This window comes from Pseudomonas sp. IT-196MI5 (genome assembly GCF_949767415.1).
Lineage (GTDB): Bacteria > Pseudomonadota > Gammaproteobacteria > Pseudomonadales > Pseudomonadaceae > Aquipseudomonas.
Window position 1 is genome coordinate 1 of sequence record NZ_CATKPZ010000004.1, and the last position, 115343, is coordinate 115343.

The 115343-nt window shown below is 59.8% G+C and carries 84 protein-coding genes and 1 pseudogene (1 of these 85 running past the window's edge); 37 read left to right on the forward strand and 48 right to left on the reverse strand.

What is annotated here, in order from left to right; translation table 11 throughout:
• Positions 1-13: 13 nt before the first annotated feature.
• The 4 genes from ACM6IK_RS02580 to ACM6IK_RS02595 form a co-directional block, all read right to left on the reverse strand.
• Entirely contained in the window at positions 14-1324 is a 1311-nt protein-coding gene (locus tag ACM6IK_RS02580; RefSeq protein WP_414873014.1) for an ABC transporter substrate-binding protein, read from the reverse strand.
• 346 nt (positions 1325-1670) lie between these two features.
• Positions 1671-2576 carry an AraC family transcriptional regulator gene (locus ACM6IK_RS02585; protein ID WP_414873015.1) on the reverse strand — a complete coding sequence of 302 codons (906 nt, stop codon included), beginning with the start codon at positions 2574-2576 and terminating at the stop codon, positions 1671-1673.
• A gap of 94 nt (positions 2577-2670) precedes the next feature.
• Positions 2671-3969, reverse strand: a complete 1299-nt coding sequence (locus ACM6IK_RS02590) for a glycosyltransferase (protein WP_414873016.1) — start codon at positions 3967-3969, stop codon at positions 2671-2673.
• Positions 3970-4021: 52 nt separating this feature from the next.
• Complete coding sequence (locus ACM6IK_RS02595) at positions 4022-4408, reverse strand: response regulator (RefSeq protein WP_414873017.1); 387 nt, start codon at positions 4406-4408, stop codon at positions 4022-4024.
• Positions 4409-4665: 257 nt separating this feature from the next.
• Here ACM6IK_RS02595 and ACM6IK_RS02600 point away from each other — a divergent pair, with 257 nt between their 5' ends.
• From ACM6IK_RS02600 to ACM6IK_RS02615, 4 genes are all read left to right on the forward strand, one after another.
• Complete coding sequence (locus tag ACM6IK_RS02600; RefSeq protein ID WP_414873018.1) at positions 4666-8157, forward strand: response regulator; 3492 nt, start codon at positions 4666-4668, stop codon at positions 8155-8157.
• Positions 8157-8990 carry a CheR family methyltransferase gene (locus ACM6IK_RS02605; RefSeq protein WP_414873019.1) on the forward strand — a complete coding sequence of 278 codons (834 nt, stop codon included), beginning with the start codon at positions 8157-8159 and terminating at the stop codon, positions 8988-8990. The genes ACM6IK_RS02600 and ACM6IK_RS02605 overlap by 1 nt, the downstream gene beginning before the upstream one ends.
• A 94-nt stretch (positions 8991-9084) precedes the next feature.
• Entirely contained in the window at positions 9085-10326 is a 1242-nt protein-coding gene (locus ACM6IK_RS02610; RefSeq protein WP_414873020.1) for an ATP-binding protein, read from the forward strand.
• Positions 10327-10343: 17 nt separating this feature from the next.
• On the forward strand, positions 10344-10721 hold the full coding sequence (locus tag ACM6IK_RS02615; RefSeq protein ID WP_223458099.1) for a response regulator: 378 nt from the start codon (positions 10344-10346) through the stop codon (positions 10719-10721).
• A gap of 4 nt (positions 10722-10725) precedes the next feature.
• Here ACM6IK_RS02615 and ACM6IK_RS02620 read toward each other — a convergent pair whose 3' ends face one another.
• Together ACM6IK_RS02620 and ACM6IK_RS02625 are read right to left on the reverse strand one after the other, a co-directional pair.
• Complete coding sequence (locus ACM6IK_RS02620; RefSeq protein ID WP_414873144.1) at positions 10726-10848, reverse strand: hypothetical protein; 123 nt, start codon at positions 10846-10848, stop codon at positions 10726-10728.
• A 45-nt stretch (positions 10849-10893) separates the two neighbouring features.
• Positions 10894-11949: a tetratricopeptide repeat protein gene (locus ACM6IK_RS02625; RefSeq protein ID WP_414873021.1), complete on the reverse strand. Its 1056-nt coding sequence runs from the start codon at positions 11947-11949 to the stop codon at positions 10894-10896.
• A gap of 185 nt (positions 11950-12134) precedes the next feature.
• On the opposite strand from ACM6IK_RS02625, the gene ACM6IK_RS02630 reads away from it, so the two are divergent.
• The 3 genes from ACM6IK_RS02630 to ACM6IK_RS02640 are packed head-to-tail and all read left to right on the forward strand — an operon-like array spanning position 12135 to position 15430.
• A complete protein-coding gene (locus tag ACM6IK_RS02630) occupies positions 12135-14270 on the forward strand; it encodes an FUSC family protein (RefSeq protein WP_414873022.1) in 2136 nt (711 codons plus the stop codon).
• Positions 14260-14460, forward strand: a complete 201-nt coding sequence (locus tag ACM6IK_RS02635) for a DUF1656 domain-containing protein (RefSeq protein ID WP_414873023.1) — start codon at positions 14260-14262, stop codon at positions 14458-14460. Before ACM6IK_RS02630 ends, ACM6IK_RS02635 begins: the two co-directional genes overlap by 11 nt.
• A 4-nt stretch (positions 14461-14464) precedes the next feature.
• Entirely contained in the window at positions 14465-15430 is a 966-nt protein-coding gene (locus tag ACM6IK_RS02640) for an HlyD family secretion protein (RefSeq protein ID WP_414873024.1), read from the forward strand.
• Between the two features lie 204 nt (positions 15431-15634).
• Here the strand turns inward: ACM6IK_RS02640 and ACM6IK_RS02645 are convergent, their stop codons facing one another.
• Genes ACM6IK_RS02645 through mexE form a run of 3 tightly spaced genes read right to left on the reverse strand, consistent with a single transcriptional unit; the run spans position 15635 to position 21501 of the window.
• Positions 15635-17056 carry an efflux transporter outer membrane subunit gene (locus tag ACM6IK_RS02645; protein WP_414873025.1) on the reverse strand — a complete coding sequence of 474 codons (1422 nt, stop codon included), beginning with the start codon at positions 17054-17056 and terminating at the stop codon, positions 15635-15637.
• Positions 17056-20235: an efflux RND transporter permease subunit gene (locus tag ACM6IK_RS02650; protein WP_414873026.1), complete on the reverse strand. Its 3180-nt coding sequence runs from the start codon at positions 20233-20235 to the stop codon at positions 17056-17058. The genes ACM6IK_RS02645 and ACM6IK_RS02650 overlap by 1 nt, the downstream gene beginning before the upstream one ends.
• Before the next feature lie 12 nt (positions 20236-20247).
• Positions 20248-21501: a multidrug efflux RND transporter periplasmic adaptor subunit MexE gene (gene mexE / locus ACM6IK_RS02655; RefSeq protein WP_414873027.1), complete on the reverse strand. Its 1254-nt coding sequence runs from the start codon at positions 21499-21501 to the stop codon at positions 20248-20250.
• 375 nt (positions 21502-21876) lie between these two features.
• Here mexE and ACM6IK_RS02660 point away from each other — a divergent pair, with 375 nt between their 5' ends.
• Positions 21877-22884, forward strand: coding sequence for an Ldh family oxidoreductase (locus ACM6IK_RS02660; protein ID WP_414873028.1), 1008 nt, complete (start codon positions 21877-21879; stop codon positions 22882-22884).
• Positions 22885-23009: 125 nt separating this feature from the next.
• On the opposite strand, the gene ACM6IK_RS02665 is transcribed toward ACM6IK_RS02660, so the two are convergent.
• The 28 genes from ACM6IK_RS02665 to ACM6IK_RS02800 form a co-directional block, all read right to left on the reverse strand.
• Complete coding sequence (locus ACM6IK_RS02665) at positions 23010-24590, reverse strand: aldehyde dehydrogenase (NADP(+)) (protein WP_414873029.1); 1581 nt, start codon at positions 24588-24590, stop codon at positions 23010-23012.
• Positions 24591-24757: 167 nt separating this feature from the next.
• On the reverse strand, positions 24758-26152 hold the full coding sequence (abaF, locus tag ACM6IK_RS02670) for a fosfomycin efflux MFS transporter AbaF (protein WP_414873030.1): 1395 nt from the start codon (positions 26150-26152) through the stop codon (positions 24758-24760).
• Positions 26153-26225: 73 nt separating this feature from the next.
• Complete coding sequence (locus ACM6IK_RS02675; protein WP_414873031.1) at positions 26226-27143, reverse strand: dihydrodipicolinate synthase family protein; 918 nt, start codon at positions 27141-27143, stop codon at positions 26226-26228.
• A 126-nt stretch (positions 27144-27269) separates the two neighbouring features.
• A complete protein-coding gene (locus tag ACM6IK_RS02680; protein WP_008018645.1) occupies positions 27270-28298 on the reverse strand; it encodes a trans-3-hydroxy-L-proline dehydratase in 1029 nt (342 codons plus the stop codon).
• A 133-nt stretch (positions 28299-28431) separates the two neighbouring features.
• The gene (locus ACM6IK_RS02685) at positions 28432-29154 is read right to left on the reverse strand and encodes an amino acid ABC transporter ATP-binding protein (protein WP_007997728.1); all 723 of its coding nucleotides are present in this window, start codon (positions 29152-29154) and stop codon (positions 28432-28434) included.
• The gene (locus ACM6IK_RS02690; RefSeq protein ID WP_414873032.1) at positions 29147-29797 is read right to left on the reverse strand and encodes an amino acid ABC transporter permease; all 651 of its coding nucleotides are present in this window, start codon (positions 29795-29797) and stop codon (positions 29147-29149) included. Before ACM6IK_RS02690 ends, ACM6IK_RS02685 begins: the two co-directional genes overlap by 8 nt.
• A gap of 10 nt (positions 29798-29807) precedes the next feature.
• The gene (locus ACM6IK_RS02695) at positions 29808-30473 is read right to left on the reverse strand and encodes an amino acid ABC transporter permease (RefSeq protein ID WP_414873033.1); all 666 of its coding nucleotides are present in this window, start codon (positions 30471-30473) and stop codon (positions 29808-29810) included.
• The gene (locus tag ACM6IK_RS02700; RefSeq protein WP_414873034.1) at positions 30466-32244 is read right to left on the reverse strand and encodes an aconitase X; all 1779 of its coding nucleotides are present in this window, start codon (positions 32242-32244) and stop codon (positions 30466-30468) included. The genes ACM6IK_RS02695 and ACM6IK_RS02700 overlap by 8 nt, the downstream gene beginning before the upstream one ends.
• Before the next feature lie 10 nt (positions 32245-32254).
• Complete coding sequence (locus ACM6IK_RS02705) at positions 32255-33073, reverse strand: transporter substrate-binding domain-containing protein (RefSeq protein WP_414873035.1); 819 nt, start codon at positions 33071-33073, stop codon at positions 32255-32257.
• A gap of 423 nt (positions 33074-33496) precedes the next feature.
• Positions 33497-34246, reverse strand: a complete 750-nt coding sequence (locus ACM6IK_RS02710) for a helix-turn-helix domain-containing protein (protein WP_414873036.1) — start codon at positions 34244-34246, stop codon at positions 33497-33499.
• A 74-nt stretch (positions 34247-34320) separates the two neighbouring features.
• Complete coding sequence (locus ACM6IK_RS02715) at positions 34321-35577, reverse strand: FAD-dependent oxidoreductase (RefSeq protein WP_414873037.1); 1257 nt, start codon at positions 35575-35577, stop codon at positions 34321-34323.
• Complete coding sequence (locus tag ACM6IK_RS02720; RefSeq protein ID WP_007994312.1) at positions 35574-35810, reverse strand: 2Fe-2S iron-sulfur cluster-binding protein; 237 nt, start codon at positions 35808-35810, stop codon at positions 35574-35576. The genes ACM6IK_RS02715 and ACM6IK_RS02720 overlap by 4 nt, the downstream gene beginning before the upstream one ends.
• Positions 35803-36918, reverse strand: coding sequence for an NAD(P)/FAD-dependent oxidoreductase (locus ACM6IK_RS02725; protein WP_414873038.1), 1116 nt, complete (start codon positions 36916-36918; stop codon positions 35803-35805). The genes ACM6IK_RS02720 and ACM6IK_RS02725 overlap by 8 nt, the downstream gene beginning before the upstream one ends.
• Positions 36915-37847, reverse strand: a complete 933-nt coding sequence (locus tag ACM6IK_RS02730) for a 4-hydroxyproline epimerase (RefSeq protein ID WP_414873039.1) — start codon at positions 37845-37847, stop codon at positions 36915-36917. The genes ACM6IK_RS02725 and ACM6IK_RS02730 overlap by 4 nt, the downstream gene beginning before the upstream one ends.
• Positions 37848-37961: 114 nt before the next feature.
• The gene (locus tag ACM6IK_RS02735; RefSeq protein ID WP_414873040.1) at positions 37962-38633 is read right to left on the reverse strand and encodes a GntR family transcriptional regulator; all 672 of its coding nucleotides are present in this window, start codon (positions 38631-38633) and stop codon (positions 37962-37964) included.
• Between the two features lie 170 nt (positions 38634-38803).
• Positions 38804-39559, reverse strand: a complete 756-nt coding sequence (locus ACM6IK_RS02740) for an ABC transporter ATP-binding protein (protein ID WP_414873041.1) — start codon at positions 39557-39559, stop codon at positions 38804-38806.
• Positions 39553-40614, reverse strand: coding sequence for a FecCD family ABC transporter permease (locus ACM6IK_RS02745; RefSeq protein WP_414873042.1), 1062 nt, complete (start codon positions 40612-40614; stop codon positions 39553-39555). The genes ACM6IK_RS02740 and ACM6IK_RS02745 overlap by 7 nt, the downstream gene beginning before the upstream one ends.
• Positions 40611-41810, reverse strand: coding sequence for an ABC transporter substrate-binding protein (locus tag ACM6IK_RS02750; RefSeq protein WP_414873043.1), 1200 nt, complete (start codon positions 41808-41810; stop codon positions 40611-40613). Before ACM6IK_RS02750 ends, ACM6IK_RS02745 begins: the two co-directional genes overlap by 4 nt.
• 63 nt (positions 41811-41873) lie before the next feature.
• A complete protein-coding gene (locus ACM6IK_RS02755; protein WP_414873044.1) occupies positions 41874-44288 on the reverse strand; it encodes a TonB-dependent siderophore receptor in 2415 nt (804 codons plus the stop codon).
• Positions 44289-44385: 97 nt separating this feature from the next.
• Entirely contained in the window at positions 44386-45363 is a 978-nt protein-coding gene (locus tag ACM6IK_RS02760) for a FecR domain-containing protein (protein ID WP_414873045.1), read from the reverse strand.
• Positions 45364-45879, reverse strand: coding sequence for a sigma-70 family RNA polymerase sigma factor (locus ACM6IK_RS02765; RefSeq protein WP_414873046.1), 516 nt, complete (start codon positions 45877-45879; stop codon positions 45364-45366).
• Between the two features lie 85 nt (positions 45880-45964).
• A complete protein-coding gene (locus ACM6IK_RS02770; protein WP_414873047.1) occupies positions 45965-47149 on the reverse strand; it encodes an aminotransferase class V-fold PLP-dependent enzyme in 1185 nt (394 codons plus the stop codon).
• A gap of 15 nt (positions 47150-47164) precedes the next feature.
• Positions 47165-48409: an MFS transporter gene (locus ACM6IK_RS02775; protein ID WP_414873048.1), complete on the reverse strand. Its 1245-nt coding sequence runs from the start codon at positions 48407-48409 to the stop codon at positions 47165-47167.
• Between the two features lie 13 nt (positions 48410-48422).
• A complete protein-coding gene (locus ACM6IK_RS02780) occupies positions 48423-50273 on the reverse strand; it encodes an IucA/IucC family protein (RefSeq protein WP_414873049.1) in 1851 nt (616 codons plus the stop codon).
• A 36-nt stretch (positions 50274-50309) separates the two neighbouring features.
• Positions 50310-51470 carry an NAD/NADP octopine/nopaline dehydrogenase family protein gene (locus tag ACM6IK_RS02785; RefSeq protein ID WP_414873050.1) on the reverse strand — a complete coding sequence of 387 codons (1161 nt, stop codon included), beginning with the start codon at positions 51468-51470 and terminating at the stop codon, positions 50310-50312.
• Between the two features lie 28 nt (positions 51471-51498).
• Positions 51499-52542, reverse strand: coding sequence for a PLP-dependent cysteine synthase family protein (locus ACM6IK_RS02790; protein ID WP_414873051.1), 1044 nt, complete (start codon positions 52540-52542; stop codon positions 51499-51501).
• A gap of 14 nt (positions 52543-52556) precedes the next feature.
• Complete coding sequence (locus ACM6IK_RS02795; RefSeq protein ID WP_414873052.1) at positions 52557-53951, reverse strand: Y4yA family PLP-dependent enzyme; 1395 nt, start codon at positions 53949-53951, stop codon at positions 52557-52559.
• Between the two features lie 271 nt (positions 53952-54222).
• Complete coding sequence (locus ACM6IK_RS02800; protein ID WP_414873053.1) at positions 54223-54534, reverse strand: hypothetical protein; 312 nt, start codon at positions 54532-54534, stop codon at positions 54223-54225.
• Positions 54535-54561: 27 nt separating this feature from the next.
• Here ACM6IK_RS02800 and ACM6IK_RS02805 point away from each other — a divergent pair, with 27 nt between their 5' ends.
• From ACM6IK_RS02805 to ACM6IK_RS02835, 7 genes are all read left to right on the forward strand, one after another.
• A complete protein-coding gene (locus ACM6IK_RS02805; RefSeq protein ID WP_414873054.1) occupies positions 54562-55452 on the forward strand; it encodes an HpcH/HpaI aldolase/citrate lyase family protein in 891 nt (296 codons plus the stop codon).
• Positions 55453-55478: 26 nt separating this feature from the next.
• On the forward strand, positions 55479-55880 hold the full coding sequence (locus ACM6IK_RS02810; protein ID WP_414873055.1) for a ParB N-terminal domain-containing protein: 402 nt from the start codon (positions 55479-55481) through the stop codon (positions 55878-55880).
• Positions 55881-55990: 110 nt separating this feature from the next.
• Complete coding sequence (locus ACM6IK_RS02815; protein ID WP_414873056.1) at positions 55991-58231, forward strand: TonB-dependent receptor; 2241 nt, start codon at positions 55991-55993, stop codon at positions 58229-58231.
• A gap of 70 nt (positions 58232-58301) precedes the next feature.
• Positions 58302-58679: a fe2+ zn2+ uptake regulation protein gene (locus ACM6IK_RS02820; protein WP_414873057.1), complete on the forward strand. Its 378-nt coding sequence runs from the start codon at positions 58302-58304 to the stop codon at positions 58677-58679.
• A 344-nt stretch (positions 58680-59023) separates the two neighbouring features.
• The gene (locus ACM6IK_RS02825; protein WP_046043284.1) at positions 59024-59341 is read left to right on the forward strand and encodes a helix-turn-helix domain-containing protein; all 318 of its coding nucleotides are present in this window, start codon (positions 59024-59026) and stop codon (positions 59339-59341) included.
• Positions 59334-60620: a type II toxin-antitoxin system HipA family toxin gene (locus ACM6IK_RS02830; protein WP_414873058.1), complete on the forward strand. Its 1287-nt coding sequence runs from the start codon at positions 59334-59336 to the stop codon at positions 60618-60620. Before ACM6IK_RS02825 ends, ACM6IK_RS02830 begins: the two co-directional genes overlap by 8 nt.
• Positions 60621-60890: 270 nt before the next feature.
• Positions 60891-61208: a hypothetical protein gene (locus ACM6IK_RS02835; protein WP_414873059.1), complete on the forward strand. Its 318-nt coding sequence runs from the start codon at positions 60891-60893 to the stop codon at positions 61206-61208.
• A gap of 841 nt (positions 61209-62049) precedes the next feature.
• Here ACM6IK_RS02835 and ACM6IK_RS02840 read toward each other — a convergent pair.
• From ACM6IK_RS02840 to ACM6IK_RS02855, 4 genes are read right to left on the reverse strand one after another with little or no spacing between them, the layout of a single operon-like run.
• Entirely contained in the window at positions 62050-63408 is a 1359-nt protein-coding gene (locus ACM6IK_RS02840) for a hypothetical protein (protein WP_414873060.1), read from the reverse strand.
• Positions 63405-69713, reverse strand: coding sequence for an AAA domain-containing protein (locus ACM6IK_RS02845; RefSeq protein ID WP_414873061.1), 6309 nt, complete (start codon positions 69711-69713; stop codon positions 63405-63407). The genes ACM6IK_RS02840 and ACM6IK_RS02845 overlap by 4 nt, the downstream gene beginning before the upstream one ends.
• A gap of 14 nt (positions 69714-69727) precedes the next feature.
• Positions 69728-70372, reverse strand: a complete 645-nt coding sequence (locus tag ACM6IK_RS02850; protein ID WP_161548980.1) for a 4Fe-4S single cluster domain-containing protein — start codon at positions 70370-70372, stop codon at positions 69728-69730.
• A 2-nt stretch (positions 70373-70374) separates the two neighbouring features.
• Entirely contained in the window at positions 70375-72207 is a 1833-nt protein-coding gene (locus tag ACM6IK_RS02855; RefSeq protein ID WP_414873062.1) for an AAA family ATPase, read from the reverse strand.
• A gap of 350 nt (positions 72208-72557) precedes the next feature.
• On the opposite strand from ACM6IK_RS02855, the gene ACM6IK_RS02860 reads away from it, so the two are divergent.
• The 3 genes from ACM6IK_RS02860 to ACM6IK_RS02870 all read left to right on the forward strand — a co-directional run bounded on the left by ACM6IK_RS02860 (position 72558) and on the right by ACM6IK_RS02870 (position 74504).
• Positions 72558-73229 carry a hypothetical protein gene (locus ACM6IK_RS02860; protein WP_414873063.1) on the forward strand — a complete coding sequence of 224 codons (672 nt, stop codon included), beginning with the start codon at positions 72558-72560 and terminating at the stop codon, positions 73227-73229.
• Positions 73222-73929: an RES family NAD+ phosphorylase gene (locus tag ACM6IK_RS02865; RefSeq protein WP_414873064.1), complete on the forward strand. Its 708-nt coding sequence runs from the start codon at positions 73222-73224 to the stop codon at positions 73927-73929. The genes ACM6IK_RS02860 and ACM6IK_RS02865 overlap by 8 nt, the downstream gene beginning before the upstream one ends.
• Positions 73930-74003: 74 nt before the next feature.
• Complete coding sequence (locus ACM6IK_RS02870) at positions 74004-74504, forward strand: hypothetical protein (protein WP_414873065.1); 501 nt, start codon at positions 74004-74006, stop codon at positions 74502-74504.
• A gap of 100 nt (positions 74505-74604) precedes the next feature.
• Here ACM6IK_RS02870 and ACM6IK_RS02875 read toward each other — a convergent pair.
• A pseudogene (locus ACM6IK_RS02875) lies at positions 74605-74842 on the reverse strand (DUF892 family protein); the annotation flags it as partial.
• Positions 74843-74949: 107 nt separating this feature from the next.
• Here ACM6IK_RS02875 and ACM6IK_RS02880 point away from each other — a divergent pair.
• The 7 genes from ACM6IK_RS02880 (at position 74950) to ACM6IK_RS02910 (ending at position 89359) form a co-directional block, all read left to right on the forward strand.
• Positions 74950-75954 (forward strand): DUF2971 domain-containing protein, encoded by a 1005-nt coding sequence (locus ACM6IK_RS02880; RefSeq protein WP_414873066.1) that lies wholly within the window; start codon positions 74950-74952, stop codon positions 75952-75954.
• A 1253-nt stretch (positions 75955-77207) separates the two neighbouring features.
• Positions 77208-78584 (forward strand): hypothetical protein, encoded by a 1377-nt coding sequence (locus ACM6IK_RS02885; RefSeq protein WP_414873067.1) that lies wholly within the window; start codon positions 77208-77210, stop codon positions 78582-78584.
• Between the two features lie 122 nt (positions 78585-78706).
• On the forward strand, positions 78707-80482 hold the full coding sequence (locus tag ACM6IK_RS02890) for a hypothetical protein (RefSeq protein WP_414873068.1): 1776 nt from the start codon (positions 78707-78709) through the stop codon (positions 80480-80482).
• On the forward strand, positions 80475-83201 hold the full coding sequence (locus tag ACM6IK_RS02895) for a DEAD/DEAH box helicase (protein WP_414873069.1): 2727 nt from the start codon (positions 80475-80477) through the stop codon (positions 83199-83201). The genes ACM6IK_RS02890 and ACM6IK_RS02895 overlap by 8 nt, the downstream gene beginning before the upstream one ends.
• Before the next feature lie 450 nt (positions 83202-83651).
• Positions 83652-84734, forward strand: coding sequence for a helix-turn-helix transcriptional regulator (locus tag ACM6IK_RS02900; protein ID WP_414873070.1), 1083 nt, complete (start codon positions 83652-83654; stop codon positions 84732-84734).
• Positions 84727-86142 (forward strand): hypothetical protein, encoded by a 1416-nt coding sequence (locus ACM6IK_RS02905; protein ID WP_414873071.1) that lies wholly within the window; start codon positions 84727-84729, stop codon positions 86140-86142. The genes ACM6IK_RS02900 and ACM6IK_RS02905 overlap by 8 nt, the downstream gene beginning before the upstream one ends.
• A gap of 10 nt (positions 86143-86152) precedes the next feature.
• A complete protein-coding gene (locus tag ACM6IK_RS02910) occupies positions 86153-89359 on the forward strand; it encodes a hypothetical protein (protein WP_414873072.1) in 3207 nt (1068 codons plus the stop codon).
• 524 nt (positions 89360-89883) lie between these two features.
• Here ACM6IK_RS02910 and ACM6IK_RS02915 read toward each other — a convergent pair.
• Positions 89884-90798 (reverse strand): LysR family transcriptional regulator, encoded by a 915-nt coding sequence (locus ACM6IK_RS02915; protein WP_115948013.1) that lies wholly within the window; start codon positions 90796-90798, stop codon positions 89884-89886.
• A gap of 269 nt (positions 90799-91067) precedes the next feature.
• Between ACM6IK_RS02915 and ACM6IK_RS02920 the strand changes: the two genes are divergently transcribed.
• From ACM6IK_RS02920 to pgm, 4 genes are all read left to right on the forward strand, one after another.
• Positions 91068-92090 (forward strand): zinc-dependent alcohol dehydrogenase family protein, encoded by a 1023-nt coding sequence (locus ACM6IK_RS02920; RefSeq protein WP_414873073.1) that lies wholly within the window; start codon positions 91068-91070, stop codon positions 92088-92090.
• Between the two features lie 1150 nt (positions 92091-93240).
• On the forward strand, positions 93241-94731 hold the full coding sequence (locus ACM6IK_RS02925; RefSeq protein ID WP_414873074.1) for a hypothetical protein: 1491 nt from the start codon (positions 93241-93243) through the stop codon (positions 94729-94731).
• A gap of 40 nt (positions 94732-94771) precedes the next feature.
• Positions 94772-96172: a PLP-dependent aminotransferase family protein gene (locus ACM6IK_RS02930; RefSeq protein ID WP_414873075.1), complete on the forward strand. Its 1401-nt coding sequence runs from the start codon at positions 94772-94774 to the stop codon at positions 96170-96172.
• 116 nt (positions 96173-96288) lie between these two features.
• Entirely contained in the window at positions 96289-97932 is a 1644-nt protein-coding gene (pgm, locus tag ACM6IK_RS02935; protein ID WP_414873076.1) for a phosphoglucomutase (alpha-D-glucose-1,6-bisphosphate-dependent), read from the forward strand.
• A 211-nt stretch (positions 97933-98143) separates the two neighbouring features.
• Here pgm and ACM6IK_RS02940 read toward each other — a convergent pair whose 3' ends face one another.
• Positions 98144-98839, reverse strand: a complete 696-nt coding sequence (locus ACM6IK_RS02940) for a pirin family protein (RefSeq protein WP_414873077.1) — start codon at positions 98837-98839, stop codon at positions 98144-98146.
• A gap of 279 nt (positions 98840-99118) precedes the next feature.
• On the opposite strand from ACM6IK_RS02940, the gene ACM6IK_RS02945 reads away from it, so the two are divergent.
• Positions 99119-101593 (forward strand): UvrD-helicase domain-containing protein, encoded by a 2475-nt coding sequence (locus tag ACM6IK_RS02945; protein ID WP_414873078.1) that lies wholly within the window; start codon positions 99119-99121, stop codon positions 101591-101593.
• A 138-nt stretch (positions 101594-101731) separates the two neighbouring features.
• Here ACM6IK_RS02945 and ACM6IK_RS02950 read toward each other — a convergent pair whose 3' ends face one another.
• Positions 101732-102004 carry a DUF1652 domain-containing protein gene (locus tag ACM6IK_RS02950; protein ID WP_414873079.1) on the reverse strand — a complete coding sequence of 91 codons (273 nt, stop codon included), beginning with the start codon at positions 102002-102004 and terminating at the stop codon, positions 101732-101734.
• A gap of 263 nt (positions 102005-102267) precedes the next feature.
• Here ACM6IK_RS02950 and ACM6IK_RS02955 point away from each other — a divergent pair, with 263 nt between their 5' ends.
• The 4 genes from ACM6IK_RS02955 to ACM6IK_RS02970 all read left to right on the forward strand — a co-directional run bounded on the left by ACM6IK_RS02955 (position 102268) and on the right by ACM6IK_RS02970 (position 106085).
• On the forward strand, positions 102268-103083 hold the full coding sequence (locus ACM6IK_RS02955; protein ID WP_414873080.1) for a helix-turn-helix domain-containing protein: 816 nt from the start codon (positions 102268-102270) through the stop codon (positions 103081-103083).
• Positions 103084-103133: 50 nt separating this feature from the next.
• Complete coding sequence (locus ACM6IK_RS02960; RefSeq protein WP_414873081.1) at positions 103134-104540, forward strand: NAD(P)/FAD-dependent oxidoreductase; 1407 nt, start codon at positions 103134-103136, stop codon at positions 104538-104540.
• Between the two features lie 46 nt (positions 104541-104586).
• Positions 104587-104928 carry a cupin domain-containing protein gene (locus ACM6IK_RS02965; RefSeq protein WP_007983773.1) on the forward strand — a complete coding sequence of 114 codons (342 nt, stop codon included), beginning with the start codon at positions 104587-104589 and terminating at the stop codon, positions 104926-104928.
• 71 nt (positions 104929-104999) lie between these two features.
• Positions 105000-106085: a polyamine ABC transporter substrate-binding protein gene (locus ACM6IK_RS02970; RefSeq protein WP_414873082.1), complete on the forward strand. Its 1086-nt coding sequence runs from the start codon at positions 105000-105002 to the stop codon at positions 106083-106085.
• 45 nt (positions 106086-106130) lie between these two features.
• On the opposite strand, the gene ACM6IK_RS02975 is transcribed toward ACM6IK_RS02970, so the two are convergent.
• Positions 106131-106808 carry an MliC family protein gene (locus ACM6IK_RS02975; RefSeq protein ID WP_414873083.1) on the reverse strand — a complete coding sequence of 226 codons (678 nt, stop codon included), beginning with the start codon at positions 106806-106808 and terminating at the stop codon, positions 106131-106133.
• Positions 106809-106945: 137 nt separating this feature from the next.
• The gene (locus tag ACM6IK_RS02980; protein ID WP_414873084.1) at positions 106946-107173 is read right to left on the reverse strand and encodes a YgdI/YgdR family lipoprotein; all 228 of its coding nucleotides are present in this window, start codon (positions 107171-107173) and stop codon (positions 106946-106948) included.
• Positions 107174-107366: 193 nt separating this feature from the next.
• Here ACM6IK_RS02980 and ACM6IK_RS02985 point away from each other — a divergent pair, with 193 nt between their 5' ends.
• Together ACM6IK_RS02985 and ACM6IK_RS02990 are read left to right on the forward strand one after the other, a co-directional pair.
• The gene (locus ACM6IK_RS02985) at positions 107367-109034 is read left to right on the forward strand and encodes a VRR-NUC domain-containing protein (protein WP_414873085.1); all 1668 of its coding nucleotides are present in this window, start codon (positions 107367-107369) and stop codon (positions 109032-109034) included.
• Positions 109031-111379 carry an ATP-dependent DNA helicase gene (locus tag ACM6IK_RS02990; protein ID WP_414873086.1) on the forward strand — a complete coding sequence of 783 codons (2349 nt, stop codon included), beginning with the start codon at positions 109031-109033 and terminating at the stop codon, positions 111377-111379. The genes ACM6IK_RS02985 and ACM6IK_RS02990 overlap by 4 nt, the downstream gene beginning before the upstream one ends.
• A gap of 60 nt (positions 111380-111439) precedes the next feature.
• Here ACM6IK_RS02990 and ACM6IK_RS02995 read toward each other — a convergent pair whose 3' ends face one another.
• On the reverse strand, positions 111440-112594 hold the full coding sequence (locus ACM6IK_RS02995) for a MalY/PatB family protein (RefSeq protein ID WP_414873087.1): 1155 nt from the start codon (positions 112592-112594) through the stop codon (positions 111440-111442).
• A gap of 298 nt (positions 112595-112892) precedes the next feature.
• Between ACM6IK_RS02995 and fdnG the strand changes: the two genes are divergently transcribed.
• Positions 112893-115343: the 5' portion of a formate dehydrogenase-N subunit alpha gene (fdnG, locus tag ACM6IK_RS03000; RefSeq protein WP_414873088.1), read on the forward strand. 615 nt of this gene lie beyond the right edge of the window; the window shows 2451 of its 3066 coding nt (coding positions 1-2451); it begins with the start codon at positions 112893-112895; its stop codon lies off the right edge, out of view.

Below are 115343 nucleotides of genomic sequence, written 5' to 3' on the forward strand. Positions count from 1 at the left end.
TTGGATAGGGGGGTTACTTGGGATAACCCGCGCGCTTCATTTCGCGTTCAGTGGTTTGCTGGGCCGCCGCCAGGGCCTGGTCGACCGTGGTCTGGCCGATCAACGCCGCAGAGAAGGACTTGCCGACCTGGGTACCAATGCCCTGGAACTCGGGAATGGTCACCAACTGGATGCCGATGTACGGCACAGGTCTGGCGCCCGGCTTGCTCGGGTCCGCGGCCTTGAGTGAGTCCAGCGTGACCTTGGCGAACGGCGCCGCGTTCATGTACGCCTCGCTGTAGGTCGAGTCCCGGGTGCCCGGCGGCACGTTGGCGATGCCGTCTTTTTCCGCGACCAGTGCGCTGTATTCCCTGGAGGTGGCCCAGGCGCTGAAGGTTTTCGCCGCGTCCTTGGCCTTGGAACTGGTGGGAATGGCCAATGCCCAGGAGTACAGCCAGGCCGAGCCCTTGTCAGTGACCTGATTCGGCGCATAGGTGAAACCGACGTGATCGGTGACCTTGCTCTGGGCCTTGTCGGTGACGAACGAGCCGGCGACGCTGGCATCGACCCAGATTGCGCATTTGCCGCTGTTGAACAACGCCAGGTTTTCATTGAAACCATTGCTCGAGGCGCCCGGCGGACCGGATTTCTTCATGGTGTCGACGTAGAAGTTCAGCGCGTTTTTCCACTCGGGGCCGTTGAATTCCGGCTGCCACTGTTCATCGAACCAGCGAGCGCCGTAGGCGTTGGCGACGGTACTGATCAGCGCCATGTTCTCGCCCCAGCCGGCCTTGCCGCGCAGGCAGATGCCGTATTGTTCCTGCTCGGGTTTGTTCAGTTTGGCGGCGAACTCACCGATCTGCTCCCAGGTCGGGTGCTCGGGCATGCTCAGGCCGGCGTCCTTGAACAGGTCGGTGCGGTAGTAGGTGATCGAGCTTTCGGCGTAGAACGGCAGCGCATACAGCGAGCCCTTGACGGACAGGCCTTCGCGCACCGACGGGAACACATCGTCGAGGGCGTAGCTGGCCGGCAAATCCTTCATCGGCTCCAGCCAGCCCTTGGCGCCCCAGAGTGCGGCTTCGTACATGCCGATGGTCAGCACGTCGAACTGCCCGCCCTGGGTGGCGATGTCAGTGGTCAGGCGCTGGCGCAGGACGTTTTCTTCGAGCACCACCCAATTGAGCTTGATGTCCGGATGCTCGGCCTCGAAGGTTTTCGAAAGCTTTTGCATGCGGATCATGTCGCTGTTGTTGACGGTGGCGATGGTCAGGGTCTGGGCGCCGAGACTGACACCACTGAGGGTCATACAGGTGAGGGCAAGCAGAGCTTTTACAGAAGGTTGCATCGTGCACTCCTTTTCTGCACCCAATGGGTTACAGAAGGACAGTTATTGTTTTTGTGTCTTCCTGCGCAGGGAAGAATGTGCGCTGATTACAACCTTCAATGGAGGGCGAGACAAATCATCCATCGCACTTTGATCGATACTTTTTTGCACTGAAGTTTATGGCGGTAGACGCAAGGAAGGGCTTTTCAGCGAAGGAGGGGTATTGAAACCGTACAGGTTTCAGGGGGTAACGCTGTACCTGTGGGAGCGAGCCTGCTCGCGAATGCGTCGTGTCAGACGACATTTTGCAAACTGACACACCGCCATCGCGAGCAGGCTCGCTCCCACAGGGATTGGAGGTGTGTCTTCAGCCCAGGTTTTGCTCGGTCAACCGCTGCACCACCAACCGCCGATAATGCGACGGCGTCATGCCCTTGAGTTGCTGGAAGCGCCGGTTGAAGTTGGAAATATTGTTGAAGCCCGACTCGAAGCACACGTCGGTGACCGGTTTGTCGCCATCGGCCAGCAACTCGCAAGACTTGCTGATGCGCAGGCGATTGACGAATTCGATGAAATTGCGTCCCGTGGCCTGCTTGAATACGCGGCTGAAATAAGTCGGTTTCATGCCCAGATGATCGGCGACTTCTTCCAGCGTCAAGTCCCGGGCATAGTGGGCAAAAATGTAATCCACCGCCCGGTTGGTGCGGTCGATGTTGTGCTCGTCGGCCAGTTGTGGCGTCGTGGCGCCAGAGAGCAATTGGTAATCGTCGGTGGCGGCGAGCAACTCCAGCAAAATGAAAAAGTGCCCGAGCCGGGTAATGCCGCCGGTATCGGCGATGCGCTGCATCAAGTCCATGGCCTGGGCGATGGTGTGCTTGCAGCGAAACTCGATGCCGTATTGCGCGCGCTCCAGCAGCGGCGCCAGGGTCTTGAGTTCGGCAAACACCTGATAGCCGCTGTCGAACAACTCGTCGGTGAAGTTGACCAGCATGTCGCGCTTGAGCACCACTTCGTCCTCGGCCACCTGGCTGATCCAGTTGTGGGGCAGGTTGGGGCCGGTGAGGAACAGGGTTTGCGGATAGAAGTTGCCGATGTAATCGCCAATGAACACCTTGCCGGAACTGGCGACGATCAGGTGCAACTCGTATTCCTTGTGGAAATGCCAGCGCACCAGCGGGCAGGGAAAGCCATGCTGGCGGTAGATGATGGACAACCCGTTGTGGTCGTCCATCAATTCATAGGAGGGATCGGTGACTCTGGCGGTGCGGGTCATGTCAGGGCGCTTGTGTTGTTATCCCGCCCGGATCATGCCTCCAGCCGGATGGATAATGCTACTACCGCCTGAGCGCCTGCTCCTGCAAGGCGCGCTATTGCTGATTAAGCCGATTCTTCACCTCGATCCATTGCGCCATGTATTGAGTGCTCTTGTGCTGGTGATGACGCAGCATGCTGCCGGTAAAATTATCGCGTCTGATGTTTGCCAGATTCCGTTGGCAATCGACCAGCCGCTGGATCAAGGCCGGGCCATGAACGGATGTCTGGTAGCGGCTCGCCAGCAGGGTTTGCCCGTGCGCCTGGGCGAGCAGCCAGCGCGGCTTGTCGTTGTGCAGTTGCACGGCATGATCGGCGAACTCGCGTGCCGAACGGGTCACTGCACCGGGCCAAGTCTCTTCGCCATGCATGGCCTCGGCACCGATAGGCGTCGTCACGTTGGGCGTGCCACAGAGCATCGCATCGATAATCTTGCCCTTGATTCCCGCGCCAAAACGCAGAGGCGCCATACAGACCCGCGCCGCCGACATGACTTGCAAGGCGTCCTCGGCCCAGTTCATTACATGAAAACCCTGGGCCGGATTATGCAGGGCCGTCGCCTTGGGTGGCGTGTAGGCACCATAGATATGCAATTGAGCGCCGGGCAATTGCTCGCGAATCAGCGGCCAGATCGCGGTTTTCAACCAGAGCACTGCATCCCAGTTGGGGGCATGGCGAAAGTTGCCGATATGCAAAAAGTGCGCCCGGTCTTCGAACGCAACCGGCGCATTGGCCGCAAGTTCGACCATCAATGGGCACCAATGCAACAAGTTGCGGGGAATCCTGAACTGCTCGACCAGCAATTGGATTTCCACTTCGGAAACCATCAGCGTCAAATCACAACGATAAAATGAGGCGATCTCGCGCTTTGCCAGATCGGTGTTGGCCATGTGTTCAAATTCTTCACGCGAGGCCTGGGCGAACAGGCCGCTGAAGTCATTGTTGTCATCACTGGTTTTCAAGCGCTCCTTGAGGCGTTGATGCCGGCCATGCCTGAGGCTTTGCAGGTCGCAACTTTCGAGCACGCGCAGGGCATCGGGACAATGCTTCTCGACCCGCCAGCCGAACTGTTCCTCCATCATGAATTGATCGAACAACACGATGTCCGGCGCCAGTTCGCTGATGAACTCATCGAAACTGCTGTTGTTCAGCTCGATCGGCACTTCGCGAATGCCCAACGCCGTCAGGTCTGCGCGTTGTTCGCCGAAGCCCGCCGGGCTGCTGAACGTGATGTCCCAGCCTTGTTGCAGGAAAACCTCGAGGATTTGCATGACATGCCCGCTGGCCGCGGAAGAGCGGGGCTCGGGCCAGACGTAACCAATGACCAGGACTTTGGTTGCGCGGGGCTGAATCATTGGCGGGAATTCCTTGAAGCGGATGCAGGGCAGGGATGAAAAACGCGGCGCATTAAACCACAGCAGGACGCGGGGTCAGGCCGAGAATGCTGTTAACTTTGTCGCGCAACTGATCGATGGAGAACGGTTTGCCGATCACGTGCATGTCTTGAGGCACTTCGATGGTTTCGGCATAACCGCTGGCAAACAGGATCGGCAAGGCTGGACGTAAAACACGTGCTTCATTGGCCAGTTCGCGTCCATCCATCTCTGGCAGGCCCACGTCGGTCATCATCAGTTCAATCTGTTGGGTCGAGTCCTTGAGTGTCTCCAGCGCCTGTCCGCTGCCGTCGGCTTCCAGCACGTTGAATTCCAGTTCTATCAGTACATCGACGATCAGCATGCGCACGATGGCGTCGTCTTCGACGACGAGGATGGTAGGGCCGTTGGCAGATGACATAGTGAGATTCCCGATAAAATTGGCGTTGCCGGTCGCTGGAAATCACTGGCCTCTTACATGAGTGAGTGGCGGATCCCGACAAGTTCCCAACGCGATGCAAAAAAGAACCGGGCGCAGGTCACGCAAGGATAACCCGCCACTTTGCGTGGGCGCAGAGGAATGTAGGACCTTGTGCGAAAACATGTCAGAAAATTGGATCAAGGTGCCAGTTCTGGGGCAAACTCCTTGCACTCTGACAGTTCGACAAGGCTTGCCCCATGCCCTCCGCGTCCACGGTTGATGAGCAACGATTTCGTAAACTCCTGAGCCGCAACATCGGCCTGCCGTTGGGTCTGGGCCTCATCAGTGCGGTGTTCTTCGTTTCGCTGATCAGCTATTTACTGTCGACGATCCAGTGGGTGCAACACACCGACCGGGTGATCAATAACGCCAATGAAGCGCTCAAGCTGACCGTGGACCTGGAAACCGGGATGCGCGGTTTCCTGCTCAGTGGCGACGAACATTTCCTCGATCCCTACGAAACCGCCAAACCGCAAATTGCCGTGGCCCTCAACACCTTGCTCGAGCTGACCGCCGACAACCCGCTGCAGACTGACCGCGTGCTGCGGTTGCAGGCCTTGCAGCTGGAATGGGCCAGCTATGCGCAATCGATGATCGATCTGCAGCGCAGCAGCGGTGACTATCGCGCCGTGGTCAAGGCCGGACGCGGTAAACGCCTGACCGATGAAATTCGCAAGCAATTCGAGGACGTGATCGACTCCGAGCAACAACTGCGCACCGCTCGCAGTGAAGACGTGCGGCGCACCACAGTCTGGAGTATCAGCCTCTATCTGTTGTTCATTGCCGGCGTCAGTGGCTTGCTGGCGTATGTCGGGCGCCGCGATTTGCTCAATCTTTCGCAAAGCTACAGCGTCAACCTCACTGCCCAACAGGCCAGCGCCCATCGCCTGGAGCAGCAAGCCTGGCTGCGCAACGGTCAGACTCAACTCGCCGGGCAGGTGCTGGGACAGTTGAGCCTGAGCCTGCTGGGACGCAATATTCTGCAATTTTGTGCGCAGTACCTTGGCACCGCCGTGGCGGCTATTTATGTGCGCGAAGACCACGGCGGCCTAAAACGCATCGCCACCTACGGGTTTTCCCGTGAGCAAGAAGGGCGCGAGCAGCAGATTTACAGCGAAGAAGGCATTGTCGGCCAGGTGGTGCAACAGGCACGGTTGATTCGCCTGGACGAGGTGCCGGTCGATTACTTCAAAGTCAGCTCCGGTCTCGGCGAAGGTTTGCCACGCAGTGTGCTGGTGGTGCCAACCAGTGATGACGAGCGGGTCAATGGCGTGATCGAACTGGGCTTTCTGCACTCACTGACAGACCGTGACATTGAATTGCTTGAGCTGATTGCCGGCAACATCGGCACCTCGATCGAGGCTGCACGCTATCGTCAGCGTTTGCAGGAGGTGTTGGCCGAAACCCAGCAACTCAACGAAGAATTGCAGGTTCAGCAGGAAGAGCTCAAGGCCGCCAACGAAGAGCTCGAAGCACAGTCTCGGATTCTCAAGGAGTCCCAGGCGCACCTGGAAATCCAGCAGGTGGAGCTGGAGCAGACCAACGAACAACTCGCCGAACAGGCACAAGCACTGGCCGAGCAACGCGACGCCATGGAACTGAAGAATACCGAGCTCAATCAGGCCGGGATCCAGCTCGAAGAACGTGCCGTAGAGTTGCAGCGCTCGAGCCAGTACAAGTCCGAATTCCTCGCCAACATGTCCCACGAGTTGCGCACGCCGCTGAACAGCTCATTGATCCTGGCCAGGCTTCTGGCGCAAAACCCGGAGGAAAACCTCAGCGCCGAGCAGGTCAAATTCGCTGAATCGATCTACTCCGCCAGCAATGACTTGCTCAACCTGATCAACGACATTCTGGATATTTCCAAGGTCGAGGCCGGCAAGCTGGAAATCCATCCGCAGAACACCAGCGTGGCGCGTCTGGTCGAAGGCCTGCGCGGTCTGTTTCAGCCGTTGGCGTCGGACAAACAGTTGGATTTCCAGGTGGATGTGCAGGACGGCGCGCCGCTGATGCTGTTCACCGACCGCCAGCGCCTGGAGCAGGTGCTCAAAAACCTGCTGTCCAACGCCGTGAAATTCACTGAAAGCGGCAGCGTGTGCCTGTCCGTCGCCACGGTGCCGAACGACGGCATCGCGTTCAGCGTCCGTGATTCCGGGATCGGCATTGCCGCGCAGCAGCACGCCAGCATTTTCGAGGCGTTCCGTCAGGCCGATGGCACCACCAGTCGGCGTTATGGCGGCACCGGGCTGGGCTTGTCGATCTCCCGTGACCTGGCGGCCTTGCTCGGCGGCTCCATCAGCGTGAGCAGCACACCGGGGCAGGGCAGTGCGTTTACCCTGGTACTGCCGCAGCAGTACGTGGAACCGGGCGAAGGGCCTGTCGAACCGATGCGCGCCGAGACGATGGCGGCTGTGCCGAACGTAATGCCACCCGCGCTGTCGCCACTGCTGGCCGAGGTCAACATTGCGCGGTTCGACGACGATCGCAACAACGGTCCGTTCACCAGCCGCTGCATGCTGGTGGTGGAAGATGAGGCGAATTTTGCGCACATCCTCTACGACCTTGCCCATGAACTGGGTTATCAGTGCCTGGTGGCCCATGGCGCCGACGAAGGCTACGACCTGGCCAAGACGTTCATCCCCGACGCGATCCTGCTGGACATGCGCCTGCCGGATCACTCCGGCCTGACCGTGCTGCAACGCCTGAAGGAGCACGCCGAAACCCGGCACATCCCGGTGCATGTGATTTCGGTCGAGGACCGGGTTGAAGCAGCGATGCACATGGGCGCCATTGGCTATGCGGTCAAACCGACCTCCCGCGAGGAACTCAAGGACGTTTTTGCGCGACTCGAGGCCAAACTGACCCAGAAGGTCAAGCGCGTGCTGCTGGTCGAGGACGACGACTTGCAGCGCGACAGCATTGCCCGCCTGATCGGCGACGATGACATCGAAATCACTGCCGTTGGCCTGGCGCAGGCGGCACTGGACCTGCTGCGGACCTCGGTTTTCGACTGCATGATCATTGACCTCAAACTGCCGGACATGCTCGGTAATGACCTGCTCAAGCGCATGTCCACCGAAGACCTCTGCTCCTTTCCACCGGTCATTGTCTATACCGGGCGCAACCTGACCCGGGATGAAGAGGCTGAACTGCGCAAGTATTCGCGTTCGATCATCATCAAGGGCGCACGCTCGCCAGAGCGGCTGCTGGATGAGGTGACGCTTTTTCTGCACAAAGTCGAATCGCGGTTGTCCCAAGAACGGCAGAAGATGCTCAAGGTCGCTCGCAGCCGCGACAAGGTCTTCGAGGGCCGCAAGGTGCTGCTGGTGGATGACGATGTGCGCAACATTTTTGCCCTCACCAGCGCGCTGGAGCAAAAAGGCGCAGTGGTGGTCATTGGGCGCAACGGCCGCGAAGCGATTGAACGATTGAATGAGGTGCAAGACATCGACCTGGTGTTGATGGACGTCATGATGCCGCGGATGGATGGTTTCGAAGCCATTGTTGAAATCCGCAAGGACCCGCGCTGGGGCAAGCTGCCGATCATCGCGGTGACGGCCAAGGCCATGAAGGACGACCAGGAGCGCTGCCGGCAGGCCGGCGCCAACGATTACCTGGCCAAGCCCATCGACCTGGATCGCCTGTTTTCGCTGATTCGTGTGTGGTTACCGAAGGTGGAACGTATCTAGTGGAGCGCAATTTTTCAGTGGAGCGAAACAGCGAGATCGAATTGCGCTTGTTGATCGAGGCGATCTACCTCAAGTACAGCTACGATTTTCGCGATTACTCCGGCGCTTCGATCAACCGCCGGGTCAACCATGCGTTGAGTCAGTTGGAGTGCAATACCATCTCGGCGCTGCAGGAAAAGGTCCTGCGCGACCCCGCCGCGTTCATGCAATTGCTGCAATTGCTGACCATTCCGGTCAGCGAGATGTTCCGCGATCCTTCGCACTTCCTGGCCATCCGCAAAGAAGTGGTGCCGCTGCTGCGAACCTACCCTTCGCTCAAGGTCTGGATCGCCGGATGCAGCACCGGTGAAGAGGTGTATTCGATGGCGATTGTGCTGCGCGAGGAAGGCTTGCTCGACCGCACGATCATCTACGCCACTGACATCAATCCGCGCTCGCTGGAAAAGGCCAGGCAAGGGATTTTCTCGATGGAGAACATCCGCGCCTACACTGCTAATTACCAGCAGGCCGGTGGCCAGTGTTCTTTTGCCGACTACTATACGGCGGCCTATGGGTACGCGATTTTCGACAAGACCCTGCGCGAGAACGTAACCTTCGCCGATCACAGTCTTGCGACGGACAGCGTTTTTTCAGAAACCCAATTAATTTCATGTCGTAACGTACTGATTTACTTTAATAAAAAACTTCAGGATCGAGCATTCGGACTGTTTCATGAGTCTCTTTGCCATCGCGGTTTCCTGGTGTTGGGCAGCAAGGAAACCCCGGAATTCTCAGCCTTCGGCCGTCAGTTCGAGCCGCTGGTCAAACTGGAACGGATTTACCGAAAATCATGAAAAGTGCAACGAACTTGCCGGCGATCGAAGCGATCGTGATTGGTGCCTGGGCCGGTGGCGTCGGCCGTCTGCCTGCCGAGCTGGAACCAATCGCATGCTGAGTAATGTCCAGGCCAAACTGCTGATCGTCGACGATCTGCCGGAAAATCTGCTGGCGCTCGAAGCGCTGATCAAGCGTGAGGACTGCATCGTGTACAAGGCGCTGTGTGCCGACGAAGCCTTGTCCCTGCTGTTGCAGCACGAATTCGCCATGGCCATCCTCGATGTGAAAATGCCTGGCATGAACGGCTTCGAGCTGGCCGAGTTGATGCGTGGCACGGAAAAAACCAGGAATATTCCGATCGTTTTCGTCAGCGCCGCCGGACGTGAACTGAACTACGCGTTCAAGGGCTACGAAAGCGGTGCCGTGGACTTCCTGTACAAGCCGCTGGACATCCTCGCGGTCAAGAGCAAAGTCAATGTGTTCGTCGACCTGTATCGCCAAAGCAAGGCGATGAAGGAACAAGTGCTGGCCCTTGAGCAAAGTCGCCACGAACAGGAGACCCTGCTCAAGCAACTGCAAAGCACCCAGCTGGAACTGGAGCAGGCGGTGCGCATGCGCGATGACTTCATGTCCATCGTCGCCCATGAAGTGCGCACGCCGCTCAACGGCCTGATCCTTGAAACCCAGCTGCGCAAGAAGCACCTGGCCCGGGACAACGCCGCCGCCTTCACCCTGGACAAGATGCACGCCATGGTCGACCGCGACGAGCGGCAGATCAAAAGCCTCATACGCTTGATCGAAGACATGCTCGATGTCTCGCGCATTCGCACCGGAAAGTTGTCGATTCGGCCAACGCGCTTCGATCTTTCGGCACTGGTGAGCGAGTTGTTGCAGAATTTTTCCCGGCAGATCGACGCCGCCGAGGCGTCGGTCACGCTGGATGCCGAGCAACCGGTGATCGGAAATTGGGATGAATTTCGTATTGAACAGGTGATTTCCAACCTGTTGACCAACGCCTTGCGCTACGGGGCCAAGGGCCTGGTGTCGGTGAAAGTCTACAGTGAAGAGGGCCGGGCGCTGGTGGACGTGCAGGACCAGGGGATCGGTATCAGTGAAGAAGACCAGGAGCGGATTTTCCAGCAGTTCGAACGGGTATCGGCCAAACATATCGGTGCCGGACTGGGCCTGGGATTGTTTATTTCAGAACAGATTGTCGCCGCCCATGGCGGTACTATTACGGTCCAGAGCAGGATTGGCGAAGGCGCCTTGTTTCGCGTTTGTCTGCCGCTGCAGGAAAACAGCCAGATAAACGCAACCTCTGATCGACCCCACGGTCGTATCAGCAGCAATTGACCGAGCAAAGGCTTCCCATGAGCGAAGATGCACAAGATGTAGTACTCGTCGTCGAGGACGATCCCTCGATTCTGATGGTGCTGTCCGCTTATCTGTCGGGCGAGGGTTACCGCGTGTTGCAGGCGGAAAACGGCGAGCAGGCTTTTGAAATCCTCGCGAGCAAACCGCACCTGGACATGATGATCACCGACTTCCGCCTGCCCGGTGGCATCTCCGGCGTGCAGATCGCCGAACCCGCCGTGAAGCTGCGACCGGAACTCAAGGTGATTTTCATCAGCGGCTATGCCCAGGAAATCCGTGAGACCGACAGCCCGATTACCCGCACGGCGCCGATCCTGGACAAGCCGTTCGATCTGGATAAGTTGCAGGAACTGATGCAGGACATGCTTTCTTAAGCATTCAGGCGCTGATCATCTCCCAGACCTTCGCCGCCAACAGATCGAAGGTAAACGGCTTGGTGATCACCTGCATGCCCGGATCGAGAAACCTGCCGCACACCGCCGCAACGGGTTGCCTGTTCACTTGACCCTTGGCCGGGACGGCGGTTAAACGAAAGGTCAGTCGGGGTCAAAGCCCTTGTTGCAACGAAGGATCGTCGGGGTTCATCTGTTCGAGTTGGGCCAACAGAACCTGTACGTTTTGCAGTTGGCCGCTTTCCTTCCAGTAATTGATCAATAGCACCCGGGCCTTGCGGTCGTTCGGGTGGCGCTGGACGATTTCCTGTAATTGTTTCTGCGCCGCTTCCAGTTCCTGCTCACCGTGCAATGTGGTGGCCAGGTCGTAGCGGTAATCCCGGTTATCGGGCTCGAGTTCAACGGCTTTGGACAGGCCGAGCAGGGCGAATTCGCTTTGGTCGTGATGCAGCAGCCAGAGCCCCAGGGCATGTTGCAGGTAGGCCGAATCGGGTTGTGCCTGGAGTTGCCTGGCCAACAACTGCCGGGCGGCGTCGTTCTGGCCTTGTTTATCCAGTACTTCGATTTGCAGCACCAGCGCCGGCAGGTTGTCCGGTGCCAGGCGCAGGGTGTTGTCCAGCGCCTGTTGCGCTTGCTTGAGCTCGGCGTTGTGCAGGTGCAGCCGGGCCAGTTGGTATTGGTTTTCGGCGCTTTGCGGCTCGCTCTTGAGCACTTGCTCCCAGGCATCGATGGCTTGCTCCAGCGGCCCGAAATACAAGCCGAGTTCATCCGGGGACAAACCCAGCAGCGCGTTGATGGCGGCCAGCCGCACGCTTTGCTCGCTGTCATCGAGCAATGGCCCCAGCAGCAGACTGCGCTGGCCGCTCGGTACCAGGCCGCTGATACTCCTGATCGCCGCGATACGGACCTCGGGCGACTCGTTCTGCAGGTCGGCAGCCGCCAGTTTCAGGGCCACCGAGCTTGGATAGTTGGGCAGCTCGGCATGCAACCAGACACGACGCTTGGGGGACAGGTCCGGACGGCTCAATTGCTGATAGAGCACCCGTGCGGCACCGGGTTGACCACCCCGGGTTGCCGCCAGTGCTTCGCTGTAGCCATGTTGTATGGCTTCGGGAACCACCGGGGCGGTATCGCGCAGGGGAACCCACGCAAGGCCGATGACGAGCAGGGCGAAGAGGCTGATAATCAGATAGCGGCGGGACTTGGGCATGCAGGAATCCGGAAGCTGGCGAGCTTTTGCAAAGGTCGCCAGCTTCGGTCAGGCCAGGCTTTGAGTCAAACCTTGACGACGCTCACTGACGATTCAATGGGCCTGCAAACGGTGTCGACAGCAAAACCTGTCGAGGCCCCGTAGCAGTGACTACGCTTGCTGGAGGTGTCTCGACGAGTGTTCCCATGCAAGCGTTGTTGCAGTACTTCAAGGCCATGCTCAACCCCGGGCCCGGGGTGTTGCTGTTTGCCCTGCGAACCATCGCGGCCGGTTTGTTGACACTGTATCTGGCGTTTTTGTTCGATCTGGACCAACCCAAGTGGTCGATCATGGCCGTGGTCATCATCAGCCAGCCACTGGGCGGCATGGTGCTGGCACGCAGTTTTGGCCAAGTTATCGGTACCACCATGGGGGCGGTCGTGGCTGTGGCAATCATGGCGATATTTGCGCAGGCACCGTTGCCGTTCATCACCACCCTGGCCCTGTGGCTGGCGCTGTGCACCGCCGGTGGCACGCTGTTGCGCTACACCAGCTCCGGAGCATTCGTGCTCAGTGGCTACACCGCCGTGGTCATCGCATTGCTGGCGATTCCCGATCAGGACGGCACCTTTTTGCTGGCGGTGACCCGCCTCACTGAAACCTTGCTGGCAGTCGCCTGCGTGTGCGTGGTCAGCCTGCTTACCGCCAGGCCCGAAGCCGTGGCACGGGACTATTTCGCCAGGATCGATCAAATCACCCGGTTGCTGGCCACCCATGCCAGCGCCGTCATTCGCACCGAAGAGAGCGAAGCGGATTTCCAGCAGCGGCAAATGCAGCTGTTGGGGCAAATCAGCGGCCTGGAGGGCGTGCGCCGGCACATGTACTACGATGCGCCACGGTTACGCAGTGCCAACGGCCTGGTGCAACTGCTGGGCAACCAATTGGTGCTATTGACCGCGCGGTTGACCGCCTTGCGCCACCAGCGGTTGTTGTTGACCGAGCGCTGGGAGGGCGAGTTGCCGGAAGAAATTCAGCGGCTGCGCGCAGAAGAACTGGCTTTTCTCGATGAACTGGCGCGGGAGGGGCGTTCGCTGTCCAGTGAAAAGCGCCATCATTTCACGTCGCTGCAACAACGCTTTGATGAGCTGGCCTACAGGGCCGAACAATTGACCGAGCCGCTGCCGGCCACCTTGCGCTCGCTGGCCTGGTCGTTGCGCTGGGAGCAAGCACGCCTGCTGCAGCAACTTGAGCAGATTCTGGAGTTGAGTGATGCCATCCAGAGCGGGCGACCCGCGAGCAGCGTGTTTCGCGGGCGGGAAAACCCACTGCACCTGGACTTTACCCTGGCGACCATGAATGCCGTCCGCGCCTTTAGCGCGCTATTGATCGCGGGCCTGATCTGGATCGAAACCGGCTGGGACGGTGCCCGAGGCGGCATGGTGCTGGTGGGCATCCTTTGCTCGCTGATGTCGACGTTTCCCCGGCCGCTGCTGGCCGTGCAAAGCTATGCGCGGGGATTCGGGCTGGCGCTGGTGGCCTCGGCACTGCTTCAGTTCATGTTTGTGCCGATGATCAGCAATTTCGAGATGCTTGCCTTGTTGCTGGCGCCCTTGCTCTACGCCGTTGCGGTGGGCCTGGCCAGTCCCGCCACTACAGGTACCGGCATTGGCCTGGGGCTGACGACTTTTCTGTTGCTCGGCCCGTTGAACGTGGGGATTGGCCAGAACACCGCGAGCCAGTGGTTCGAGTTTGCCGGGGCTTATACCTGCGCGACCGTGCTGGCGTTGAGTGTGTATGCGTTGATCTTTCCGTTCATGCCGGATTTGCGCATGCGCCGGCTCCACAAAGAGAGCTGCGAACAGGTGTACGCCTTGCTGAAAACCTCGGCGACCGATGAGCAGCAGTTTGCGTTCGAGAGCCGTATGGTCGATCGCCTGACCATGATGCTGGGGCTGCTGCCGGCGACCCGGGAGCCACGATCGCGTGAGCGGTTCCAGGTCAGCCTGGCCTGCATGGCGCTGGGTATCGCCTTGAATCAGCTCAGGCAGCAGGGGCAGAACAACGCTCTGCTGAATCCGGATCTGCAAAGTCGCCTGTTTTCGACAGTCCGGGAAACGGGGCGGCTGGTCGCCGGTCGGCCCGGGGTCGAAGTGGCGCAGGTGCTCGATAGCCTCCACACCCTGGGCGACGAGCTGGATGCCCTGCATACCGATGTTCATGAGCACTTGTGGTCGGTGTTCCGTATGCGCGTGGCGCTGTTGATCGTGGTGTCGTTCGTCGAGCGCTATCGCGGTTACTTTCAACCCGCAGGCCTTGAAGGAGACCCTGTCCTTGCCCATTGATCTGGAAGTGGGAGGTGCGTACCTGCCCCCGATTGCTCAGGCGCTGCTGCTGGGCGTGCCGATTTTTCTGCTGCTGGACTGGACGTTGCGGCGCCTGGGTGTGCTGCAGTTTGTCTGGCACGAAGCGTTGTTCGAAGGCGCGCTATACGTCTGCGTCTGCGCCACGTTGATCCTGGCGATGGGGGCCTGATGCCTTGAAGAACATCCTTTCCCGACTCACGACGCTGGCGGTGGTACTGCTGGCCGTTATCCTGGGCTGGTTCGCCTGGGAGCATTACACCCGCGCCCCCTGGACCCGGGATGCCCGGGTGCGTGCCGATGTGGTGACCTTATCCGCCGACGTTTCGGGGCGAATCGTCAGCCTGGCCGTGCAGGACAACCAGCATGTGAACAAAGGCCAGGCGCTGCTGGAGATCGATCCTTCGCGTTACATCCTGGCGGTGGAGCATGCCAAACGCGCCGTTGAGGTGGCGAAAGCCTCGCTCGGGCAGGCCCAGGCGACCATTACCGCCAGCGAAGCGTTGCTCAAACAACGGCAGAGCGAAGAGCACCGGCGGCGCACGCTCAAGGATCGTTCGGCGATTTCCGGCGAAGAGTGGGAAAAAGCCAGCACCGATGTGTCGGTGGCCCAGGCTGACTTGCTGCGTAATCAGGCCAACCTGGTGTTGGCCCAGGCTAACGTGCAACTGGCGATTGCGGCCTTGACCCAGTCCGAGCTCGATTTGCAGCGTACCCACGTCGTCTCCCCGGTGACCGGCTATGTTACCAATCTGCTGACTCGGGAGGGCGACTACGCCTCGGCCGGCGGTCCATTGCTGGCGTTGGTGGACAGCGACTCGTTCTATGTCAGCGGTTACTTTGAAGAAACCAAGTTGCCGCGGATCGGGGAGGGCGCCCGGGTCAGGATCGAGTTGATGAGTGGCGAGACGTTCGGCGGCAAAGTGCAGAGCATTGCCTTCGCCATCGCCGACCGGGAAAACCTGCCGGGCGGTCGCTTGCTGGCGAATATCAACCCCAGTTACACCTGGATCAAACTGGCGCAGCGGGTCCCGGTGCGGATCGAGATCGATGCTGACTATGCCGGTAGGAAAAACCTCAGAGCGGGGACTACTGCAACGGTCACCGTCCAGGAAACCCAAAAACCTGGAGATCACCGCTAACCCTGTGGGAGCGAGCTTGCTCGCGATAGCGGTGGGTCAGTCAACATCATTGGTGAAGGTGCTTACGTCATCGCGAGCAAGCTCGCTCCCACAGGGGATGTGTACTGCCTTTTCAGGACAAAAAAAGCCCCGCGACCGAATGAGACGCAGGGCTAAGGAACTGGTTGGTTGCGGCCAACCAAAGGAGCATCTCAAAACATCGGGTCAATTGCTGGCGACCGTCTCCGGTTGCCAACCACCGCCAAGGGCCTTGTAGATCGCGACGATGCCGCGATACAGCTCAACTTCAGCCAGGGCCTGGGTGTCTTCGGCGGCCAGGCGTTCCCGTTGGGCGTCGAGCAGCACAAGGAAATCGGCGGTGCCTTCGCGGTAACGGATCTCGGCGAGATCGGCGGCCGAACGGCTGGACTCGCTCTGGCGAATCAGCGAAATCAGACGCTGCTGGCGTTTGCCGTAGTCGCTGAAGGCATTTTCCGATTCTTCCAGGGCCAGCAACACTTGCTGCTCGTAGGTCGCCAGGGCGCCTTCGGCATCGGCGTCGGCGCCGCGCAAACGGGCCTTGACACTGCCCAGGTCAAACGCCGCCCAGGTGATGCTCGGACCGAGCGCCCAGGCGTTGGCCGCCGAGGAGCCGATCTGCGAACCGCGCCCGGCGGTAAAACCGAGGAAGCCGCTGAGGCTGACTCGCGGGAACAGATCGGCCTTGGCCACGCCGATACGCGCCGTGGCCGAGGCCAGTTGGCGTTCGGCACTGCGAATGTCCGGACGGCGTTGCAACAGTTCACCCGGATCACCGATCGGCAATGCCTTGGCGATCGCCGGCAGGTCTTTCGGGCTCAGGTCCACGGTCAACTTGTCCGGCCGCTCACCCAGCAGGGTGGCGATACGGTTTTTCTGCCGAATCTGCTCGGCCTGCAATTGCGGCACGCTGGCTTCGACCGACGCCAGTCGCGCATCGGCCCGTTCCACATCGAGCTGATCGCCGACGCCGGCATCACGCAGGCTGATGGTGATCTTGCGCGACTCCTGCTGGTTCTCCAGGTTGGCCAGGGCAATCTTCTCCCGCAGTTGCGCGCCGCGCAGTTGACCGTAGGAATCCACCAGCTCGGCAATCATGGTGACTTGCAGTTGGTACAGATCGGCCTCGAACGCCTGTTGCTCGGCGTTCGCCGACTCCAGGTTGCGCTGGATGCGACCGAACAGATCGATCTCCCACGCCATGTCCAGGCCCAGGTCATAGCGTTCGCTGTTGACCCGGTCGGTGGTCTGGCCGGGAATCTGGCCTTTGCCCAAATCACTGCTGACGCGGCTGGTGATGGTCGGCATGGCATCGTTGCTGACGTCATCGCGGATCGCCCGTGCGGCTTTCCAGCGGGCGAAGGCGACGCGCAAATCGCGGTTGCCTTGCAGGGATTTGGTCACCAACTGGTTGAGGGTCGGGTCTTCGAACTGTTGCCACCAGATGCCTTCGAAACGCGAGCGGTCAAAGTTTTTCTGGCCGGCGGCGCCATCGGTGGCGGCCGTGATGTGGGCCGCCTCGGTGGTTGGCGTCTTGTAGTCCGGGCCGACGGCACAGGCACTCAGGGCCAGTACCAGCAGGCTCGGCAGGAAGGCTTTCAAACTCATCAGTGCGACTCCAGCTTCAGGGCGGCCTTGGCGGCTTTGCGCGTTTGGCCGCGCTCGACAAAGTTACGAATCAGTACGTAGAACACTGGCGTCAGCAACAGACCGAAGAAGGTCACCCCGAGCATCCCGGAGAACACCGCTACACCCATGGCGTGGCGCATCTCGGCACCGGCACCGCTGGAGAACACCAGCGGCACAACACCCATGATGAACGCGAAGGAGGTCATCAGGATCGGCCGCAGACGCAGGCGGCAAGCTTCCAGGACCGCCGCCAGCGGGTTGAGGCCTTCCAGTTGTTTGTCCTTGGCGAACTCGACGATCAGGATCGCGTTCTTGCAGGCCAGGCCCACCAGTACGATCAGGCCGATCTGGGTGAAGATGTTGTTGTCACCGCCGGACGCAATCACCCCGGTGATGGCCGACAGCAGGGTCATCGGTACGATCAGGATCACCGCCAGTGGCAGGCTCCAGCTTTCGTACTGAGCCGCCAGTACCAGGAACGCCAGCAGCACGCATAGCGGGAACACGAACAGCGCGGTGTTGCCGGACAGGATCTGCTGGTAGGTCAGGTCGGTCCACTCGTAGGTCATGCCGTTGGGCAGTTCTTCCTTGAGCAGTTTCTCGATGGCTTTTTCGGCCTGGCCCGAGCTGTAGCCAGGGGCTGCCGCACCGTTGATTTCAGCGGTGATGAAGCCGTTGTAGTGCATCACGCGGTCGGGTCCCGAGGTGTCGCTGACCTTGATGAAGGTCGCCAGCGGGATCATCTCGCCCTTGTTGTTGCGCACTTTCAGCTGGCCGATCTGGTCGGATTCGAGGCGGAACTGTTGCTCGGCCTGAACGTTGACCTGATAGGTGCGCCCGAAGCGGTTGAAGTCGTTGGCATACAGCGAGCCCAGGTAAATCTGCAGGGTGTCGAAGATGTCGCTGACGGCCACGCCGTGGGTCTTGGCTTTTTCCCGGTCGATGGCAGCATCGACCTGCGGCACGTTCACCGTGTAGCTGGTGAACAGGCCCGCCAGTTCCGGCACGTTGTGGCTCTTGGCAATGATGTTCATGGTTTCCTTGTACAGCTCTTCGTAGCCCAGGTTACCCCGGTCTTCGATTTGCAGGCGGAAACCACCGATGGTGCCCAGGCCTTGTACCGGCGGTGGCGGGAAGATCGCCATGTAGGCTTCCTGGATGTTCGCGTACTGGCCGTTCAAGGCACCGGCAATCGCACCGGCGGACATGCTCGGGTCTTTACGCTCGTCGAACGGTTTGAGGGTCACGAACACGATGCCGGCGTTCGGGCTGTTGGTGAAGCCGTTGATCGACAGGCCAGGGAAGGCCACGGCACTTTCCACGCCAGGCTGCTTCAAGGCCAGGTCGGACATGCGTTTGATCACGTCTTCGGTACGGTCCAGGCTCGAGGCGTCCGGCAGTTGCGCGAAGGCCACCAGGTATTGCTTGTCCTGGCCGGGGACGAAACCGGTCGGGGTGCTGGAGAAACCGAAGAAGGTCAGGACCATCAGGCCGGCGTACAGCAGCAGGGCGATACCGCTCGAGCGGATCACACGGGCAACCGTGCCGACATAACCATGGCTGGCTTTTTCGAAGAAGCGGTTGAACGGACGGAACAACCAGCCACCGAAAATCTTGTCCAGCACCTTGGAGAACCGGTCTTTCGGTGTGTCATGGCCCTTGAGCAGTACCGCGGCCAGCGCCGGCGACAGGGTCAGCGAGTTGAAGGCCGAGATCACCGTGGAAATCGCGATGGTCAGGGCGAACTGCTTGTAGAACTGGCCCGTGAGACCGGAGATGAACGCCGCCGGAACGAACACCGCACACAGCACCAGCGCCGTGGCAATGATGGGACCTGTCACTTCACGCATGGCGCGTTTGGTGGCCTCGACCGGGGTCAATCCAAGTTCGATGTTCCGTTCGACGTTCTCCACCACCACGATCGCATCGTCCACCACGATACCGATGGCCAGCACCAGGCCGAACAGCGACAGGGCGTTGAGCGAGAAACCGAACAGGTGCATCACGGCAAATGTACCGATCAGCGATACCGGCACGGCCACCAACGGAATGATCGAGGCGCGCCAGGTCTGCAGGAACAGGATCACCACCAGCACCACGAGGATCAGCGCTTCGAAAAGGGTGTGTACCACCGCCTCGATGGAGCCGCGCACGAAGATCGTCGGGTCATAGACGATGCTGAAGTCCATGCCTTCGGGGAAGCTTTTCTTCAGCTCGGCCATCTTGGCCCGCACTTCGTTGGAGATTTCGATGGCGTTGGAGCCAGGGCGCTGGAAGATCGGGATCGCCACCGCCGGCTGGTTGTTCAGCAGCGAACGCAGGGCGTACTGGCTGGAGCCCAGCTCGACGCGGGCGATGTCCTTCAGGCGAGTGATTTCACCGTTGTCGCCAGAACGAATGACGATGTTCTCAAACTCTTCCTCGGAGACCAGGCGGCCCTGAGTGTTGACCGACAACTGGAAGCTTTGGGCATTCGGGGCAGGGGGCGCCCCCAAGGCACCGGCAGCCACCTGGCGGTTCTGTTCACGTATCGCGGTGACCACATCGGTCGCGGTCAGGTTGCGCGAAGCGGTCTTGTTCGGATCGAGCCAGACGCGCAGCGAGTAATCGCCCATACCGAACAGTTGCACGTCACCGACGCCGCCCAGCCGCGCCAGTTCATCCTTGATGTTGAGGATCGCGTAGTTGGACAGATAGAGCATGTCGTAGCGTTTGTCCGGCGAGGTCAAGTGCACCACCATCGTCAGGTCGGGCGACGCCTTGTCCACGGTGATACCGATGCGCGTCACTTCCTCGGGAAGTTTTGGCTCGGTCCGGGTCACGCGGTTCTGCACCTGCACCTGCGCGTTGTCCAGGTCAGTACCCAGGGCAAAGGTGATGGTCAGGGTGATCTTGCCGTCGGCGGTGGATTGCGAGGACATGTACAGCATGTTCTCGACGCCGGTGATCGCTTGCTCCAGGGGCGCGGCCACGGTTTCACCGATGACTTTCGGGTTGGCACCCGGGAAGTTGGCGCGGACCACTACGGTGGGCGGCACGACTTCCGGGTATTCGCTGATCGGCAACTGGAACAGCGAGATCGCACCGGCGATCAGGATCAGCAGCGACAGCACCGCTGCGAAGATCGGCCGCGAAATGAAGAATTGGGAAAAATTCATCGTAAAAATCCCTTAACCGCGTGGGGTCGTGGCAGCCAGTTTCACAGCCGTGCCCGGTGCAACCCTGGCAGGCGCGACTTGGGGCAGGTTGCTGGCTTCCAGCGCTTGACGTTGTTGTGCGAGTGCCGCGAGGGTTTGTTCGCTGGCCATCGGAATCACTTCAGGGGTGACCGGCGAACCAGGACGCACTCGTTGCAGGCCCTTGACGATGATGGTGTCGTCCTTGTTCAGGCCGTTGCGCACGATGCGCAAGCCTTCGATCTTCGGACCCAGTTCCACCGCGCGGTAGGCGGTTTTGTTATCGGCATCCATCACCAGCACGAACTTCTTGCCCAGATCGGTGCCGACCGCTTCGTCGTTGATCAGCATGGCGCTGTAGGTTCCGCTGCCCACCAGTTTCAGGCGTGCATACAGGCCCGGGGTGTAGCTGCCATCGCTGTTGTCGAACACGGCGCGACCACGGATGGTGCCGGTCTTCGGGTTGACCTGGTTGTCGACGAAGTTCATCACGCCTTGGTGCGGGTTGCCGTCCTCGTTGGACAGGCCCATGTAAACCGGGGTGGTAGCGCCGCGCTTGCCCTGGCGAGCGAGCTCGGTGTACTTGAGAAACACACGCTCATCGGCGTCGAAGTAGGCGTACACCTTGTCGGTGGAAACCACGCTGGTCAGCGGGGTGGTGTCGGCCGTCACCAGGTTGCCGGCGGTGATTTCCGCACGGCTGACGCGGCCGCTGATCGGTGCGGTGACGCGGGTGAAGCTCAGGTTCAGCTTGGCCAGGTCCAGTTGCGCTTGCAGGGCGCCGACGGCAGCACGTGCTTCCTGGGCGGCGCTGGTACGCGAATCGGCCAGCTCGGCGGAAATGGCGTTGCTGGTGCGCAGGCGTTCACCACGCTGGGCTTCGTTTTCGCTGCGGGTAGCATTGGCGCGCGATTGTGCAACCAGGGCTTCGAGGCGGCGGACCTCAGCCTGGAACGGACGCGGGTCAATCTGGAACAGCAGGTCGCCTTTCTTGACCAGGGCACCTTCAGTGAAGGCCACTTCATCGATCTGGCCTGAGACCCGTGGACGAATCTCGACGGTTTCCGGCGCTTCGAGGCGGCCGGTGAATTCGTCCCACTCGTTGACCGGTTGTTCCAGCACCTTGGCCACGCTGACCTTGGCCGCTGGCATGCTGGCGGCGGACTCCGGGGCCTTGCCGCAAGCGCTGATCACCACTACGGCCAACAAAGCCAACGGGAAGCGCAAATGTTTGAATGACTGTTCCATGGATGCATCCGCCAATGTGTTGAGATTGGCGAATGATGCGCGGCGGGTTTGTATCTCACGAATCGAATGGGGCGAAGGTAACTATCATTCGGAATGATATGAGACCCAAGCCAGCCCTCTAGCTTGCGCCTTGTGTTCGATCGCCATCAACTGGATTGATGACAATTGAGTGTTGCATTGGATGCAATAGTCAGACTTGAAATCGTGTTGCGGCTTTCGCGAGCAGGCTCGCTCCCACATGGATCTCATCAGCCATTGGTTTAACGGGGTCCAGCCGCCTGCACTGTGCCAATTTCGTCACCGCCAATGCCCAAACCCATCAAGCCATAACGTCTCGGATAGACCACTCTGACCGGTCTGTCCAAGGAGATGACCATGATCCGACTGACCCTGATCGAAGCCCGTGAGTTGGCCGAATCGATCTTGTTGCACAACGGTTTTAATCTGGCCCATGCACAAGCGGTGGCGGCGACGGTGATTGTCGGCGAACGTGATGGCTGTGCCTCCCACGGTCTGTACCGGATTCTGGGGTGTGTGAATTCCCTGCGGGCCGGCAAAGTGTCAGCCGATGCCGAGCCACAGGTGATCGACCAGGCGCCGTCGATCGTGCGGGTGGATGCTGGCGGTGGGTTTTCGCAGTTGGCGTTTCAGGCGGGGTTGCCGTTGCTGGCGCAGAAGGCCCAGGCCAACGGCATTGCGGCGTTGGCAATCAACCGCTGTGTACATTTCTCGGCGCTGTGGGTGGAGATCGAGCAACTGACGGCTGCCGGTCTGGTGGCACTGGCGTGTAATCCGAGCCACGCCTGGGTGGCGCCGGCTGGAGGACGACTGCCGGTGTTCGGCACCAATCCCATTGCCTTCGGTTGGCCGCGTGCAGGGCAAGATCCGTTTGTGTTCGACTTCGCCACCAGCGCGATTGCCCGTGGTGATATCGAACTGCACCGGCGTGCCGGCAAGGCGATTCCCGAAGGGTGGGGCGTCGACGCCCAAGGCCAGCCGAGCACCGACGCCAACGTGGTGCTCGACAGCGGCGCGATGCTGACGTTCGGCGGGCACAAGGGTTCGGCGCTGGCGGCGATGGTGGAGTTGATTGCCGGGCCGCTGATTGGTGACCTGACCAGTGCCGAGTCGTTGGCTTACGACGCAGGCAGCAAGTCGTCGCCGTACCATGGCGAGTTGATCATCGCCCTGGACCCTCGGCGCTTTCTGGGGGACGCCACTGAAGAACATCTGGCCCGGGCCGAAACGTTGTTCCAGGGCATTGAAGGGCAGGGCGCACGCTTACCGTCGCAACGACGTTACGCGGCGCGGGTACGCAGCCTGGTGGAAGGCGTGCAAATTCCCGAGGCGCTGTACAACGACCTGAAAGCACTGCTGGCTTGAATGGAGTGGGTGCGCCCACTCCTGTGGGAGCGAGCCTGCTCGCGATGAGGGCATCAGATTCAACATTTTCGTCGACTGACACACCGCTATCGCGAGCAGGCTCGCTCCCACAGGAGGTCGTGTTGTTAAACCGGCTCGCGTTGGCTGCTGCCGTCCACCAGCCGTGCAATCCCCAGCGGGTTGGCGTTTTTCAAGGCGTCGGGTAGCAAGGTGTCCGGGCAGTTCTGGTAGCACACCGGCCGCAGGAATCGCTCGATGGCCAGGCTGCCAACCGACGTGCCACGGGCGTCGGAGGTTGCAGGGTAAGGCCCGCCATGGACCATGGCATCGCAGACTTCGACCCCGGTGGGGTAACCGTTGAACAGCACCCGGCCAACTTTTTGTTCCAGCAGTATCAGCAGGTCCGCATGGGTCTGAAGATCCGCTGCTTCGCCAATCAATGTCGCAGTCAGTTGCCCGTGCAAGCTGTCCAACGCCTGCCGCAGCTCAACCTTGTCCGCTACTTCAACGACAATGGTGGTCGGCCCGAATACTTCTTCCTGAAGCAGCGGATCCCCATTGAGCAGCAGGCTGACGTCGGCCTTGAACAGTTGCGGCTGCGCCTGATTGCCCTGCTGGTCGTGGCCCGCCAGGTGTGTCACGCCCGGATGCTCGAGCAAGGCCCGCAGCCCTTTTTCATAGCTGCCGAGGGTGCCGGCATTGAGCATGGTTTGCGCCGGTTGTGCGGCCATCAGGTTGCTTAGTCGCGCAGTGAACGCTGTCCATTCAGGGGCGCGGATGCCAATGACCAACCCCGGGTTGGTGCAGAACTGCCCGCAACCCTGGACCACCGATGCCACCAGTTCACTGGCGATTTTCTCGCCGCGCACGCCCAAGGCTTCGGGCAATACCAACACTGGATTGATGCTGCTCATCTCGGCGAACACCGGGATGGGTTGTTGCCGTGCGGCGGCCATGTCGCAAAGGGCACGGCCACCTTTGAGCGAGCCGGTGAAACCGACGGCCTGAATCGCCGGGTGCTTGACCAGCGCTTCACCGACACCCGCGCCGTAGATCATGTTGAACACACCCTTGGGCATGTCGGTCTGCTCGGCGGCGCGCAGGATCGCATTGGCCACGCATTCGGCGGTTGCCATGTGCCCGCTGTGGGCCTTGAATACCACCGGGCAACCGGCGGCCAGGGCCGCTGCGGTATCGCCGCCGGCCGTCGAAAAGGCCAACGGAAAATTGCTGGCGCCGAACACGGCCACCGGTCCGACGCCGATCCGGTACTGGCGCAGGTCAACCCGTGGCAGCGGCTGACGCTCCGGCAGGGCACGGTCGATGCGCGCGCCGTAGAAATCCCCCCGACGCAGGACCTGAGCGAACAGACGCATCTGGCCGCTGGTGCGGCCGCGCTCGCCCTGAATCCGGGCGCTGGGCAGGGCGGTCTCACGGGTCACCAGGGCAACGAACTGGTCATCCAGGGCATCCAGTTGCGCGGCGATGGCTTCAAGGAACTCCGCCCGGCGCGTCGCCGGCAAATTACGAAAGGTTGGATAGGCGGCCGCAGCGGCCTGGGCGGCCGCGTCGACTTCTTGCGCGGTGGCTTGCACGAAAGAGTAGGGCAGTGCTTCGCCGGTGCTGGCGTCATGGCTGTTCAGGATGATGCCGCCGACGGCGCTGCGCGCTCCGCCGATGTAGTTGTGGCCAAGGATTTCAGACATCAAAAAAGCTCCTTTCGAAAAATGGGGCAGCAACACAAAACCTCTGTGGGAGCGAGCTTGCTCCGGGCGGCGTTCCGACGAAAAACGCAAGGACAACGCTTCCATTCAGACAACACGCGTTATCGTTGACGTCCATCGCGAGCAAGCTCGCTCCCACAGGGATTAACTCAGGCCAGAGAATCGGCCCGGCGCGGGCTAGTCGGGGCTGGGTCCAGCGCAGCAACCCGCGCCGCCGACTCGGCATCCACCTGACGCAATGACTTGCCACGGGTCTCGCGGGTCAGGCCGACAGCCACCACGGAAATCAGCGCGGCGCCCACCAGATACCAGGCGATCGGAGTCGAGCTGTTGTACTTGTTGAGCAAGGTGATGGCGATCAGCGGCGCCAGGGAGCCGGCGAAGATCGGCGCCACCTGATAGCACAGGGACAGGGCGGTGTAGCGTACGTGGGTCGGGAACAGTTCAGCCATCAGCGCCGAGTAAGGCGCATAAGTCATCGACTCGATGGCCAGGCCCAGGGTGATGGCGGCCATGATCAGCCAGTTGTTGCCGGTGTCCATCATCGGGAAACCGATGAAACCCCAGAACGCTGTGAGCACCGCGCCGGTCAGGTACACCGGCTTGCGCCCGACGATGTCCGACAGATAGCCCATCAACGGAATCAGGAAGAAGTGCACCAGGTGCGCGCCGAACATCAGTAGCAGAATTTCCGAGGTGTCCTTGTGCACCACCAGTTTCAGGTAGGTGATCGAGAACGTCACCACGGTGTAGTAGAGGATGTTCTCGGCAAAGCGTGCGCCGATCCCCACCAGCACAGCGCGCCAGTGATGACGCAGCACTTCGACCACGCCCAGCTGTTGCTGCTTGGTCTGTGCCTGACGGGCCTGGGCTTCTTTGAAGATCGGCGCGTCATCGACGCTGGTGCGAATCCAGTAACCGATCAACACGACTACCGCTGAGAACCAGAATGCCACGCGCCAGCCCCAGGCAAGGAACTGTTGCTCTGACAGGTTCGACGACAACAGCAGCAGGGCGACCGTGGCCACCAGGTTGCCGGCCGGCACCCCGGCTTGCGGCCAACTGGCCCAGAATCCCCGACGATTGTCCGGGCAGTGTTCGGACACCAGCAGAATCGCGCCGCCCCATTCGCCACCGAAAGCGAAGCCCTGGATCAACCGCAACAGCACCAGTAGCACCGGCGCTGCGTAACCGATCTGGTCGAAGCCAGGCAGGCACCCCATCAGGAAGGTGGTGATGCCGACCACTACCAGGCTCAGTTGCAGCAGGCGTTTGCGGCCGAACTTGTCACCGTAGTGACCGAATACCAAACCGCCCAACGGCCGGGCGAGAAAGCCGACCGCGTACAAGGCGAAGGCGGCGATGATGCCGTCGATGGGGTTGTCGGTCTGGCGGAAGAACAGCTTGCCGAAAACTAATGCCGAGGCGGTGCCGTAGAGAAAGAACTCATACCATTCGGCGACGGTGCCAGCCATGGCGGCGGCCACTACGCGTTTGAGTCCCGAGGGTGTGGTTGCGCTTTGCGTGTATTGAGGATTCGACATGCTGACGTACCTTGTTAAGGCGCAAAAAAACGGGCAGCCGGGTCGGGCCGGTAAAGGCCCGCCTGGCAATCACTCAGAGACCGACGTCCGGCAGTTCCGGGCGGTTGGCCAACGCCTTGGCCATGATCTGCTCGACGAACACGCGGTCGGCGTCGGGCAGGGCCAGGCGTGGCGGACGGGTCAACGCGCTGCCGCGACCGGCGATGGCTTCACACAGCTTGATGCACTGCACCAGGTCGGCGCGGGCATCGAGGTGCAGGATCGGCATCAGCCATTCGTAGATCGGCATGGCTTCGGCGAAACGGCCGGCCTTGGCCAGGCGGAAGATGGTTTCGCCTTCTATCGGGAACACGTTGGACATGCCCGAGACCCAACCTTCGGCACCCACGGCGATGCTTTCCAGCACCACGTCGTCGAGGCCGGCGAACAGCACGAAACGGTCACCGACTTCGTTGCGCACGTCGATGAAGCGGCGGGTGTCGCCGGAAGAATCCTTGAAGCACACCACGTTGTCGCAGTCGGCCAGGGAAATCAGGATGTCCGGGGTGACGTCGTTCTTATAGATAGGCGGGTTGTTGTAGACCATCAGCGGCACGTCGGCGTTTTTCGCCACGTAGCGGTAATGCTCGGCGGTCTCGAACGGCTTGGAGCCGTAGACCAGCGCCGGCATCAGCATCACGCCATCGACGCCGACCCGGCGTACGGCATTGGCGACCTTGGCCGCTTGTATGCTGGTGAACTCGGCCACGCCGCAGATCACCGGTACGCGACCACGGGCGGCATCGACAGCGACCTCAGTCACGGCGATTTTCTCTTCGGCGGTCAGCGAGGTGTTTTCACCCACCGAGCCGCAGACCACCAGGCCCGACACGCCGTCGCGGATCACGTTGGAAATCACCTGATGGGTTTTTTCCAGGTTGATGGAATAGTCATCGTTGAATTGAGTGGTCACCGCTGGGAAGACGCCACTCCAGTTAATGCGCTTGCTCATTGTTATCTCCGGTTCGTTAATTGTATTTCGTATACGATATTTAAAATGACAATGCTCGGCCAGTGTTTTTTTTGGTTTTCAGGGGTTTTTACTGGCCGTTGGTCTGGGGGGGCAGGGATTGCGCGATCAGGCGCCGGGCCAAGTGTCGGACAGGCGATAGCCTTGTGGCCACGGATCGCTTGGGTCGAGCAGCAATTGATGGGTGCCGGTGATCCACGCCCGGCCGGAAATGCACGGGTAAATCGCGGCGCGGCCGGCGACTTCGGTCAGCGAATCAATGCGGCAGTGGAACTCGGAGCCGATAATCGAACGGCCGACAAAGCGCTCGCCAACCTGCATCAAGCCTTTGGCCTGCAACACCGCCATGCGCGCCGAGCAACCCGTGCCGGTGGGGGAGCGGTCGATCTTGCCCGGTTGGATCACCACCGCATTGGCGCCGGTGGCGATGCCGTTCTCGTGGACGATGGGCGCGGCGATCTGGCAGAAGGAAATGTGCGACCACTCGGGATTCAGCGGATGCACGAAGCCCAGTTGTTCGTTGGCCGCTCGAGTGATTTTCAGCCCGACCGCTACCAGATCGGCCGCTTCATCCGGGCGGATGGAGAAACCCAGGCCTTTGGCATCGGCAATCACAAAACTGTCGCCACCATAAGCGGTGTCAACCTTCAGCGAGCCGATGCCTTCGACTTCAATCCACGCATCCAGTCGATCAGCGAAGGACGGCACGTTTTTCACTTCCACCCGTTGCACCTTGCCATCCCGGCAGTCGGCCACGGCTTCGATCAGGCCGCCGGGCGCTTCCAGCACCAGGCGGGTTTGCGGCTCGGTCATGGGCAGGATGCCGCTGTCGAGCAATACGGTGGCGACGCACAACGAGTTGGAGCCGGACATCGGCGGGGTGTCCGCCGGTTCCATGATGATCCAGGCCATCTGCGCCCGTGGGTCCTTGGCCGGGACCAGCAGGTTGACGTGGCGGAACACGCCGCCGCGGGGTTCGTTGAGGACGAAGTTGCGCAGGGTTTCGTCCCGGGCGATCCAGCGCGACTGTTCCCACACGGTGGCGCCGGGCGGCGGGGCGACACCGCCGACGATCACGTCGCCGACTTCGCCTTCGGCGTGGCAGCTGACGACATGAATGACTTTTGATGAACGCATGGTTTGCTCCTTGTTTCGCCTGTGAGTGCCTCATCGCGAGCAAGCTCGCTCCCACAGGAATGAGTGGTGTACACAGCTTTGTGGCCCACACAAAACCCTGTGGGAGCGAGCTTGCTCGCGATGAGGCCAGTCGCTATTTCACTGATTTCAGAAACGCTGCAGTTTCCGCATGCACCGGATTGCCGATCACTTGATCCGGCGAACCAATCTCATGCACCAGGCCATTGCGGAAGAACGCCACACGGTCGGACACGTCCCGGGCAAAGCGGATTTCGTGGGTCACCAAGACCATGGTCATGCCGTCTTCGGCGAGCATGCGCATGGTGTCCAGCACTTCACCGACCAACTGCGGGTCGAGGGCCGAGGTGGCTTCGTCAAACAGCATGTAGTCCGGTGACATGGCCAGGGCGCGGGCGATGGCCATGCGTTGTTGCTGTCCACCGGACAGCTTGCCAGGGAAGGTCTTGAGCTTGTCGCCCAGACCGACGTGGGTCAGTTGCTTGACCGCTAGCTCTTCAGCGTCAGCCTTGCTTTTGCCCAGCACTTTGCGCGGCGCGAGCATGACGTTTTCCAGCACCGTCAGGTGCGGGAAGGCATTCCATTGCTGGAACACAATGCCGATTTTCTGCCGCAGGCGATTGAGGTCGGTGGCGCTGTGATGGACCTCGACGCCGTCCACGCGGATGTTGCCTTTCTGGATCGGTTCCAGGCCGTTGATGCACATCAGCAAGGTCGATTTGCCGGAGCCGGAGCCGCCGATGATCGACACCACTTCGCCCTTGTTCACCGTCAGGTTGACGCCCTTGACCACTTCGAGGTTGCCGAAGGATTTATGTACGTTGTCGATCTCAATCATTTTCTTGCCACCTTCTTTCCAGACGAGCGCCCAGGCGTGCGACCACCAGGCTCATGACGTAGTAGATAAGGCCCGCGATGCACAGCACCAGCAACGGTTCCTGGATGCGGGTGACGATGGTTTGCGAGGCGCGCAGCAGTTCGACGATGCCGATCCACATCACCAGCGCGGTGTCTTTCATTACCCCGAGCACCAGGTTCAGCCAGCCGGGGAACGCGACTCGGGTGGCCATCGGCAGGACGATCCAGCGCAAGTCCTGCAAGAAGCTCAACCCCAACGAACGGCTGGCCCGGCGCACGGTGAACGGCACCGCCAGCACACCGGCACGCACGATCTCGGTGAAGTACGCCGCCGCGTAAACCCCCAACACAATGCAGCCGACGCTAAAGGCGCTGATGTTCAATCCGATGATGCTTTTGAGTGAGTTGAACAGCACGAACTGGATCAGCAACGGCACGCTGCGAAACACGTCCAGCACCCAGGCCAACGGCAGGCTGGCCCGTGGCAACAAGGCCCGCAGCAGGCCGAAGAACAACCCGGCCAAGGAGCCGAGAATGATCGACCAGAACGTCAGTTGCATCGTGACCCACGCACCGTTGAGCAGGAACATCAGGTCATTGGAGGAAAAATCGGTGGAAAACATGGACAGCTCCTCAGTAACGGAACAACCGCCAGGCCATCAGCCGGGCTGCCGCGACGATCGCCTTGGCAATCAAGTAATACAGCGCCGCTGCGATGGCGAAATACTCGAAGGTGCGGAAGGTTTTGACGTTGTATTCCTGGGTCACACCGGTCAGGTCATTGTTTAGCCCGACGATCACCCCCAGCGACGTCATCAACACCGCCCAGACCATCTGATTGGTCAGCGGGTAGAACACGATCCGCAGCAGTTGCGGGACGATGATCATGCGGTAGGCCTGGAAAGCACTCATGCCGAGGGAACGCGCCGCACGCACCTGCGTGTCAGGCACGGCCTTGAGGCCGCCGCGAAAGTTCTCCGCCAGATACCCGGCATTGTTGAAGGTGATCCCGGCCAGCAGGGCGAACCAGGAACTGACGTGCAGGTTCAGCGAGCCGAGGCCGAAGTAGAGGATGTAGATCTGGAACAGCGACGGGGTGTTGCGGGCAATCGATACCCAACCGTTGCCGAACCCGCGCAGTAATGGGTGTCTGGCCTCGCGCATCACCGTCAGGGCCAGGGCGATCAGCACGCCGAAGATCATCGACAGCGCGGCGGTTTCGAAGGTGACGATGGCACCGGCAAGCATGTCCGGCAGGGCACGCAGGGCGGAGCGCCATTGGAAGCTGTAGTCAAACATGCGCAGGGCTCTCCAGTAGGGCAGCAGGTTGTAACCAGGCCGGCAAACGTCCGCTGGCCGTTGCGGTGCAGGCCGCGTCGACGCATTCGGCAAGACTGGCGAAGTGCACCTTGCGGCCGACCAGGCCCGGTGCGTAGTGGGCGTATTTGCCCGAGTTGGTCATCAGGGTTTTAGCCGCCAGGGGGATTACCGGTTCGCCGAGCATGCACCAGCAGGTGTCGGTGACCAGGGTCGCGCCAAACGCTTCGATCACGGCGATGTGCCCGGCCTCGCGGGCCTGCTCCAACACGGCACGGCCGCAGGTGATGGCAAGCACCACATCCGGGTGTCTTTGTCGTCCCCGGCACAGTCGCGCCAGGTGAGCGAACTCGCTGAGGGAAAAGTGCGGGTTACCCAGCGACACCACATCCACCCGGTTATCGCGAGCACTGTTGAGTTCGCGCCAACTGGACAACAGGTCCTTCAGGTGGATCTTTTCCACGGCAATGGCAGTGTCCCCATCCAGCACCTGCGCCGGGTCAATGGCCTCCGGGGTGACCCCGGCGATGTGGAACAGTGGCGCCGCAGAGGTGGTGGCGAAGGCCGCGCCAAAGGCTTTGAGGTCGTCCAGGCTCGGCTTGCGTTTTTCCAGGCCCAGCACCAGCGGCACGCGACTGCCGGCCAGGGCACCAATGTGGTAACCCAGCAGCGGGTAGAAGGCATCGTCCAGTTCACCGAGGGCAGGCAACTCGATCTGCAACCGGGCCTTGCGTTGCGCGTCCAGGTGGCAGCCGATCAGCGGGGCACGACCGGTGAGGGCGATGCAGATGTCCAGGTAATCCGGGTATTTCAGGGTGCGCGCACCGAGCACGCTGTTGGCGTAGACCACTGCGTTGGATTCCGCCCAGACGATGTGCTCGCCAGCCTTCGGTGCAGTGTCGAGCAGGTACGGCGCGCAGGTGAAGCTGAGCTGTGCGCCCATCGCCATATAGGCATCGCCCAAGGCACTGGCCGGTACACCCAGTGCCGGGTCGATACCCAGTTCGCGCCATCGGCGCTGGTCGACGGAAATTGAATTGAGGGTGGTGGGCACTCGTACTTTTGCTCCCCATTGCACCAGTTGCCGAGCAAAGCGCAGGCTCGCAGGTCCCGTGTAAATGCAGCCGTCGATGTGTGCTTGAGTGACATCCACCAAGTGGTCGGCACCCTGCAGTTCGGCCATACGCAGGACGATCTGCATAGCCATTTGCGCAGCCTTGCCTTGCCGGCCATCGAGCAGCGCCCGATCATGCTCGGTGAGCCTGATCGAGGCGGTGCTGCCAGTGTCTGATAGTGGGCTGTCGAGCGCCTGCCAAGCGTCGCCCGGCAGGTGATCGAACAGGCTCAGCGTTGTATTTTCGACCCGGGCGAAGGCCTGGCCGCGCAAGGCGGCGAAGGCCTCCCGACCGATGCACAGCACCGGCAGGGAACGGGCAAAAATGGTCTGCGCCACCAGCACGCCCAAGGTCAGGATCTCGTCGGCTTCGGCCAGCACCAATGCCGCCGGTGCATGGCCGTTGCTGATCAGTTCCATCAACACACTGCTGCCGGTGCACGAGCCGCGACCACTGGGAATCGCCAGCACGCGGCCGGCCAGGTGTTGGCCGCTGAGCGGGTGATGGCGGTCGATGACTTCACCCGTGCAGGGATCGACTCCGCCCCAGAAACTCAAGCCGACATCGGCGAACAGCAGGGCGCCTTGCGCGGCACCAGCCACCAGGCTGCGCCCGGTCAGAGAAATTGGCCCAGGCATGCCGGACATCTCAGTAGTAAACCTGAGGCACGGTCAGGTTGGTCGGCGGGATCTCGGTGCCGACCCATTTAACGAACAGCTCCTTGTAGCGACCGGTGCGCACCTGTTGGTTGACGAACAGGTTGAGGTAGTTGAGCAGGCCGAACTCGCTGCGCTTGGCACCCAGGGATACGTAGTCGATGACGTACGGGGCGTTACCGGCGACTTTCAGGTTTTTGTATTTGCCCGACTTGAGGGTGGCGGCGGCCACGGTGTTGGTGACCACGGTGGCATCGATGTGGCCTTGGGCGACGGCTAGCAGGGTATCGTTCTGCGACTGGTAGGCTCGGAAACTGCCCGAACCCCAGTTCTTCACGTCTTTCTCCAGGGCGATGGCCTCATAGGTGCCGCTGGTGTTGCCCACCGCTTTGCCCTTGAGGTCGTCGAAGCCGTTGATGCCGGTGTCGTCGCGGGTCAGCACCACCATCTGGAAGGCAAAGTAGGGCACCGTGAGGCCAACGGTCTTGGCGCGTTCGAGGGTGTCGGAGGTGGACGCGACGATCACGTCAGCCCGCCCGGAGACCAGTGCCGGAATGCGATCCGGGAACGGCGTTTCCACCACTTCGGCCTCGACCCCGAGGATCTTCGCCAGGTCGCGGCAATAGTCCACATCGAAGCCGGCCGGCGAGTTGCTGGCATCGCGAAAGCCCATGGGCGGGAAGTCCAGGGTCACGGCGCAGCGCAGCTTGCCCGAACCGATGATGTCGTCAAGCTTGTCGGCTTGGGCAGTGGCGATGAAGGAGGTACTGAGGACAGCGCTGAGGGCTACGGCAAATGCGGGGTTTTTCATAGAGGCCTCGTTGATGTGAAGTGCTGTTGGATATCGTATTGGGGATTTCGTATACGATATTAACAATAGCAATCAACGTGCCCGATTCCAGTTCTGACAGTGAATAAATCGTCAGGCCTTGAAGTAGAGGTCTTGCGGGGGAGCAATGGGCGGGAGAGTGGAAGCCTGGGCAAACGATGGCAGTGTTACAGTTGGGAGCAATGGGTGTGTGGGCGCACCTTTAAGGAACACTGGCAGGTGAGAGGTGCGTGCCTGATTATCGGTTCATTGCAGGTTTTGTGGTGGATGGACTGGCCTCATCGTCGGAGCGCCGCCCGGAGCAAGCTCGCTCCCACAATTGACCGCGTGCGCAAGGTAAATGCGATCCCCTGTGGGAGCGAGCTTGCTCGCGATGAGGCCCGGAGAACACTCTTCATCTCCCGCCTAACGCTGATTATCGCGAAACTGACTCGGCGACAAACTGGTCAGCGCCCGAAACTGCCGGCTGAAGGCGCTGTGGTCGGTGTAACCACAGCGCAAGGCAATCTCGGTGATCGGCAACTCGGTGTGCAGCAACAACCGCGAACCTTCTTCCAGGCGCGCCTTGTGAATCATTTGCCGTGGGGTGAGCTGGAACACCCGTTTGCAGTGCCGCTCCAATTGCGCCACGGAATAGCCAGCGATGGCGGTCAGTTCGGCGAGGCTGATGGCGCGGGCGAAGTGACGGCGGATATGGGCATCCACGGCGGCGAGTTTCTGGAACGCCGGATGGTTCGACTGCGGCGATTGCAGGTCGCGGGAGATACCGGCCAGGCCCACGATTCGACCCTGTTCATCCTTCAAGGCGAGTTTGTGGGTCAGGCACCAGATCGGCTGATTGCCATAATACAAATGCAGCTCCAGCTGATCGGCCAGTTCGCGACCACTGGACAGCACTCGCCGATCCTGCTCGGTGTACAGCGGACCGAAGCGTTCCGGGAAAACCATTTCGGCGGTGCGCCCCAGCAGCTCGTCCCTGTGTTTGAAACCACAGCGCCGGGCCAGGGTCTGGTTGACGAAGGCGTAGCGGGCCTCGCAGTCCTTGATGAAAAACACCACGTCCGACAGGGTATCGAGCAACGGCGCGATGGGCTGAAGGCTATTCAGCAGCGTCGGCAGATCGCAAGGTTTAAAGGTGGTGAGCGAGGGATACATGGCGCTGGGGGTCTGAGGGTGACCCCCGGGATCATAGAGGCTCGGCAGCGTGGCCGAAACCCCTGGCGTGGTCGTCACGCTGGCGGGGTATCGTCCAGGGACATCAAGGTTTCGATCCGCGCCGGGCTGAAAGGGGGGCGCGGTGCTGAGGGCTGCCAACCAAACATATGCTGCACTGCGCCGCCACACACCCGGCCCTGGCAGGCGCCCATGCCGCAGCGACTGGCGAGTTTGGCTTCGCGCCAGTCAGAGTGCCCGGTCAATGCCGCGTAGGCCACGTCTTCGCAGCGGCAAACCAGGGTGTCGGGTTGGGCCAGGGACTTGAGTCGCGGGTCGAGGGCGAACGCGCTGTTCAGCGCCCTGGCGAAACCCTGCCAGCGCGCCCGGCGCGGCCACAATTGCCTGGCGGCTTGCAGATTGCCGACCGCTGCGTGGCCGGCAATCGCACCTTCCACCAAGGCCAGCTCACTGCCGCCGAACCCTGTGCATTCGCCCGCCGCATAATGGTCGGCGCGGTTGCTGGCCTGCCAGGTATCCACCGCGATGGCTCGATCTTCGATGGCGCAACCCAGTGCCTGACCCAACTGGATATTCGCAATCAACCCGAAACCACAGGCCAGCCGGTCACATTCCAACTCAACGATGTTGCCTTGTTGTTGCAGGCGCACGCCTTCCACTCGGTCGGTGCCAAGCGCCGCCAATACGTGGGTGGCGGTGCGGTAGTGGTGGTCGAACAGGCTGAACGATTGCAGCCATTTGCCGGGCCAGCGCGGCAGTTGCGCGGCGAAACCGGCGACGGCGCCGCGGCTGGCCTGTTCGGCGATGCGTTGCACTTGCGCGCCATGCTGTTTGGCGGTGGCGGCACTGGCCAGTAACAGCGGGCCGCTGCCGGCGATCACCACGCGCTCATTCTGCACCGGCAGACCGGCCTTGATCAGCGCCTGCAAACCACCCGCACCGGTGACACCCGGCAGGGTCCAGCCGGGGAAGGGCAGCAGCAATTCACGGGCGCCGGTGCACAGAATCAGTTTGTCGTAGCTGATCAACCAGCCGTGGTCGTCATCTTCCACCAGCAGTTGTTTCGCGCCGGGGTTGGCGATCACCCGGGTACCGGCGTGATGGCGGATGTTGTTGCACGACGCCAGACGCTCGCGCAGGCGCCGGGCCTGACCGGGCACGTTGGCTTGAGGTCCGTCGCGCCAGATTTGCCCGCCCGGCAGCGGGTTGTCGTCGAGCATGACAATGCGGGCGCCGCTGGGGGCGGCGGCAAGGGCGGCGCTCATCCCGGCAGGGCCAGCGCCAATGATCAACAGATCAGCGTATTCATTCATGGGCGAGTCTCCACCTGCATGCCGTCACGGCACAGGGTCTGGCAAGCCAGGCGACGCCGGCCATCGATGGTCACCCGGCATTCCTGACAAATGCCCATGCCGCACAGCGGCGCACGGCGCTGACCGCTGACTGAGGTGCGCGTGCAGCCGTCACTGGCCAACGCGAGGGCAGCGGCGACGCTGGTGCCTTCGGCGACTTTCAGGGCGTGGCCGTCCAGCAACAATTCAGGCATAGACCGGTTCTCCGAGAAAACGCTGGGGCAGATAAGGTTGTGCGGCCAGTGGCGGGGTTTCGTTGAACAGTTGCGCCACCAGTAAATCGGCGGTGCCGGGGGCGGTGGTTACGCCCAGTCCTTCGTGACCGACTGCCAGCCACAAGCCTTGACGTTGTGGATGTTGGCCCACCAGCGGCAAGCCGTCGGGGCTGGCGGCGCGCAAACCGGTCCAGGCACGGATGCCATTGAGCCGGGCCAGCCCCGGCATGTACTCGGCGGCACGCTTGAGCATTTTCGCGAGCATCCAGCCTTCGACCTGCGGGTCGGTGGTGCCGAATTGCCGCGAGGCGCCGATGAACAGTTGCCCGGTGGGGCGCGGCTGGATATTGCAGGCGGTCGACGGCCCCGTGGCGTTGTGGGCACTGGTGACGTAACCCAGTTCCACCAGCGTATGGGTGACGCTGCCGGGGTAGCGGTCAGTGATCAGCAAGTGGCCTTTTTTCGGCTCGATGGGCAATTCCGGGCACAGCTCGTTGGCTTGGATACCGTTGGCCAACACCACGGCATCGGCACTCAACCAGTGACCATCATCGAGGCAGACGCGGTTGCCATCGACCGCATTGACCCGTGCCCGGCGCTGGCGGATGTTCGGTGTTTCGAGCATCCATCCGGCCGTCGCCGGGGCGTATAGAATGCCGTCGCCATTGATCAGCAAACCGCCTTCCAGTCCTTCGCTCAGTTCCGGTTCGCGCTGGCGCAGGGCACTGGCGCCGATCAGTTCGCAAGCCACGCCCTGGGCTTGCAGGTTCAGGAATTTGCTGTGGGCCACCGCCATTTCTTCGGCATTCGCCGCCAGCCACAGCGTGCCGTTGCAGCGGTAGGCACAGCTGTCGGGCAGGTCCGCCCCCAGTTCGCGCCAGCGCTGCAATGAATATTGACTCAGGGCCAGTTCGGCGGGGTTGTCGTCGAGCACCAGCAAGTGGCCCATGCCGGCGGCGGTGGCGCCGTGCAGGCCGGCGTCCAGCACCAGCACCTGCAAGCCGCGACGGGCCAGCGCCTGGGCACAGGCGGCGCCGATAATGCCGGCGCCGATCACGATCACATCGGCCACCTGGCCCTCGTTCATGGACGAATGCCCCAGGCGAACGGGTCGTCCTGTTCGATGATCAGGCTCGCCTCGGCACTGATGAACGCACGACCACGAATGGTCGGCACGATGCGCTCACCCTGCAGTTCGTAGGAACCCTCGAACTCGCTGCCGATGACGCTGGCCTGGCGCCAGATCTGCCCCGGTTGCAACTTGTCGTCGGCCGCCAGGCATGCCAGTTTGGCACTGGTGCCGGTGCCGCAGGGCGAGCGGTCATAGGCTTTGCCGGGGCAGAGCACGAAGTTGCGGCTGTCGGCGTGATCGTCATCGGCGAACAACTCGACGTGATCGATCAAGCCGCCGTCTTCACCGCGAATGCCTTGGACCTCCAGCGCTTGCTGCACGGCGAAGGTGTAAGCGGTCAGCGCGTCGAGGTTGTCGCCAGCCACCCGCAGGCCATGCTCGGCAATCAGGAAAAACCAGTTGCCGCCCCAAGCGATATCACCGACCACCTGGCCGATGCCCGGCACCTGCACCGCCAGCGCCTTGCGATAACGGTAGGCCGGCACGTTGCGCACACTCACCGAATGGTCTTCGTGCAGGGTTGCCTGCACCGTGCCCACCGGCGTTTCTATGCTGTGTACGCCGGGGCCGATCTTGCCCAGGTGCGCCAACGACGCCACCAGGCCGATGGTGCCGTGGCCGCACATGCCCAGATAACCGGTGTTGTTGAAGAAAATCACCCCGGCACAGGCGCCAGGGTCCACTGGCGTGCAGAGCAGGGCGCCCACCAGTACGTCACTGCCCCGTGGCTCCAGCATACAGGCGGCGCGCCATTGATCATGCTGTTGGGCTAATACCTTGCGCCGTTCGGCCATGCTGCCGGTGCCCAGGTCAGGAAAGCCGGCGGTCACCAGGCGGGTCGGTTCGCCGCCGGTGTGGGAGTCGATCACTGAGATGCGTTTCATGGGAGGGCCACGTCCATTCGGTTGAGTGAACGCAAGAGTGGCCCGTGCGGCGGGGTGTCGGCTTGATGGATTTAGTCTGTGTCGATGACGAAATCGGCACAGCATCCGTTGCTGTCAGTGGCTGTGGGGCAGGTGTTCGAACAGGGTCGTGCAGACGCCGGCAATGTGCTCGTCCAGAAGCTTCACCGCCAGGTCCACATCCCCGGCGCGGCAGGCCGCCAGGATCTCGCGGTGTTCGTGATCGGCCCGTTCCTTACCGGCCGACAAGCTCATCTGCATGCGTAGATAACGCTCCAGCTTGTCGTTGACCGAACGGATCAGACTCACCAGAAACGGTCGCTGCGCCGGCTCGTACAGGCAGGCATGCAGCTCCCAGTTGAGCTCGGCCCAGCGCCCCACGTCGTCCTCGCCGATGAACTCCTGACAGATGCGCTCGGCACGGGTGAAGGTCTCTTCGGTCATGTTCGGAATGGCCAGGCGCAGAATCTTGTCCTCCAGCAACATCCGCACTTCGAACATCTGCGCCAGTTCCGCATCGGAAACCCGCGTGACCATCGCCCCGCGATTGCGCTGGAACATCACCAACCCTTCGGCCTCCAGCCGCTTGAGGGCTTCGCGCACCGGGATCTTGCTGACATTGAACTGGCGGGCGATGTCGTCCTGGCGGATCGGCTCATCCTCGGCAAAATGCCCGGCGACAATCGCATCCCGCAGATGGCGGGTGATGATTTCCGAAGTCGAAGGCGTGTTACCAAGGTCGGGTGCGTTGAGTTTGGGTAGTTTCACGGCGGCGGTCATTTGGAGTGAGATAGCGCTAGGGTATACGAAATTCTTTTGCTGATCTTCCCCGGTTCGACGTCGATGCACCCGATGTCGGTCATGCAACCCAACAACATAGTGCAGAATCAGTACCACCGTCGTGAACACCGGGTGCTCCGGGGTGATCATTCAAGCCATCAAACAATATCGTCAATCACGATATGCCGTTGCCCACGACTGCACAGCTCAATCCGAGCCTCAACCTTATAGACGCTACGCAGCATCGATTCGGTAATCACCTCGTGACTCGGGCCGCTGCCTTGCGTGGTGCCGTCGGCAATCACCAGAACCTGATCGGCGAAACGCAGTGCCTGATTCAGGTCGTGGATGGCGATGAACACAATGACCTCGCGTTTTCGGGCCAGGCTGCGCATGAAGTTCAGCACCTGAACCTGCCGATGCATGTCGAGGGCGCTAGTCGGTTCGTCCATCAGCAGTATTTCCGGTTCGCGCACCAGGGTTTGTGCGATGGACACCAACTGTTGCTGACCGCCGCTGAGTTCACCAAGGTTGCGAAAGGACAATCCGGTGATGCCCAGCGCCGCGAGAATCTCATCGACCAGTTTCAATTCATCATGGTGAACGATCCAGCCCGGCGTCAGTTGCTTGCGCGCCAGCAGCACCGACTCGTACACCGTCAACCGGGCGCTGGCATTCAGACCCTGGGGCATGTAGCTGATGCCCGTCGGGCCTCTTTTCGACTCTTGCAAGATCACCTGTCCGGGGCCGTCGATCAGTCCGGCCATGCGCTTGAACAGAGTCGATTTGCCGGCAGCGTTGGGCCCGACTACGGCGACCACCTGACCGCCGAAAAACGTCGCCGTCGAGACATCACGAATGATCTCGCGCTGGCCGTAGCGGGCACCGAGATTCTCCAGCTGCAGTTTCACCATGAGTTTTTCTTCCCGCCGAGAATCAGAGATATGAAGAACGGTACGCCGATCAGCGACGTGACCACGCCGATGGGGAATATCGCGCCGGGGATCAGGGTTTTGCTGACCACGGAGCTGGCTGACAGAATCAACGAGCCGGTCAGCAAGGAGGCTGGCAGGAAAAACCGCTGGTCCTCACCGATCAGCATACGGGCGATGTGCGGACCGACTAGCCCGATGAAACCGATTGTGCCGACAAACGCCACGGGAAAGGAGGCGAGCAGGCTGACCATGATCAGCGTCTGAAAGCGCAGGCTGCGTACGTTGATGCCGAAACTGGCGGCCTTGTCGTCGCCCAGGCGCAGGGCGGTCAGGGCCCAGGCGCGTTTGGCGAATATCGGCAGGGTGATCAGGATCACCAGACAGATAATGCCGAGTTTCGGCCACGTAGCTTTGGTCAGGCTACCCATGGTCCAGAACACCACGGCGGCCACGGCTTGTTCGGTGGCGAAGAACTGCACCAGCGCCAACAGCGCATTGAAGGTGAACACCAGCGCTATACCGAGCAACACGATGGTTTCGGCGGTGACGCCGCGACGCATGCTCAGAAAGTGGATCAGCAGCGCCGACAGCATGGCCATGATGAACGCGTTCAGCGGCACCATGAATTGCGCCGCCAGCGGGAACAGCGCGACGCCGAATGCCAAACCCAACGCTGCGCCGAAGCTGGCGGCGGCGGAAATACCCAGGGTGAATGGGCTGGCCAACGGGTTGTTGAGGATCGTCTGCATCTGCGCGCCGGCCAGTGACAACGCGGCGCCAACGGCAACCGCCATTAAAGCGACCGGCAAGCGGATATCCCACATCACCACGCGCACCTGCGGTAAAGCGCTGTCCGGCGAAAACAGTGCGCCGAGCACTTCGCTGAGGCTGTAGTTCGCCGGCCCCAGGGCCAGATCGAGCAGCACGCTGCACATCAACAGAATGACCAGCCCGGAAAGAATCAAGCGTTTACGCAGCACCAGACGACGGTAGGTTTCGCGCTGCACAACCACGGTGTCGGTCAATGAGCTCATGGCTTGACCTCGGGTTGGCGCAGGCTGACAAAGTAGCCTGACTCATACGGCACCGGCAGGAAGCGCCGATGCAGTTCGCGAAATGACGCGTCCGGATCAAGATCGGCAAACAGCTCCGGATGGAACCATTTCGCCATTTGCTGAATGGCGACGAATTGGTAGGGACTGTTGTAGAACTGATGCCAGATGGCATGGAAGGCGTGATTGTCCTGGGCCTTGATGCCGGCATAGGCCGGACGCTGGGTGTACCACGCGAGTTTTTTCCTGGCTTCTGTCATGTCCGCGCCCGGACCGACGCCAACCCAGTGGCCGCCGGGGGCAAAAGCTTCCCAGTTGGCGGTGGTGACCACTACGTGCGCAGGATTGGCAACGACGACTTGCTCGGGGTTCAACTGGCCGAACGTGGTCGCAATGATGCGGCGGGCAATGTTGTCGCCACCGGCCATATCGACGAACAGGCCAAAGTTCTCGTTGCCGAAACTCAGGCAGCAATCATCGGTGTAGCCGCCGATGCGCTCAATGAACACGCTGGGGCGGGGCGGGTGTTGTTTCTCGATGATGTCGGTGACGCGATGAATCTGCTGGTTGCGGAAATCGATAAAGGCTTCTGCGCGTTGTTCCTTGCCAAACAATTGGCCGAACAGGCGCATGGTCGGCTCGGTGTTCTGGATCGGATTGTTGCGAAAATCGACGTACACCACCGGGATGCCCAGGGCGTCGAGCTTTTCGATGTAGCGCGCATCTTCTGTGGCGTGCTGCGCCTCGATGTTGAGGATGATCACGTCCGGGCGCTGCGAGATGGCCTGCTCGATGTCGAAAGTACCGTCCTCAAACCCGCCGAAGGTGGGGATTTTGGCGATGCCGGGGAATTTGCGCAGGTAGGCGTTGTAGGTGTCCGGGTCCGACTGGATCAGATCCTTGCGCCAGCCGACGATGCGCTCGATCGGGTTTTGTGTGTCGAGGGCGGCGACCAGATACAACTGCCGGCCTTCACCGAGGATGACCCGTCTGACCGGCAAATGAACCTTGACCTTGCGCCCCAGTAAATCGGTCACCTCGGTGCGCGCCGTATCCGCATCCGCATCCGCATCCGCTTCGGTGGCGTTGGCACTGCGTGGCGCCAGGGAAAACAGGCTCAGCAGTCCTGCCAGTAACAGCGCAGCAAAAGCGTAGCTGCGTCGATCAAAAGTCACCATGGTCAAAGCCTTTTGCAAAAGTCAGGTCGGCCAACGGTTCACACCGCCACCCGGCTGAACGTTTCAGAAATCGACAGTCGCCGACAGTAATAAGGTGCGCGGTGAACCTTGGGAGAACGCGCCATAAGAGGCGACGCCCGACCAGTATTCGTGGTCGAACACGTTCTGCACGGTGGCGCGGAACGTGGTCGGTCGTTCATCGATGCGGGTGGTGTAGCGTGCGCCGACATCGAAACGGGTCCAGTCATCCAGTTTTTGCGTGTTGGCCTGATTCACGTACTGGCTGCCGGTGTGGATAGCGCCACCGGTCAGCGTCAGGCCTTCGACCCACGAGGTGTCCCATTCGGCCCAGAGGTTGGCCTGAACTTCGGGTACGCCGACCGGTTTATTGCCACGGTTGGCGGCCACGCCGGTTTTGATCAGTTCGGCATTGAGCAGGGTTACACCACCGAGCACACGAGTGCCCGGAGTGACTTCGCCGAATACATTCAGCTCCAGCCCGCGATTGCGTTGTTCGCCCTGGACCGAAAACACCCCGCAGGTCAGTTCGCCGCTGGGTTTGGTGATCTGAAACAGGCTGAGGGTGGAGGTGAAGGTGCCGTAGTCGGCCTTGACCCCGAGTTCATGCTGGCGGGAAACGTAAGGGGCGAAAATTTCGCCGGCATTGGAAGCGGTGGAGGGCGCGATGTCGCCTTTGCTCAGGCCTTCAATGTAGTTGTAGTAGAGCGAAATGTGATCCCGGGGCTTGAGCACTGCGCCGAACAACGGTGTGGTTCGGCCGTCATCGTAGGACGTGGTGACGACGCCGGACGCATTGTAGTTGTCGGATTTGATGTTCTGTTTGCGCATGCCGAGGGTCATCTGTGCACGGTCATCCAGAATCGACAGCGTGTCAGCCAGCGCCACGCCGGTCAGTTCGCTCTCGGACACTTTTAGCGTGTCCGGCTTGGGGATGTAAGGCTTCGGGTGATCCACCGGGTGGTAAATATTGGAGAGGATCGGCGCGCCGGAAATGATCCCGCGAGACAACACGTCGCGGTAACGACTGACCTGCAAAGCCGTGCGATGACTGATCGGCCCGGTGTCGAAACGCAGGCGCGCACCGGCGTCGACGGTGTAACGCTCGACTTCGAACTTGTAGTAACCGGGGATCGACGAGGTGTCGCCAGCGGCGTTGATAATGGTCGGGGTCTGGTCGGACATCCGCGCAACATCCGATTTGCTGCCGCCCGTGTGGGCGAACACGGTCAGGGTGTCGCTGAGGTCGTATTCGCCGCTGAGCAACGCCGATTTGTCACGGGTTGTCGACCAACCCCAATCCTGACTGACATTGGTTCGGCCGTTGGCGGCCGAGGGAATGTCCACGCCCGAAGCGATCAGAAACGGTCGTGAGGCAGCGTCGAAGCTTTCTTTCTGGTTGAGCCAATCAAAGGTGGTGCGCAGGCGTTCTCCCTGATAATCGAGGGAAATGGCGCCGATATCGACATGGCGCGATTGATCGTCGATCACCGTATCTCCCCGTTGTGTGCTGCCATTGATGCGCACGCCGAAGCGGCGTTCTTCACCGAAACGCCGACTGACATCGAGGTGTCCACCGAGCTGCGAGTCCATGGCGTAACTGGCGGTGAAACGCGTCAGGTCTTCATCGAGGGAGCGCTTGGGCACCACGTTGATGACGCCGCCGACCGCGTTGTTGGGTGACATGCCATAGAGCAGGGCACCGGGGCCTTTGACCAGTTCGATACGCTCGGCGTATTCGGTGAACACCCGGTAGTTGGGCGCCACGCCGTACACACCGTCGAATGCCAGTTCCCCCAAATTGCCTTCGCCGACAGGAAAGCCACGGATGAAGAACGAGTCGACAATCCCCCCGGTCTGGCCAGTGGAGCGTACCGATGAATCGCGCTCCAGCACGTCGCCGACGGTGACTGCCTGTTGATCCTTGATCAGTGCCGAAGTGTAGGTGCTGACGCTGAAAGGCGCGTCCATCACATCGGTATTGCCCAGAATGCCCAATCGCCCGCCGTTGGCCACCTGGCCGCCGGCATACACCTGCGGCAAAGAATCGGCGCGCTTTTGAGTGCCGATGACAGCCGTTTCATCCAGTGTCACCCGGCGCGGGACCAGTGTGTAGCTGCCGTCGCTGCGCAAAACCATGTCCAGGCCACTGCCTTCCAGCAAACGATTGGCCGCCTCCTGGGTAGAGAAATTGCCGATCAGCGCAGGACTGGTCAGGCCTTCGGGCAACGATGGCTGGAACGACAGAGCAATGCCGGCGTCCACCGCGAAGCTAGACAGAGTGGCACCGAGTGGCCCGGCGGGGATGTTGTAGGCGCGGACTGCGACAGAGTCCAGTTGCACCGGCTCGACGGCCAAGGCAAACGGGCAAACGGCACCGATCAGGACAAGGCTTAGCAACGCACTGCGAACAACTGGTTTGAACTGACGATCCGGGCGCAGGAGGCGTGCAGCAAGCATGGATGAATGAGCCTATGAACAGGACGCAAAAGTGTTTCTCCCCTGTAGCCAGTCGAGATCAAAAAAAGTATCAGCGGTTCGGCAAATATTTTTTGATTCAGGCCGGGGAGAGCATGACCCAGTAGCCATTCAAATGGCCGCTGACGAGAATCGGGTAGGTTTGCGCCAGCATGTTCAACGTGCGCTGGCTGTCGCTGATGGGGTAGGCCCCGGAAATGCGCAGATCGGCAAGCGCCGGATCGAGACGCACGAAGCCACGGCGATAGCGCGCCAGTTCGGCGACGAAATCGGCCAGGCGCATTTTGTCCGCCATCAGCATGCCTTGGGTCCAGGCGCCGACGTAGCGGTCGGCGACGCTGAGCTGGCCAAACGTGTGGGAAGAAAAGGCGGTGCGTTGACCGGCATTGACGATCGGCGGTGTGCTTTCGCAATTTTCCGCGAGTTCGACTTTCACCGCGCCTTCCAGCACGGCAAGGTGAGTGCGAGGTTGCAGTTCTCGAACGGTAAACCGCGTCCCTAGTGCCTGCATGCGGCCCTGACGGGTGCTGACCAGAAAGGGGCGGGCCATCGGGGAAATGTCCGGTGCGGTTTTCACCAGTATCTCGCCTTCGCGCAGGTGGATGAGGCGTTGATTGGCGTCGAACAGCACGTCGATGGCGGTGTCGGTGTTCAAGGTGATTTTCGAGCCATCGGCCAGAGTCAGTTCGCGCTGCTGACCGACGGCCGTGTGATAGTCGGCGGTCCACTGCTGCGATTCGGCCAGTTTCCAGCTGCCCCAACCGGCTGGCAGGATCGCCAGAATCATCGCCAGTTTGCCCAGCGCCGCGCGCCGTTCCGAGCTGCTTGGGCGATCGAGTGCCGACATGGCCAGTGACGGTGGCAAGCCGCCGAGTTTGGTCTGCAACAACTGCGCGCGCGACCAGGCTCTGCTGCGTTCGGGCGTGCTGACTTTCCAGCACTCCCATTCGGCACGTTCGGTGTCACTGAGTTCGCTTTCACTCATGCGGATCAACCAGTCGGCCGCTTCTTCAAGGGCCTGGTGGTCGAGGTGCGGTTCATTGCGCCGTGCGAGCATTCATTCCACCAGCAACAGGCACTGCACGAAGGCTTGCTTCATGTAGCGTTTGACGGTGATCAGCGAGACGCCCAATTGCTCTGCGATGTCGTCGTATTTCAGGCTGCTGATCTGCGACAGCAGGAATGCGCGTTTGACCAGCGGTGGCAGGGCGTCGAGCATCGCGTCGATTTCGTGCAGGGTCTCCAGCACCATGAAACGCAGTTCCGGCGAAGGCACTTGCGGCGCGGGCACATGAGCGAGGGCATCGAGGTAGGCGCGTTCCAGTGCCTTGCGCTGATACCAGTTGACCAGAATGCCTTTGGCCACGCAGCTCAGGTACGCGCGAGGTTGCTCGATGACGGTGACCCGGGACGCGAGGATGCGGGTGAAGGTGTCCTGCGCCAGATCCGCCGCATCCATGGCGTTACCCAGTTTTTTCCTCAGCGTCGCGTACAGCCAGCCGTGATGGCCGCTGTACAGGGCTTCGATCGCGCGCAGGTGATTGTCATTATTCGCGGGAAGGGTTTCGCTCATGGCTGCAGGTTTTTATGCAATTGAGAAGTATTCCCAATGCTAGTTTACAAACCCGCTGCGACGCAAGCGCCGATTGTTGTCCTGTTCAGACTCGCGGCTGACGGCGCAGCGCAGCAATCATCGTGTCGATTTCCGCCTCGGTGTTGTACGCATGCAGCGACGCGCGGCTGACCTCCAGCAAGTCTCTGTGCTGCATGTCGAGCAGGGTTGAGCGGAACGTCGAGGTGATGACGTTGATGCGTTTTTCCTGACGGGCCAGCCACTGCTGAACCTGCGCGGCGCTGCTATTGCAATGAGTGAAGGTAACGATGCCGGATTTGACCGCCCCCAGGTCTCGCGGGGTCACGCCCGGGATATCTGCCAGTCGCTGGCGCAGATAATCCGCCAGATGCTGAATCCGCAGCCACATCGGTTCGATGCCTTGGGCCAGTGTGTATTCCACCGCTGCCCCGAGGCCCAGTTTGGCGGCGACATTACACTCCCAGTTTTCGAAACGCCGTGCATCGGGGCGGATTTTGAACGCGTCCGCGGTTTGCAAAGACGCTGCATGCAGGTCGAGAAACGCTGGCTCCAGGTTCTGGCACAGCGATCTTTCGACATACAAAAATCCCATCCCTCTCGGTCCGCGCAAGTATTTGCGGCTGGTAGCGGCGAGCATGTGGCAACCGATTTTCTGCACATCGATCGGCATCTGCCCAACCCCCTGGCAAGCATCGAGCAAAAACAGCACACCGGCCGTGCGGGCGAGGGCGCCGATCTGCTCGATGGGTTGCACCGGCCCGCCGTTGGTGGCGATCACGGGCAGGGAGATCAGCGCAACCCGATCATCGTCGAGCATATCCTTGAGCGCCGATAACGAGACCTGGCCGTGCTCATCGTTGGGAATGACGCGAATCTCGATGCCGCGCTGCTGCTTCAATTGCAGATAAGGAATGTAGTTGCCGGCGTACTCGGTAGTCGACGTCAGCACCACATCGCCGGGTTGCAGCGGCAATGAGTAGAACGCCATGTCCCAGGCGCGTGTCGCGTTTTCGATCACCGCGATTTCATCGGGTTGCGCGTTGATCAGGCGCGCGATGGCGCCATAGACATTGTCCACTTCGGCCGATTGCTGCCCGGCCGCTTCATACCCGCCAAGACTCGCTTCAAGCTGAATGTGGCGGGTCATGGTTTCGATCACCGGCGCGGGCATCAGCGCCGCGCCGGCATTGTTGAAGTGGATCAGTTGCGCGACGGCGGGTGTGTCGGCACGCAGTTGTTCAATGTTCAAAAGCTGACTCCTTGATCAATCCCCGGGCGGGGCAGGACTCGGTTGCATCACCGCAGGCCAGTAACGCAGCGCAACAATCGGGATCAGCGCCACGACGTAGGCCAGGCAAACGAACAGATAGGAGTACTGCAAACCGTAGACCTGATTGAGCAGACCACCGGCTGAGATCCCTGCAATCGAGGCAAATTGCGCGGTGCCCTGAGCGATTCCCAGCACATGGCCTTGCTGCGAGCTGTCGGCGGTTTTCGATATCAGCGCCATCAACACCGGCGTGGTCGCACCCAGCAATACGCCCCAGATAAAGTAGACGATGACGAACACCACCGGATTACGGGTGACGCCCGCCACGGCGGTGAGGACGATGCAGCCGATGACGACGTAGGTCATGCGCTGCAAAGTGTCTTGCTGGCCACGGTGTTCGAAATAACGCGACCACGCAGTGGCCGACAGAATGAAACCCAGCGCCAGCAAGCCGTAGCACAGACCGACCACTGAATTGCTGACCTCGAACACCGAGCTGACATACAGCGAGAACGACGTCTGCGGCAGCATCCGCGCCAGCAACAGAATGCCCATCACGCCGAGCAGCGACAGCAACGGCGAACCTTGCCAGAGGCTGCCGGAACGGCTGGTCGGGGCGGTCTTGTCCGCGACCACTGCTTTCTTCACCGGCGGCACATCCGGCAAGGTCACGGCGGCGATCACGGTGCACACCGCACACAACGCCGAGGCGATGATGTTGATCCAGAAGAACGTCGCGTAATCGAGGATCAAACCACCGACTACCGCACCCAGCAGTGAGCCGACGTTGGTCGAGATTTGCAGAATGGCGAACAGCCGCGCCCGTCGCGAAGGCGCTTCAATGCTGACGCCATACGCCTGCGCCGGAGCGATGTAGCCGGCGAACGCGCCTTGCAGGAAACGCAGGGCCAGAATGACCCAGATGTCAGTGAAGAGGGCCAGCCCAAGCTGGGTCAAAGACAAACCGGCGAGGGCACGGATCATCATCAACTTGTGGCCGTAGCGATCACCGATACGGCCCCAGAATGCACTGGTCAGAATAATGCCCAGCATCGGCCCGACGTACACGGCGATGCTGGCGAAGCTGAAAACCGACTCCGAAGTCGTCAGCCCACGCAGGTGGACAGGCCAGAACGGCCCGCTCATTTCCATCGCCCCCATCGACACCAACTGGATCGCAAATAGAAGATAAATCAGGATTCGTACTCTTGAACCCTGGATGACACCTGCATGGGACATGAGTCAGCCTCGGTTAAGCGCTAGCGAGCGGGTTGGTCAGGGTGTGTTGCAAACGATAGTTGCTGTACTGCATCAAGTGCATGCGCAACAACGACCGGGTCGGCCATGGATCTTCGACGAACGCCTTGTGCTCGGTTTCCCACACTGCAGGCGAGACACGATCGCGCACGGCCTCGAAGGCAAGGTCGGTTTCCTCGCGCAAGACTTGCCACAGCCGTGTGTTGTTCAAGCCGTACTCCCTGGTCAGCCAGAGGGTTATCTCGTGCAGATGCGTGAGGAACGCCGCGTCCAGCACAAACATGCGCACCGGCTCGATATCACCGCAGAACACCGTCGGCAGGATACCCGGCTGAACATGCGGTTGCAGGCTGTAGCCACGTTCTTCCAGCAATGGCGCGTAGGTGCGGCCATCGCCGAAATCGCGGATCAGCAGGCGACGTGCTTTGCCGTCGGGGGAGAACAGCACCATGGTGTTTTGCTGGTGGGCTTCGAGGCCGATGCCGTACATCAAATAGATCGCCACCACCGGGTGGGTGACCACTTTGGCGTACTCGCGGAACCAGCTCTCGACCTGTGCTGCATTGGCCCGCACGCCATCACGCTCGATCAGATCGGTGAACAACGGCCGATCGCTGCCGGGCAAACGAGTGAACAGCGAGGCCACGGTAATCGGCAGGCAATCGTCATTGCGTTCGAACGCTGGCGCACTGGCGCGATAGACCACGGACAAATGACGGCCCGGATGATCGTCCTGGGTGACCGCGTTTTTGTAACGCACACCGATTTCTTCCGGGAAGATTTCCAGGCGCTGATCGAAGCCGTTTTCGGCCTCCAGAATCTTGGTGATCACCGTGCTGATGCGCGGCCCCATGTGAATCGATTTGGCTTGCAGGCTGCGCAGCTCGCTGGTCATCCATACGGCAATTGGCAATTTGATCAGCGGCGCACATTCGTCCAGCACCGGCATCATCGTGCGGTAGGACATGGTCGGCAGGGTTGGGATGTCCGGGCCGTCGGTGATCAGGATGCCTTCTTCGATTTGTGCCGCGAAGGTCTTCAGCACATAGGCCTGCAAGTGCCAGGCGTGAATCGGCAGCGGCAGCCACTCGGTTTCGTCCAGGCCCTTGCTGTTGAGCGAGGCTTTCCATTGTTCCCATTGCGCCGCAAAGTTGCCAGCGAACCAGTCGTGGTAATTGGTCACGTGAGGCATGCTTTCACTTTTTGCGTTGTCGGCGCGCAACGCGGCGATGCGCAGCGGCACCTGCGCGTTGAACTCGGGCGACAGTTGCTCGACTTCCTCATCGGTCAGACCCGGCCGGGCTTTCCACGTCGGGTAGTACGGATGGCCTTCCAGTGAACCCCACTGGTCGAGCAGGATCGCGGCGTCCTTGGTCTTGGCGTGCTGGCGCAGGTAGTCAGTGAAGCTGTTGAGCCCTTGATCCTTGGCGGCCTGTTGCAGTCGGGCGTTCCATTGCTGGCGATGCTGACGGGCGTGAGCGTCGTTGGTCAGGCTGTTTTCCATGTCGGATTTGAGCCCGGCCACGCCTTCGTCAGTCGGTTCGAAGTCGAAGCTGTCGCGCAGCACATCCAGCACGTCCTGATGGCTGGTGATGACCCGGCGCACACCTTCGTCGGTCACCAGCACCACGTCACCGTCATTGACCACCGTGTCGGCCGGGCCTTTGGCGATGTCGGAAAAAGCCAGGTGGGCGCGGCCGCCCTTGAGCGGGTAAGTGGCCTGGTTGCCCTCGACGGAAAAGCTCAGGGCCGAACGGTCGAGGATGTTTTCCGCAAAAAGGCAGCGAACCAAGCGGCGCATGACGTTTTTGCGGGAGTAAGCGATCAGTGTCTTGAAGTCATCCATATCAGCGGTCTGCTCGTCGAAAATTGAATAAAGAGATCAAGCGGCGGCGCTTGTCGTGTGTGGCCAGTGGCTCGGGAAGTAATCGAGCGCCGAGTCGCGCAGGCCTTGCATGTAGGCCACGCTCCACTGAAGGACTTCCTCGATATACGGCACCTTGAGGTCGAATCGTTTGGCCATTTCCACCAGCAGCACCAGGCCGTAGGCGACGTCTTCGTTGAAGGCCCGGCTCTCGCGCTCGATCACGTAACCGGCGCGGTTGCCGGCGGCTTTTACCATCGGCGCGAGGATGTCGTTGTAGGCCTGATTGGTGCGCAGGATCGACAGCATGCTGCTCTGGTCGCGGATCTGCTCGCCGTAGGCCTCGACGATTTCCTGTTTCAGGGATTTCACCGAGGACAGGTCGATGCCCAGTCGCTGGCTGATCACTGCGCACAAGTCCTGACTTTCCTGATCCATGCGTTCGAGGAAGTAAGCGCCCAGTTCCGGGCACTCGGTCCACCAGCACATGCGTTGCGGGAAGATCTTGCGATGCCACTGGCCGTACGGGCCGATGAGGCCGTAGATCACCGAGCTGTGCATGATCGGGTTACCCGGCGTCAGGGTGATCTCGAGATAGTGGTCGAGCATCGTCACGCACGGGCCGTACAACCGCGTCAGGATTTCCTCCAGTTGCTGACTGGACGCCTGCGACTCGCGGGCATGGGTTGCTACATATAACTGGCTTTTGCTGCCGCCCATTTTGATCGAGCGCCCCGGTGTCAGCTCGAACGCAGTATGCGGAACATCCTTCATGCCCCAGATCACTACATTCGGCCGATCGGGCAGGGTGGCTTCAGCCAGCCAGTCGAAACCGCAAAATCCCGGAATCGCTCCGACGTAAACCGGTTTGCTTGTGCTCAGATGCGGCGCAATGGCCTTCAGCGTTTGCGGTCGGGCATGGGCGGGCACGGTGATGATGACGATGTCGGCATCTTCCACCGCCGCTTTTGCATCGCCGGTTACCCGATCCAGCCAGGCACTCAGGGTCGAGCCATCGGGCAGCGAGGCTTGCATCGGCGTGTGACGGGCGTGCTGTTCGATGACCTGCGGATTATGGGTGTGCATCGAAACCTGAACGTTGGGCAGCTGCTTGAACAGGATGGCGTTGAGATGGCCGGTCCTGCCGCCACCACAGATGGCGACTTTCAACAGATTCATCGAGAGGCGTTCCTGTGTGATGGGTGAGTCATGCGACGTTCAGTTGCAGCGGCGCGGAAACGGATTCCAGCCATTGGACCTTGCCCAGCCAGGCATCCAGTTGCGGTGCGATGCTCGGGTCGATCAGGTCGCGCTCTTGCAGCCATTTATCGTCGAACACGGTGTGCAGGTATTTTTCGCCGCCGTCGGCAATCGGCACAACTACGCTGCCGGTCAGTACGCCTTTGTGGATCAGCTCCAGCGCCTTGAAAATCGCACCACCGGTCGAGCCTCCGACCAGCAGGGCGAAGTTACGCGCGATGTAGCGGGCCGTTTCGAACGCCTGAGAGTCGGTGACCTGCACACCCAGATCGATGCAGCTGTAGTCGAGCACCAGGCCGACGGTGTCACCGGCCGGCGTACCGGTACCGGATTGGTAGTAGGGATAGCCGGGGTGGCCGAAGACGATCGAACCGGCGGGTTCCACCGCGACGGTCACGGTGTCCGGGTTGTGCACTTTCAAGCCACGAGCGATACCGGTCATCGAACCGCCGGTGCCGACACAACCAACGTAAGCGCCGATAACGCCTTCAGCCTGAGCAATGGTTTCGCGGACGAAATCACTGTAGCCGCCGGCATTGGCTGCGTTGTCGGACTGGTTCATGAACACAGCCCCGGGGATCTCGGCCGCCAGTTCGGCTGCCATACGCTGGCGCTCGACCACCGCGACTTCATCTTCGCGATACGTACCTTTGACGAAACGAATGTCGGCCCCCAGCGCCTTCATCACCGCGATCTTGTCTTGCGCCGCGTGATGGTCGACCACAGCGATAAAGTGCAGGCCGAATTCGACCGCTGCCATGGCCAAGCCAATCCCGGTGTTGCCGGAGGACGACTCGACGACCACGCCGCCGGGTTTCAATCGACCGGACTTGAGCGCAGCCAATACCATGTTGCGCGCCATACGGTCTTTGATACTGCCGCCGGGATTGTTTTTTTCAATCTTCAACAACAAACGGGCGTTGGCGTCCGGAACATCAATGCCCAACATCGGTGTATTACCAATAAGGTCAGATACTTTATTCAAGATCATTTCAATTGTTTCCTTTAGTAGTCAGGTGAAAACGCAAAGTTACCTTCCGTACAACAGGTCGCCATCAACCGCCGGGGCAGGGGGTGGCGATGAAACTCGTTCTCCAGCAAGTCCATCTGATAACCGGCGGTATTGATGTAAATCAATAAGTCGCCGGCTTGAGGCACCGTCGCGAAGTTGATCAGGCGATGAGTGATGACGTCATCGTCCAGGCAGCTATGGCCCGCGATATACGCTCGGGTCGGTATGTCGGGCAGTTCTTTTGTGCTGATCAGTATTGGATCAACCAGGTATTCAGAAGCGAACCAGGTTTCGCAGGCGCTGAAACTGCTGCCCTCAACAAAAATGACGGTTTTGTTGTCGGCCAGTTTTTTTGTGCGTGTGACGCGGAATATTGAAATGGCCGCCTGGTCCACCAGACTCCGACCGGGTTCCAGTGCCAGGGTTATATTCTGTCGGTTCAAATAATTTGCAATGGAGAGGCCTTGTGAGTGCTCGGCCTCGAGTAATAACGTCAACCATTGCGGCGCTGTCAGGTCGCTGCCGTAAGGGTAATAAGCAGCGGGAACTTTCAGGTTATGATAATGGCTGGGGTTATTGTCGTTTTGCAGGAACCGAGCATAGTCCTGGGGCTCGACATAACGAATCGGCAGGCCGCCGCCAATATCAATCATCTGCGGATTCAAGCCCATTTCCCTGGCCGTCTCGACGAACCCGGTGACCTCGCGAAAGGCTTGTGCACGGGGTTCAAATTCATAGCCGCCGAGATGGAAATGAAAACCCTCGAAGTGAAAGGACTCGGCGTATTTCGTCAACCGTTGAAGGCCTTCGAGCAAATCTTCCGAGCCCATTCCAAATCGACTCCTTGGACTGCTCTTAGGTCTGTAGCGCAGTAAAACTCTGGCTTTGGCAAGGCTTGGCTGTGCGTCGATCACGCTTTTCAGGTGGTCAAACTCTTCCAGCGAGTCCACGCAAATCAATGAACCGGCGCTGATCAGTGCTTGATGAAACGCGGCAGTTTTGGCCGGTCCTGTGGCACAGATTTTTTCTGCTGGGGTGCCGGCTCGCAGCGCTGCATGCAACTCGTGGATGCTCGACACATCAACGCCGATCCCCGAATTTGCTGCTGCACTGAGCATGCTCTGGGACTTGTTGGCCTTGGCCCCGTAGAAGAGGGCATGCGGCACGTTGTACCGCTTCAACACCGCCAGCAAGGCATGTGTGTTTAATTCAAAGGCATGGGGCCAGACCAGATTCAATGGGGAACCGTGTTGTTTGACCAAGTCTTTAAGTGCGCCCGGAAAGTCATTGATGAACGTGGAAATAAGTGGGTCGGTCAGCGGCTTTAACATCTCCGGATGATGAACTGTATTTCGTTGTACAACAGGTGGTGTATTTGTTGTGGGCATAGTAAACCCCTGGTGCCGTAAATGACGTCGCCATTGATGTTCCGATAAACAAGCGTTATCGACGTATGTGGTCTTTTTATTCGTCAGATACGACGTTTAAACAATTTGGAGGTGGACTCCAAGTTAAATCCGGGTCTGGGTTCGAAGCGCTAATCGTAATAAATGATTCACAAAACAATTGCATGAGAACCCCATTCCATAAGGTTTGTACGGACGTGTTAATTGGCCACTCGTTGAGGGCCAACCCCCTGTAGATACCCGTAACTGACATTCAAATGACATCACTGACAGGTACTTCCCGAGATACTGATGACTTGCTTTGAAGCGAGGATAGTTCCTCTTGGCGGCGTGAACAATATTGCGAACGAGAATGATTATCAAGTAAGATTTTCAAATATTTTTGCATCAAGACCTGCTCAAGGCGAACGCATGAACGTGTATTTACACGCTCAAGGACTCGTTCGCCCCGAGATAAAAAGTCCCTTAATTCCTTGAACAATAAGGCGTTAAGGGCTGTTGCGAGAAGCCCCGGAACAGCATGCAAATCTGCCGTTGAAGGGGCCTGAAAATTTTCAGAAATCACGACTGGTTCACGCCAAGGAGCAACACCATGCAATCCGATCGACTCAGCAGCAAAACCCCACTCGCGATCAGCTACCTGTTCGTGCCGGGCAACCGTCCCGAGCGGTTTTCCAAAGCCGTCGAAGCAGGGCCGGACGCGATCATCCTCGATCTCGAAGACGCCGTTCATCCGGACAGCAAAGCCGCCGCACGCGCCGCCATTTGGGCCTGGCAAGAGGCTACGCCGAGCGGCGCCTGCGAACGTTACATCCGCCTGAACAGCGTGAGCAGTTCGCTGTTCCGCCAGGACCTGACCTGGCTCAGCGACATGCGCTACCCCGAGCGTTGCAGCGGGATTTTCCTGCCCAAGGCCGAATGCCCCGAGGCGCTGACGCGGGTGGTCGAGCGCCTGCTGGAGTGGCAACCGGAACTGAAGATCGTTGCCATCATCGAGACTGCCAAAGGCCTGCAACAGGTCGAATCGATTGCCGCTATTGCGGGGCTGACGCGACTGGCGTTCGGCTCGTTGGATTTCTCCCTGGACATCAACTGCAGCCAGATTCCCGATGCATTTCTGTTCGCCCGCAACCGTATCGTGCTGGCTTCGCGCACGGCGGATTTGCCGTCGCCGATCGACGGCGTCACCCCGGCGATCAGCGATTTGGCGGTGGTCGCCAAGGACTCGCATTACGCGCGATCGCTGGGCTTCGGCGCAAAGTTGTGCATCCACCCATCCCAACTGGCCACAGTGCAACGCGCCTTCCTGCCGGATTCGCGTCAACTGGCATGGGCCGATCGGGTGATGAGAGCGGTTGCGACGGGCAGCCACGCGGTGCAAGTGGATGGCGAGATGGTCGACTTGCCGCTGATCGAACACGCCCAGCGCCTGCTCGATGTGGCCAGCCAATACGTGCCGATTGTCTGCGCAGATGCCTGCTGAATCCCCGGCGAATCAGGAGATCAACCATGGAACACGGTTATCAGATTGCGCTGCGGCCGCTTTGCGAAGTGCTGCAATCGGAGCAGGTCGACCCGGCCAATGTGACGATGCTGCGCGAGTCGATTATCCGGGCCGGGCATTGGCTGGAACCGATCATCGTCGAGCGCTCGCGAGGCATCGTGATGGACGGCAATCATCGCTTCAACGCGGCGTTGCAGTTGGGCTTGAAGCGAGTGCCGTGCATCCAGCTCGATTACACCGATCCGCGGGTGTGTGTGCGGCATTGGCAGACCGGGCAGGCGTTCGAAGTGGCGCGGATTTTCACCACCATCGCCCGCGGCGAGATCTTTGCGTACAAGACCACCCGGCACGCGTTTGACCCCGCGTTGCCAGTGGTCGCGATACCGCTGGAGCACCTGTATGCCTGACCTTGGCTGCACAGAAGCAAAAAAACTTTACTGAGGGTGATACTTTTTCGCAGGTCGACTGGCAATAGGAGTGATTACCATTTTCTTTTGATGAATAGGATCCTCACGTCATGCCTGTTGTCAGTCGTCCTTGCGGTGAGCGCGTGTTAACACTCGCCATTCGTACCGCCATGCTGAATTTTGTTTTGGTCGCAGGAAGCGCCAACGCCTGGGCCGCCAGCCCTGAGCAACAAGCCGTTGCCGCCGACAAGACCTCGAACATTTCGGCTGCGACGCCGACCGATGACGGCACGGATACGCTGACCCTCGGCACCACCAACATCAACGGCCGTTACAACGGCGCGACCTCATTGCCGGAAGCGTTCGCCGGTGGCCAGGTTGCGCGCGGAGCCCGCCTGGGCATGCTGGGCAACAAGGACGTGATGGACACCCCGTTCAGCGTGACCAGCTACACCGCCAAGACCTTGGCCGACCTGCAAACGGTAACCGTGGCCGATGCACTGGAACGTGATCCTTCGGTGCGTTCCACCGGTCAGACGGGCGGCATCGTCGACTCGTTTTTCATCCGTGGCTTTCCGGTCGGTGAAGGCAATCTGGGCGAACTGGCGTTCGATGGCGTGTATGGCGTAGCGCCGAACTATCGGGTGTTTACCGAGTATGCCGAGCGTGTTGAAGTGCTCAAGGGACCGGGCGCGCTGATGTACGGCATCTCGCCCAACAGTGGCGTCGGTGGCGTGATCAACATCGTTCCCAAGCGCCCGCTGGATGAAGACCTGACCCGTTTCACCGGCACTTATGCCTCGGATTCCCAGGTTGGAGGTCATCTGGATCTCAGTCGTCGCTTCGGTTCGGAAAACCAGTTTGGCGTGCGCTTCAACGGCAACCTGCAGGGTGGCGACACGGCCATTGATGATCAGCACCGCGACCTGGGCATCGGCGCCATCGCCCTTGATTATCGCGGCGAGCGCTTGCGCTTGAACCTTGATTACATCAGTCAGAAAGAAAGCTTCAATGCACCATCGAGGCCATTCACTATCGCGCCTGGTATTGATGTCCCATCCGCGCCCAATGGTCGTACCAACCTGCCGCAAGACTGGGGCTGGTCGGACACCAAAGAACAGTCGGCCTTGCTGGGGGGCGAATATGACCTGACTGACACGGTTACCGTTTTTGCCCATGCCGGTGGCGGCAAATCGGACGTCAAGCGGATGTCTGACCAGGTGCCGAGAATCCTCAATGAGGCCGGCGATACCAGCAGCATTCCGGGTTACTACAAATTCAATGTCGATCGTTCGACGGCCGATGTCGGCATCCGCGGCGTGTTCGCTACAGGTTCGATCACCCACACGACCACGCTGATGGCGACCCAGTATCAGGATGAACTGTCCCGAGGGATCAACAACGGCACCGAAATCCGTTCGAACATTTACCACCCGATCGATGTGCCCAAGCAATTCATCAACTCGCCGAAGGTGCTGCGTATTTCCGAATCGGATCTGTCCGGTGTCGCGTTGACTGACACGTTGTCCATGCTCGATGACCGATTTCAGTTGACCCTCGGTGTGCGTCGCCAGGACATCGAATCACGCAACTACAACGCCGCAGGTTCGGTCAGCTCGAAATACCACGACAGTGCCACGACTCCACTGGTCGGCGTGGTGGTCAAGCCTTGGGAAGATGTCTCGCTCTATTACAATTATGTTGAAGGCTTGAGCAAAGGAGACATCGCACCAGGCACGGCGGCCAACGCTGGTGAGACGTTCGCCCCGTACACATCGAAGCAGCATGAACTCGGCGTCAAATATGAGCTCGGTACGTTCATGACCACGCTGGCGTTGTTCCAGATCGAGAAGCCAAGTGGTGAAATCGGCGCCGGCAACGTGTTCTCGGTGCAGGCTGAACAACGCAACCGCGGCATCGAGTTGAGCCTGTTCGGCGAAGTCGCGCCGGGCACGCGCTTGATGGGGGGCGTGACTGTGCTTGACGGCGAGTTGACCGATTCGGCGACAGTAGCCAACCGCGGCAACAAACCGGTGGGTGTGCCGGACGTGCAAGCCAACTTCTGGGCCGAATGGGATACACCATGGCTTGAAGGCTTCACGCTGACCGGTGGTGCCATTTACACCGACCGCCAATTCGTCAATCAGGCCAATACGCAGGAGCTGGACGCCTGGACCCGCTTCGATGCCGGCGCGCGTTATGCCACCAGGATCGAAGGCCGGCCGACGACATTGCGCGCCACCGTGCAGAACGTGTTTGATCGTGAGTACTGGTCGGGCGTTGCTTCGTACGGCGCATTCTCCCCGGGTTATCCGCGGACCTTGCAGCTGTCGGCCACCGTCGACTTCTGACGAAGACGGGAAGGGTTGCTACGGCAGACGTAGCCACCCCATCTGAACATTTCGCAAAGGGAGTATTCGCGTGTTGAACAACTCAGGCTCAGCGGCTGAAAGCGCACCTTCACCGTTTCGGACAGCGACCAATCAGCTGGCGTTCGTATGCGATCGCAGCTCGAATGCACACATCCGTGAATTGCTTCGTTTCTATGGACTGCGCGCGAGTCTGATCCGCTTCAAGGTCCTCAATGCGCTGGTCGCCGCCACTTTGGATGGGCGTGCCGTCGGTGTCCGTGGGGTGCATGCCTATCTGGTGTCGCTGTCTGCCGGGATGACATTTGTCAGTGTGCGCGAAGTGCTTAAACGCCTGTGCGACGAGGGCGTGATCCTGCTTCAGGCCGACAAGAGCTACCGTATCACCGACGAAGCCTGGGCGATGCTGAAGCCGCATCTGGATGGCTGAAAGGTGTTTTCGATTGGCTGTTTTCGTCGCGGCCCTCGAATGACCCAGGTTTGAACAGTGACAAGTGTCGAGGCTTTTACGGGCTTCAACACTTGTCATGACTCACCCGCGACATGTGTCGTCATGCCTGAGCCTGAATGCGCGCTTAAGGTGCGAACCCATGAATTAGCTCGCCGGGGCGGCCTTCCCTTGGGTTTGATGATAGGTAAGTCCAGTAAGCTGTGGCTAAATCCAGAAAAAAAGCGATAAGGCACAAAATCAGGGAGTTACGTAACTTGATAGGACTTGGCGTTAATTCTATAATATTGGGGATTAACTGGTACGGAATGGGCTAGATACACACTATGTTGGATTTAAGCTTCAGCAAGCCGAGTGAGGTCGTCAAGCGCCTCTGCGATCGCTTGCGCACAGAGCGCTTGGCGCTGGACATGACACAAGCCGACTTGGCCGGGCGTGCCGGCATCGGCACCAACACCGTGTCCAACCTTGAAGCCGGGCGCAATGTCGGGTTCGAGAACGTGGTCCGGGTGGCGATGGCCCTTGGCCGAACCAAGGAACTCGAAGGCCTGTTCCTGCCAAAGCTGGAAAGCATCGAGGATATTCGGCGCTACGAAAACAGCGCCAATCGTCTCCGTACAAAGAGGAAGTCCGGCAATGCTTGAGCAGGTGAACGTCTTCTACGAGGGCTGGGGTGAGCGATGGCAATGGGGCACGCTGGTCTCCACGACCGCCCTGACCGGTCGCCCGCTGATCGTGTTCGAGTACAGCAATGAAGCCAGGCAAAGGGGCTTGGAACTGTCCTCCTACAGGCTGCCGTTGGAGGGGGCTCAGTTGCGCCGAGATTTTCCAGACCACCAACTGTACTTGCCAGGGCCTGTTTACGACTCGTTGCCGGATGGGTGGGGCATGTTGCTGATGGACCGTATGTTCAGGCGCCGCGGGCTCACCACGGCGCGCATCGGCTCACTGGAACGGCTGGCCTACATCGGTAGCAATGCGATGGGCGCCATGACGTTTGAGCCCGTGGCACCCGAAGGTCAGGAATCTGAAGTCCACATCCCGCTGGAACAGCTTGCCGCCGAAGTGCAGGAAGTGCTCCATGGAGACGGTGGCGAGTTCCTGCAGACGTTGCTGCTGGTGGGCGGCTCGCCTCAAGGTGCAAGGCCTAAGGCCCTCGTCTATCGCGATCCCGAAACTGGCGGGTTTACCACTGCCGTCACGCCGGGCTTTGAAGCATGGTTGATTAAGTTCCCGGCCAAAGAAGAACATGCCGAGGTGTGCGCTATCGAAATGGTCTACGCCGAGTGCCTGCGCATGTGCGGTATCGAGACCCCTGACACGCAGTACTTCAGTCTGCCTAATGGGTTGGCAGCGTTTGCCAGTAAGCGATTTGACCGCCGGGATGGTCTGCGTGTACCCATGCAAAGCCTCGCGGCCTTTACGGGGGCAAATTACCGGTCTCCGGGGGTGTTGGACTACGTCAACTTCTTGCGGGCAACACGGATGTGTACCAACGACGTGCGAGGGATGGCGGTGGCCTTCGAACGTGCCGTCTTCAATGTTGCGTTCAACAACAGAGATGATCATCCCAAGAACTTTGCCTACATCATGTCGCAAGACGGTCAGTGGAGACTGTCGCCGGCTTACGACGTGACCTTCTGCGAGGGGCCAAGTGGGTATCACCAGATGGATGTGATGGGGGAAGCCCTGTCGATTTCCCGCACGCAAATGCTTCGACTTGCCGAGGAAGCCGAGGTGCCCCCGGACGCTGCAGGAAGAGTGATTGACGGCATTTGTGATGTAGCGAGCCGGTTTGCAACCATCGCCGAGAATCTATACCCACGGGCTATTACTCAAGACACTTTGCGCACGGTCCAAGGCCGCATCGACCAGAACGTGGCTCGGCTACACCACGTTCACGCGGGCAGCGGTCGTCGGTGAAGATCGGGAGGAGCTTACGGGACTCAACCCTCAGCAATTGCAACCGATCATTCGTCGACTCGAGGGCCTCGGTCTGATCGAAGGATCAAATTTGACTTCTCGCGCTAACCCCCTCCTGAAAGCCAAACGGTTGCTTCATGGGCAAACAAAATGTCTTTGGCTCGATGGTAAATATAGGTGGTACTCATTTTGCGCTGTGCCGTTCTTCTGGCCGTCCAACCTTGAGTTAGATTCTGCGGCTAAATTCGGCGTCCGGGTAACGATGACTCCATGCGCAGCTTGGCAGAGATCTGCCTGCAGGAGCTGTCCACGCTTGTGGGTGAGATGGCGGCCAAGGGACACGAGGCTGAAGCGCTGATCTACGCCGTTGCTAAAGAAGCTGGAGTAACGAAGCTTGCTCACGCCGGCCGCTTGCATATCGAAAAAGCTATCTTCATTCCGCGGTGTTTGGGAACAGCAGCGGGTGAGTTTTTGAGAGGGGGACTGTTGGACCTCAGGCTGGGGGCATCCTTTTCAAACCATCCAAGGCATGCCCTCAGATATGCCCCCGAGTGTAGCAATCCACTGGAAGTGGATGGATCTCCATAGTCTATGAAAAGGCAGAAATGATCAGCTGAACAGCCTGCCCGACGACGCCTAGAGACTCTCAGGGTCCCCAAAGAACATCTTTACTTGGCTCTAGGACGGTAGTTTCAGGTCATAAAAAACTAATGATGCCCCCAGTTTTGCCCCCAGTTACACAGGGTGCGAGAGCGCTCGCGAGCGGCGATTTCTCACGGACTCCAGTATGGCAGCGGCTGGCTTTCGGTGTAACTCCTCATTGTATCTGGAGGGAGGGTGCAGGGCTCATCAAGGACAATCTAATCCGCTCTCGCTCGAGAGCAGTGACTCCGATCGGCTGTGGTCGACCAAACATTTGATCCGCGTAGTTGGTTTGCTGGGCTTGGAGGTTTCTACGAAACCAGTGGCAATTCACTGGTTCGTCGATCGAAGAGGAGCGGGCGTGAATGTCGGGCCTGGGGTCGCGAGTCACGAATTATTCGGAATTAGGGATCATTAATAATTTCTCTGGGGGACATGGTGACCAAGGTGCATTTGAACGATGAATCAAATGAGCGAGAGCCTGCGATGACGTCAGACGTGCAAGACGACGGGGCCGGAAGTCCCCATCCGTTGCCCGGGACGATTGCAGGTAAGAAGGGGCTGTTTCCAGGCATCTCGTAGGGCACGGAGATGCTGGCAGCTCGATCTACACGATGGTCAAGGCGCTCCAGGTGATCCTGACGCTAGACCAGCTTGTCTTCTACACCTGACGCTGGATTGGGCCTTAAGGTAGTGGCTACATTACCCGATGCAAGCTCGTCGCGGTTCTGAGTTCCAGGCGGCAGAACATGTTAGCAATAGCTTTCGGTGGGATGGAGTTAGCGGTTCATTTATGAAGTGTCTTTTGCTGACCAGCGATTGTTTCTACGCCCGGCTCGGAGACGTTCGTTTCTTTGAGTGGAACCTCACCTACCGAAAGCGCACGCTCGATGAGTAACTCGCTGCCCTTGTCTTTCAATAAGGCTTGCAGCCGTTGGAATTCGCCGCACCAGATGGTTTCAATGTCGCGATCTCGCGCCTTGTCGCGATCACTGCTGAGGGCTATGGCGCGGACCTGCAGACGGCCATTATCGGCTTTGCCACCCACTTCCACTCCGTAGCCGGGGGTAGCGGCCTTGCGCAGCACGACCTTGCCGGTTTCTGCCCAGGCAGTCGCCATGCCTTCGCGCACTTCGTAGCCGAGGCTGGCCAAGCCGCCGAGCACGGCTTCGCGGCGGGAGAGGGCGGCCTGGTCCTGTAAGTGGGAAGCGATAAGCGTTTTACACTGCTCGATCAGTCCGGTGGTTACCGAGAGGTCGGTGTCGGTTGTACAAGCGCTAACTTGATCGAGCAAGGTCGCGTGTTCGATGCCTGTGTAGGTTTTGGCTTCGCTGGCCAGATCCTGCAGTTGTTCGAGACATTCGCGTTGGCGTCGGAAGTTTCGGGTGGACGCGGCGAGGTCGAGTACTAGGCTGTCGAGCAGCAAGTTGCGCCGCTTGGCATCGGTTTCCGTTTCAGCTCTTTCCAGTACCAGGAGGAACGGCGCGGCACGTTCAGCGTCTTGCAACAGTTGCAGCTCCATGATGTGCCGGTCAATGCGTAGCAGCCGTACGTCGCGCGTTGCATCCGGTTCCCGGGCCGCAATCCATTCGCGCAGGGAAACCTCGGGTTCGTCGACCTTGAGTTGCTGCGCCAGGGCGCGTTGGGCATCGCTCAGGGTTGGCTCCTCGTTTGCGTCGCTCAAGTGGGCGAAACCCTCGGCCAGCAGACGTTCGGCATCTTCCCGACTGGCACCGCTGGCCATTTGTGAGAGAGACTCCAGCAAGGCCTGATCGGCGCTTTCGGGGTTGGCTTGCAAAGCGCTAAGCAGGGTTTCTGCGTTTTCCTGAACGCGTCGGTCGCGTTGGCGTCGCTCGGCGGCACGAATGATCGCCCGTTCTTCGCGGTCCTCCAAGTCACGGCGCAGGTGCTCGATCTCTACTGGTACGGCCTTCTGCAGTTCCGCCAATCGGTCTTCTGCCAGCAGAGCGCGAAGGCGAGCGTGTCGCTCCAGGGAGGCGGAGCGCTCCTGTTCACTGAGCTCACCAAGCCTTGTGGCCTGTGTTTCCCAGCGACCCACGGCGCGCTCCAGGCGTTGCAGGTGGCCTTCACAAATGGCGATGATTTCTTCGCGGGTGACAATGCGAACGACCTTGGGACCACTCATTGGCAGATTTCCGTATCAACTGACGTAGGGCTGGGTTGCAGCGGCTGCTCGACTTGCATGGCGTGTTCGATTGCTTCACGCAGCCGTAAGCGTTCGCTGTCGCCGCTGTGATACCAGGCTTGCGATGACACACGATGGATATGCGGGATGGCGCGGTGCAGCACGGACGGGCGCCAAATTTCCCGGGCGCGGGCACGTTCCAGCAGATTGTGGCAAGGCGCATCGCACTCGATGCCGATTGCGTACAGGCCCGTGCCTGGATTCTCGATGGCGAAGTCGAGACCGAAAGCGTCGCCTTCACTCGCGGGAGCGGCCTGCCATCCCAGGGAATGAATGAATTCACCGACCAGCCTGACAAAGCCATCACGTTGCTGACCTTGGTCACGTTGCTGACAGCTGCGGTCGGTCTGCAGGCGCTCCAGCAACTTGGTGCTGTTGCTGAACTCGCCCGAGGAGAGCGCGCGAGCATATTCCAGATAGCCTTGCAGATAGTCCCGCGGGCTGTTGGGCGCGCGGTGTGTGTTGAGCATGTCGGAGATATCGGCGATCGGCATCGACGTGATCATCACCACCTTGCGCCGGGCGCGGGTCACCGCCACGTTCAGGCGTCGTTCGCCCCCCGTCTGCCCCAGTACGCCGAAGCTACGGCGGAATGTGCCCTGGCTGTTTCGACCGAAGGTGGAGGAGAAGACGATGATGTCGCGTTCATCCCCCTGCACGTTCTCCACGTTCTTGACGAACACCGACATGTCCTCGCCGTCTTCGCTGCGCTCGCGCTCCTGGGCGTAGGCGGCGCGGAACAGTTCATCCTGCTCTGCACGCTGCTCCAAGTGCTCCTCGATGAGGTCGGCCTGTTTGCGGTTGAAGGTGACGACACCCACCGAGGGGCGCTGGTCATAGGGGTTCTGCCACAATTGGCTCAAGTACTCGACGACCCGTTCGGCTTCCTGGGTATTACTCTGGTTCTGATACAGCCCGCCAACCTGGATCAGCTCCAACGGCTTGATGCGCTGGATGCTCGCCTGCGGGTGACGGACCGGAACGTTCAGGCGATTGCCATAGAACGAGGCGTTGGAAAAGCCGATCAGTTCACGGTAAGCCGAACGGTAGTGGATCTGCAATGTGGTGCTGGGCAGGACGTTGCGCGCCAGTTGCAGCAGATCGGGGCAGTCCTTGATCTCACGACGGTTCCAAGTGTCTTCGAACGCTTCGCGCTGCTCCTCATCGGCGTCTTCATCAGGTTCGTCGCCGTCGAACACTTCGGCTTCGTCGCTTTCGATGCGACTGGAAAAGAATGCCGTCGGCGGCATTTGCTTCTCATCGCCGCTTACGACGGTGACCTGGCCGCGGAACAGGGTCGGCAGGGCGAACTCAACCGGCATCTGTGAGGCTTCGTCGTAGATGACAGTATCGAACAGGCCTGCCTTGAGCGGCAGCACACGGCTGGCGACGTCCGGGTTCATCAACCACACAGGGCGTAGGCTCATCAGGCCTAAGTGACTGCCCAGCTCGATGAATTCGCGCAGGCGCCGTGAGCGTTTGCCAGTCAGGCGAGTAACATCCTCCCATTGTTTGCGATTACCCAGGTGATCAAGGTTGATGGCTTTGGCCAGCAGCTCGCGATTGAGCAACCGCATCTGCGCATCGGCTTGCGCGAGGCTGGCGACTTTGGCGCGGGCTTCGTCCTGGCTGAACAGCAGTTCGGGATTGGCTTGCTCGACGCGGTGTTTCCAACCCAGTCGAGCTTCGCGGTTAAGCAGGCGCCGCACCGCGGCTTCAAGCTGCTCGGGCGCAATGTTGTCCAACTCTCCCTGGCGTTGGCGCAGCAATGCGAGCAGTTGGAGGTCGGCTGCTGTCAACTGAGCGGCGCGCCCGCGGAAGGTCTGGTAGGCGGCCAGGAAAGGCAGAGCTTCATGCAGCCGATCAAGAGACAGTTGATTGCTCAGATTGTGTACAATGGCGTGCTGCAGTTGTTGCGCCAGTTCGTCGCCCAGCCAGTCGCCGAGTACCTTGAGTTGTTCGAGGCTGGATTGGCGAACGCCATGACGCATCAGCGAAGCATCGAGATCGCTGAGCAGCGCCTCGAGATGTTGTTTGTCGCCAGCGAGGGCGGCCTCGTCGGCCTGCCGGGCGCGAGGCGATTGCGCCAACGCCATGGCAAGTGCCTGGATTTCCAGCAGGTGGCGGATATCGCTCTTCACAAAGCTGATCAATTCCAGGCAGGCTTGCTGACTCACAGCTTCCAGTTCCAACGCCTGGTGCAGGGTACTCAGCTCGCTGCGCAATGGTCGCCACTGGCTTTCAAGGCGGATGGCTAGCTGTAGGGTTGGTAGTGCTTCAATAACACGGCTTTCCCCCCGGCCCTGAAGGAAGTTGCGCAGCCGCTTCCGCCGCAGCAGATGCAGCGGGTTGATGTTCGCCAACCAGGACCGGGCTGCCATGACCTTGGTGCAGTCTTGGTCCAGATGCCTGAGGGCCTTGTTTTCGAGCAGGCAGAGGGCCTGTGATAAGGCGGGGGCGTAGTGTTCCTGATCCAGTTGGCCAAGTTGCTGATCCAGTTGCTGCAGTTCGCCGAGAATCGACTCGCCCCGTGGGGGTTGGCCCGCTTCACGGCTGCGGAACAGCGGGAGCCATCGGGCAAGGCGCAGACGTTGCTCTTGCTTCAGGTCGAGCAGAGCTGCGACATGGGCCGCTAGCCAGTTACGGTATGGCGCCGGGTCGTCGATTTCAAAGCTGGCAGGGTGTGCTTGCAGCGTGGCCTGACGGCTGTGTTCGGCTTGGGTGAAATTGTGCAGATTCTCGGTGAAAGCCTGCAAAGTCGCGCGGTCGGCGGCGAACGACTGCAACTGGGCCAATGGACTGCCTTCGTAGCGTGCGGGCAACCATAGGCGAATCAGAGGGGCGCAGCTTTCCTCCAAGTGGGTCAGGCTAGCGAGTTCCAGGGAGGCCAGGCGTTGGCGCAGGGCTGGAAACTCGAGCGGGGCTGGGCCGGATTCCAATTCAATCAACTCGCCGAGCAGCCTGCGATAACTGAGGCCGGTATTTTCATCCAGTCGATGCAGGCTCTGGTGGAAGCGGTCGAGCTCACCCTCCAGGGCCTCGATGCGGGCCGCGACCTGTTCACGCTGGCGCTGCCAGCCCTGCGCCTGGCTGCCGTTCGTGAACAGGCTTTCCAGTTGTTCGCGGATACCGCGTATGACGGGCTCGCGGTCTCGGTTCACGTCATTGACCATGACGATGCGTTGGCCGAGGCCTTCTGCAACCAGGCGTTTGTACACTACCTCCAGCGCCGCATGCTTCTGACAGACGATGAGCAAGCTGCGCTGGCGGCCGATGGCGTCGGCGACCATGTTGACGATGGTCTGGCTCTTGCCGGTTCCGGGCGGCCCCTCGACCAGCAGCCCCGGGCTTTGTCGGGCCTGGATCACGGCCGCTTCCTGGGAGGGGTCGCTGGCCACGGTGAAGTAACGTTGCAGCTCGCCTGGCGGTGCTTCATGCGCGGTTTCGTCGGCGGTCTTGAGGCGCAACGCCGTTTCAAGGCCGGTACCGGCGGACGACAGGGTTTTCAGTTGGCGTAGGTCTTCACCAATGGCTTGCCCCATGAAGGTCACGTGAAACAACACTGCCGCGCAATCCAGCTCGTCCTGGTAGGGCGCGATTTCCACGGTACTGGCGGGTAGGTTGTCAAGGGCGCGTGAGCGAATGGAGGCGAGCATGCCGAAGGCGTCCATCACATCCGTCGCGCGAATTGACGAACGTCCCAGCAGTTCATCGGCGGTCTTGCGCCAGCGTTTGCAGGTTTCCGCGCCGAGCACGCTATCCAGCGCGGGGTTGAGCCGAACTTCCTCGCGCTCACTGTCGAACGCCAAGGCGGCGTGACCACGGGAGCCCAGCTCCAGCAGTAGTTTCACTGGCCACAGCAGGAGCGGGATGATCCGCGTACGCGTGGTGCCGCGAGGGTCGCGATTGAGCAGGAAGGGGAAGCCCAGGTACAGGCCGTCGATGCCGGTGTCGCGTTTGTACAGCGCGCTTTGCCGGTACAGGGCATGCAGGCGCGATTCCAGTTGGCCGTTGAGCTGAAAACTCTCTGGGTCGAGGTTCACTGCCCGAGCATTACGTTGCAGCAGGTGATCGAGCAACGCCGCGGCCGGACTGCGCTCGCTGTTCAGTTCATTGATGTCGATCCGTGCGGTGGTCTTGCCGATGCTCATACGTACCAGTGGCCCGCGCATCACTGCGGTCACCACCTTCTTCTCGAAGAAGTCGAGAATCTGTGAGACGTACTGCTGTTTCTGTGGTTCCAGCCAATGACTGGACGGAATGGCCAGCAACACCAGCGCCTGGGCCAACGGCATACGTCGCTCCAAACGGAACTGCTCGGCCCACTCGTCCACTACCGACACGCCACAACGGGCAAAGCCTTGGATGCGCTCATCGACACTGCGGTACAGCTCAAGTCGCGAATGCAACAGCAGTTGGGTCGCCGCTTCGCAGTCGAACCAACCGACATCGGCAGCCCTGGCCAGCTCGGCGGCAGCCTCTACAATCGAGGCCGCCGAACGGAACTGACTGATCGCTGCGCTAAGCAGCACGATCAGATCTTCTTCGGCGATCACCCGGCGCTCCGACAGTGAGGTCAGTCCCGGATGGTCGGTGTCTGGAAGCAGGCGTTGGCGCTCTTGCCATTGCGTGGACAGCTTGGCTCGTGAGGTCGATAGCAAGAATATCCGCAGTTGCTCTTCGACCAACTCGATGTGTTGGTGCAGGGCACGCTGGCGTACGTTTTCGGCGCGGGACTTGAGACGCGACAGCCAGTTGTCGGTCTGCAATTGTTCAAGCAGGTCCGGGACCGACCCGCTGATCAGGCGATAGCCTTCCAGTGGGTGCTCCAGTAGCCATCCTGGTGTGACGATGTCGCCACGATAAATCAACGGGATTTCCGGATTGAGGATTCTCAGTGCCAGCATTAGACGGAAGTCGTCCTCAATCCCTTCGTGCTGAACGACCTGACGCAAGCCAGCGACCAGGGAAGGGGCGAGCCCGACCTGCTCGGCCCACGTCACGATCACACCGCGCAGCAAATGGTCCAGGGCCTGTTGCCAGTTATCCGCCTGGGCCGCCGCCAGGGCGAATACGCCGGGCTTGTGGAAGCGGCGCTCGCCCAGCATTAGGGTGGCGCCTTCACCTTCGTCCGTTTGCTGGACGGAAGATGCCGGAGCCTCGACCGTAATACCGTTGAGCCAGGCTTCGACCTGCGGCCATTGCCAGCGCTGATGACGGTCGCGTGCCAGCAGACCTCGCAGCAGAAGGTTCAGACGCGGCTCGAGGTCGTCGGGGATCGGTACTCCGTTGGCCAGCACGTGAATAAGAAATGCATTGGCATTGATGCCGTCGAAGCAGGCGCCCTGAGTCAGTTGCTCGAGCAGGATCATGCCCAGGCTCCACCAGTCCGAGGCAGCCGCAACGCCGCCTGCGATGGCTTCGGGTGCCATGTAGCGGCTGGTTTCCAGTGGCGACACGATGTCCAGGTCGAACTCGGATAGGCGTGCCGAGCCGAAGCCGCTGATGACCAGGTCCAGCGGTTCGCGGGAACGTACCAGCAGGCTGGCTGGGCGCAGGTCACGATGGCGCAGGCCAGCCTCGTTGAAAGCATGCAGCGCCAGGCCCAGTTCGGTGACCACATGGTGCACGCTGTCGCTGTCGCGGATCACGCTGCCAAGGTCTGCCAGGGTCCCGCCGGTGAGTTCTTCAATGACCTCGTAGGCACGGTTATCCCAGCGGCCGGTGGCAATGATTTCGGGTACGTGCTCGCGTGGTAGTCGGCGGATCACATCATAGATCGCTGGGTCCGGTTCGGCGCCGGGTCGATACAGGGTCAGGACCGCCTGTTGCGCGGCTTCCTCGTGCTCGGCGAGGTATCGTTCTCGCACACCGTCGGTGCTGCTGATCTGGCGGATCAGGCGCCAACCATCGATCAGGGGTTGGGGGATACCCTCTGGTTCGCTGCCGTCTGGCCGGGCGTCGTAGGACGTTGCTTGCGCAGGTGAGCTGCCACATTCAAGGCACATCAGGTCGCCATCGACCATCGGGTGCCCATTTTCGCAGAGCAGGTCAGGAGCATTCCCCTGAGTCGTACTGACCGGCGGGAGGGTTTCCTCAGTGGCGACTGCTTGCGGCCGCCAGCCGGCGGAATGAATGGGTTCGCCAGCGAGGTCCCAGCCGCAGGGGCGTTCCTGAATGAGCCCTTCGCAGAACATTTCCTCGAGGGCGCGTTCGGTTTTGCAGTTGGGGCAGAAACGTATCATGGGGTGTACTCCACTCAGCGGCGTCGCGACGCGTGTGCGCTGATCTGTAAATGATGGCCTTGTTCATGCAGCAGATCACGTAAGCGCAATAGGTCGTCACGTCGTGGTATGCCGGCCATCCAGACGCTGCCACTTTCGTCAAACATCAGGTCGAGCGCCTTGTCGGTGGGTTCGAGCAGGCGTTCGTAATGACCCAGGCGTGCCCGGCCCAGTGGTGTGAGCAGGCTCAGGCGTTGATTGTCACTGCCGCGCAAAGCCATGGTCTGACTGAGTGCTTCGATATAGGGGTCGCTGATCAAGGCATCTATCAAGCCCTTGGTCTGGAGCAACGACTCATCGAGTTGCTCTAGGGAGTAGCCACTGTAGACCAGGATGTCGAGCTTGCTGAGCCGACGCAGGCCTTCGAGCAGTGATCGCAGGGCGTCGAACTGGTCGAACGGTTCCCCTCCGGAAATGGTGATTCCTTCGGCCTCGTGCAGCCAGGGGGTTATCTGTTCAAGCAGTTGTTCCAGCGACAAGCGTCGGTGCCCGGGGCCCCAAGTATCAGCAGAGATGCAGCCTGGACAGCGGATGCTACAGCCCTGGAACCAGATACCGATACGCCGCCCCGGGCCGAGGGTAGTGACCGGAAAATGCATGCGCGATAGACTAAGGTCCATGTTCAGCGACGTTCCATCTTCAGTCCGGTAATGTCCAACTCGGTGATCGTGAAGTGCTCGCCCGATTGCGCGTCCTGATCGAACAGTGCCCGCGACAGGGGATTGAGCAGGCGTGCCTCTAACTGGTTGCGGATGCCCCGGCCACCGTTGGACAGGTCCTGCAGACAGAGGTTGTGCAGTGTCTGGCGTGCCTGGGGGGCCAATTCGATAAACAGGTTCTGTCCCTGCAGGTCGTCGAAGGTGGCGTTGACCATCTGTTCGAAGATCTGCACTGCAACGCCTTCGCGAATGAAGTCGAAGACGATGATGTTCTCGCCGATTCGATTGAGGATTTCCGGCCGGTTGAGCACCAGCTTGAAATATCGGTCGATTTCGCTGTGCACCTTGTCCTGGACTTGCTCGAAGGCTTCGCCCGGCAGGACGTTGGCAACGCGTTCGCCATTGTCACCCTGGCGATAGATCCCCAGGTTGGAAGTGAACACGATCAGGGCCTCCGAAAAGTACACCCGATCACCGCGGCCTGAAGTCAGCACTCCGTCGTCGAGGATCTGCAGGAACTTGTCGAGAATCCTTGGGTGAGCTTTTTCGATTTCATCGAATAACACCACGCTGAACGGCTTCTCGCGGATAGCATTGGTCAGTTCACCGCCGACGTCATAGCCAACGTAGCCGGGCGGTGCGCCGATAAGGCGTTGATCGGCATGTTCGGCGCTGAATTCCGACATGTCGAAGCGGATATATGCACTTTCGTCGCCGAACAGCAGGCTGGTAATCGTTTTGGCGAGTTCGGTCTTGCCCACGCCGGTCGGCCCCGCGAGAAAGGCTACGCCCCGTGGACGGTTGCCCTTGCGACTGGCGCCAACGCCTGTCATCGCACGCTTGACGATGTCGAGCATGTGCGTCACCGCATGCTCCTGGCCTTTGACTCGCTGGTGGACGAGCACATCCGCATGCCGGATACGCTGACGGTCGATCTTCAGCCACGGGTCCTCGGTGACACCGATCTTATAGCGGCGCACCGCATCGGCAATCTGCTCCATGGCTACACCCTCGACCCGCGCCAGTTGCGCAATGGCACTGAGATCGAGCAGTAGCAATCCCTCGGTGTTCTGAACTAAGGCTTCCACAGCCTGACGCATGACCACTTCGCTTGCGCCCTGGCTGCCACTGAGCCCTTTGAGCAAGGCCGGTGCCAATGCACGGCGGGACAATTGATCGGGTTTGGACACGGGAATGTGGCGCAGGCGCGGGTTGTCGACCAGCAACCAGTCGGGCAAATCACCTTCTTTTTCCACCAGCCATAGCAGGGTATTGAAGAACGGTTTACGCAGCTGTGTGGCCGGACGGCTGCGAGCCTGATGGGATTGCACCAGGGCCTGGGTGAAGAGCTGATGTTCAGCCGCGCTGAGGGAGTCGTTGCGAACCACCAGGCGTGAGGCGAAATCGATGATCAGCGCGATAGGTTCGCCAGCACGACCCACCAGCCGTGGCAAGGTGGCGCCCAGCAGATCGATACCTGCGGGGGCTGCGCCATTTACCGGAGTCAGGCCAAGTTCCTGAAGCAACGTCTGGCCAGCTTCAGGGGCGGAGCCGGGTTTATCGATTGCCCGGAAACCGGACACGGGATCCCAGGCGATGACCTGGGTGTAGCCGGCATCGAGCAGGGCATTACAGAGGGTTTGGTTGAAGCTCTGCGCAGTCACTGTGCCGGGCGCCACTTCACTAGCCTGCAGGTCGCGAATGTTGCCTGATAGGACGAATTGGCTCTTCAGCGGCAAGAAGCGGAGAAGATCTCGTAGCCAACGTGGGCTTTCAAATATGGCAATCCCTGACATGTTTCAGCTCGTAACGTTGGGTCGGTACGGGCAGGGTATTGCTCAATGCGCCCATTTGCCAGTGCGCTGCTACGAAAAGTTGCGTTGAGAGAACGCTTCTAAGGGGGTGCTCGTTTCATAGGGAGGCGTTATGCAACTTGATCGAGGATCCGTCGGCATACGAGCTGGACGCGAAGGGTATCGATCCCCGCGAAGCTTCTTGCTCCCGAGTCATCGAGCTAATCAACGGCACGGCGTGCTCTGCTCAAACCTATCTATGCATCCATGATGAATGGGGGTTAGGTCAGCGCTAGAGTTATCAAGGATATGCTAAGATTGGATAATGTAGATAACCGGTGAGGAAATTTTCCATGAGCGTTACAGAGCAATCGGGCGTCTCAACCTTGGTAGGTACACCTAAGGAGGCTCGGGCTAGCTTGAGCCGCTCGCATGCGGATCGAGTGCTGGTCGTGTCTTTCGATCGTATCAAGCTCGGCGTATTTGAAGCGTTGGCGGAAAACTTTGCCCATGTGGCCTCCTCGATGTATGAGGTGCTGCAGGAGCGCCAGGACCCGAAGGCGCTGGAGCGTCTGGCCGAGGTGTTTGTGACGCGCAAGCCGCCTTCACCTCGCCTGCTCAAGGAAGCGGCGATGCTGGTACAAGCCCGCAAAGCAGTGTTGGAGAGCGGTGATTGGTTGACCGCAGCAGATATTGCGCAGGTGGCCCAGTTGAGTACCCGTAACCCGAGTGCCCAGCCCAACAAATGGAAAAAGCAGGGGCAGATCTTTGCCATCAATCACGGAGGGGTCGACTATTTCCCTGGTTACGGCTTGGATCCGGACGCGGGCTATCGGCCGTTCAAGGCACTAGCCAAAGTCATTGAGGCTTTCGGTGGCCACAAGGACGGCTGGGGTCTGGCTTACTGGTTCCGGTCAGATAACAGTTTTCTGGGTGGTAAAAGGCCCCAGGACCTGCTGGCATCGGCGCCTGATCGGGTGATTGCTGCCGCACTGGATGAGATCCAGGGCATTGTCCATGGCTAAACAGCGTACCGAGTCCAGCGAGGGTGTGGCGACACCTGCCACGGATTTGGCGGAGTCCGTCACCCCGGTGCCTGCGGCTACGCTGCACGTGACTCTCACGGTGCTTGCCAAGGGCGACGTTCTCCATCGTGTGCATCAGGAAAAATATCAGCCGGATCAATTCAATCCCGGCGTGCATGGCAATGCACGCTTCAGCCCCATTCAGGATGATCAGGGGCGGGCGATTCCTACCTTGTATGGTGGCACGACAGTTGAGTGCGCCTTGATGGAGACCGTCTTTCACGACGTACCCCACACCGCTGGCTTCAAGAGTTTCGACAAAGGCAAGCTGGTTGGGCAGGTGCATTCAGCTGTCCAGGTTAGCCAGCCGCTGCACCTGGTTGATCTGTCCAGTGTCCCCCTGCGTAAATTGGGCGTCACTCGCAAGCAATTGATCGACACTGAGAAAGATCAATACCCCGCAACGCGCAAATGGGCTGAGGCGATTCACCGTCAATACCCGGATGTACAAGGGCTGTCTTGGGTGTCGCGACAGGATGATTCGGCACGCGCGGTGGTGCTCTTCGGTGACCGGATTCCAGGCGGTGCGCTCCATTCGCAAGGGGCGTCGCGCAGCTTGATCGAAGACTCGACTGTGTTTGACTCGGTGCTAGATCTAGCAGACCGGATTGGGGTCGTCATCGTCGCGGGAAAAAGCTGAGTTGTCTTCATTAATCGTTGTTGCTCCGAGCAAAGCCAGCGCAGATCCAACGAGTACGCACGATGAGGATTGACATGTTCAAGGTTAAAAAAACACGTCCAAAATTGCCCGTTGTTGCGAGGGTATCCCGGGAGCTGGCACTCGCCTTCGCATTGGGAGGAGTGCCAGTTCTGTTAAATTCAGAGTCGTCAGCACAGTTCAAGGCAATGCTGGACCTTTTACTCGCCGCACCTTTTTTGATGGGCTACTACGCGTGGCTATGTTTAGCATTCGCGGTGGCTGCAATTGTTAAATACAAGTGGAGGTTCATGTCCGCTCGGTATCAGCGTTGGCTCGACGCTGTGCATCTTTTTTTAGGTGACATTGGTGGAAGTTTTTTGACAGCAGGCAGAACGGGTCTAGGGGCGATACTGGGATTTTTAATGGTGTGGCACTGGGTCGAACCGGACTCATTGAGCGCTGAGCATGTAATTCGTACGCTTTTCATGGTATTCAGTCTCACTTTACTTAGCGTGATGCTGGCGTTAGGCGAAGAGACTTTGAAAGATCCAAAGCAAGCAGCAGCCAGTAAATAGCTCAGGAAAGTGGGGGCACTCTGCCGAGGGCAAACATCTATGGGGGCTAGTACAGTCACTGAGCGGCATTCATCGTTCGCTGCACATTAAGGCCAAACTGAATTTGCTCGCAGGCTGCTCTGGCTTGCATCGCAAGGGGCATCTGCTGCTGAAATCAGCACCGCACAAGTAGCGGTTTCCACGTTCTCAAAAACGTAGCCAGCCATCTCACCTTTGATTATTTCATCACTCATGCTCGAACCGCCTATGGCTTGTCCCAACGCCATTAGCTTTCCGGTCACGTCCTTGAGGTTCGAAGACCTGCCACCAAGGCGGGAAAGACATTCATCATTCAGTTTTGATGATTGTGAAAAGCTGCTAAGGATACTGGCAGCGTAGGTAAACTGGGGCTCTAGGTGTGGTAATTTCTCCGGCATCAGCACAGCACATAGCCAAAGGAATTCGTGTGGATAGGGAATGGGTAAGAGATTTCATTGAGAACATTTCGTCGGCCACTATCGGTGATATGGACATCCCGAAGCTAGTCAACGGGAAAATCCTGCACACGCCCAATCGGCTTTTCAAAATCAGAAAATGCGGCGAGTACGCATTCAAAAATTTGGCTGAGAAAACCCTCTATCTGGGCGTCGCCAATGAGTTCAACGACCCATACGATACGGCGTTCTGGATTGATTACCGGAAGCTCGCTGCTTGGAAAAAACTCGATGAACTGGGCTTCAGCGATGATCAGGTTGTCACTGCTCTGGCCTCCGATGACCCCATCGCAGCGGTAGTAGCACTGGCATCGGCTCAGGAGCCACCCCGCCTGAACGTGGATCAATGGCTCCATGAAGTAGAGGTTTTGGCGCCGAATCACCAGGCCGGGCAGCTCCCGACCCTCATTGATCAGCTCAAAAGCAGCTACAAAATCTGCAGCCTAAGTGCGCGTGTGGATTCGGTGCTGATGTGGAGTCACTATGGCCACGACCACACCGGCTTTGCCATGGAGTACGACTTCACAAGGCTCCATCGGAATGAGCTTCCCACCCTCACGCTATGGCCGGTTGCCTATACAGACAAGCTGTTCGACGTCACCCCGATCCTTAGAGCCCACAACTTGGGCAAAGATTACAACGCTCTTTTTGGCATTGCTGCATCGTTGTGCAAGAAGGCTGTCGACTGGCAGTACGAGCGTGAGTGGCGCTGGGTAGTTCCAGATGGCGATAGAGAGGTTAAAGGCTCCAACTTTCCCGCGCCCCTCAAGGCCGTTCATCTAGGGGCCAAAATCTCAGATGCTGATGCGCTTGAGATCTTGAAGATCTGCAGAGACATCGATATACCAGTCTACAAGGTCACGCTTGCGCCAAACGAGTACCGGATGCTCTCGTTGCCTACCAGCTTGGACGATTGGTGTTCCATGGGTGGATGGCAGCAGGGCAACATGCCTCGGTGGGAATTAACCCATGAGTAACCAGAAACTTCGCTTGGACGAGAAGTGGGAGCCACTGGTGGTACGAAACACCGGACTTGGCATTCTTTGGTGCTACCTGCCGGAAGAAGGGATGCTACACGCCGAACGCTAATCTTGTAGACCTTGTTCCGGATGGAGTGCTTTTCGTGGGCGAAGCTGTGAAACTCTGTGAGTGCCCCTATCGTCGACATGCCTCATCCGGTTGTTGGGAAATGGCTCAATGTGAATGCAGGTGCAAACGCGTATCCGCCATTCATTACCTGAAAATGACGATGGCGGGCTAAGATCTAGCCTCCGATCTGATGACTGAGAACGCTCAGTCGATCATCAACCGAGGTAGCTGTATAGCGCTCTACGGCGGCTGGGAACAGCCGCGAGTGATATTTCGCGAAGGGGAGTGTTGGACCTTGAACTGGGGGCATCTGTTTCAACGTCCCCAAAGCATGCCCTCAGATATGCCCCCAGGTATCTCATCCTCTGGAAGTGTGTAGATCTCCATGGCCTATGAAAAGCCAGAAATGATCAGATTAATACCCTGCCCGACGACGCCTAGAGACTCTCAGGGTCGCCGAAAAACATTTTGACTGGGCTCTAGAGTAATATTTTCAGGCGGAATAATTTTATATATGCCCCAATTTTGCCCCCATCTATATCGGCTGTGCTAGCCATTGTGAATGAAGATTCCAACGGTCTTCGGGGTGGTACGCGCTGGGCTTCAGTGTTTCTTGGTGGCGAGGTGGCCAAAAGTCCCGGGCACTGCGCTCATAGGGGCCGTTTATAACGAGCGGGCGCTTCCGGCCTTTTGAGAGCAGTGGTCTTCCTCTTTTGTCCAAGGCTGACGCGAACTTTGAGGGAGTAGATTTACCCGCGAACGCCAGCAAGGCCGGTGGCATTAACCTCGGCCGCTTTGGGTTCAGGCTGTGTGAAAATGGACCTGAGTACATCGAATAGGAATAGAGGTGGGCTTAGCGCTGCAGATCCAGCAGATGGAAGTGCGGCTCACTAATGCATATGCGTGGATGGTGGGCCTGAACCTCCCTCTCTTACACAGAAATTTAAACGTATTCAGCCTCTTAAGGCAATGTTCCAGAGCGGGACTTGCTGGCTTGAAAAAACCTTTTACGGCACTGGCAGTTGCACCGGCCTTGACAGTGATAGTGGCGGAATGCAATTTTCCGCACCGGGTTGGATCCAGCCGGCATCAAAGGCGGATACAAAGGAACTGTCCGTTTTAGAGGTATCCAGCTGTGTTGTTGAATGCGTTTCTGACCGAGTATGACGAAAGCCTCGGTAACGAACTGAATATCGACCCCTTGGGGTTGCAGGTGATCTGGTCCGGGTTCGGCCAGCAGATTTTCCAGAACCGGATCAGCTCCATTTCTGACGACATCCGTAACTTCACCCTGAATCTGTTCAACCACTTCCTGATCAAGAGCCTGGTGGAGGATGACTCGATCGTGCTGGGCAGCGGGTTGAAGAAAGTCTACGACGGCAAACACGACCTCAGTTTCAAGCATGCCTGCCTGGTGTATTTGGAAAACCTCTTCGTCTATAGCGTCATTGCCCGTGAAAATACTGCCGGCCTGAAAAGTGCCGGCGTGCTGGGGATCAGCAAGGCACGAAGAGGATGGCTCGACAGCACAGGGAACCCTTCGCTCACCTTAAGCCATGCCAAAGAAGCGCAGGTACTGGTTCGCCAAACCCTGCTAGGCGTCAGTGGCCGGTACAAGACGCCGCTGGTGGAAATGGGCTTTTTCGATCGCCACTATCGTTACAACCTGCCCACAGCCACAACACTGTGGAAGAACGCGGAAGCGTTGATCAGCAAGACCCCGGCGCTATCCCGGCTCTACCACCTCTTGCGTCCTCACCTCAAAGACCTGTTGGCAAGCAGCCGCAGCCAGTCGAAAACGAACTTCCAGGATATACCGGCAGCGCTTCCCAAGGCTCTGGTCGAAGCCTTTCCGTCATCGGCGGTAGTAGGTGCCAGAACATGCGATTTCTGGTTGTCCACTACCGGCCTGGATCAGGGCGCTCCGGGAGCGCTTTACAGCGTGTTGTCATCGTCCAGGCACAACGAGGAAATCAGCAAAGCGGCTGCTGCGGTTGTATTCGATGAGGCAATGAAACAGCCGCTGTCAAAGGACGCGCAACGAAAACTCGAGCACGTGCGCTTATTGGAGCCCCTGCTGAGTGAACTGGATCTGTTGTTCCAGCTAATGCTGGCCGAGAAATCCCAGCCCGTCGAGACGGTTCGGCAGCGCTGGAAAACACTGGGTCGTGATACCTCGACCCTGGCCGCCTGTGCAGCTGCCATCGAAGCCGACGCCTCCATGGCGACGGTGCTTTCCGCCACCGGGCAAGCAAGGCTCAGAGGTTTGTTGAGCGTGGCGGGGCAGGGCGATGCCGACGCACAAATGGACGCATTGCTGAGTTATCACGCGCTCATCATGGAAAGCCGTGGTCAATCGCCGTGGGTTACCCGGGTCAATGGCTCGCAGCTCAAGATCCATGTGCGGCCGCGCAGTGAGCCGACCCTCGCCGACCGGCCACTGGGAAGCTGGGTACACCAGTACTACATTCCCCAGTTCCGGCATTTGCTCGCAGGCTTGCACGGGGTGGCCACATGAAGCTGCTCGAGGCTTTCAAGCAACAGTTGGGGGAGATGGATGAGCTTCATCGGGTCTGGCTGACCACATTCAACCTCAACCTCGGTTTCGTCGAGTCTCAGCTGCTTCCGGCAGTGCTGAACATGGACCCGCCGCGCAATCGCCTGGATTTCGAAGGCTATCAGGCGCACCTGGTGGAAAAAGGCATCGACTTCCGGGTGTTCTGTGACAAGCGCTTGCTGGGGGCAGACCAGTACAAGCGCACGGCCATCAAGGTTCACTGCGTGTCTGCGCGTGCCTTTAGCGCTTACCGTGGCATGACCAGTGAGACGTTGTTTCATCCCAAGCTCATACTCCTGGAGAGCAAGAAGGGGAAGATGGTACTGGGCGCAGGCAGTGCGAACCTGACTATCGGTGGCTGGGGACGCAATCAGGAGGTGTTTACCTTCCAGCGCGTCTGCAATAACGACCAGTACAGGCAAATCAAGACGTTTTTCAATGCATTGGCCGGGCCCCTCGAGCTGGAATTCGAGTGGCCCGGAAGGCGTTTTGAAGCCAACGACTCTGATTGGCAATTCGTGCACAGCTTCGACAAATACACCTTTCTTCAGCACCTCATGACACAGGGCACGATCACTGCGTTGCAAGTCTGGTCTCCATACCTGGCGGCCGACGTTCCCGACTTGCTGGCGCGGCTACAGGCGCAATCAGGTAACCCGGATTTGCAGGTGGCATTGGTTGCGGACCGGCTCGAGGGCCGGTATTTCCGTACGCCCTGGAGTGAGGCCCTGGCGGGTTGCATCAAGGCTGATGCACTGGCGTTCCATCGCAACCCATCTTCTCCTCACCTCCTCACCGAAATCACCCATGCCAAGGCATGGCTGTGTCGCTCATCCCAGGGGAGTCGCCTGGCGATCGGGTCGTGGAACTTTACCCATGCCGGTACCAGCAGCTTCGAGCAACGCAATATCGAAGCCGGCATCATGCTGAACTGCAAGCGCAATGCAGACATGCTGGGAGCGTGCATCGAAGTTACCGAAGCAGACTTTGCCAGCGCCCAGTTGCTGTCTAAAGACTGCCTGGAGGTTCCGGAAGAACTGCCTTTCGACCTGCAGGTACTCTATGACTGGAAGCGAGCCCGCTTTTCGGTTTCAGGCAACTGGTGCGTCGGCAAACCCTGCGATGATTACTGGTTGAAGTTGCCGGGTGTAAGCAAACCGATGCCCCTGCTGTGGCGCACACGGCGACAGCAGGGCAGGTTGTTGCTGATACCGATCGAGTGTGTGACACCAGATAACGAAGCCATGCTTGCCGACCACAGCTATAGCATTCTTCTGCGCAAAAAGTCCCCGGCAGTGTTCAGGGGCATGATTGTTGAAAGCGGCCAGTCTTTCCGGCGAGCACAGGGTTTCGAGTCGCTCAAGGACCTGCTCGACAGCCTGGTGGCAGGGGTCGACCCGAACAGCGATACCACGACCGTGTTGCGTCCTTGCCTGCGCAATGGCGGTGAGCCGGATGAGAAGCTGACAGTGCCTTCACTCGTAATCGAACAGGACGCGTTGTCTTACTTTAGGTTGTTCCAGGCAATCGAACAGTATCGCGAGCGTTTGCGCGCAACTACTGATTCAGCCCAGCTTGAGCTATGGGCGTTCGGTTATCCGGGCTGCCTGCAGGAGCTGGCGGCCAAGGCCCGGCAGCAAATTAAGGACAGCTCGCCCAGTGTGTTCAACTGGTTCCTCGCCCAGGAAGTTAATTCGCTTCACAAGTTGGCAGCCGATTTTTATCGTAAGTTCGGACATCGCACGCCTAGAGACGAATTATGGTCAACGCTCCGGGTGTTGACGCCACGTTTGCCGAAGACGCTGCAAAAACGGCTGGCGTATATCCGCCGTGTTCAGAAGGAATGTGGCTATGTGTGATATTTGCTGGGGTGGCTTGAAGCCGGAACAGGTCGCGAACTGGATCAACTTCGACGCTGGCAACGAAGCGTGGCAATACTCGAGCAATGACATTTCCATGCCCGCCCGGCAAATCGAGGGTGTTGCTGGTTTGTGGAACAAGTTGTCTATGCACAATGTGGCATTGCTGGCCGACGAGGTCGGCATGGGCAAGACGTTCCAGGCATTGGGCGTCATCGCGTTGCTGTGGAAGCTGAAGCCCGATGCCAAGGTGCTGGTCATGGCGCCCCGAGAAGACATCTGCTATCAGTGGGGCCGTGAGTATGCCGCGTTCCTGCGCGATCACTATCGGGGCGGTGGGCACCTGACCAGCGATGGGCCTGAAAAAGCGCCGCGGCACGAAGCGCAGATTCACAAGCGGCTCGATGAACTGAGTGATGCGGTGAAAGCGGATTGCGGACAGTTTTACTTCACTACTATCCATTCGCTCAGCAACCTGGTTCAGCGGGAAGAAAAGCAATCGGGAGATGTGTCAGTCAAAGCCCAAAAAGCGGCTGCCAGGATTCACCGTGCGCTCAAGTCATCGTTGGGAAGCAAGGGCTTCGACCTTGTCGTGGTGGATGAAGCTCATTATTTCCGTAAAGCCGACGGCAGCTCTCAACGCGCCAAGGCGGCACGAAAGTTCTTCGGGGAAGTGGGCGACCGACTCGGGCAGAAAGTCTTGCTGCTGACCGCCACGCCCAGCCATTCTTCGCTACGAGACATAGCTTCCATTCTCGGGTATTTCATCGACCCTCCGGCTGAAGGGTTACAGCCCGCGCCTCCGGATGAGTTGCTCTCCAAATATGCATTGCGCCGTTTACGCTTGATGCAGGGCGCTGAAGGTTACCGCAACAAATATAACTACCGTCATGAGAAATCGCTTCCGGCAAAGTTCGAGGGCAATCCTGAGGCTGAGATGTTTTTCGCGTTGTACCAGAAGAAGTTGGTGCAGCAACAAGGGCAGAAGGGCAGCGGCCGCAGGTTCCTGTACGGCTACCTCGAAGGGTTCGAATCCGTTGGCACGCAGCAGGGTCCCGAGGTCGGCATGACTGCACAGCTGGAGCAGGAACACTCCGCGCAGGCATTTTCTGGTGCCCCGGATACCCGCATTCTGACGCAGCTCACCGAGTTGTACCGTGAGTATTTCCAGCGTCATCCAGAGCACCCAAAGTACGACACGCTGATGCTCGAATGCCAGCCTGTAGACGTCTTCGACACTCGCATACCGTTGCACGAGCACAAGCACCTGATATTTGTGCGACGGATCGCTTCGGTGCGCGAGATTACCCAGCGCATGAATGCCGCCAGTGACCTGATGCTGGCGCGGCGTATCGTTCAGGCCTGGCAGCCGAAAGATTCGGAGCGGTTGTTGGAGCGATGGCGGAAGAAGAAATGGTCGCGCGCGTTCTTCAGCCGGTATGTCTGCGAGCAGACGGCCGAGGAATCGGGCGACCAGAATCTCCTTCAAGATGACGACGAAACAGAAGTCAGTGATGGTTTGGGTGGCGATGAGAAGCTGGCCTCGCATATTGCTGACTTGTTCGTGGTCAAGAAACAGGGGAAGGAACGGAGTACTGACTGCTCGAAATTCAGCTTGCGCTTGCGCAAACCAGAGAGCCTGTTTTCACTACTGCTGGAGCCTGCAAGTGACTACCGCCAGGGCACATACACCGGATATGACCGTAAGCGTGTTGGCGAGCGTGATCGAGACGATTATGGCGGTGCAGCACTGCGGGCGCGTCTTTTACTCCACGATGAGCGCACGCCGCAAGCCGGTGAGCTGTACGAAAAAGCGATACCGACCTTGTGGGGCCTGTTGTTTGAAGGGCTGCCCGAAACTACACGCTTTCGGCTGGAAACCTGGCTGGCTCTTGGCCCACGGGGCCGGGGTATTGCGGAGAATTTTGGCAATTATGTGAAGGCCGGTTTCCTGTTTGCCAGCCCGGTCATCATCGAACTCTATAGTTGGTTCACCGAATTTCGTTGGGCTGATGAACAGGGCGATGTGCAACGTCGATATCTGGCCTTTATCGATTGGCTGAAGCCGCGGCTTCACAATTCGCTGATTCGCCAGTACTTCATTGCGGCGCTGGATTCCTTCGAGCAGATTTGTGGAAAGATTACGGCCCATGGGCTAGCCGACTGGAAGAAGGATTGGCGCATTCTGACCAGCCTGCAAAGCCCTGCGTGGTACGCCAGTAGTCACTCCGGCGATCGCCGACGGTTGATTCTCGGTTTCAACAGCCCGTTCTACCCTAACGTGCTGGTGGCGACTTCGGTCTTCCAGGAAGGTGTAAACCTGCATCTTCAATGCAGCAAGGTGCACCACTACGGAATTGCCTGGACACCCGGTGACAACGAGCAGCGTGTGGGACGTGTGGATAGGCTGTTCGGTCGGGTGAACCGTCAATTGCAGGAGAAGGGCGAGGCTGAGCTAACGATTCATTATCCGTACCTCGCCAAGTCGTTCGACCAGGAACAACTGGCTTCATTCGTAGTTCTCAAGCATGCGGTCGAGGCGCGGATGGATGCCTGTCGACACACGTTGTTCAATGATGAAATTGACCTGCGCCATGTCGCGGATGGCTGGGAGCGATACTTGCGAAAGCCGGTGAAGGGGATGAATTCGTCGGACCCGTTTCCTGCGTGTTTCAAAGCTGGGTCAGTTCCATTGGAAACCTATGAGCCGAGTGTGTGAGCTTCTGGAAGGAGTTGCTGAGAGAGAACTGCGGATACATTGAACGAGATTTTGAGAGTCGACGGCAAGGTTTCTGCAGCGTCCAGGGAATAGGCGTTGTTGTCCTCAATCGCCTGCCGCCGTTGCCTGAACAACCCAGCGACACGGTTTGTCGCCCGACACTGGAAGATGGGGTCAAATGCCACCGAGACCCTCATCATGAAAAACCTCTTCGCTTTCATTGGACTGTGCGTAGTGCTTAAAAAGGGCTACGAGCTCTACACCGAATACACCGACCTCAAAAACGAGCAACGCCAGCGGGCAGACTCCTGACGTGGCCGCCGTCATGGATTGGAGGATGATTTCGGGGTGGAACCATCACGCAGTTATGGCAGAATGCCACTCTGTTGAATGGGATCCACTGCAATGCCTGGCCGCTGTAGCGGTCGCGAAAAGTACAAGGAAGTCTTGATGTCCCAGGCTAAAGACACACTGCTCAGGCTGTTTGCCTTGTTGCGCCTTATTCCTACCGAACCGCAACGTATCGCCACCACGACCTTGCTGGAAAAGCTGCGCGACAAGGGCTTTTCGGTGACGCTGCGCTCGATCCAGCGCGATCTCAACCGGCTGTCCATCCCGTTCTCGCTGCAGTGCAACGACAGCGAGATGCCGTTCCGCTGGAGCTTCACCAAGGACGCGCCGTTGCAGCTGCAGGACATGGACGCTTCGACGGCGCTTGCCCTGTACCTGTCGGAAAGCTACCTGAACACCTTGCTACCGCAGACCGTGCTCGACCAGCTCGGCCCGCAGTTCCGCCGGGCCCGCAACTTCCTCGGTGATCTTGGCCACAACGGCCTGGCCGACTGGTCGCGGCGGGTGCGTGCGGTGCCTAACGGCAAGACCCTGATCCCGGCCGCCATCACCCCGAGAACCTGGGCCCAGGTGTCCCAGGCCTTGCTCGAGCGTCGACCGCTCGACGTAGCCTACCGCAGCCGCAGCAAGTGCGAACTCAAGCAGTTTCGCCTGCACCCGGCGGGCCTGGTTTCGCGGCACTCCATCAGTTACCTGCTGGCCTCGGTAGATGGCTACGACGACGTGCGCCAGTTTGCCCTGCACCGCATGCAGCAGGTCGCGGTGGTCGACGCCCCGTCGCCGTTACATGGCCAGTTCGATGTCGACGACTACATCGCCACCGGGATCTTCAGCCACCGCCAGGCCGAGATGCAGGTGGAACTGATCGCCGATGTCAGCGCGCAAATCGCCGTGCTGCTCGAAGAGACCCCGCTCAGTGCGCGACAGTCCCTCGAGGTCATCCCCGGACAAGCGTGGAAGCGCCTGCGCGCCTGGGTGCCCCAGGATCGCGACACCCTGTGGTGGATCTTTGGCCTGAACGACAACATTCGTGTCCACGCACCACAGGTTTGGGTCGACGAGATCGCCCAGCGCCTGCACAGCATGCACGCGCTTTACCGGATGCCTGGCCTCGACGGCCGGCAACCCCTTTCAGCGGACACCGCTATCCAGGAAACCAGCCTGAGGAATACCCATGGATAAAGAACGCCAACGCGCGCTTGAGCAGTCCGTCAGCCTGTGCCCGATCTGGACCGTGCAAGCCGCGGACAAGGCCGGGCGCATGCTAGCGGAAATCGGCCAGGCCAACGGCATCCTCGCCAAGGTCTCGTCCACCGCGCAAAACGCCGCGATCAAGGGCGGCTTCGCGGCGGAGACCTGGCACGCCGAGTCATTCAATCTCGACGCGATCCTGAAGGATAAGGACGTGCGTGCCTTCACCGACAACTTCGCCAACACGCCGCTGGGCCGCAACGACATGACCCACGACATCGTGGTCATGCGCGGTGACGACCAGTTGCTGGGCGCGCAGCTCAAGTACTTCAAGAATGCCGAGGCGACGCAGAAGGCGTTTCGCTCCACCAAGGACGGCGTACACGCCTATAAGGACAGCGACCTGTTCCTCGGTCCCTCGGATCAGATCGAAGGCGTACGCCTCTCGGCCGAGCGCGACGTCTTGAAGAATCAGCAGACCCGGCCGGAAGTGTCCCGGGCTGCGGAAAAGGTCCGGGACAACACCAGCGGGCAACTGGACGTTGATGGCGTGCAGTCCACTTCCTTGAGCAAGCGTGAGGCCGAGCACCTGGGCACCGCGAGCAAGACCGGCCAGGAGCTGCACGACAACTTGCAGACCGGCTACCTGAACAAGGCAACGGTGCAGCAAAGCCTGCGCGCCGCTGGCTCGGCGGCGGTCATCACCACGGTGATCGCCGGCAGCATTAACACCTTCCAGTACATCAAGCAGTTCAAGGAAGGCCAGATCACGGCGGAGCAAGCCACCCTGCGCATCCTTGAGAACACCGTGATCGCCGCTGGCGACAGTGCCCTAAAGGCCGGTGTGGCCAATGCCAGCGTGAGTATCGCCGCGCGTTCCATGCCCGGCCTGTTTACGGGCACTCTGTTCCAGCGCAGCCTCGCCAACGGCGGCGTCGCCGGTGCGACAGTGTGCGCGGTCGACCTGGTGCAGTGCCTGGTGCTGTTCTCGGCCGGCAAAATGAGCGCGCAGGAAATGGAAACCCGCACCGGCAAGAACCTGTTCCATACCGGCGCGGGCGTGGTCGGCGCGTCGGTCGGTGCCACTGTGGGGGCCATCGGCGGCCCGCCCGGGGCGCTGGTGGGCAGCCTCATCGGTGGCTTGATCACCACCCTGGCGATGAACATCGCCCTGGATAACCACATCGAGAAAGAGTTCCAGCTCACCCTCGCCAGTACCGAGCAGGTGGTGGGCAGCGCCATGGGCATGCATCAAGCGCTAGAGTTTCTGCAGGTTTCCCAGCAGTTCTACGCCGATTTTCACAAGGGCCTGTACCTGTCCGAGCGCCATTTCGCCGGGCAGGTCCGGACCCTAGCAGGACAAAGCAAACGACTGAAACACCAGATCGAAAACCTTTAAGGCCAATGAAATGACCGACACCACTGTTGAGGTAACGCAAGAGATCTTCGAACAGCCTCTCGAAGACGCAGACGCTCGAGCGATCGAAGCTCTGGTGAACCAGCACAAGGGCAATGCCGCCCTGACCCAGCAGTTGGCGCTCGATGCCTCGCGGGTCCTGGCGTCCAGCCAGGAACGCTTGGCCAGGCAGACCGGCGCGGGTTTCTTCAAACGCCTGGGCAACAAGGTCAGCGGCAAGACTGGCCAGGACCAGTTGCACAACCAGGTCGACATGCTGCAGATGCAGAAATTCGCCTGGCACTACCTCAAGCAATTGCAGCAGCAAAACCTGATCAACGCCCAGAGCATCGCGGTGATCCGCAACAACCTGGGGACGATGAACGAATACATCATCGAGACCCGGGAATTCCTCTCGCTGGCGGTCGACAAGATCAACAGTCGCCTGGTGCAGGTAGAGAACCACGCCAGTTTCACCAACTGGTCGTTGCACATCGAAGCCAACAAGCGTCGCTTCAAGTCGATCCCGCGCAACCTGCTGGTGCTGCATCTGACCTATGACTTCATACGCAGCCACCGCGACGTGGTGCTGACCTCGCGGGACGTCAACCACCTGGTCGTTACCCTCGACAAGCTGGGGATCGACTGCGACGAGGATGTCCGCCTGCTGGACTTCATCATGGAGTTGATCGAGGGCATCGAGCTTGCCGGCATTGATCGCTTCCGCGAAATGATCGCTCTGGGATTCGACGAGCATGTGGTGGATTCGCACTTCATCCAGAAGAACATCTCGGGCATTGGTTTCAATGCGCTGTATTTCTTGTCCGATCAGTACGAGCGCATCGTCAGCCTCATTGATGACGAAGAGATCTGCCGCAGCGACGAGGACCGCGAGAACATCATCTCGAAGCTGTTCGGCGAGGAGTTCTCCGGGCTGTCGACCACCTACGGCATCCGTGATCTGATCGGCGAGGTGATCGGCGGCAGCGCACTGGCCATCGACATCTACAAGGACGTCAACGGGCTCAACGTAGTCGAGGAGGACGACGAGCACGAGCATCAGGAGGGCGAGCCGCTGTCGCTGACCTCGGAGTTGCCAGAGATCAAGGTGCACAGCTTCTTCGACACTACTCCCGACGAAGAAACCCGGCGCACCTACCTGCGCCTGTTCGCCCTGGCCATCGAGGGTTCCGCAACGCTGAACAAAGCAGGCGTGGAGTTCCTCGAACACCTGGCGGAGAAGGCCGGTTCCCCAGACATCGTCGGGCAGATCGGGCAGATCGCCGACAGTCCGCGCAAGCTGCAGGACTATCTGCCGGTCGTGCAGACGCTGCTCAACGAGGATGACCGCACCTACACCTGGCTGCTGGATGCCTTCTTCCTGCTGACCCTGTGCGGACGGAAAATCGAGAACCCGTACGTGGCGCGGATTCTCGCGACCCTCAAGCCGGCGCAGTTCCGCGACAACTTCTCGCTCATGCAGACGCTGCTCCGGGAGACCGAGGAAAAGCCGTTGCTCGATGCCGCCGCGAAACTGGCCGCGCAGACCCGTGGCTGGAAAAACATCGTTCGTTACCGCGTCCTGAGCTTCGAGCAGACCTACGAGGACATCGGCAAGAAGCTGCACACCGCCAGTTGGGCTGCGACGACCCTGAGCTTCGACCTGATTGCGGTCACCAGCAGGGCCTCGGACCATTCGTTCTACATGGAATCGTTCGACGATGGCTTCCTGGCCAAGGTCAGTTCGGCGGTCTCCGCGTCCGCCTGCTCGGTAGGCCGCGGCCTAGCGCTGTCGAGTCTCAACACCGTTCGCAAGAAGGCCAGCGAGCTGATTTCAGAACACGGCGGCGCCTTGAATTCGGCCAACGGCATGATCCGGCGAATGAACCTGCCGTCGATCAACTTCGACAGCGAGCTGGGCTACAGCGACTTCGACCTGGACAACTCAGCCTCGAACGACGACTGGCATGAACAGTTCTGTCGTTACGAAAGGCAGGTCGACAACACCCTGAGCGCCTTCTCTGAAGCGTGTTCCGCGGCGGATCGCCAGATCGACCTGTTCAAGGCTGGTGAATTCGACAGGTCCGTGGTGGAGATCGAGGCGCAGGAGCGTGCCGCCCGCGAACTGGCCCGGCAGCAGGAGCGGCTGGAGAAGTCGGCCGTCGTGCTCGAGATCGAGGGGCGCGCGCACCGCTTCAGTATCGAATGGCAAAACCTCGACAATCCACCCTGTGATCCGGAAAACGTCCGCCAGATCAAAACCAACGGCAAGGTCTGGCTGCTGGTCGACGACGATGGCGTGTTCCATCGCAGCGAGGACGGGCTGCACTGGCAGGTCGTGTGGCCGGATCCGCAGGAAGAGAAGCTCTACGTCAGGAAACTGTCTGTCGTCGACGGGGTGTGGATCCTGGTGGCGGGGTATCGCGAGGCTTTCTTCTACTCCCACGACGGGTTGTCTTGGCAGCGCAGCCAGATGCCGGACCTGCCCGATACCTACGGGTACTCGGCGACCGAGGATATCGTGCATTTCAATGGCAAATGGCTCTGGCGGTTCACTGAGCGAACCGAGTACTCGTATGTCGAGAAGGGCATCATCTTCGACTCCAACAGGACGTCGAGCTACGACAAGCCGTTGATCTACAGTGTCGATCGTCTCGATGGCACCTGGGAACGCTGGGAGGGTACTCCGAGGCTGCCCGAGGGCGTTGAGGCGAAAAGCATGCGCTCACTGCCCGGCTCACCGTGCCTGCTGCTGTTCTGCGGCTACAGCTACTCATATGTCTCGGCCAAGAAGAAGAATGACGCGGCGTCCTTCGTCAAATACCTCCTGCCGGGCAAGAGCGATCGCACCTGTACCTGGGGCAGCGACAGGGACCACTTCGACGATCCGCTGATCACCCGCATGAGTGGCAAGTTGATGTGCGTCTGCTGGGATCAGTATCTGACTTCGGACAAGGGCTACGACTGGAAACTCCAGTCGCAGGAATTGCTCGTCGATAGCGTTTTCCACCTGGAGCACCTGAGTCTGTTCACCAGATCCAGCGACGCACAGCGCATCTACCTGAGCGAGGACGGCGAAGCGTTTAAGGAGTTCATGCTCGAAGAGGGGCGCTGGCGGTATCTGGCGGCGAAGGACCATGCCGTGTTGAGCGTCCACGAACTCAACGCCCATGAAACCTTCTTGCGCATCGGGCGCATTGTTTGCGAGCCGGTGGGGTGAAGGTGGGCGTCGCCGATGCCCCGCTTCTTGAATCGCACTAGCGCTGGCGGGCGTCTGTACTGATCATTGCAGCGAACTTGAGGTCGTGGGAGCGGGCGTTGCCCACGATGGCGCCCGCCTGGACAACCCCTTCGCCTGTGCTGGTTGCATCGCTGGTAACGTCAGCTCCCACAGGTTTTTGAACTGCACCGCGGAAGTTAGACACTTGCGCCTGAACGGTCTGCTCCCGGGTTTGCCACTGGGCAGCCTGTTGGTCAACCTAGTCGGTGGCTTCATCATCGGCGGGGCCCTGGCGCTGTTTATCCGCTGGCTGATCCGATAGCATTCAACGGCGATAGGGAACTGTCGCAGGTGATTTTTCGAGAAGAAGATTGTTGAGCCTCAGGCTGGGGGCATCCTTTTCAAACCATCCAAAGCATGCCCTCAAATATGCCCCCAAGTGTGGTAATCCTCTGGAAGTGGATGGATGTCCATGGTCTATCAAAAGGCAGAAATGATCAGATAAACTGCCTGCCCGACGACCCCTAGAGACTCTCAGGGTCCCCAAAGAACATCTGAATGCGCGACCGCAACCAGCGCTCCCCCGGATCGTTATCCTGCGACCCGCGCCACGCCATATGCAGTTCAAAGCTGCGTACCGGCAACGGCGGGTCCTCTGCCCGCACACCGCCGGCGGCAGTCAGTGCATCGGCCGTGTAGTCCGGCACCGTGGCCACGATGTCAGTGCCCGCGAGCAGGGTGCTCAACCCGTTGAACTGCGGCACGGCGAGTACCACATGACGTTTGCGCCCGAGTTTCTCCAGCTCTTCATCTATGAAACCGCTGAGGTCGCCGGCGAACGACACCAGTGCATGGGGGCGAGCGCAGTAATCGTCCAGGCTGAGCGGCCCCGGCACGGTGTCGGCGCGCAATAGCTTGGGCTGGCTGCGGCGCAACACTTTGCGCTTGGCGTTGGCCGGCAGGTCGGTGGTGTAACTGACGCCGATGGAAATTTCCCCGGACGCCAGCATCCCCGGCATCAGGATGTAGTTGACCCGGCGCACCACCAGCACAATCCCCGGCGATTCGGCACGCAGGCGTTTGAGCAGCATGGGCAGCAAGGCGAACTCGACATCGTCCGAAAGGCCGATGCGGAACACCGCGGTACTTGTGGCAGGATCGAACTCGGCCGCACGGCTGACGGCGGTGGAAATCGAATCCAGTGCCGGCGACAGCAGGGCGAAAATCTCGATCGCCCGGGCGGACGGCTCCATGCTGCGGCCGGTACGCACAAACAAAGGATCATCGAACAAGCCGCGCAGGCGCGAGAGCGCCGCACTGATGGCCGGCTGGCCGAGGAACAGTTTTTCCGCAGCACGGGTCACGCTGCGTTCGTGCATCAATGTTTCGAAAACGATCAACAGGTTCAGGTCGACACGACGCAGGTCATTACGATTCATCTGGAGTCCTGGCAGAGTCAGCAAACTTGACGTGAGCGGCCATATGAGAACAATGGCCAGCAGGAATATTACGGGGAAAGGCTGGTACTCTGCACCGGGTAATTCAGATTTCCTACAAAGGCGGCTCCAGTTTCTTACGATATTTCACGATATTGCCGCCGCCGCGGAATCAATGACAGGCATGTCGACTATTAATAGCCACAGATAGTGTTGGGTTGAAAGCCCAGCTAGAGTTCAAGGCATTAGAGGTTCAATTGGCGAGGTTTGCGATGTCCCGCACGATCCGTTTTCACAAGTTTGGTCCAGCCGAGGTGCTCAAATGCGAAGAGCATGCGGCGGCTCTGCCTGCACCGGGCGAAGTGCAGGTGCGCGTCGAGGCGATCGGCATCAGTTGGTATGACATTCTTTGGCGCCAGAACCTGGCCTCGTCCCACGCTCGTCTGCCTTCAGGCCTTGGTCATGAAATGGCCGGTATCGTCACTGCTGTCGGTGACGGCGTAGAAGACCTGGCCGTCGGTGACAAGGTTGCCAGTTTCCCGGCCGAAAGCCCGAACGATTACCCGGTCTACGGCGAGCTGATCGTTCTGCCGCGCTCGGCACTGACCCGCTACCCGGATGTGCTCAGTCCGATTGAAGCCAGCGTGCACTACACGCCGTTGTTGATTGCCTATTTCGCTTATACGGATCTGGCGCGGGTCAAACCCGGGCAGTTTGCCCTGGTGACCGACGCCAGTCATTGCGCCGGACCTTCGTTCGTACAACTGGGCAAGGCCTTGGGTGTTCGAGTGATCGCGGCGACCAAGTCAGCAGAAGAACGTGAGTATCTGCTGTCACTGGGTGCCGAAAAAGTCATCGTCACCGAGGAAGAAGATCTGCTGGTACGAATCAACAAGATCACCGATAACCGCGGCGTGGATGTGGTATTCGATGGTTTGGGCGGCCCGCAGATGTCGTTGCTTGGCGATGTGTTGGCACCTCGCGGCAGCCTGGTGCTGTACGGCCTGCAAGGCGGCAACCAGACGCCTTTCCCGGCCTGCGCAGCGTTCCAGAAAAACATTCAGTTCTTCGTACACTGCATCGGCAACTTCACTGGCAAGCCGGAACTGGGGATCACCCAGGACCAGGTCGCACTGCAGCGTGCCTTGCGCGACATCAATCAGATGACCGCCGACCGCGTTCTGCTGCCGCTCAAGACTCGGGTCTTCCCGTTTGCCGAGTTTGTCGAAGCGCACCGCTACATGGACGAATGCCCGTGTCGCGAAAGGGTCGCGCTGCAGGTCGAGCCGGCATAACAATTGCCGCAATAGCCCACCCAAGAGTCCGTGCCACACGGACTCTTTCGTTTCAGTCCCCCTCCCCAAAAAAGGTTCTTCACGGAATCTCGGGGGAACACATATAACGAAATATCTGTAGGGGCTGCCGAAGGTTCGGGCCGCGTTCGGACGATCTTTTGATCTTGCTTTTGCGATCTGGAGATTGCTGAAGATCAAGATCAAAAGATCGCAGCCTTCGGCAGCTCCTACAGGGGAACGCGTGCACCACCAAACAACGAGGTCGAGCGTTAGCTCGCCTCGCGGTGCTGTTGCGGTGCACGCCCCCTCGTGAGGCTTCGTTCCGGTTCTGCGTAGTGGGCAACCCGGCATGGATGCCGGGTTAGCCGCGCACGGCCATGGATGGCCGATCGCGGCGGGCCCACGGAGCAGGACCGGAGCGAGGGCATGCCGAGCCAAAGCGAGGCACCGAACGTCAGGGGCAAAAGCCCTTGGTTACTTGGGGCTCTTCCAAGTGACTCGCTGTAAAAGCGAAACCGCTAGCGGCCGTTACCGCAGAAATGGATATGTACACCAGGAAAAAATGCTCGGCCGTAAGGTCGCCATCGCTGGCAAGTCGGATCGCCGCACCGCAGCTCCTACAGGTATCGGTGTTCCCCGGGATTGCGTGAAGAACCAAAAAAAGCCGTCGATCCGCAGGCCAGTCCAGCAACTGAACTGGTTTTTGCCCGTAATCTGTAGCTTCTAATCAGCCACTAAGCCCTGATAATTGAATGATTACTTTCATCTCAAGGAATGAGTCATGGTTGGGTGTCAGGCTGAAACTATTCAATGTGCGCCGTCGGTGCGCATCTCCAAACTAGTGTGTCGTTGCGTAGTTGCCAACAAGATAGCGACAACTTCCTTCCTTATTTCTTGTGTTAAGTGTCTGTGGGACATTGTCGGAAGTTTCCTAGGACTGCCGTTTAAATCGAGCAAGCCCTTGCCAGCCGGGCGCTACAGCTTAGCTTACGTCGTTAAGCCGAGGAGGCGCTACGAACGTTTCAAATGATCGCCAGAAAATTCAAGTGCTAGCATTTGGCAATAAAGTCCATGACGTCATACGTGCAGACAGTCCAACGGGATTTTCTGTCTGCGCGATATTGAACTTACGAGTATCAGGTAAATAAAGATGACCAGCATCCACGACCAAGCGATGAACTATGTCTATCAACAAGTGCTGCAGCGATTGCTGGGGTTTTTCTCCCGTGCCGAACGCACCGCATTGCAATTGTTGATTCAGCGCCTGGCGGTAGCGGCGGGGGGCATGGCGCGCATTGGCGATTTCAAGGTGTTGGCGATCCAGTCCGGCACTCGTGACAACTGCTACTCCCTGGCATTGTTGCGTGCTGCGCAGTTGATCATCGCCACGCGGGCACCGGCGACATTCCAGTTGCGCATCGCCTCGTTGCGGTTGAACGGGGCCAGCTGCGCCTCCGAGGAGAACATGCACCGGACCAACAGCGCGTTGTTCGTCTATGACGATCCCCGGGTCGAGGTGTTGATGGTCGATGATCGCGAAGTCTTGCCGTTCAACCACCTGACGCCATTCTCCGACGCCGGTCGTGAGTCCAGCCGCTTGAACCTGTTGATGATCGGCCATCGCCGGGCGTGGCGCGGCGGGTTCGACCTGTGGGACGACGGTTATCTGGCCACGGGAGAGTTCTACGGACAAATCGCCCGCTGGGACGGTGGTGTGGACGCCTTGCTCATCGCTGATACGTTGCGTCAGCAAAAGCAGTTCATCGACGGTTTGAAACGTGCCGCCATCAAGGCAGGGCTCACACCTTCATACGGGGGCGAGGCCGGTTTTTCGGGGTTGTTTGCGCTGCTCGATGAACTGGGCAGCGACTGCTATCGCGCGTTCTACGTCGATTACGGCCAGGCCCGATGGCGTCCACAAGAGCGCTTTGAGACCTGTCGTCGTACGGCTTGCATCGATATTAACGATCTGCTGGTGAGTAATCTGGAAGAGCGCAGGCCATTGCTGACGGAGTTTCTCCGATTCCAGACTGACGAACTGTTCGCGCAGATCGGTGACAACGAATTCGTCAGCCCATCGATCTCGGCGCACGTGCGGGGGTTGCAGGCGAGCTTCGTGCAGGGTCGCGATTACGAATCCGGCGTTGCGCAATACCTGCAACGTACCTTGGTGATGATGCGCCGCAAGCGTTTGCCTGAGCGTTTGTGCGAGCAGGCCATCAAGGTCTTCGGCAACCCGGCGACACTGAGCGAGCTACGCGCCCGGGCAGCGGCCGAGGCGCAAAAGAACCTGGGCCTGAGCGAAGCACAACTGGTGTGCCTGCTTTTTGCGCCTTTTATCGAAAGAGGTGCGGGGCTCGAGCGTTTTCTGCGTCAGTGTCATCCGGGCATGCTGGTGGCCGTGCCCGAGTTGCACCGGGCCATGCAGGGGCACCCGGTCGCCGAACAGATCATGCAATGGATGATGGATGTCAGCGGATTGCCCGTCAGCCTGATTGGCCGGCTTTATCGCATGGAGTGGGCGCAAGGGAGCGCTGGCGGGGTGCCGCGAGCACCGATCCGGACGGCTGCGTTGCAAAGTGCGCCGGGCGATCCTGGCGCTGACATCACGTTGGTGGATGAATGGTCGGCGGGTCACTGAACGTGGGCGGATTTTCAGCCTGTGCGGCCGGCCTTCGCCCATGAAAGGTCCACGAGAAACGGATTTCGCCTATCAGGCGGTGTATCGATACCTGGCCTGCCTGATCAACGAGTCTGAAGGGGATTCGCCCATCCGCCTGCCGTCGTTGCGGCAACTGGCGGAGCGTCTCAATGTGTCCATCTCGACCATTCAGTACGCCTATTCGCTCCTGGAGAAAGAGGGGCGCGTCTATTCGGTGGCCAAGTCCGGTTACTACGCGTTGCCGGTGTCCTCAATCAACCTGCTGGACAGCGGCAGCGACCTGCTGGAAGCCGTCTATGTCAATGCCAGGCGTCCGGGGATGCTGGTCTTGAGCGCCGATGAGCCGGCCTTGTTGCAGCCGCTCGACAGTCCTCTGTTGCTGCTGGAGCGAGAGTTGCTGCGCCAGTATCCCCGCCAGCCGCAGTCGTCATCGCAACCCTGTGGCGAGCTCGAATTGCGCACCGCCCTGGCTGCACGCTACACCACGTCTCCGATGCGTTACTGGCATGCCGATGATGTCTACATCGGCGCCGACCTGCGCGGTGTACTGGAAATCCTGATCGCCGTGCTGGGCTTGAAAGATGCCACCGTGGTGGTCGAATCGCCGTGCGACTGGACGATCCTGCGTCTGTTTCAAGCCGCCTGCGTGCGGGTGATCGAGTTGCCCGTACAAGCCGATGGCTGCCTGGATCCGCAACGGCTCAAAACGCTGCTCGATAACGAACCGGTATTGCTGGTGATGCTGTCGTCGGCCCTGAACATGCCCCGTGGCAGCCTGGCGTCTGACGAAAACAGGCAAGCCATTGCCCGGCTGTTGGCCGCGCATGACAGTTGGGTGCTGGAAAACGACTGTTATGGCGAACTCGGATTCGACCTTGCGGGTGTGCGCTTTCGCGACTTGCTGGACCCTGAGCGGCTGATGGTGTTTTCCACGTTCGAGAAAATCATCGGTCCGGAAGCGCCCTACGGTTACCTGCTTTCAAGGCATTTGAGCGCTGAGCTGCAACGGCACTTTCTGCTGCGTTCCTTCCGTCTCTCGCCGATTCGCCAGAAAGCCATCGCCCGCTTGTACAGCAGCGGTCGCATCGATCAACACCTGCTGGTGCTGCGACGGCTACTCAAGGAACGCAAGAGTCAGATGACCCTGTTGTTGCAGGAGCGATTGGGCGATGCCTTGCATTTCGTCGAGCCGCAAGGCGGTGCAACGATCTGGGCGCGCTCGTTGCGTCGGGTCAACGTACGTCGTGTATTCCAGCGCCTGCTGGCGCATCAGGTGGTCATCGCGCCGGGGGAACTGTTCAGCCTCCACGGTCTGCACGGGCAGCATTTGCGTTTGAGTCATACCTTCGGCGGCGATCACAACCTGGCTGCCGCACTGGGTTTGTTGGGGGACGCGCTGCGTCTGGAATCGATCGAGTGAGTGATGAGACAAAAAATAACACCCTTCATTCTATTGGATCGATCCCATCGCGTTGCGGTCGAACTGCCAGTAAACTGCGACCCCATTCCTGAACCACTCTATTCCAGAGGTTTTGCATGACACTCAGTCCTTTTGCGGGTAAACCGGCACCGGCACAATTGTTGGTCGATATCCCGCGACTGGTAACGGCCTATTACACCGGCCAGCCGGATGCCGCGATTTCGACCCAGCGCGTTGCCTTCGGCACGTCCGGGCACCGCGGCAGCTCGTTCGACTTGAGTTTCAACGAATGGCACGTGCTGGCGATCAGCCAGGCGATCTGCCTGTATCGCGAAGCTCAAGGCATCGATGGCCCGCTGTTTGTCGGTATCGACACCCACGCACTGTCCACGCCGGCCGGCGCCAGCGCCCTCGAAGTACTGGCCGCCAATGGCGTGACGGTGATGATCGCCGCTGGCGACGAGTACACGCCGACCCCGGCCATTTCCCATGCGATCCTCTGCTACAACCGTGGTCGCACCAGCGGCCTGGCGGACGGCATTGTCATCACGCCGTCCCACAACCCGCCGCAAAGCGGTGGCTACAAGTACAACCCAACCAACGGTGGTCCGGCCGATACCCACATCACCAAGTGGATCGAAGCCAAAGCCAACGAACTGCTGGCCAACAAGCTCGCTGGCGTCAAGCGCATCAGCTACGAGCAGGCACTGAAAGCCAGCACCACCCATCGTCACGACTTCGTGAACACCTACGTCGCCGACCTGATCAACGTGATCGACTTCGATGCCATCCGTGACGCCAAGCTGCGCCTGGGTGTCGATCCGCTGGGTGGAGCGGGGGTGCGCTACTGGTCGGCGATTGCCGAGCATTATCGTCTGGACCTGGATGTGGTGAACAAAGAGGTCGATCCGACCTTCCGTTTCATGACCGTCGACTGGGACGGCCAGATCCGCATGGACCCATCGTCCGGCCACGCCATGCAAGGCCTGATTGGCCTGAAAGAGCGTTTCGACGTGGCGTTTGCCTGCGATCCGGACCACGACCGCCATGGCATCGTCACGCCGTCCGGTGGTTTGCTGGCGCCGAACAACTACCTTGCCGTTGCCATCGACTACCTGTTCCAGAATCGTCCGCAATGGCGTGCCGATGCGGCCGTGGGTAAAACCGTGGTCAGCAGCGGCTTGATCGACCGCGTGGCCAGGCGCCTGGGCCGTCGCCTGTACGAAGTGCCGGTTGGCTTCAAATGGTTTGCCGACGGCCTGTTCGATGGCTCCCTCGGTTTCGGCGGTGAAGAAAGCGCCGGTGCCTCGTTCCTGCGCAAGGACGGCAGCGTCTGGTGCACCGACAAGGACGGTTTGATTCCGGCCCTGCTGGCCGCCGAGATGACTGCCCGGACCGGTCGCGACCCGAGCCAGGCGTATCGTGCCTTGACCGATGAGCTGGGTGAGCCGTTCTCGGTGCGGGTCGACGCCAAGGCCAACCCGGAGCAGAAAGCGCTGTTGAGCAAGCTGTCGCCGCAACAGGTCACCTCGACCCAACTGGCTGGCGAACCGATCCAGAACATCCTCAGCCACGCACCGGGTAATGACCAGGCCATTGGCGGTCTTAAAGTCATGACCGAAAACGGCTGGTTCGCGGCGCGCCCGTCGGGCACGGAAGACATCTACAAGATCTACGCCGAAAGCTTTGTCAGCGACGACCACCTCAAGCAACTGGTGGCCGAGGCGCAAACGCTGGTCGATGGTGCCATTTCCTTGTAGGAGCGAGCCTGCTCGCGATGGTCGTCAACGACAACGCTGGCAGCCTGACACCCCCGCGGTGTTCTCGGGTTTTTCGCGAGCAGGCTCGCTCCTACATTGAACCGCATTCCCCATGTAGGAGCTGGCTTGCCAGCGAAGACATTTGAACATGCACCCAAAAAAAGGGGCGACCAACACGGTCGCCCCTTTTTTTGCAATTTCGCTCAGCGAATCAAGCCAGATCCACCAGTACGATCTCGCTGTCCTCGATGGCCGTCACCCACAGCACTTGCTCATCGGCAACCGCTACACCATCTCGAGCTTGTGCACGCAAGCCATTGACTTCAATGACCCCGGTGGCTGGCACCAGGTAGGCACGACGACCGTTGTCCAAATGGTATTCGGCTGACTCGCCGGCCTTCAGATTGGCGGCTACCAGCCGGGCATCGGCGCGGATACGCAAGCTCTGGTCGTCGCCTTCCTTGCCGCTGGCCAGGGTGACAAAACCTTCGCGGTTGCCTTTCGGGAACGGCTTGGCGCCCCAGGAAGGGGCCAGGCCGGACCCGTTCGGGATGATCCAGATCTGGAATATCCTGGTCGGCGTCGCTTCCAGGTTGTACTCGCTGTGGGCGATCCCGGTGCCTGCACTCATGACCTGGACGTCGCCCGCTTCGGTGCGGCCCTTGTTGCCAAGGTTGTCCTGATGGGTGATGGCGCCTTCGCGGACATAGGTGATGATTTCCATGTCCCGGTGCGGGTGTTGCGGGAAACCGGTACCGGGGGCGATCACGTCGTCATTCCAGACCCGCAGGTTGCCCCAGTTCATGCGCTTGGGATCGTAGTACTCGGCGAACGAAAAATGATGGTGAGCATCCAGCCAGCCGTGGTGAGCGCCGCCGAGCGAGTTGAAAGGTCTGAGTTCAAGCATGATCGTCTCCAGAAAAGGTTCGTCATGGGGCAAGGCGCCTGAGCCACGAAGCGAGACCGGTGGGTGATGACGGCCATCATCCAACAGGCAATAATCGATAAAAAGCGTAAAAAATGCAGCATTCCCATCGAATACATTGATATAAAACAAACTCGAAAGTTTCTCATCCAGCCTTCACTTCATCGCATAAGCCAATGAGTCATAAGCAATTGACTAGAACTCGAGAGCAAATGCAGACACCATAGCGCTCAACAGCCTCACACCCTGGAGTCAGTCCGCGTGCCGCAACACACCCCCGATCTTCCTCCTGAACTTCGCCCCTTGGCCGAGATGCCGTTGATCAAGCGATTGCTCGCCCGATTCTTCGGTTACAGCCTGACCCGCCTGCATGCCCAGCACCGAGCATCGTGGTTGCACGGCCAGGCTGACGGTTTTCGCAGTGGCCACAGCGCCGGGGTCGATTACGGTTACAAGGAAGGCAAGCTCGACGGGCTGGAGGAGGGCCGGCAGGTCCTGCTGATCCGCGACTCGCGTGCCACTGAACACCGGCCACCGAATGTCGATGACCTGTTGTTCGACGATTGGCGCCTGCCGTTGAACGCCGAATTGAAGAAGCGCATGAAGGCGGATGTCGCCCGGTTGTTGCCGGCTCATGCCCAACCCAGCGCCGCCCAGTGGAAAATGATCTTCAGTGACACGCCGTCCACCTCGGTGATCGCGGGCGCCGGTGCCGGCAAATCGACCACGCTGGTGCTGCGTATCCTGCTGCTGAGCCATTACCTGGGCTTCGAGCTGAGTTCGATGACGGTGGTGACCTTCACCCGTGAGTCGCGCAAGGATTTCATCAATAAGCTGATCGAACTGTTTGCACTTTGGGGCCACGCAATCAGTTTCAAGGCGGCGCGGGATCTGGTGCGCACTTTTCACTCGCGGATCCTGCCGATGGTGCGCAGTCTTCCGGGTTTCGAGCGTTTGCAGGCTTTCGAGAACCTCAGCCTGCGGGCTGCACAGGGTGACGAGGAGGTCGACAGCAACCCGTTCGATCTGCGGATCAACGACGCTCAACGCCAACAGCTCAACGCCTGCTATCACCGCCTGCACCGTGACGATGAGCGCTTTCGCGAGTTGATCAAGCCATTGTCCCGGCATGCCTTGCAACTCAAGGAGCTGGAACGGGACCACCCGGATGTGCAGAAACGCATGGGCGTTACCGAACTGGCGGCCAAACGCGATGAAGAACTGTGCGACGTCATTGAAGACCTGTGGTTTCGCGCCGGAGCCTGGCCGATCAAGGGGATCGAACCGAATCGCCAGGCGTTCGATATCAACGGTTCGACATTCCATAGTCACGGCTACATCCCGTCCCTGGATGCCTGGGTGGTGCTGGGGTTCGACCCTCGGGAAAACCCGCAGGTCACGCGACCAAACGCCAAGCTGTCGGTACGCGCAGAGTGGGCAGTCAAGCGCACCCTGTTTCAAGCTTTCTGTCGTAAGCCATTGATATGGCTGGATAGTTACGAGTCATCAAAACGTGTTTTAGCCTCGCTGGCGGGTGATGCCAGCGCCGGGCCGGGCTTCGATTACAAGGTCAAGGGCGAGCTCGCCTCCGCGCCGCTGCTGGATTGTTTTGTCGCCGCCGCCGGGTTCATCGAAAACCTCGGGCTGGACGTGCCGAGCGCCGTGGGGCAGATGAGTTTCGCCAAGGACGATCCCGACCGGTTCTTCTTCGAGGCCTTGAGCCTTTACTGGCGGGCACTGGAAGATCACTTGCTCGATCAGAAACCGCCGATCATGACCTACAACCGGATGTTTGCCCTGTTCAGCGAGCATTCACCGGAGAATCTCAAACTGCTCAGCGATGAACTGCTGCGACCGCTGTCGCACCTGATGATCGACGAATTTCAGGATGTCTCGCCGCAAATCGTCTCCTGGATCAGGGCCAGCCTGGCAGAGATCCGCAGTCGCGGGCCGGCCATGCACGTCGGACGCGGAGCCCAGCGCTCCTCGCTGCTCTGTGTGGGCGATGACTGGCAGTCCATCTACGGTTGGCGCGGCAGTTCGCCGACCTACTTCATGGAGTTCAACAAGGCGTTCCCGTCGCCGAGCACCACCAGGGTCATGCTCAGCGACAACTACCGCAGCCACCAGCACATCATCGACGCCGCCGAGCACATCGTGCGTGCAGCACCGGCGATTGCCGGGAAGAAAGCCAAGGCCAGCGGCGAACCCAAGGCATTGCTGCCCGTGAATGTGCTCGATCGTGATGACCAGGGCATGGCACAGCGCCTGATGGAGCACTACCGAAAGGGCGACTCAATCTTGATGCTTTATCGAAAAGGCAGCGATAAGTCATTGATAGAAGAGCATATTCAATCTGTAGTTAATGTTGATTCGAGCTTGCCGCATGAGGCTCGCAGGCTCAAGCAACTGACCTATCACAGTGCCAAGGGCCTCCAGGCCGATGCGGTGTTTCTGCTCGGCGACTGCCAGCACCTGACCAGCTCACCTTACAAGAATCAGGTGTACCGGATGGCGGGCCTGGGCAAGACCGGTGACAGCGAACCCTACGACAATGCCCAGAAGGACGAGATCCTGCGGCTGGCCTACGTCGGCATTACCCGCGCCATCAGCCATTGCTACTGGTACGTCGATGTGCAAGACACCCAGGCCGCGAACATGCCCAAGGCCTCCGACCGGATCGGCAAGGGCAAGGCGTTTTTTGTCGACCATCGACAGGGCAAAGCGTCGGCCTGAATTGCGAAGATCGCAGCCTTCGGCAACTCCTGCGAATGAACGCAACCTTATGTGAGCTGCCGAAGGCTGCGATCTTTTGATCTTTTCTTTACCCACAAAAAAGCCCACCTGACGTGGGCTTTTGTGAGCGTTCGGCCTTCAGGCATAACTCATGAGAGTCTCCGGTGGAACGAAGGCTTCAAGTTCATCCTCCACCGCTTCGATTATTAGCTCTACATCCGCGGCATTCATGACGGTGGCGCAAGGAATACCGGCAATGGCGATCATGGTCTCGCCAGTGGCACGATCAAAAAGACGGGCAATCATGCTGCCCGGGGCGTCCATGCTCGCCTCGAAACCCATGGGATGAAAATGCCAGCGCATCAGCTGGCAGGCGTTTGGAAACGTGACCTTACTGAACCCTCTATTCATGTGTTACCCGCCTTCATTATCGAGCGCTTCCTTTAGCTCATGGTAGGAGGGAAGAACCTTCATTGGTTCAACCAGTGACAATGTTTAAAAGTAGCATCCGGATGTGAAAAGAGTGTGGCTTTTTCAGGCCATTTGGCGATTGCCGCCATTATTTTGATTCAGTCAGGCTCGTGCGCATTTGCGGCTAAAAGCCATCATTCGTTTAGTCGTTGAAGACAAGGCGCAAGTTGGGCAAGCTCGGGGTTTTCCCGTCGAGATGTTCAATGCACGCCGATGATGATGGTCCGCTGCAAACCCAGGCCACGGGCGAGACGGTCATGCGCTATCACTTGCGCTGGAAGCACCGGGATCTGGACGGCGTCATGGCGCTCTATCACCCTGAAGTCCAGTACAACGACTTTTTCCAGAACCGGGTCATGGGCCTGGACCAATTGCGCGAATACGTGCGCAACAGCATGCCCCGGGATCCGGATGAAGCGCTGGAGCATTCCGACCGCATACGACTGGACGGCAACACGGCGTTCATTCAATACCGCATCACTTTGCGTGGCGGTGAAGGGCTGGTGTCGTTCCGCGCCAGCGAAGCGATTACCGTCAAGGACGGGCTGATCTGGCGGGTCAACGAATACGCCTCACTAGTGCATGAGCAGCCCGCAAGCAAAACGTCCAGCAACCAGCGCCCGGCGGTCAGCAGGCTCGGCCTGTCGCCACGCCAATTGAGCTTCATGGCCGATGATCTGCAGCAATATTTTCAGCATCAGCAACCTTATCTGGACCCGGAGCTCGATCTGCAACGGGTGGCGGAGGAGTGCGGGTACAGCCGCAATCAGATTTCCTACTTGTTGAACCAGGTGCTGGGGCAGAGCTTCTATCGCTACGTCAACCAGGCGCGCCTGCAACACTTGCTCGCGGCACTGGATGCCGCCACGCCACCGCTGCGTATCGATGAGCTGGCCTTCGCTGCCGGATTCAATTCGCTGTCGGCGTTCTACAGCTGTTTCCGCCAACACACCGGCCAGTCACCCAAAGCCTACGTCAAACAGATTTCTTTGCGTGCACGCGCGCAAGACAGCCCCTGAGCCCACGCACTAGGATCGACGCCATCAAAGTTTGAGTGGCGGAGTCTTGCATGCCGGCGTGGCGCACTATCAGTTTGTGGATGGACCAGCTCGATGAGCCTCTATTGGCGCGTCCGGCGCTGGAGCGGGACCTGGATGTGGACGTGGCGATCATCGGCGCGGGCTACACCGGTCTCTGGACCGCGTACTACCTCAAGCAGCACAAACCGGACCTGAGCATCGCGATTGTCGAAGCCCAGACCGCCGGTTTCGGCGCGTCGGGGCGCAATGGCGGCTGGCTGATGGGCAACTTGCTGGGTGAAGATCGCCTGCTGGCCGACCTGCCGGCCGAAGAGCGACGTGCCTCCTACGATTTGTTGCACAGCATTCCGGACGAAGTGGAGATTGTCCTCGAACGTGAGGGGATCGACTGCGATTACCGTAAAGGCGGAGCGCTGTACTGCGCTGCGCGCTATCCGGAGCAGGAGGCCAGCCTGCGCCACTATCTGGACGATCTCCACCGCCAGGGCCTCAACGACAACCACTATCGCTGGCTGAGCCCGGAACAACTGGCGCAACAGATCCGCGTCGCCAAACCCTACGGCGCAATCTTCGCGCCGCACGTGGCGACCATTCACCCGGCCAGGCTGGTCCGAGGGCTGGCCCGGGCGGTGGAGCGCCTGGGGGTCAAAATCTATGAAAACAGCCCGGTCACCCATTGGCAGTCAGGCAGCCTGCGCACGGCGAAAGCGTCGGTGCGCAGTCGCTGGGTGGTGCCGGCGGTAGAGGGCTACTCCGTGACCTTGCCGCCACTGGGGCGTTATCAGATGCCGGTGCAGAGCCTGATCGTCGCGACCGAGCCATTGTCGGCGGCCACCTGGGACGAAATCGGCCTGAGCCACGGCCAGGCGTTCAGTGAGGCCAGTCGCCAGGTCACCTACGGCCAGCGCACCGCTGACAACCGATTGATCTTTGGCGCTCGAGGGGGCTACCAGTTCGCCGGCAAGCTGAGGCACGACTTCGACCTGACCACGGATGAAAAGGAGCTGCGGCGCTACCTGTTCGGCGAGCTGTTCCCGCAGCTGAAGAACGTGCAGATCACTCATTCCTGGGGCGGCAATCTCGGCATGTCCCGGCACTTCAAGCCGCACATGCTCTGCGACCAGGCCAACGGCATTGCCTTGTCTGGCGGCTATGGCGGGGAGGGTATCGGCGCCAGCAACCTGGGAGGACGCACGCTGGCCGACCTGATCCTGGGCCGCGACACCGATCTGGTGCGCCAGCCGTGGGTCATCCCGCAACGCGGCCTCGACGCACTCAGGGCCTGGGAGCCGGAGCCCATCCGCTGGCTCGGCTACAACGCAATCATCCGCAGCTTTGTCCATGAGGACCAGACCCTGGCCAACCCGGCCACAGCGCGCTGGCGGCGCAAGCTGGCCAGCGGGGTCGCCGGTTTCATGGAAGGTTTCATGCACTGAAAAACGGCACGCTTTTCATCAAAAGGCTACTTCGACAGGTATTCCCATGAGCATCACGCAATTCAAGAACACTGCAACCCTGAAACTGGAAGAGTCCAACCCGGTCGCCGTGCCCCTGGGTACGCCCGTGGCCGTGGCCTCGACCACCAGCGTCGAACGCGACGACGGCGTCGAGACCGGCGTCTGGGAATGCACCCCAGGGCGCTGGCGGCGGCAGATCGTTGCCCAGGAATTCTGTCACTTCATTCAGGGCCGCTGCACCTTCACCCCGGACGGCGGTGAACCGCTGCACATCGAAGCCGGCGATGCGCTGATGTTGCCGGCCAACAGCCTCGGAATCTGGGACATCCAGGAAACCGTGCGCAAGACCTATGTACTGATTTTTTGAGTGCTTTTGAAATTTGAAAGCTGATCCTTTGATTGCCTGCCAACAACAATAACCCCTACAGGAATCGACTCATGCTCCGAAAGACACTGACCCTCGCTCCGCTGATGCTGATTGCATCGATCAGCCAGGCAGCCGAAACCGTCAAGATTTACAACTGGTCGGATTACATCGCGCCGGACACCACGAAAAACTTCCAGAAAGAAACCGGCATCGGCTTCACCTACGACGTCTACGACAGTAACGAAACCCTCGATGGCAAGCTGATGACCGGCAATTCCGGCTACGACGTGGTGTTTCCGTCCAACCACTTCATGGCCCGGCAGATTGAAGGCGGCGCGCTGAAGAAACTCGACAAGCGTCAGTTGCCGAACTGGAAAAACCTCAACCCGGTATTGCTCAAGGCATTGCAGGCCAACGATCCGGGCAACGAGCACGGCTTCCCGTACCTGTGGGGCAGCACCGGCATCGGCTACAACATTGCCAAGGTCAAGGCGGTACTGGGCGACAACGCCCCGGTGGATTCCTGGGACCTGATCTTCAAGCCCGAGAACATGCAAAAACTGCAGAAGTGCGGCGTGGCCATCCTCGACAACGGCCCCGAACTGCTGCCGGCCGCGTTGAACTACCTCGGGTTGCCGCCTCACAGCAAGAACCCGCAAGACTACAAAAAGGCCGAAGCCCTGCTGTTGAAAGTGCGGCCGTATGTGAGTTATTTCCACTCGTCCAAGTACACCAGTGACCTGGCCAACGGCGATATCTGCGTCGCGGTCGGTTTCTCTGGCGACATCCTGCAAGCGGAAAACCGCGCCAGGGAAGCCAGCAACGGCATCGACATCGGCTATTCGATTCCCAGGGAAGGCGCCGCGATCTGGTTCGACATGGTTGCCATGCCGGCCGACGCTCCAGACGAAAAGGCCGGTTACGCCTTCATGGACTACCTGCTGCGCCCGGACGTCATGGCCAGCGTCAGCAACTATGTGCATTACGCCAATGGCAACGAGACGGCCGACAGCCTGATCGACCCGGCGATCAAGAACGACACCAAGGTTTACCCAAGTCCTGAAATGATGGGCAAGCTGTTTGCGCTGGAGGCCATGCCGCTGAATATCGATCGGGTGCGTACGCGAGTGTGGAACAAGATTCGCACCGGCAGTTGACGCGGTGAACGGCCATCGGGACAGGACGTCCCGATGCCATCGTCCTCAGCCGACCGGCTCGGCTGCGCAATTCATCTTTCCTGAGCCGGGTATCTGCAAAAACACGTCATCGCCGATTTGCCAGAAGCTGTAGTTGCCTTTGTAATCCTTGCCCGTGTACTGGGTTCCGTAATCGTTCGGTACCTGGTCCAGGGTGATGGAGGTGTTCGCCCATTTCAGGAGCACAACGCCCGGTTCGACCGTAAAGAAGGTCGCGGCAACCAATGCGTTAAACCCTGCGCAACGATAAGCCAAGGGGCCTTCCGTGAGCCTGCTTGGGTCCTTGGTTCTCGCTATGGCCGAACCCTGACGCAGTTGGAACGCACGCTCGGCATAACTTCGCACGATGCACGCCCGGGCTTGCGGCCCGGCACCACACTGGTTACGGGACTCTAACCAAAACCTGTGATCGATCTCGACTTTATTCGGGCGCGGCACTGAATGTTCATCGGTGAGCGCCAGCAGATATAGACGATTGAGCTCCAGGTCCATGCTCGCCAGTTGAGCGTCGTGACAGATAAGCTTTTCGGCGGATGCCTGGGGCGTGGCGCAATCGAAACTGGTTTTGTACGTTGGCAAGGGCTTTGGTTTTGGCTTTGCCTTTGTGGCGGCGTCACACAGGCTCGCCGTCACGCACGCGCTGACGGCGAGCACAGAGACAAGAAGTGGCATGACCATTTTCATTTCGGCGTCACCTGAGTCTTTGCGTGATGCCCGTATTGCAACGCCTGTGTCGAAGTGTTGCACAGTCATTCGGTCGCACGGGGTCTATCGAGTGTAAAGCAGTGCTCGAAACCTGCCACATCGTGCCAGGAGAAACGTCAGTCTTCTTCTTTGCGAATCGTCGCCACTTCATCGGACCTGACTTTCACCGTCTTGCCTGAAATGTCCTCAAACTCGAAGAAGCCGTCCCGGGTTTTGGTTTTCGGCATGTCTTTGGTCAGGTACTGAGTGCCGTTCTGCAGCGTCACCACCGTTGGCGTCGAGCAACCGGCCAGCGTCAGCAGGGCCGCTGCCGCCAGGGGCAAGCCCAAAGTCTTGATATCCATGATCACCTCCATAGGTTCTGAAGCAGCGCCATCGGTTCGATGGTTGTCACTGCACCTCTATCGCGGTTGGTGCCGCCGGGGGGCAGAAAGTTCTACTGCTCGGGAAAAATTCCTACAGCGCCATTTATCCTTTTCCGATTGCACCGGGCAGGGTGGAGCTGGTATCTGTACGCATAACCAGTACTCGCTCGCCATGGCCCATTTCCCTGTGACTGCAAATCCCCTCGACGATCCGTTCTATTACCTGAACAACTTCATGCAAGTGCTTGATTGGCTTGAGCGGCGCTCTGGCGATGTGTTGAGCGTCGAAGAGCTGCATTTCATTCAAGCGTTCAAGGGATTACCCCGTGAATCGCAGGCACTGCTGGTCAGAATGGTGATGCGCAAAGGCGTTCATTTCAGGGCGAGCAAGCTGCATTACGACGAAATCGGCGATATCGGCACAGCCGCCGGCCCGCTGCTCGAACTGGGTTGGGTCGACAGGCAAATGCCCATCGCCATCGACGAACTGTTCGAGGTACTGCTCAAGGCCGAAATCCTCCAGACCTTTGCCGCTGCCATCGATCAACCCAAAGGCAGGAAAAACGACTGGTTGCCGACGCTGAGCGCGCAATTTCCCCAGACGCAGAGCTTCAACGATTGGTGCCCGTGGCTGGATGAGCGTCTGTTCAGCCTGACCATCATGGAGTTGTGCGATCGCCTGCGCCTGATGTTCTTCGGCAACCTGTACCAGGACTGGTCGGAGTTTGTGTTGGCCGACCTGGGCATTTATACCTATGAAAAAGTCGAGTTCTGTGCCGAGTCCCGTGGCTTGCGCAGCCGCGAAGACGTGGATGCCTGTGTCCTCCTGCACGCGTACCAGCAACAATTGGAGGCCGGTGAAGCGCTGGAAGCGGCGGTCGAGCGCATCAAGGGGCTGGTGCTGGACAACCCATGGTTGCAACGCCGGCGCGGCAAGCTGCTGTTCCAGATGGGCCAGTATTGCGAACGCATCGCGGATTTCGCCATGGCCCTGGACCTCTACCGCGAATGTGCCTATCCGGGCGCGCGTTCACGGCTGATTCGCGTGCTGGAACGCAGTGGCGAGTTTGAGTTGGCGCTGGAGCTGGCCGTACAGGCCGAACAGGCACCGCAGAGCGCCGCCGAACAACAACAGCTGCTCCGTGTGCTGCCGCGCCTGCGGCGCAAGCTCGGCGGGCCGCCCATCAAGCGGGTAGCGCCTCGGGAAATGCAACGTCTGGACCTGCAACTACCCAGAATCGATCCCGCCGTGTCGGTCGAGTTTTACGTTCAGGCGCATCTGGCTGAGGATTCGGCGCCGGTGCACTACGTCGAAAACAGCCTGATCAACTCGCTGTTCGGCTTGTTGTGCTGGCCGGCGATTTTTGCGCCTTTGCCGGGCGCGTTTTTTCACCCGTTCCAGCGCGGGCCGGTGGATTTGCTCAGCGAAGACTTCCATGGCCGTCGGGCCGAACAGTTTGAGGCGTGCCTGGCCGAACTCGACGACGGGCGCTACCGGCAGACCATCCGCGAACGTTATGTCGCCAAGTGGGGCGTGCAGTCACCTTTCGTGTTCTGGAGCGTGCTCAGCGAAGAACTGCTGGAGCAAGCTCTGGATTGCCTCCCGGCCGAGCACCTCAAGCACTGGTTCAACCGTTTGTTGCTGGACATCAAGGCCAATCGCGCCGGCATGCCGGACCTGATCCAGTTCTGGCCGCAGCAAAAGACCTACCGCATGATCGAAGTCAAAGGCCCCGGCGATCGCCTGCAGGACAACCAGTTGCGTTGGCTGGAGTTCTGCCACGAACACCAGATGCCGATTGCCGTGTGCTACGTGCAATGGGCGGAGCAGGGCGCTTGAGCTACAGCATTGCGGTGCGGGCGCTGTGTGAGTTCACCGCCAAGGCCGGCGACCTCGATCTGCGCTTCACGCCGTCGCCCACCGCGCTGGAGGGCATCGTCGGGCACCGCACCGTGGCATCGCGGCGCAGCGAGGGTTACCAAAGCGAAGTCGTCCTTGAGGGCCAGTATCGAACCTTGACGGTCAAGGGCAGGGCGGACGGCTACGACCCTGGGCAAAACTGCCTGGAAGAGGTCAAGACCTACCGCGGCGACTTGAGCAAGCAACCGGCCAACCACCGTCAGTTGCATTGGGCCCAGGCGAAAATCTACGGCTGGTTGATGTGCCGCAAACTGGACCTGCCCCGGATCAACCTGGCACTGGTGTATTTCGACATCGTCAGCGAAAAGGAAACCTGCCTGGTCGAGCCCTTCGAGGCGGCGCAGCTGCAACCGTTCTTCGAACAGCAGTGCGCGCGGTTCCTGCAATGGGCCGAACAGGAAGTCGCCCATCGTGACGGGCGCAATCTCGCGGCGCAGCGTCTGGCGTTTCCCCACGCCGACTTTCGGCCGGGGCAACGCCATCTGGCCGAGTCGGTGTTCAAGGCGGTCAGCACGGGGCGCTGCCTGATGGCCCAGGCACCCACCGGAATCGGCAAAACCCTGGGCACCTTGTTCCCCATGCTCAAGGCGCTGGCGCCGCAGCAGCTGGACAAAGTGTTCTTCCTCACGGCGAAAACCCCAGGACGCCAACTGGCCCTGGACGCCGCGCAAGTGATGCTTGCCAGCGCCGGTGCTCCGCCGTTGCGGGTGCTGGAGATGATCGCCCGGGACAAGGCCTGCGAACACCCGGACAAAGCGTGCCATGGTGAGTCGTGCCCATTGGCCCGGGGTTTCTACGATCGCCTGCCCGCTGCGCGGCAGGCGGCCAGTCGACTGAGCCTGCTGGACCAGAGCGCCTTGCGCGAGGTCGCCCTGGCGCACGATGTCTGTCCGTATTACCTGAGCCAGGAAATGGCGCGCTGGGCCGACGTGGTGGTTGCCGACTACAACTATTACTTCGATTTCAGCGCCTTGTTGTTCGGTCTGGCCCAGGCCAACAACTGGAAAGTCGCGGTGCTGGTCGACGAAGCCCATAACCTGGTGGAACGCGGCCGGCAGATGTACAGCGCCAGCCTCGATCAAGGGACCTTCAACGGCGTGCGCAAAACCGCGCCCGAAGTGCTGAAAAAGCCGATGCAGCGGGTCAACCGCGAGTGGAATGCCCTGCATGGCGCGCAAACCGGTGCTTATCAGGCCTATGACAAGGCGCCGGACAAGCTCCTTCAGGCACTGTCGTCGTGCAGCGCCAGCATCGGTGATTACCTGAACGATCACCCTCAAGGGCTGGACAGTGCACTGCAGGGTTTTTACTTCGACATGCTGCATTTTTGCCGGGTGGCCGAGCTGTTCGATGAGCAGTTCCTGTTCGACATCAGCAAGCGCGACCTGGAGCGCCAGCGCAACCTCTCGCAGCTGTGCCTGCGCAATGTGGTCCCCGCCGGGTTCATCCGCCCGCGCCTGACGGCCGCGCGCAGCACGGTGCTGTTTTCCGCGACCCTCAGCCCCCGGCACTATTACGCCGATTTACTGGGGACACCGGCGGACACGGTGTGCATCGACGTCGAGTCGCCGTTTCATGCCGATCAACTGCAAGTGCACATCGTCGAGCAGATTTCCACGCGGTTCGTGCATCGCCAGTCCTCCCTCGAACCGATCGTGGACTTGATCGCCAGACAGTTCTGCGCACGCCCCGGCAATTACCTGGCGTTTTTCAGCAGCTTCGATTATTTGCAGCAGGTGGCGCAGTTACTCGCGCAGAAGCATCCGCACATCAGTCTGTGGTCGCAGTCGCGAGGCATGGGCGAAGCACAACGTCAGCAGTTTCTCGATCAGTTCCACGCCGACGGCCAGGGTGTCGGCTTTGCGGTGCTGGGCGGGGCCTTTGGTGAAGGCATCGACTTGCCTGGTGCCCGGCTGATCGGCGCATTTATCGCCACCTTGGGGCTGGCGCAGCTCAATCCGGTGAACGAGCAACTGAAGCGGCGCATGGCCGCCATTTTTGGCGCCGGTTACGACTACACCTACCTTTATCCCGGTGTGCAGAAAGTGGTGCAGGCCGCTGGACGGGTCATCCGCACCCAGCAGGATCAAGGGGTGGTGATGTTGATCGACGACCGTTTTGGCGAGAGCAAGGTCAGGCAGTTGCTGCCGCGTTGGTGGGCGATAGCGGGCAATTATTCGGCGCATCACGGCATCGGGTTGTCACCCTGTGGGAGCGAGCTTGCTCGCGATGGCGTCCTGTCAGTCAGCAATGATGTCGCCTGACACTACGCCATCGCGAGCAAGCTCGCTCCCACAGGGATCTTCGTTGTTGCTGAGGGAGTATCAGGCCTTGAGGTTGCGCAAACTGCGTTCCATCCGCGCAATGCCTTCTTCCAGCAGTGATCGTGGGCAGCCGAAGTTCAGGCGCACGAACTGCTTGCAGTCATCGCCGAAGTCCAGCCCGGCGCTCAAGCCAACCTTGGCCTGTTCGAGGAAGAACTGTTGCGGGTTGTCCAGTCCCAGCGCCGTGCAGTCGAGCCATGCCAGATAAGTGCTTTGCGGCAGGTTCATGGTGATGCCCGGCAGGCGGGTGCGCACGGCCTCGGCGAGAAAGTCGCGGTTGCCTTGCAGGTAGACCTTCAGCTCGGCCAGCCATGGCGCGGCTTCGCTGTAGGCAACGCGGGTGGCTTCCATGCCCAGCGGATTGACGCTGTCGACCATACCGCAACGGGCGTGGTTGACCTTTTCGCGCAGGTGGCGGTCCTGGATGATCATGAACGAGGTCTTGAGACCTGCGATGTTGTAGGCCTTGCTCGCCGACATCAGCGTGATGGTGCGCTGGGCCACTTGCGCGTTCAATGTGGCCATCGGAATGTGCTGGCGCCCGTCGTAGCACAACTCGGCGTGGATCTCGTCGGAAATGATCCAGGCGTCTTGCTCCAGGCAAATGTCGGCAATGGCTTGCAGCTCTGCGCGGGGGAAGGCCTTGCCCAGCGGGTTATGCGGGTTGCTCAGCAGCAAGGCGCCGCCGCCCTGCAGCGACTGGCTCAGGGTGTCCAGCGGCGTGGTGTAGGTGCCATCGGCTTGCGCATCGAAGTTCAGCTCGACCTTGTTCAGGCCCCAATGCCCGGGGGCGTGGCGCAGCGGCGGGTAGTTCGGCACCTGCACAACGACGTTCTGTGACGCCTGCACCAATGCCTTCAATGCCATGTTGAAGCCGGATTCGACGCCCGGCAGGAAGATCAGCTCCTGGGGTTCGACGCGCCAGGCGTACTTGTTCCAGAGGTCGGCGACGATCGCCTCGCGCAGGTCGTCCCGGGCCACGCTGTAACCGACCATCGGGTGTTCCAGGCGTTTTTGCAGGGCCTGGATGATCACCGGCGGCGCGGCGAAATCCATGTCGGCGACCCACATCGGCAACACATCGGCCGGGTAGCGGCTCCATTTTGTACTGCCGGTGTCGTGACGGTCGAACACCTGATCAAAATCGAAAGTCATGCGGGATCTCGTAGAGGCGGGGTTGAACATGCGCCAATGATAAGCGCCAACCTACTGTAGGAGCGAGCCTGCTCGCGAAGGAGTGTCAGATACGGTGATGTCGACTGACACACCATCGCGAGCAGGCTCGCTCCTACAAGGATCTTCGCGGCAAGCTGAATTTGTCCGACGGTCGGCTGTCATGGTGATTTCGACAGCATTGACTACAGTTTGTAGTGTCGGCAGTCAGACTGCCACTACCGTGGTTGTTCAAAAAAACCCGGCCATATACCGGGTTCCACCTGATCAGGAGTGCACGATGGATCTCAGCCGTCGTCAGTTCTTCAAGGTCGCCGGTATCGGCCTTGCAGGCTCTAGCCTGGGTGCGTTGGGCATGGCCCCGACGACAGCCTTTGCCGAACAGGTGCGTCACTTCAAGCTCGCCCACACCCATGAAACCCGCAACACCTGTCCGTACTGCTCGGTCGGCTGCGGGTTGATCATGTACAGCCAGGGCGATGACGCGAAGAATGTCGCGCAAAACATCATCCACATCGAAGGTGACGCCGACCACCCGGTCAACCGCGGCACCCTTTGCCCCAAAGGCGCAGGCCTGCTGGACTTCATTCACAGCCCCAGTCGTCTCCAGTACCCGCAGGTGCGCAAGCCCGGCACCACGGAGTGGACGCGAATCTCCTGGGATGAAGCGCTCGATCGCATCGCCGACCTGATGAAGGCCGACCGCGACGCCAACTTCATCGAGAAGAACGCCAAGGGGCAAACGGTGAACCGCTGGTTGAGCACCGGTTTTCTCGCGGCGTCGGCATCGTCCAACGAAGCGGGTTACATCACCCACAAGGTGGTTCGCAGTCTCGGCATGCTGGGGTTCGATAACCAGGCGCGTGTCTGACACGGTCCGACGGTGGCAAGTCTTGCCCCGACGTATGGCCGTGGTGCCATGACCAACCACTGGACCGATATCGCCAACGCGAATCTGGTTCTGGTGATGGGTGGCAATGCCGCCGAAGCGCACCCTTGTGGTTTCAAATGGGTCACCGAAGCCAAAGCCCACAACAAGGCGCGGCTGATTGTGGTCGACCCGCGTTTCACCCGTACGGCCTCGGTGGCCGACTATTACGCGCCGATCCGCACCGGGACCGACATTGCCTTCATGGGCGGGCTGATCAATTACCTGCTGACCGAAGACAAGATCCAGCACGAGTACGTGCGGGCCTATACGGACGTGTCGTTCATCGTCAAGGCCAGCTACGGTTTCGAGGACGGGTTGTTCAGCGGTTACGACGCGAGCAAGCGCAGCTACACCGACAAGTCCGGTTGGGGCTATGAAATCGGCGAGGACGGCTTCGCCAAAGTCGACCCGACTTTGCAAGACCCTCGCTGCGTCTACCAATTGATGAAGCAACATTACAGCCGCTACACCCTGGAGCTGGCCAGTCAGGTCTGCGGCATGCCCGTGGACGCAATGCAAAAAATCTGGGAAGAGATCGCCACCTGCTCGCAACCGGGCAAAACCATGACGATTCTCTACGCATTGGGCTGGACCCAGCACTCAACCGGCTCGCAGATGATCCGTAGCGCGGCCATGGTGCAATTGCTGCTGGGCAACGTCGGCATGCCGGGCGGGGGCGTCAACGCCCTGCGCGGGCACTCCAACATCCAGGGCCTGACGGACCTGGGCTTGCTGTCCAACCTGTTGCCTGGTTACCTGACCTTGCCGGCCGATGCCGAACAGGATTACAACGCCTACATTGCCAAACGTGCACTCAAGCCGCTGCGTCCGGGGCAGATGTCCTACTGGCAGAACTACGGCAAGTTCCACGTCAGCCTGATGAAGGCCTGGTACGGCGCCAATGCCACTGTCGAGAACAACTGGGGTTACGACTGGCTGCCCAAGCTGGACATTCCCGGCTACGACATCCTGAAAATGTTCGACATGATGGGCAAAGGCGAGGTCAATGGCTACCTGTGCCAGGGCTTCAACCCGATCGCCGCCTTGCCGGACAAAAACCGGGTGATGAAGGCGCTGGCCAAACTCAAGTGGCTGGTGGTGATGGACCCACTGGCGACCGAAACCTCGGAGTTCTGGCGTAACGTCGGGCCTTACAACGAGGTGGAAACGGCCAACATCCAGACCGAGGTCATCCGCCTGCCCACCACCTGCTTCGCCGAAGAAAACGGTTCGCTGGTCAACAGCGGCCGTTGGCTGCAATGGCACTGGAAGGGCGCCGATGGCCCGGGGCAGGCGCGCACCGACGTGAAAATCATGGCCGAGCTGTTCCTGCGCCTGCGCAAGCGTTACCAGGCCAACGGCGGTGCCTGGGCCGAGCCGGTCCTCAAGCTCGACTGGCCCTACAAAATACCGGATGACCCGACGCCGGAAGAGCTGGCCCGGGAATTCAACGGCTACGCCGTCGCCGATGTCACCGACGCCTCGGGCGCGGTGGTCAAGGCCGGTCAGCAGCTGTCCGGCTTCGGCCAGCTCAAGGACGATGGCAGCACGGCATCCGGTTGCTGGATTTTCTGCGGCAGCTGGACCGAGCAGGGCAACAACATGGCCCGGCGTGATAACAGCGACCCTTACGGGATGAAGCAGAACCTCGGCTGGGCCTGGGCCTGGCCGGCCAATCGACGGATCCTCTATAACCGCGCCTCGTGCGACCCGAAAGGCAAACCATGGGACGCGAACAAACGGCTGGTGTGGTGGAACGGCAAGGTCTGGACCGGCACCGACGTGCCCGACTACAAAGTC

Bases quoted from the DNA above. Each gene is read 5' to 3' on its own strand.
- ACM6IK_RS02580 (WP_414873014.1), bottom strand. From the start codon at position 1,324: ATGCAACCTTCTGTAAAAGCTCTGCTTGCCCTCACCTGTATGACCCTC.
- ACM6IK_RS02585 (WP_414873015.1), bottom strand. From the start codon at position 2,576: ATGACCCGCACCGCCAGAGTCACCGATCCCTCCTATGAATTGATGGAC.
- ACM6IK_RS02590 (WP_414873016.1), bottom strand. From the start codon at position 3,969: ATGATTCAGCCCCGCGCAACCAAAGTCCTGGTCATTGGTTACGTCTGG.
- ACM6IK_RS02595 (WP_414873017.1), bottom strand. From the start codon at position 4,408: ATGTCATCTGCCAACGGCCCTACCATCCTCGTCGTCGAAGACGACGCC.
- ACM6IK_RS02600 (WP_414873018.1), top strand. From the start codon at position 4,666: ATGCCCTCCGCGTCCACGGTTGATGAGCAACGATTTCGTAAACTCCTG.
- ACM6IK_RS02610 (WP_414873020.1), top strand. From the start codon at position 9,085: ATGCTGAGTAATGTCCAGGCCAAACTGCTGATCGTCGACGATCTGCCG.
- ACM6IK_RS02615 (WP_223458099.1), top strand. From the start codon at position 10,344: ATGAGCGAAGATGCACAAGATGTAGTACTCGTCGTCGAGGACGATCCC.
- ACM6IK_RS02625 (WP_414873021.1), bottom strand. From the start codon at position 11,949: ATGCCCAAGTCCCGCCGCTATCTGATTATCAGCCTCTTCGCCCTGCTC.
- ACM6IK_RS02630 (WP_414873022.1), top strand. From the start codon at position 12,135: ATGCAAGCGTTGTTGCAGTACTTCAAGGCCATGCTCAACCCCGGGCCC.
- ACM6IK_RS02645 (WP_414873025.1), bottom strand. From the start codon at position 17,056: ATGAGTTTGAAAGCCTTCCTGCCGAGCCTGCTGGTACTGGCCCTGAGT.
- ACM6IK_RS02650 (WP_414873026.1), bottom strand. From the start codon at position 20,235: ATGAATTTTTCCCAATTCTTCATTTCGCGGCCGATCTTCGCAGCGGTG.
- mexE (WP_414873027.1), bottom strand. From the start codon at position 21,501: ATGGAACAGTCATTCAAACATTTGCGCTTCCCGTTGGCTTTGTTGGCC.
- ACM6IK_RS02660 (WP_414873028.1), top strand. From the start codon at position 21,877: ATGATCCGACTGACCCTGATCGAAGCCCGTGAGTTGGCCGAATCGATC.
- ACM6IK_RS02665 (WP_414873029.1), bottom strand. From the start codon at position 24,590: ATGTCTGAAATCCTTGGCCACAACTACATCGGCGGAGCGCGCAGCGCC.
- abaF (WP_414873030.1), bottom strand. From the start codon at position 26,152: ATGTCGAATCCTCAATACACGCAAAGCGCAACCACACCCTCGGGACTC.
- ACM6IK_RS02675 (WP_414873031.1), bottom strand. From the start codon at position 27,143: ATGAGCAAGCGCATTAACTGGAGTGGCGTCTTCCCAGCGGTGACCACT.
- ACM6IK_RS02680 (WP_008018645.1), bottom strand. From the start codon at position 28,298: ATGCGTTCATCAAAAGTCATTCATGTCGTCAGCTGCCACGCCGAAGGC.
- ACM6IK_RS02685 (WP_007997728.1), bottom strand. From the start codon at position 29,154: ATGATTGAGATCGACAACGTACATAAATCCTTCGGCAACCTCGAAGTG.
- ACM6IK_RS02690 (WP_414873032.1), bottom strand. From the start codon at position 29,797: ATGTTTTCCACCGATTTTTCCTCCAATGACCTGATGTTCCTGCTCAAC.
- ACM6IK_RS02695 (WP_414873033.1), bottom strand. From the start codon at position 30,473: ATGTTTGACTACAGCTTCCAATGGCGCTCCGCCCTGCGTGCCCTGCCG.
- ACM6IK_RS02700 (WP_414873034.1), bottom strand. From the start codon at position 32,244: ATGCCTGGGCCAATTTCTCTGACCGGGCGCAGCCTGGTGGCTGGTGCC.
- ACM6IK_RS02705 (WP_414873035.1), bottom strand. From the start codon at position 33,073: ATGAAAAACCCCGCATTTGCCGTAGCCCTCAGCGCTGTCCTCAGTACC.
- ACM6IK_RS02710 (WP_414873036.1), bottom strand. From the start codon at position 34,246: ATGTATCCCTCGCTCACCACCTTTAAACCTTGCGATCTGCCGACGCTG.
- ACM6IK_RS02715 (WP_414873037.1), bottom strand. From the start codon at position 35,577: ATGAATGAATACGCTGATCTGTTGATCATTGGCGCTGGCCCTGCCGGG.
- ACM6IK_RS02720 (WP_007994312.1), bottom strand. From the start codon at position 35,810: ATGCCTGAATTGTTGCTGGACGGCCACGCCCTGAAAGTCGCCGAAGGC.
- ACM6IK_RS02725 (WP_414873038.1), bottom strand. From the start codon at position 36,918: ATGAACGAGGGCCAGGTGGCCGATGTGATCGTGATCGGCGCCGGCATT.
- ACM6IK_RS02730 (WP_414873039.1), bottom strand. From the start codon at position 37,847: ATGAAACGCATCTCAGTGATCGACTCCCACACCGGCGGCGAACCGACC.
- ACM6IK_RS02740 (WP_414873041.1), bottom strand. From the start codon at position 39,559: ATGGTGAAACTGCAGCTGGAGAATCTCGGTGCCCGCTACGGCCAGCGC.
- ACM6IK_RS02745 (WP_414873042.1), bottom strand. From the start codon at position 40,614: ATGAGCTCATTGACCGACACCGTGGTTGTGCAGCGCGAAACCTACCGT.
- ACM6IK_RS02750 (WP_414873043.1), bottom strand. From the start codon at position 41,810: ATGGTGACTTTTGATCGACGCAGCTACGCTTTTGCTGCGCTGTTACTG.
- ACM6IK_RS02755 (WP_414873044.1), bottom strand. From the start codon at position 44,288: ATGCTTGCTGCACGCCTCCTGCGCCCGGATCGTCAGTTCAAACCAGTT.
- ACM6IK_RS02760 (WP_414873045.1), bottom strand. From the start codon at position 45,363: ATGCTCGCACGGCGCAATGAACCGCACCTCGACCACCAGGCCCTTGAA.
- ACM6IK_RS02765 (WP_414873046.1), bottom strand. From the start codon at position 45,879: ATGAGCGAAACCCTTCCCGCGAATAATGACAATCACCTGCGCGCGATC.
- ACM6IK_RS02775 (WP_414873048.1), bottom strand. From the start codon at position 48,409: ATGTCCCATGCAGGTGTCATCCAGGGTTCAAGAGTACGAATCCTGATT.
- ACM6IK_RS02780 (WP_414873049.1), bottom strand. From the start codon at position 50,273: ATGGATGACTTCAAGACACTGATCGCTTACTCCCGCAAAAACGTCATG.
- ACM6IK_RS02785 (WP_414873050.1), bottom strand. From the start codon at position 51,470: ATGAATCTGTTGAAAGTCGCCATCTGTGGTGGCGGCAGGACCGGCCAT.
- ACM6IK_RS02790 (WP_414873051.1), bottom strand. From the start codon at position 52,542: ATGATCTTGAATAAAGTATCTGACCTTATTGGTAATACACCGATGTTG.
- ACM6IK_RS02795 (WP_414873052.1), bottom strand. From the start codon at position 53,951: ATGCCCACAACAAATACACCACCTGTTGTACAACGAAATACAGTTCAT.
- ACM6IK_RS02805 (WP_414873054.1), top strand. From the start codon at position 54,562: ATGCAATCCGATCGACTCAGCAGCAAAACCCCACTCGCGATCAGCTAC.
- ACM6IK_RS02810 (WP_414873055.1), top strand. From the start codon at position 55,479: ATGGAACACGGTTATCAGATTGCGCTGCGGCCGCTTTGCGAAGTGCTG.
- ACM6IK_RS02815 (WP_414873056.1), top strand. From the start codon at position 55,991: ATGCCTGTTGTCAGTCGTCCTTGCGGTGAGCGCGTGTTAACACTCGCC.
- ACM6IK_RS02825 (WP_046043284.1), top strand. From the start codon at position 59,024: ATGTTGGATTTAAGCTTCAGCAAGCCGAGTGAGGTCGTCAAGCGCCTC.
- ACM6IK_RS02830 (WP_414873058.1), top strand. From the start codon at position 59,334: ATGCTTGAGCAGGTGAACGTCTTCTACGAGGGCTGGGGTGAGCGATGG.
- ACM6IK_RS02835 (WP_414873059.1), top strand. From the start codon at position 60,891: ATGCGCAGCTTGGCAGAGATCTGCCTGCAGGAGCTGTCCACGCTTGTG.
- ACM6IK_RS02840 (WP_414873060.1), bottom strand. From the start codon at position 63,408: ATGAGTGGTCCCAAGGTCGTTCGCATTGTCACCCGCGAAGAAATCATC.
- ACM6IK_RS02845 (WP_414873061.1), bottom strand. From the start codon at position 69,713: ATGATACGTTTCTGCCCCAACTGCAAAACCGAACGCGCCCTCGAGGAA.
- ACM6IK_RS02850 (WP_161548980.1), bottom strand. From the start codon at position 70,372: ATGGACCTTAGTCTATCGCGCATGCATTTTCCGGTCACTACCCTCGGC.
- ACM6IK_RS02855 (WP_414873062.1), bottom strand. From the start codon at position 72,207: ATGTCAGGGATTGCCATATTTGAAAGCCCACGTTGGCTACGAGATCTT.
- ACM6IK_RS02860 (WP_414873063.1), top strand. From the start codon at position 72,558: ATGAGCGTTACAGAGCAATCGGGCGTCTCAACCTTGGTAGGTACACCT.
- ACM6IK_RS02865 (WP_414873064.1), top strand. From the start codon at position 73,222: ATGGCTAAACAGCGTACCGAGTCCAGCGAGGGTGTGGCGACACCTGCC.
- ACM6IK_RS02870 (WP_414873065.1), top strand. From the start codon at position 74,004: ATGTTCAAGGTTAAAAAAACACGTCCAAAATTGCCCGTTGTTGCGAGG.
- ACM6IK_RS02890 (WP_414873068.1), top strand. From the start codon at position 78,707: ATGGACCCGCCGCGCAATCGCCTGGATTTCGAAGGCTATCAGGCGCAC.
- ACM6IK_RS02895 (WP_414873069.1), top strand. From the start codon at position 80,475: ATGTGTGATATTTGCTGGGGTGGCTTGAAGCCGGAACAGGTCGCGAAC.
- ACM6IK_RS02900 (WP_414873070.1), top strand. From the start codon at position 83,652: ATGTCCCAGGCTAAAGACACACTGCTCAGGCTGTTTGCCTTGTTGCGC.
- ACM6IK_RS02905 (WP_414873071.1), top strand. From the start codon at position 84,727: ATGGATAAAGAACGCCAACGCGCGCTTGAGCAGTCCGTCAGCCTGTGC.
- ACM6IK_RS02910 (WP_414873072.1), top strand. From the start codon at position 86,153: ATGACCGACACCACTGTTGAGGTAACGCAAGAGATCTTCGAACAGCCT.
- ACM6IK_RS02915 (WP_115948013.1), bottom strand. From the start codon at position 90,798: ATGAATCGTAATGACCTGCGTCGTGTCGACCTGAACCTGTTGATCGTT.
- ACM6IK_RS02920 (WP_414873073.1), top strand. From the start codon at position 91,068: ATGTCCCGCACGATCCGTTTTCACAAGTTTGGTCCAGCCGAGGTGCTC.
- ACM6IK_RS02925 (WP_414873074.1), top strand. From the start codon at position 93,241: ATGACCAGCATCCACGACCAAGCGATGAACTATGTCTATCAACAAGTG.
- ACM6IK_RS02930 (WP_414873075.1), top strand. From the start codon at position 94,772: ATGAAAGGTCCACGAGAAACGGATTTCGCCTATCAGGCGGTGTATCGA.
- pgm (WP_414873076.1), top strand. From the start codon at position 96,289: ATGACACTCAGTCCTTTTGCGGGTAAACCGGCACCGGCACAATTGTTG.
- ACM6IK_RS02940 (WP_414873077.1), bottom strand. From the start codon at position 98,839: ATGCTTGAACTCAGACCTTTCAACTCGCTCGGCGGCGCTCACCACGGC.
- ACM6IK_RS02950 (WP_414873079.1), bottom strand. From the start codon at position 102,004: ATGAATAGAGGGTTCAGTAAGGTCACGTTTCCAAACGCCTGCCAGCTG.
- ACM6IK_RS02955 (WP_414873080.1), top strand. From the start codon at position 102,268: ATGCACGCCGATGATGATGGTCCGCTGCAAACCCAGGCCACGGGCGAG.
- ACM6IK_RS02960 (WP_414873081.1), top strand. From the start codon at position 103,134: ATGCCGGCGTGGCGCACTATCAGTTTGTGGATGGACCAGCTCGATGAG.
- ACM6IK_RS02965 (WP_007983773.1), top strand. From the start codon at position 104,587: ATGAGCATCACGCAATTCAAGAACACTGCAACCCTGAAACTGGAAGAG.
- ACM6IK_RS02970 (WP_414873082.1), top strand. From the start codon at position 105,000: ATGCTCCGAAAGACACTGACCCTCGCTCCGCTGATGCTGATTGCATCG.
- ACM6IK_RS02975 (WP_414873083.1), bottom strand. From the start codon at position 106,808: ATGAAAATGGTCATGCCACTTCTTGTCTCTGTGCTCGCCGTCAGCGCG.
- ACM6IK_RS02980 (WP_414873084.1), bottom strand. From the start codon at position 107,173: ATGGATATCAAGACTTTGGGCTTGCCCCTGGCGGCAGCGGCCCTGCTG.
- ACM6IK_RS02985 (WP_414873085.1), top strand. From the start codon at position 107,367: ATGGCCCATTTCCCTGTGACTGCAAATCCCCTCGACGATCCGTTCTAT.
- ACM6IK_RS02995 (WP_414873087.1), bottom strand. From the start codon at position 112,594: ATGACTTTCGATTTTGATCAGGTGTTCGACCGTCACGACACCGGCAGT.